Here is a 112,972-nt window from a genome sequence, read left to right on the forward strand (position 1 = left end):
CCTCGATGGCCTGCAAGTCGCCGCCCGCCTGAGCGAGCGCGAATCGCCACCGGCGGTGGTGCTGTGCGCGGCACAGGAAGAATTTTCGGCACAGACGCTGGAAGACAGCGGTGTCAGTTTTCTGGTCAAGCCGGTGGCTGGCGACGCGTTGCTCAAGGCGTTGAAAAAGGCCGAGCGTCCCAGCCGCGCCCAGCTCGCAGCCCTGACCCAGCCTGCCGCTCAGAGTGGCAATGGCCCCCGCAGCCATATCAGCGCACGGACCCGCAAGGGTATCGAGCTGATACCCCTCGCTCAGGTGGTTTATTTTATCGCCGACCATAAATACGTGACCTTGCGTCACGAAGCGGGCGAAGTGTTGCTTGATGAGCCGCTCAAGGCCCTCGAAGACGAATTCGGCGACCGCTTTGTGCGCATCCATCGTAATGCGCTGGTGGCGCGCGAGCGAATCGAGCGCTTGCAACGCACGCCCCTTGGCCATTTCCAGCTATTTCTGAAGGGCCTCAACGGCGATGCCCTGATCGTCAGTCGGCGCCATGTTGCTGGCGTGCGCAAGATGATGCAGCAGCTCTAGCCCAGGCGTGGTGGCGAGCTCTGCAGTCCCTATCCCGGTGCGACGCGGCCAGGGAGGCCCCGCACTTGCTGATTCAAATCAAAGCGCATTTGCCTGAGCTGTTATTATCTGCCGTATCTATTCAGTACGGATTGATCCATGTCTTCTCGCGAAATCCGCATCGCCACCCGTAAAAGCGCCCTGGCCTTATGGCAGGCCGAGTACGTCAAAGCACGTCTTGAACAGGCTCACCCTGGCCTCAGGGTGACCCTGGTGCCCATGGTCAGTCGCGGCGACAAGCTGCTGGACTCGCCGCTGTCGAAAATTGGCGGCAAGGGTCTGTTCGTCAAGGAACTGGAAACCGCGCTGCTGGAAAATGAAGCAGACATCGCTGTGCATTCGATGAAAGACGTGCCCATGGACTTCCCTGAAGGGTTGGGCCTTTTTTGCATCTGCGAGCGGGAAGACCCACGCGACGCCTTTGTTTCCAACACTTACGCATCCCTGGATGAATTGCCCCTGGGCAGTATCGTGGGCACCTCGAGCCTGCGGCGCCAGGCCCAATTGCTGACCCGTCGACCCGACCTGCAGGTCCGCTTCCTGCGTGGCAACGTCAACACGCGCCTGGCCAAGCTGGATGCGGGCGAGTATGACGCGATCATCCTCGCCGCCGCCGGCCTGATCCGCCTGGGCTTCGAAGACCGCATCACCCGCGCAATCAGCGTCGAAGACAGCTTGCCGGCCGGCGGGCAGGGCGCAGTCGGCATTGAATGCCGTACCGTCGACAGCGAAATTCACGCACTGCTCAAGCCGCTTGATCATGCAGACACCGAGGTTCGCGTCACGGCCGAGCGCGCCCTGAACAAACACCTCAACGGTGGCTGCCAGGTACCGATCGCCTGCTATGCCGTGCTCGAAGGTGAAAACCTGTGGTTGCGTGGCCTGGTAGGCGACCCGGAGGGCGGAACGTTGCTGACCGCCGAGGTGCGCGGTCCACAACGCGACGCCACGGCCCTGGGCATTCAGGTCGCCGAGGAACTGTTGGACAAGGGCGCTGGCGCCATCCTGCAAAAAGTCTACGGCGAGGCCGGCCCGCAGTGACCCCGTGGCGATTGCTGCTGACACGGCCTGCCGAAGAATCGGCAGGCCTGGCGGCGACATTGGCCGATGCGGGCGTATTCAGCAGCGAACTGCCGTTGCTGGAAATCAAAGCCTTACCGGTCACGCCGCAACAACAGGCTGTCCTTGGGGCGCTGCAGCGCTATTGCGCAGTGATCGTGGTGAGCAAGCCGGCGGCGCGTCTTGCCTTGCAACAATTGACCGCGCCCTGGCCGCGACTGCCGTGGTTCAGTGTGGGTGCCGCCACGGCACAGATACTGGCCGATCATGGTTTGGACGTGCACTATCCGCCAACGGGTGACGACAGCGAGGCCTTGCTTCAATTGCCGGCATTGCGCGAGGCTATCGCATGCCCCGGTGCCAGGGTGTTGATCCTGCGCGGCGAGGGCGGCCGGGAATTGCTCGCGCAGCGCTTGCGCGAGCGAGGTGTCAGTGTCGACTACCTGGAGTTGTACCGCCGTTTTCTTCCGGCCTACGACGCGGGCGCACTGACGCAACGCATCCAGTTGGAACGCTTGAACGGCCTGGTGGTCAGCAGTGGGCAAGGTTTTCTACACTTGCAGGCCCTGGCCGGCTCCGAATGGCCTGAGGTGGCGAAGCTGCCGTTGTTCGTGCCCAGTCCGCGCGTCTACGAGATGGCGCGGGCCGCTGGCGCAGAAAAAGTTGTGGATTGTCGCGGCGCGAGTGCCGCGGCTTTGTTAGTGGCGTTAGGGAGCAATCCCGTTCCCACTCTCTGATACGCAAAGGACGGATACGTGAGCGAAACAGCCTTGCCTAAAGATGAAGCTCAGCCCGCGCTCGATGCGCCGCTCGGGACACCGGTCACCGCACCACGCCGTGGCAATGGCCTGGCAGTCGTCGCGTTGCTGCTTGGCGCTGCGGGTGTTGCCGCCGGCGGCTGGGGGATCTGGCAGGTCCGTGCCCTGCAAGCCAACAGCCAGCAGCAACTGGGTCAGGTGCAGACCCTCGATGACCAATCCCAGAGTCTCAAGCAGGGCCAGCAACAATTGGCGGCCCGCCTGGCGCAGCTGCCCGGCGCGGATGAGCTGGAAGAGCGTCGACGCCTGGTCGCCCAGTTGCAGGGTGATCAGCAGCGCCTGAACCAGCGTTTGGAAACCGTACTGGGCGCCAGCCGCAAGGATTGGCGCCTGGCTGAGGCCGAGCATCTGATTCGTCTGGCCAGCTTGCGTCTGTCGGCTTTGCAGGACATCAACAGCGCCCAGTCGCTGGTCCAGGGCGCCGACGAAATTCTTCGTGAGCAGAGCGACCCAGGCGCGTTCGCCGCGCGTGAGCAGTTGGCCAAGAGCCTCGCGGCGCTGCGCAGCACCGAACAGCCGGACCGCACGGGGTTGTACCTGCAGTTGGCGGCTTTGCGCGACCAGGTGGTGCAATTGGCGGCTGTCGCTCCGGAGTATCAACTCACGCAACCCGATTCCCAGGGCCGTCCCACCAGCGATACGGGTAACCAGTTGAGCCAATGGTGGGAACAGATATCCCGTTATTTCCGTATCGACTTCAACCCGGATGACAACATTCGTCCGCTGCTGGCGGGCCAGGGGTTGAATCAGGTGCGTCTGGCCTTGAGCCTGGCGCTGGAGCAAGCACAGTGGGCAGCGCTCAACGGCGAGTCGGCGGTGTATAGCCGTTCGCTGGGTCAAGCGCGCAGCGTGTTGCAGGATAACTTCAACCAGGACAATCCGCAGAGCAAGGCGATGCTGGCGCGTATCGCCGAGCTTGAGCCCAAGGCCGTTTCGGTGGTGACACCTGACTTGGCCGCGAGCCTGGCGGCCGTGCAGGCGTACCTTGAGCGCCGACATTTGTCTGCCGACGAAGCCAAGGCTTCGGCTGCCAAGCCTGCGACCCAGGAGTAGAACCGATGAAGCGTTTCTATGTGATCCTGGTGCTGGCAATTGCGATTGCCCTGGCGCTGGCCGTGGGCATTTCCAAGCACACCGGCTACGTGCTGATTACCTATCCCCATTTGCTGCATTACGAGTCGAGCTTGTGGGCCACATTGGTGGCGGTGTTCGCCATAGGCCTGGCGATCTACCTGATCCGAGTGCTGTTGGGGCTGGTCAGCGTTTCCGGCGGTGTGGTCAACCCGTGGTCGCGGCGCAATCGCAGCCGCCGTGTGCAGATTGCAATCGAGCAAGGCCAGATGGACCTTGCCGAAGGCCGTTGGGCCAGTGCCGAACGCCACCTGCACCGTGCTGCCGAAGCGGAGCGCCAGCCACTGCTGTATTACCTGGGTGCCGCACGTGCGGCCAACGAGCTGGGACGCTACGAAGCATCGGATGCGTTGCTGGAGCGCGCCCTGGCTCGCCAGCCCCAGGCGGAGCTGGCCGTTGCCTTGAGCCATGCGCAACTTCAGATGGATCGTGGCGATACAGAAGGTGCCCTGACCACCCTGCAGGCGATGCACGAGCGTCACCCTCACAACGCCCAGGTCTTGCGGCAGTTGCAGCGATTGCACCAGCAGCGTGGCGATTGGTCGTCGGTGATTCGCCTGTTGCCTGAACTGCGTAAGGACAAAGTGTTGCCGGCCGCCGAGCTGGCTGAATTGGAGCGCCGGGCCTGGGGAGAAAACCTCAGCCTGGCCGCCCAACGTGAGGAGCAGGGCGAAGCCGGCTTGCAGTCCCTTGACCGCGCATGGGAGCAATTGACTTCAGCCCAGCGCCAGGAGCCTCAGCTGGTGTTGGCTTATGCTGACCAACTGCGTCGACTGGGCGCCGATGCCAGGGCCGAGGAAGCGCTGCGCAGTGCGATCAAGCGCCGTTATGACAGCCATCTTATTCGGCTCTATGGCCTGCTGCGCGGCAGCGACCCGGCCCGTCAGTTGAAGTTTGCCGAAGGCTGGCTGAAGGATCATCCTGGCGATGCCAGCCTGTTGCTGACGCTGGGCCGTCTCTGCCTGCAGAACAGCCTGTGGGGAAAGGCACGGGATTATCTGGAAAGCAGCCTGCAGGTGCAGCGCAATCCCGAAGCCTGCGCCGAATTGGCCCGTTTGCTGGCCCAATTGGGTGATACCGAGCGCAGCAACCGGCTGTTCCAGGAAGGCTTGGGGTTACTCGACAATCGTCTGCTGGCGTCACCGTTGCCAGCACCGGCGCAAGCTTGAAGTAGGAAAGTGTTCACGGGTTGGCTCAGACCTATCTGTCAGCCAACCCTTTAACCCTTTGTAATTACTCGGCTTAAGTGGGCCTGTAATCAATTCTTACGTGTTGTAGGGCGATTTCCCCCACGTGTTGACGGAATCTCCTTGTCTCTTCGCGGAATTGTCCGCTCCAGGGCGTATTGAAAGGGGTCGGGCCTTTCCTCTACCGTAGCGACCTATCTCTTGCGGTGCGGATAAACAATGTCTTTGGCCCCTTTACGCTCCTTGTTTCTCCTGGCGTTCATGGCCGGTGCGCTGACGTTGGGCGTGTCTTTCTATCTGGAATATGGTGCGCTGTTACAGCCCTGCTTTTTGTGCCAGGTACAACGGCTGTTTCTCGCCGTCTTTGTACTGGTCAACCTGATCGCCGCCCTGCATAACCCTGGCCGCACCGGCGTGTGCCTGTATGGGCTGGCAAGCATGGCCAGTGCGTTATTCGGCGCCGTCACCGCCGGGCGCCAAGTGCTGCTGCAGAACACTCCGTCAGATCAGATGCCCAACTGCTGGCCAACCCTGGATTACATGATTGAACACCTGTCGTTCTGGCAGGCTGTCCAGGCAGTCTTCAAGGGCACTGTCGACTGCGTCGAAATCAATTGGACGCTATTTGACCTCAGCCTTCCGGAGTGGAGCCTGCTGTTTTTCCTGGCGATGCTGATTCTGTGGAGCACACTGCTTTCCCGGTTGTTGCCTGGCCGGCGTCACGTATCGCAAAGCGAGGAAAATTCGGTTCATATGGTAGGACGGGATTAAACACTTGTATGAACTTTCTCTCCTGCGTACCTTGAAGCCATAGTGATGCGGGCATAATCTGGCCCGCACGCGTTACCGAAACCGCTTGTCAGACGCGACCTCGTTCGATTGCCGCTTCAACCCTGAAGCATTGCGCGGGCACGGGGTAGCAGCGTCCCCTATAGGGAAGAGAGATCATCATGTTGGAACGTTGCAAGAATGCTCGCGAACGCTGGGGTGGCGTGCACACGCTGATCGACAAATGGTTGGATGCGCGTCGCAAATTGGTTCTGGCTTTTGATGAGTTGGGGGCCGAGCCTGGAGCGCTGGCCGAGAAGCGTGAGCCGTTGCAGGATTTCTGCGTTGTATTGGTCGATTACGTTTCTGCCGGTCACCTGAGTATTTACTCTCAACTTACCAAGGAGGCGGAAGCCTTCGAGGACACGCGTGGTCTTGAGTTCGCCGAGACGATTTACCCGCGCATTGATGTGATTACCGAAAAGCTGCTGGCTTTTAACGATCTGTGCGATGAAGGCAAGTGTGTCGCGGAAAAATTCAAAGAGCTGGGTGGTCTGTTGCATGAGCGTTTCGAGCTTGAAGATTGCCTGATCGAAGTACTGCACAACGCCCACAAAGAAGAGCCTGCTACTCAGGTCTGATCGGGGCAATGAGATAAAAACGGTGCGCTCGACGCACCGTTTTTTTATGCGTCAGTGGCGGGTCCCGAGTAACTCGATTTCGAAGACAAGGGGTGTGTAGGGCGCAATCAATTCGCCTGCGCCGTCCGCGCCGTAGGCTTGGGCCGACGGTATTACCAGGCGCCATTTCGCTCCTGTCGGCATCTGCTGCAAGGCACTGCTCCAGCCACTGATCACGCTGTCCAGGCGAAACCATTGTGGTTGTGCGCTCTGGTCGAACACGCTTCCATCGGGTAGCCGACCCACATATTTCACCTGCACCTCATCAGTTGCCAACGGCTTGGTGCCGGTGCCCGGCGTCAACTCCGTGAGCAGGATGCCGTCTGCCAGTTCACGCACTCCCTTTGCAGCTTTTTCCCTGGACAAAAATTGCTGTTCGGCGGCGAGTGCTTTTTCGCTCTGCGGCGCTGGGTTGTCGGTGGCGTTCTGTGCTTCATGCTGTGCAAGAATCTGTTCGATGCGTGCGTTGTCCAGTGCCAATGGTTTGCCCTGGTAGGCTTGTTTGAGTCCATCGACCAAGGCCTGGATCTGCAAGTCGGGGACCTCCTGGCGCAAACGTTCACCGAGGCTGGCACCCAGGCTGTAGGCGAGGTCATGCGGGTCTTGGTCAGCGGTCTTTGGCGGCGCTTGCTCGTTCGCATTGGCGCTGAAAATCGCCAGGCCAAGCACTAAGAAAAGGTAACGCGACATGGGTGTTCTCCCGCCTGAAATGCGACGGATTATGCCAGCGTAAGTGGCTGAGCAGTGGCGCACTTTTCTGTTATATCGATAAGAATTTTCGTACGTTGCAACGCAACGCAAACGATACTGTCAACATGCCCTAGCGGCGGTAAGAGCAGAGGGCTAGTATGAGCCGCACCCACGTCAGCCAGGAGGTAAACCATGTCGGCCAAACAGAAGCCTGTAAACACCCCGTTGCACTTACTCCAACAATTGTCGGGCAGCCTGCTCGAACATCTGGAAAGCGCTTGTTCCCAGGCCTTGGCCGATGCAGAAAAACTGCTCGCCAAACTGGAAAAACAACGCGGTAAAGCGCAAGAAAAGCTGCACAAATCCCGCACCAAACTGCAAGACGCCGCCACTGCCGGCAAGGCCAAGGCACAAGCCAAGGCCAAAGACGCTGTTAAAGAACTTGAGGACCTGCTGGACGCCCTCAAGGACCGCCAAGCCGAAACCCGCAGCTACATTTCCCAACTCAAAAAAGACGCCCAGGAAAGCCTGAAACTGGCCCAGGGAATTGGTCGTGTGAAGGAAGCTGTCGGCAAGGCGCTGGGTGCTCGTACTCCGGCAAAAGCTGTCGCAGCCAGCGCGGCCAAGAAGCCAGCGAGCAAGGCTGCTGCAGCGAAGGCGCCGGCTAAAACTGCCGCCAAACCAGCCGCTAAAACCGCCGCTGCAAAACCAGCCGCCAAGCCCGCCGCTAAAACCGCTGCAGCAAAACCAGCCGCCAAGCCAGCCGCTAAAACCGTTGCTGCGAAACCCGCCGCCAAGCCCGCCGCTAAAACTGCTGCAGCAAAACCAGCCGCCAAGCCAGCCGCTAAAACCGCTGCAGCAAAACCAGCCGCCAAGCCAGCCGCTAAAACCGCTACAGCAAAACCAGCCGCCAAGCCAGCCGCTAAAACCGCTGCAGCAAAACCCGCCGCCAAGCCAGCCGCTAAAACCGCTGCTGCGAAACCAGCCGCCAAGCCAGCCGCTAAAACGACTGCAGCAAAACCCGCCGCCAAGCCAGCCGCTAAAACGACTGCTGCAAAACCAGCCGCCAAGCCAGCTGCTAAAACGGCCGCTGCAAAACCAGCCGCCAAGCCAGTTGCAAAACCTGCTGCCGCAAAACCAGCCGTCAAGCCAGCTGCAAAACCTGCTGCCGCCAAACCCGCTGCGGCAAAGCCAGCATCTGCAAAGCCAGCAACTCCCGCAGCACCTGCCGCCACTCCGGCAGCGTCCTCCGCTCCAACCGCATCGGGCAGCAGCACTGCTGCACCGGCAGCGCCAAGCGTCACCCCAACCAGCGCTTCCTAAGCGCGGGTGACCACGACGCGCAGCTGCTGCAGCGCGTTGTGGTCAAGGTTGGCGGCTTCGGTCGCCAGGCCTTCAAGCCATTCATATCCACCTGTCACCTCGTTGGTCGGCCATGTCTGCGCCAGCGCTTCAAGGCGCATCAGCAAGGTTCGCTCGGCCTCCATCTCCAGGGCCTTGACCTGCTCTCGTAGTTCAGCCAATTGCGCATCCTGCTGTGCCATCGCCCGCCATTGCACACGCACCTCTCGCACGGGTTCGACAACGCGCATCCGCCACGGCCGCGCAAGCTGTTGCAGTGCCGCAACGCGCTCGGGCAGCCGCGCCACACCCCGTTGCTCCAGCCACGCACCACACAGCAGCAGGCACACATCCGCTCCCTGCTCCTGCAACCGTAGGCAAGCAGCCTCCACACCGGGGCGGGCATAAGTCGAGAGGGCAAAGCTCCACAGGTCAGCGCACATATTCACACCCAAGCCAGCGGTCAACGAAGCTGGTAGACTCCGCCGCCATTATGATCCGACTTCAAAGCCTAACATTACAGCGTGGCCCGCAACGTCTTCTTGAAGATGCCGAGCTGACCCTGCACGCCGGTCACAAAGCCGGCCTGATCGGTGCCAATGGCGCCGGAAAATCCACGTTGTTTGCCCTGTTGCTGGGTGAGCTGACTCCGGATTCCGGGGACTGCCTGCTGCCCGCCGACTGGCGCATCGCCCATATGCGCCAGGAGATCGACACCCTGGACCGCATTGCGATCGACTACGTGCTCGATGGCGACCTGCGCCTGCGCCAGGTACAACACGACCTCGCTGCGGCGGAAACAGCCCAGGACGGCGCCGCCCAGGCCCGCCTGCATTCGGAGCTGGACAGCGCCGACGGCTACACCGCCGACGCCCGCGCCCGCAAGATGCTTGCCGGCCTGGGGTTTACCAACGAACAGATGGATCGCCCGGTCGCCGACTTCTCCGGCGGCTGGCGCATGCGCCTGAACCTGGCCCAGGCGCTGATGTGCCCCTCGGACCTGTTGCTGCTCGACGAGCCGACCAACCACTTGGACCTCGATGCGATCCTGTGGCTGGAAGACTTCCTCAAGAACTACCAGGGCACCTTGTTGCTGATTTCCCACGACCGGGATTTCCTTGACGCCGTGGTCGACAATATCGCCCATGTCGAACAGAAGAAAATCACGCTCTACCGTGGCGGCTATACCGCCTTCGAGCGCGCCCGTGCCGAGCGGCTGGCCCAGCAGCAACAAGCTTTCGAGAAGCAGCAGGCGCAGCGCGCGCACATGGAAAGCTACATCGCCCGGTTCAAGGCCCAGGCCACCAAGGCCCGCCAGGCCCAGAGCCGGATCAAGGCCCTGGAGCGCATGGAAGAGCTGTCGGCGGCCCACGTCGATTCGCCGTTCGACTTCGTGTTCCGTGAGTCGGCGAAAATCTCCAGCCCCCTGCTCGATCTGTCGGATGCGCGCCTGGGTTATGGCGACAAGACCGTCCTGGAGAAGGTCAAGCTGCAGCTCATACCCGGCGCGCGGATCGGTTTGCTGGGGCCAAACGGTGCGGGCAAGTCGACGCTGATCAAGAATCTGTCGGGCGAGCTTGAGCCTTTGGCCGGTCACCTGACCCGTGGCGAGAACACGGTGGTGGGTTACTTCGCCCAGCATCAATTGGACTCGCTTGATGCCAAGGCCAGCCCGTTGTTGCACCTGCAGCGCCTGGCGCCAACCGAACGCGAGCAAACCCTGCGCGACTTCCTCGGAGGCTTCGACTTCCGTGGTGCGCGCATCGACGAGCCGGTGCTGAACTTCTCCGGTGGTGAAAAAGCCCGACTGGCCCTGGCCCTGATTGCATGGGACCGCCCGAACCTGTTGCTGCTCGACGAACCGACCAACCACCTGGACCTGGAAATGCGCCTGGCGCTGACCATGGCCCTGCAGGAGTTCAGTGGTGCAGTATTGGTGGTGTCTCACGACCGCCATCTGCTCAAGAGCACCACCGACAACTTCCTTCTGGTGGCCGATGGCAAGGTTGAAGAGTTTGATGGCGACCTGGACGACTATGCCCGCTGGCTGACTGACTATCGTCTGCGCAATGCGCCGGTCAGCAACACCCCGGTCAACCCGGACAAGACCGACAAGAAAGCCCAGCGCCAGGCCGCCGCCGCACTGCGTCAGCAGTTGGCCCCGCACAAGCGCGATGCCGACAAGCTGGAGGCCGAGCTGGGCAAGGTGCTTGAGCGCCTGGCCAGTATCGAAACCAGCCTGGGCGACAGCGCCGTGTATGAGGCCGCGCGCAAGGATGAACTGCGTGACTTGCTCGCCGAACAGGCCAGGCTCAAGGTGCGCGAAGGGCAATTGGAGGAGTCCTGGATGGAAGCCCTCGAACTGCTTGAAACCCTGCAAGCGCAGCTCGAGGCGCTGTCCTGATGGACGCGTTGCAACTGCCCTTGCCGGCGCAATGGATCGAACCTGTGTGGATCGGCGTGCAAATCCTGCTGATCCTGCTGGCCGGCTACCTTGCCCAGCGTTTTGTCGCCAAAGGCCTGACCCGCCTGGGTGAGCGCTATCCGTTCCCGCCGCAGTTGCTGATGCCGCTGCGCGGTGGCCTGCGCTGGCTGATCATGGGCAGCGCGCTGATCTTCGTGTTGGGCCGCCTGGGCGTATCTGCCACGGTGCTGTGGACGGCGCTGTCAGGCTTTGTGGCCGTGGCGGCGGTGGCGTTCTTCGCCATGTGGTCCGTGCTGTCCAATTTGTTGTGCGCCATTTTGATCTTCACCGTGGGGCCGTTCCGCCTCGGCGACATCGTCGAATTGGTGGACACCGTCGACAAACCCGGCGTGAAGGGGCGCGTGGTGGCGATCAATCTGCTCTATACCACGCTGGTCGAGGTGCAGGAGGCCGGCACCGACAGCGCGATGGTGCAAGTGCCCAACAGCTTGTTCTTCCAGCGCTCGGTGCGGCGTTGGCCTGGTACGCATGTGTTCCCTGGCGACCGCTAGAATCACACCTTGTAAAAATTTATAGCCAGCCGTTGGTCGTCGGCGTTAGCTTATGGCACAACCGCAAACTCCCTTTCGAGGTGTGCTATGGCACTCGACACGTGGCTGGCTTTTTTCCTGGCCAGTTGGATCATCTCCCTTTCCCCCGGCGCAGGCGCCATCGCCTCGATGTCCAGCGGCCTGCAATACGGTTTTGTACGCGGTTACTGGAACGCCATCGGTCTGCAGCTGGGCCTGGCGATGCAAATTGCCGTGGTGGCGGGCGGCCTGGGTGCGATTCTGGCGGCGTCGTCGACCGCGTTCTATGCGATCAAATGGTTTGGGGTGGCGTACCTGATTTACTTGGCCATCAAGCAATGGCGCGCGTTGCCGATGGACATGACCGATGACGCGGCGATACGCCCGATCGGCAAGCCGATGGCGATGATGTTCCGCGGTTTCCTGGTCAACGCCAGCAACCCCAAGGCGTTGGTGTTCATGCTCGCGGTGTTGCCGCAGTTCGTGAATCCACAGGCGCCGTTGGCGATTCAGTACCTGATCATTGGCGCGACCATGATCAGCGTCGACATGATCGTGATGGCCGGTTACACGGGTCTGGCCTCGAAGGTCCTGCGCCTGCTGCGCTCGCCCAAACAGCAGAAGCGTGTAAACCGCACGTTCGCCGGGCTATTCGTCGGCGCCGCCGGTTTCCTCGCCAGCCTGCATCGCGCCACGGCCTGACTGAAGAAACCGGATCAAAATGTGGGAGGGGGCTTGCCCCCGATGGCGGCGGGTCAGTTGATGAGTATATCGGCTGACCCACCGCTATCGGAGGCAAGCCCCCTCCCACATTGGTTTGTAGCGTGACGAAATAACACCTTGAGTCAAATCGGTTAAAGCTCAACAATAGTGTTACTTCGTATTTCCACCTGAGATTCATTCATGACTGCCCCTTTTCGCTTTCTCGCATGGCTGTTGTTGCCGGCGCTGATGTCGTGCAGCTTCAATCTGTTGGCCGCGACCACCGAAGGCGCACCACAGGCTCTGCATTTGCTCGATTACATCGGCGCCGACTACCCGCCGACGGTAGAGGCGGGCAAGGTGGTGGACGACTCGGAATACCGCGAGCAGGTGGAGTTTCTTGGCGTGCTGCAGGGCCTAGTGGCAGATCTGCCGGAAAAACCCGAACGCGCCGAGTTGATAACAGGCGTCGATGAGTTGCTGGCGGCGGTCACTGCCCATGCAGATGGCGCAACTGTCGCCCATCAGGCCCGTCAGTTGGGCGCCAAGCTGGCGGTGGCGTATGAAGTCAGCCAGGCGCCGGCGATCACCCCCGATCCCACGCGCGGTGCACCGCTGTATGCCCAGCATTGCTCGGTGTGCCACGGTACTGCCGGCGCCGGTGATGGCCCGGCCGGCATGGGCATGACCCCGCCGCCGGCCAACCTGCGCGATGCCACGCGCCTGGATCGCCTGAGCCTGTATGCGATCTACAACACTCTCGGCCTGGGTGTCGAAGGCACCGACATGCCGTCCTTTTCCGACCAGTTGGATGACCGTCAGCGTTGGGACCTCGCCACGTACATCGCAGGTTTCACGGCGGACCCGGCTGCGGCCAAGAGCGAGCAGCCCTTCAACCTCGCCGACCTGGCGCGCCAGACGCCCAACGAAGTGCTGGCGGCAGACGGCCCAGCGGCGGCGGCGACCTTCCGCGCCCAGCGCGCGCAACCGCCGCAGGTCAAGCGTGGCCCGGCGCAGTTGCTTGATTACACGTCCGCCACCTTGGACAAAAGCCTGGCTGCATTCCGTAACGGTGATCACGAGCAAGCCTATGACCTGTCGGTAGCCGCTTATCTGGAAGGCTTCGAGCTGGTGGAAAGCTCACTGGATAACGTCGACGCCAATGTGCGCAAGGACACCGAGAAGGCGCTGATGGCCTATCGGCAGTCATTGCAGGACGGCCTGCCGATCGAGCAGGTGCAACAGCGCCTGGACGTGGCCAAGGGCAAGCTCGGCGAGTCGGCCGGCTTGCTCGGCGGCGACGGCCTGAGTTGGTCGTTGAGCTACATCTCGGGCTTGCTGATCCTGCTGCGCGAAGGCCTGGAGGCGATCCTGGTGCTGGCCGCGATCCTGGCCTTCCTGCGTAACACCGGCCAGCAATCGGCGGTGCGCAGCGTCAACGTCGGCTGGGGCCTGGCGCTGTTGGCCGGCTTGGCCACCTGGGCGCTGGCGGCGTATGTGATTGATGTCAGCGGCGCCCAGCGTGAATTGCTGGAGGGCTGCACGGCGCTGTTTGCCAGCGTGATGGTGCTGTGGCTGGGCGTGTGGATGCACGACCGGCGCCATGCCGCAGCCTGGCAGGACTACATCAAGAGCAGCCTGGTGGGCGGCGGTGGGCGCTTCGGTTTTGCGCTGCTGGCATTCTTCTCGGTGTACCGCGAACTGTTCGAAGTGATCCTGTTCTACGAAACCCTGTGGCTGCAAGCCGGCCCGGCCGGGCACGACGCGGTGCTGGCGGGTGGCGCCACCGCCCTGGTACTGCTGGTGGGCCTGGCCTGGGTGATTCTGCGCGGTTCGGCGAAGCTGCCGCTGGCGTTGTTCTTTGGCATCAACGCCGCGCTGTTGTGCGCGCTGTCGGTGGTGTTTGCCGGGCATGGCGTCAAGGCGCTGCAAGAGGCCGGCATCTTCGGTACTCGACCGGTGGCGTTTTTTGACTTTGACTGGCTGGGCATTCACGCCGATGCGTATTCGTTGAGTGCGCAGGCCGTGGCGATCCTGGCGATCGTGGTGCTGTATGGCCGCAGCCGCCTGGCTGAAAAGCAAAGGGCGGCGGCGTAGGTATGCGGGTCTGGATCGACGCGGACGCTTGCCCACGGGCGGCCAAGGATCAGGTGGTGAAATTCGCCCTCAAGCGCCACTTCGACGTGGTGCTGGTGGCCGGTCAGAGCCAGATCAAACCGAGCTTTGCCTGTGTGAAGCTGATCGTGGTGCCCAGCGGCCCCGACGCGGCGGATGACTATCTGGTGGAGCACGCCATGCCCGGCGAACTGGTGATCTGCAGCGATGTGCCCTTGGCCGACCGCCTGGTCAAGAAGGGCGTCACCGCCCTCGACCCGCGCGGCAAAGAGTTCAGCCCGGCGAACATGAGCGAGCGGCTGGCGGTACGCAACCTGTTCACCGACTTGCGCGAGCAAGGGCAGATGGGCGGCGGGCCACCGCCCCATGGCGAGAAAGACAAGCAGGCGTTTGCCAATACGCTGGACCGCCTGCTTACCCGTTTGATGAAGCCTCTGTAGAAGCGAGCAAGCTCGCGAGGAACGTCAACGATAACGCGGATGCTCTGGATGACGCGGCGCTCTCAGGTTCTTCGCGAGCAAGCTCGCTCCTACAGAAAGAGGGTGTCAGTCGTTCTCGTGGGTCAGCTCCAACACCCGGTCCACCAGCTTGTTGATGCCCGACGCCACCTCACTGATGTTCTTGCCCAGCATATATGCCGGCGTACTGACCAATTTGCGCGCGGTGTCCTCGACGATATCTTCCACCGTGCATTCCTGATGAGTGGCGCCCATTTTATCCAGGGCGGCTGCGGTGTCGGCATCGTTGCCGATGGTGCAGGTCACGCCGGGGCCGTAGATTTTCGCGGCCAGGGCAGGGGAAATGCAGATCAACCCCACAGGCTTGCCGGCTTCGGCAAAGGCTTCGGCCAATTCCAGGACCTGTGGGTTGACGCTGCAGCTGGCGCCTTGCACGGCGAAATTCGACAGGTTCTTCGCCGCGCCAAACCCACCCGGCACGATCAGCGCATCGAAGTCAGCAGCGTTAGCCTCACGGATATCCTTGACCGCGCCTCGGGCGATGCGCGCTGACTCCACCAATACATTACGCGATTCGGGCATTTCTTCGCCGGTGAGGTGGTTGATCACATGCAACTGCGCAATATCCGGCGCAAAACATTCAACGTGAGCGCCGCGCTGGTCCAGGCGCAGCAGGGTGATCACGCTTTCCTGGATCTCTGCACCGTCGTACACGCCACAGCCGGAAAGGATCACTGCAATCTTTTTGCTCATGGGCATTTCTCCTGATTCATGGCGTTAAATGTCTACTAATTTGTAACCTGTTGCCAATGGGAACTCACGCCACTGCACCTAATCTTGCTGTAACAAAAAAAGACCGGACTAGCCCATGGACTTCGTGCCTTATGCGGTACCGTTTTTCATTGCGTTGATTGTGGTTGAGCTGCTGGCCGACCGCTGGCGCGGTGCGCGCAACTATCGAGTGGCCGACGCTATCAACAGCCTCAGCACCGGGGTGCTGTCTACCACCACCGGGCTATTGACCAAGGGCGTGGGTTTGCTCACCTATGCGTTCGCCCTCAAGCACCTGGCTCTGATCGAGTTATCGGCCCAAAGCGTATGGACCTGGGTAGTGGCCTTCGTGTTCTACGACTTCTGCTATTACTGGCTGCATCGCATGGGCCATGAGCGCAATATCCTGTGGGCTGCGCACTCCGTGCATCACCAGAGCGAGGACTACAACCTCACCACCGCGCTGCGCCAGACCAGCACCGGCTTCCTGCTGAGCTGGATCTTCTACCTGCCCCTGGCCGTGCTCGGTGTGCCGCTGGTGGTGTTCATCAGCGTGGCTTCGCTCAACCTGCTGTATCAATTCTGGGTGCATACACGTCACGTTCCCAAGCTCGGCTGGTTCGAATGGTTCTTCGTCACCCCGTCCAATCACCGTGCCCACCACGCACAGAACGCTCTCTACATGGATCGCAACTACGGCGGGGTGTTCATTTTTTGGGATCGGCTGTTCGGCACTTTCCAGGAGGAAGATGACAACGAGCCCGTGATCTTCGGTGTGACTACGCCCCTGGCCAGTTGGAACCCGCTGTGGGCGAACCTGCAGTTTTATGCGCAGTTGTGGAGCGATGCCCGGCGTACTGAAAGCCGCTGGGACAAACTGCGCATCTGGTTCATGCGCACCGGCTGGCGCCCCGCCGACGTGAAAGCCAGGTATCCGGTGGCCAGGCCGGACTTGGCCCGGTTCCGCAAATTCGACGTGCCGCTGGACAGGCGCCAACAGGTCTACGTTGCGCTGCAATTCGCAGTTTACGTGGGGTTTGGCAGCTACCTGATGAATGTCGGCGAACGTCTGCCCACCGCGGCGCTGGTCCTGGGCTGGGGAGCGATGGCGTTGGGGCTGTTCACGTTGGGGGTCGCGCTGGAGAATCGACCGTCGGCGCTGAAGGCCGAGTGGGTGCGCCTGGGGCTGAATGTGCCGTTGGTCGGGCTGGCGCCGTGGGTCGGACTGTGGCCCGCCGGCAACCTGGGCTGGCTGGGCCTGGCGAGCTACAGTGTGCTCAGCGTGATCGGCCTCTACTGCTGCAGAGGCCGGCTTACGCGTCTGGCGTCTTAGGTGTTTCGCTCGGGGCGGTTTCGGCTGCTTGCCGGGCCTTGGCCTCGGCGCATGCCTCGCGGGCGATACGGGCATTCTTGAAGCGGCGTTGCAGCCATAGGCCAACACCCAGCACCAGCAACGCGCCCAGCACCCATAGCTCGTATTTCTTGACGCTGCCGAGCATGCCTTCGAGCACTGCGCCGAAATGATAGGCTGCGGCCCCCAGCGCCGCCGCCCATATCGCTGCGCCAATACCGTTAAGGATCAGATAGCGCAGGGGCGGGTAGCCGGAGAGGCCAATCGCCACTGGCATCACCGTGCGTAAACCGTAGACAAAACGAAAGCTCAGTACCCAGATATCCGGATGCTTGCGGATATGCTCCAGCGCCTTGTCGCCCATCAATTGCCAGCGCGGTTTGCGCGCCAGCAACTTGCGGCCGTGCTTGCGCCCCATGTAGTACCAAAGCTGGTCGCCGGCATAGCTGCCGAAGAAGGCAACGACCACCACCAGGTTGATATCCATGTAGCCACGAAACGCCAGGAAGCCTGCGAGTACAAGGATGGTCTCGCCTTCGAAGAACGTGCCGAGGAAGAGGGCAAAGTAGCCGAAGTCATGCAGAAATTGTTGAAGCATGGTCTAGGGTGCTGGCGAAATGAACGCGCAGCCTACGCCTTCACGAAGATTCATGAAAGTATCGAGATGTGTCACGAAGTGAACAATTCCGATGTCAGTGCCGAATGCGACTACAGGTCGCATCGATAAGCACAACTGTCATTCGTTCGTCATAATGGCCGCTTATAACTGCACCGCTCGCCCGTAAACGCGGGCTCAGGAGTCTGTCGTGAGCTTTACCCCCGCCAATCGGCTATTCCCCGCCACTCGTTTGCGCCGCAACCGCCGTGATGATTTTTCACGCCGTCTGGTACGTGAAAATGTACTGACGACGAATGATCTGATCCTGCCGGTATTCGTGCTGGACGGTGAAAATCGCCGGGAAGCGGTGGCTTCGATGCCGGGGGTGGAGCGCTTGAGTATTGATCTGCTGCTTGAAGAAGCCGCGCATTGGGTGGAACTGGGCATTCCGGCGCTGGCGCTGTTCCCGGTGACGCCCGCTGAGCTCAAGTCACTTGACGCTGCCGAAGCCTGGAACCCGCAGGGGATCGCCCAGCGCGCCACCCGCGCCCTGCGCGAGCGTTTCCCGCAGCTTGGGGTGATCACCGACGTTGCCCTCGATCCGTTCACCACCCATGGGCAGGATGGCATCCTTGATCCGTCAGGCTACGTCGAGAACGACATTACCGTCGATGCGCTGGTCAAGCAGGCCTTGTCCCACGCGGCGGCAGGTGCCCAGGTGGTGGCGCCGTCGGACATGATGGACGGTCGGATCCAGGCGATTCGCGAAGCGCTTGAGTTGGCCGGTCATGTCAACGTGCGGATCATGGCCTACTCGGCCAAGTACGCCAGCGCCTATTACGGCCCCTTCCGCGATGCGGTGGGTTCGGCCCTGAACCTGGGCAAGGCCGACAAGGCTTCGTACCAGATGGACCCGGCCAACAGCCACGAAGCCCTGCACGAAGTGGCGGCCGATCTGGCCGAAGGCGCCGACATGGTCATGGTCAAGCCCGGCATGCCTTACCTGGACATCCTTTACCGGGTCAAAGAGGAATTCAAAGTGCCGACCTTTGTCTATCAGGTCAGCGGTGAATACGCCATGCACATGGCCGCAATCCAGAATGGTTGGTTGAGTGAAGGGGTGATCCTCGAATCCCTGACAGCCTTTAAACGTGCCGGCGCTGATGGCATTCTGACCTACTTCGCCGCCCGCGCTGCCCAATTGCTTAGAGAGCAACAATAGCCCTCACAGGAACACTCATGAATACCGAAGGACTTACAGTAGTTGCCGTAAAAGACGCTCATCCGGTGGTTGAACAAGTCGCCGAGACCCCGCCGGAGCTGGAGCCAGCCCCGCCTGCGGTGGTTGCCGAAGCGCCGGCGCCGGCGCCGGTTGCCGTGGTCACCAACCTGGATGACAGCAGCCTGTACATCCACCGCGAGCTGTCACAACTGCAATTCAACATCCGCGTGCTGGAACAGGCGCTGGATGAGTCCTATCCGTTGCTGGAACGGCTGAAATTCCTGCTGATCTTCTCGAGCAACCTGGACGAATTCTTCGAAATCCGCGTCGCCGGCCTCAAGAAGCAGATTACCTTCGCCCGTGAACAAGCCGGGGCCGATGGCCTGCAACCGCACCAGGCCCTGGCGCGCATCAGTGAACTGGTGCACGGCCATGTGGACCGCCAATACGCGATTCTCAACGACATCCTGCTGCCGGAACTGGAAAAACATCAGGTTCGCTTCATCCGTCGCCGCCACTGGACCACCAAGATCAAGACCTGGGTGCGCCGTTACTTCCGTGACGAGATCTCGCCGATCATCACCCCGATCGGCCTCGACCCGACGCACCCGTTCCCGTTGCTGGTGAACAAGAGCCTCAACTTCATCGTCGAGCTGGAAGGCATCGACGCCTTCGGCCGCGACTCGGGCCTTGCGATCATCCCGGCGCCACGTCTGTTGCCACGGATCATCAAGGTACCCGAAGAGGTTGGGGGCGCTGGGGATAACTATGTATTCCTGTCGTCGATGATCCATGCGCACGCCGATGACCTGTTTCAGGGCATGAAGGTCAAGGGCTGCTACCAGTTCCGCCTGACCCGTAACGCCGACCTGGCGCTGGACTCCGAAGACGTCGAAGACCTGGCGCGTGCCCTGCGCGGCGAGCTGTTTTCGCGGCGCTACGGCGATGCGGTGCGCCTGGAAGTGGCCGATACCTGCCCCAAACACCTGTCGGACTACCTGCTCAAGCAATTCAACCTGGCCGAATCCGAGCTGTACCAGGTCAATGGCCCGGTCAACCTGACGCGCCTGTTCAGCATCACCGGCCTGGACAGCCACCCGGAGCTGCAATACAAGCCGTTTACGCCGCAGATCCCGAAACTGCTGCAGAACAGCGAGAACATCTTCAGCGTGGTGAGCAAGCAGGACATCCTGCTGCTGCACCCCTTCGAGTCGTTCACCCCGGTGGTCGACCTGCTGCGCCAGGCCGCCAAGGACCCCCACGTCCTGGCCGTGCGCCAGACGCTGTATCGCTCGGGTGCCAACTCGGAAATCGTCGATGCACTGGTCGACGCTGCGCGTAACGGCAAGGAAGTCACCGCGGTGATCGAGCTGCGAGCGCGCTTTGATGAGGAGTCCAACCTGCAATTGGCCAGCCGTCTGCAAGCAGCCGGTGCGGTGGTGATCTACGGCGTTGTCGGCTTCAAGACCCACGCCAAGATGATGCTGATCCTGCGCCGCGAAGCCGGTGAAATCGTGCGTTATGCTCACTTGGGCACCGGCAACTACCACGCCGGCAACGCCAAGCTCTACACCGACTACAGCCTGCTGACCTCCGACGACGCCCTGTGCGAAGACGTCGGCAAGCTGTTCAGCCAGCTCATCGGCATGGGCAAGACCTTGCGCATGAAGAAGCTGCTGCACGCGCCGTTCACCCTGAAGAAGGGCATGCTCGACATGATTGCTCGCGAGACGCAGTTTGCCCTCGACGGCAAGCCGGCGCACATCATCGCCAAATTCAACTCGCTGACCGATCCGAAGATCATCCGCGCGCTGTACAAGGCCAGCCAGTCGGGCGTGCGCATCGACCTGGTGGTACGTGGCATGTGCTGCCTGCGCCCGGGCATTGTCGGCGTCTCGCATAACATCCATGTGCGCTCGATCATCGGTCGCTTCCTGGAACACACGCGGGTGTTCTACTTCCTGAACGGTGGTGAGGAACAGATGTTCCTCTCCAGTGCCGACTGGATGGAACGCAACCTCGACAAGCGTGTGGAGACCTGCTTCCCGGTGGAGGGCAAGAAGCTGATCATGCGGGTCAAGAAGGAGCTGGAAAGCTACCTGACCGACAACACCCACAGCTGGAGCCTGCAGTCGGATGGGCGGTATGTACGCAACACACCGACCGGCAACCAGAACCCGCGCAGTGCGCAGGCGACGCTGCTGGAGAAGCTGGGCAGCCCGATCCTGACGGTGAGCTGAGACCCAGCACGGTCTGAAAAATGTGGGAGGGGGCTTGCCCCCTCCCACATTTGTGTTGCGGTGCTGTTTAGATCGGGTTAGCGCAGGTTCAGGCTGAACCCCACCCGCGTCAGCCACTCCGCTTCCTGGGCGAAGTCCGCCTGGGTCAATTGGTTTTCATCCAGCCAGCCTTTGGGGAACATCACTTCCAGGCTGTCGCCGTCGGCGCGCAGTTTTACCTGGGGCATTTCCTGGGTGCCACGGATGTGGTGGAACAGGATTGCGAAGCGCAGCAGCGCGCACAGGCGAATCAGCTTGATGCCGTCCTTGCCGAACTCGGCAAACTTGTCCTTGGGAATATTGCGACGGTGACCGCGCACCAGCAGCGCGAGCATCTGCTGATCTTCCCGTGAGAACCCGGCCAGGTCCGAATGCTCGATCAGGTAGGCGCCATGCTTGTGATAGTGGTAGTGGGCAATGTCCAAACCCACTTCGTGCACTTTCGCGGCCCAGCCCAGCAGTTCGCGCCATACACCGTTTTGCAGGTCCCAGTCGTCGGCCACCTGGTCGAAGGCATGCAGGGCTTTGCGCTCTACGCGAGCCGCTTGCTCCAGGTCTACGTGGTAACGCTCCATCAACGAACTGAGGGTGCGCTCACGCACATCTTCATGGTGATGGCGGCCGAGCAGGTCATAGAGCACACCTTCGCGCAGGGCGCCGTCACAGTGATCCATGCGTTGCAGTTCGAGGGCGTCGAAGATCGCTTCAAGAATCGCCAGGCCGGCTGGGAAGATCGCGCGGCGGTCAGGCTTGATGCCGTCGAAGTCGATCTTCTCGGCATCCCCCAGCTTGAACAGCTTGCGCTTGAGCCACGCCAGGCCTTCGGCATTCACCTCGCCAGTGCCATGGCCGCCGGCCTTGAGCGCCAGGCCGATGGCACGGATGGTGCCCGAGGAACCGATGGCTTCATCCCAGCTCAGGCGGTGCAGGGCGTGTTCGATACTCATGATCTCCAGCCGCGCTGCCGTGTAGGCCTGGGCATAGCGCGCCGGGGTGATCTTGCCGTCCTTGAAATAACGCTGCGTGTAGCTGACGCAGCCCATCTGCAGGCTTTCGCGCAGCAGGGGTTCGAAACGCTGGCCGATGATGAATTCGGTGCTGCCGCCGCCAATGTCCGCGACCAGGCGTTTGCCCGGGGTGTCGGCCAGCGTGTGGGAAACCCCGAGGTAAATCAGGCGCGCTTCTTCGCGGCCGGAAATAACCTCTACCGGATGCCCGAGGATTTCCTCGGCGCGATGGATGAATTCGTTGCGGTTACGGGCTTCGCGCAAGGCGTTGGTGCCCACTATTCGTACAGCGCCAGGGGGCATGCCGTTGATCAGTTGCGCAAAGCGCTTGAGGCAGTCGAGCCCACGCTGCATGGATTCTTCATTGAGCTGACGTTCGTCGTTGATCCCGGCAGCCAGTTGCACTTTTTCGCCGAGCCGCTCAAGGATGCGGATTTCACCGTTCTGGGCCTTGGCCACGACCATGTGAAAGCTGTTGGAGCCCAGGTCGATGGCAGCGATCAGGGACAGATTCTTGGCTTGGGATTGCGGCATGGTAAGAGGGTCTCGGTCGATAACCCAGCCATCGTGCCACGATCGACCTTTGGTGCCAACGCGTACTGCTTCGGTAATTCTCCTACGGGCGTCTGTGAGGGATTCTTGCAGGTTAAGTAAGATTGCTTTCCAAGTTCACAAGGCATGGGCTTCCAACCTTTGTAGGAATAATTAACTTCTTGCTGTAATCGTACTGTGTGTGACTTTACTTACACGTTAAAAGTTATTGGCTTGTCGGGTTTGAGTTTAGGCCTACTCGAAGATTAGGGCTGGCCCACTTTTTATTTTTACTGCTCCCACAGTTATTGGCGGGTTCTCTGATTCATGAACTCGATCCCAAAACGGCAGACTGTCACTCGGCAACTTCGCCGTGGTGGTATTTATGTATGGACGGAATGTTCGGCCATTGTAAATGCACCGACTCATTACAGATGACAGGTTAATTATGAAAAAAATGCTTGGTGTGACAGTGGGTACGCTTTGCCTGATCGCGAGTATCGGGGCTCATGCAACGAGTGTCGCTCAACTGATTGTACGAGGGACTATCAAGCCGGTGGCTTGCAACGTCAGCCTCGGCGCTGGCGGCGTCGTGGATTACGGGAACATTCCCGCCTCAAGCTTGTCCGGCGTGCAGCCCACTCCTCTTGCAGCGAAAACGGTCAGCATGAACCTCAACTGCGGCCAAAAAGGCGCACAATTTCGTGTGATGCTGACTGACCTGCAAGCTGCCAGCAAGGTGCCAAACATTCTCGGTGCCGGTTTCACCGAGGCGCAGAACTACGGCCTGGGCATGGAAGGTGGCAAGCGTACCGGTGGGTACTCCGTTACCCTCAAGGACCTGAGATCGTCCGGCGGGACCCTGAGCCCGATCACGCGCAGCGCAGATACGGGGGCCTGGCAGAACAGTGATGGCAAAGTCGCCCAATCGCCTGCCCAGTATTCTTGGCGTAGCGGCTCCGCTGCGGTACCTGCATCCATCACCACCCTTACGGGCACGCTTGAAGTGAAAGCCGTTATCAACCGCACGCAGGATTTGGACATTAACCGCGATATCACGCTGGATGGTCGCACCAATATTTCAGTGGATTACATCTAAGTACGTCATTAACGGCCGACATTGACTCAGGGTGCTTATCTCCCTTTGTTAAGTGTCGGCTGTTTTAACGTGCGCCTTAGTTAATGTTTGACTTTATGGCTGTGGGGAAAATCCGGTGAGGGCTCTTTCAATGATCGTGATGTCGTTGCTGCGCTATATAAGCTTGTGCCTCTTTTTGTGTGGTATGGCGGTAGCGGACGGAATGCAGCCCGAGACAACCGTTGTCATTCTGAATGAAGAAGAGGGTGAGGCGACGCTGAACATTAAAAATACGGACCCCGGCCCTGCCTTGCTTCATTCGGTCATACAAAACGTACCTGAAGACCTTGAACCCTTGTTGATCGTAACGCCCCCGATTACTCGTGTCGAAGCGGGCGACACCCAGCTTGTCCGCTTCATCAGTACCACGAAGAAGCCGCTCAAGACCCAGCGCCTGAAGCGAGTTTCCTTTGAAGGTATCCCCGAAGCCCGTGCACCCGGCGGTGCGACCATTGGTATCACCTTGCGCCAGAGCCTTCCATTGATCCTGCACCCCAAGGGCTTGCCCAGGCATGACGCACCCTGGCAACTGCTGACATGGACGCGTGAAGGGGGTCAGTTGAGGGTCCACAACAACAGCGCTTACGTCGTGCGCCTTGGGATGGAAGTCCAACTGCATCCGCAGGCAGGCGTGGCAACGTTGCCGCGAACCTACATCCTGCCGGGCGAAGTACTGACGCTCGCGTCGGCAGGCTCAGTGGCGGGGGTGGCGGCCGTGGGCATTCAACCGGCCACGGTCTATGGGTTTACGGTGGACAGCTACCGCGCACCCGTTACGGCAGGAGCGGATTGACTGGCCTATGAAAAAAATCAGGCAATCAGGTCGTTCCGCCAAACGCGTGTCGGGCAGCGGTTCCTCCCAGGCGCGCGCGAGGGTCCTGCTGGGGCTCGCGACGCTGTGGAGTCTGCCAGGTACCAGCGCAGCGGTTGGGCTGGGGGAGGGTTTTGACCTGGCCGCGTTGAACTCCCTTGGAATTGATCCGAAGGTGTCTGAATACTTTCGCAGCGCAGCGCGCTTTCGCGAGGGTGTTCATGTGGTCGGGCTGCGAGTCAATGGCACGCCGCTGGGGCTGGTTGACGCCCGTTTCGATTACCAGGGGCAGCTGTGCTTCACCCCCGCGTTGTTGGCAAAGGCCGGTCTGGTTACCCCGCCCAGGCTTTTGCGCGAGGGCATCACCCCTGACCAGGCCTGCCACGATTTTGTTGGGGAATACCCGACGACCACGGTGCGGCTGCGCCCCAGCAGCGACGAGGTCAGCCTGGTGGTGCCGACCCAGTCCCTGCGTGAGCCCGAGTGGGAGGTCGGGAATTTTTCCGAGGGTGGTGCGGCAGCCATCTTCAACTACGACGTATTGGGTTTCGATACCCAATCGCGCGGTGGGCCAACAAGTCGCTTCGTATCGGCCTATACCGAGGCGGGATTCAACCTGGGCAATTGGATTGTTCGCAGTCGTCAGTTTTATGTTTCCGACAACGGCAAGACGCACACCGAACAGGTCAATGCCTATGCCCAGCGTGATATCGCGGCGTTGCAGTCGACCTTCCAGGTGGGGCAGCTTTCCAGCAACAACCCGATCTTTGGCGGTGTGCAACTGACGGGCTTGCAGTTCTTTCCAGACGGCCAGCAACGCACCGGTGCTGGCGACAACAACGTCGTGGTTGAAGGGCTGGCTCAAAGCCAGTCACGGGTCGAAGTTCGTCAGTCGGGCGCATTGATCCACTCCACCCTGGTGCCGGAAGGTCCGTTCAGGCTGACCGGTTTACCGTTGCTGAACAGCACCAGCGACTTGGATGTGAGCGTGATTGACCTGCGAGGGGCAAGGCGCAGTTTCGTGGTGCCCGCCGCGTCCTTTCGGGGTGGAACTCCGATCACGCCGGGCTATTACTTTTCCCTCGGTAAGGTGCGGGACACCTCCATCGACGGGCAGGAGTCCCCTGTGGTCGCCATGGGCAGCGGTACCTGGGGGCTGGGCCAGCGCTCGTCGCTGGGTTTCGGTCTGCTGAGTACCGAGGAGTATCAGTCGGCGGGGGGCTCCCTGAGCAGTGTGTTTTTCCAGCAGATGAACGTGGGCGTGCGCCATAACCTGTCCCGTGATGCCCAAGACAAGGTGGCCGGCGCGCGTAGCACGCTGTCTTTGGGTACACCGTTATTCGCCAACCTTGATATCAACCTGAGCGCCTCGGCACAGAGCCGCGGTTACCGCGAGGTACTGGACGCCGGCCAGGCGTCGCGGGGGTACGACCTCGATGCACGTTTCAAGCGCCAGTACACGGCAGGTTTAAGCTGGGCGGACCCGGCCCTGGGTGGTTTCTCCCTCGGTTTTACCCGTAACTCGCAATTTGACGGGCGATCCAGCGACCACCTCTCTGCCTCGTGGAACAACACGTTCTACGGCGTGGGTGTAGCACTGATCGCCGACGCTCAGGTCGGAGCGACCGAGCCTCGGCGCCTGGACCCGGTGAGGGGAGGCCGCCGCGACGAACGGCTGGACGAGGGCACGTCTATCAGGCTGCAAGTCACGATGCCCCTCGGGGCTGATCGGAGTGTGAGTTCTTACGTCAGTCGTCGAGGTGATCGGCTGGATGCCGGCACCGCCCTCAACGAGCGAGTCAACGATTATGTGAGTTACGAGGTCGGTGTTGATCGGGATGTGAAAGAACGAGAACAAAGCGTGCACGGCCGTTTGGACGTCTTACCGCTGTATACCCGCTTGAGCGTGGGCGCCAGCCGTGATCCGTCGAACACCAACTATACCGGCCAGTTGCAAGGCGGCATTGTGGCCCACGAGCACGGGGTGACCTTCTCGCCATATGCCGTGCAGGATACCTTTGGCATTGTCTCGGTGGGCGATATCGGCGTGGCCAAGGTCTCGACGCCCCAAGGGCCGGTATGGACCGATTTCACCGGCCAGGCGGTGATCCCCGGACTGCAGGCCTACAGCGAAAACCATCTGCAAGTAGTGACCCAGTCGCTGCCCAAGCGGGTCGACTTGAAGAACGGGACCAAGGTACTCGCCGCCGGTCGGGGTTCAGTCAACAGGCTCGACTTTGATGTGGTGAAAGTCCGGCGCCTGTTGCTTGAGGCCCGGGACGAACAGGGCCGGCCCTTGCCTCAAGGGGCCGCAGTGTTCGGCCAGGACAACAGCTTTGTCACCAACGTGGTGGCTGACGGCATGATTTTCCTCAGCAATATCGATGGCCCACAAACCCTGAAAGTTTCACTGCCGGATTCGCAATCCTGCCTGCTGCACGTCAACCTGGAGCAAGAGCCTGATGATGACCAACTCTACGACACTGCACCGGTGGTATGCCATGTTCGCTGAACGGATAAACGGCCCGCGTGCCGCAGGTTTGTGCCTGCTGTTGGTCGCCCTGTCGGTAAACCAGGCGCGTGCGCAAGACTGCCAGATGATCTTGAGCGAGCCGCGGGTTGACTACGGCGAAATGCGCCCCTCGCAAGCGTCGTCGGGCAGCGCGACAGCGAGGCTGGATACGCAGCGTACGCTGCACCTGAGCGTGCTTTGCGCCAACCCGACGGCAATGGCGCTGCGCTTTAATGGCGTTCCCGCCGATGCCCAGGGTTTTCAGTTTGGCCGGCAAGGGCGTTTCGTCCTGAACCTGATGCAGGCTCAGGTCGACGGCATACCGGTGACGTGGCAGACCGATGCAACGGCCGGCGGGCGGCTCTTGCCCGGCCGCACAGTGGTTGCCAGCGCTGCCGGTGTGCCAATGACGGGCCGTCGACTGACGGCCCAGGTAGAGATTGAGGTTCATCTGCCCGCCGATGCCCTCTCAATGCGCCGGGAGAGGCGATTGGAGGGCCGTGGTCAATTCGAACTGGTCAGTGCGGCTGTTCCGTAGAACCAATGAAGTTGGCCAGTTCGGCGGTTTGCGGGTGGGCGAAGAGTTGCTTGGGTTCGCCCACTTCATGCACCTTGCCCTGGTGCATGAACACCAGCTTGTCACCGACTTCGCGGGCAAAGCGCATTTCGTGGGTCACCATGATCAGCGTCATGCCGTCCCTGGCCAATTGGCGCACCACGCTGAGCACTTCATTGACCAGTTCCGGGTCCAGGGCCGAGGTGATTTCGTCGCATAACAGCACCTTGGGCGACATGGCCAGCGCGCGGGCAATCGCCACACGTTGCTGCTGGCCGCCAGACAGGCGGTCGGGGAAGGCATCGAACTTCTCCCCCAGGCCAACGCGTTCCAGCATCTGTTTGGCCAACTGCGCTGCCTTGGCTTTGGGTACTTTTTGCACCACTTGCGGCGCGAGCATGACGTTCTCGCCTACCGTCAGATGCGGGAACAAGTTGAACTGCTGGAACACCATACCGACCTTCTGCCGCAGGCTGCGCAGGTCGGCGCGGGCGGCGTCGAGGTATTCGCCATCGACTTCGATCACACCGTCGTTGATCGACTCCAGGCCATTGAGGGTACGCAGCAAGGTGGATTTACCCGAGCCACTGCGGCCGATGATCGCCACCACCTGGCCTTCTTCAACGGTCAGGTCAATGCCCTTGAGCACGTGGTGATCGCCGTAATATTTGTGCAGGGCAGAAATTCTAAGCAGAGGCATGCAGTCTCCTTTCCAGGTAGCGCGCACTGAGGGACAAGGGGTAGCAGAGCAGGAAGTAACCGAGGGCCACGAGGCCGTAGACCATGAAGGGTTCGAAGGTGGCGTTGGCGAGCATGCCGCCGGTCTTGGTCAGCTCGGTAAAACCGATGATGGAGGTCACGGCGGTGCCTTTGACCACCTGCACCGAAAACCCTACGGTCGGCGCCACGGCAATACGCAGGGCCTGGGGCAGGATCACGTAGCGCAGTTGTTCAAGGGGGTTGAGCGCCAGGCTGGCCGACGCCTCCCACTGCCCATGGGCAATGGACTCAACGCAGCCGCGCCAGATCTCGGCGAGGTAGGCGCTGGTAAACAGGGTCAGGGCGATGGCTGCCGCCAGCCACGGCGAGATATCCACACCGAGCAGGGCAACGCCGAAGAACACCAGAAACAGCTGCATCAGCAGCGGCGTGCCCTGGAACAGCTCGATATAGGTGCGCGCAACATTGCGTGCGAATGCCTTTTTGCTGATGCGCAGGATCAGCACCAGCAACCCGATCAGGCCCCCGCCGATGAACGCCACCAGCGACAGCAACAGCGTCCATTGCAGGCCGGTGAGCAGGTTGCGCACGATGTCCCAGAAGGAAAAATCGCTCATCGGCTGTTCCTCATCACATAACGGCGGCCGATCCAGTTGAGCAGTTGGCGAATCATCAACGCCATGCACAGGTACACCAGGGTGGTCAGGGCATAGGTTTCAAAGGCGCGGAAATTGCGCGACTGAATGAAGTTGGCGGCAAAGCTCAGCTCTTCGGTGGCGATCTGCGAACACACCGCCGAGCCGAGCATCACGATGATGATCTGGCTGCTCAAGGCCGGCCACACCTTGCCCAGTGCCGGCAGCAGCACCACATGGCGGAACGCTTCGAAACGCGTCATCGCCAGCGCGGCGGCGGCTTCCAGTTGTCCTTTCGGGACAGCCTGGATGCCGGCGCGGATGATCTCGGTGGAATAGGCGCCCAGGTTGATCACCATCGCCAGCACGGCGGCTTGCCACTCCGTGATCTTCAGCCCCAGGGAGGGCAGGCCGAAAAATATGAAGAACAACTGCACCAGGAACGGCGTGTTGCGGATCAACTCGACATACACCCCGAAAAACCAGGCGAACGGCTGGACCTTCCACGCCCGCACTACGGCGCCGAGCGTGCCCAGGGCTACGCCGAGGACGGCGCCGATGGCCGTCAGCTCAAGGGTGAACAGCGCGCCGCGCAACAGCAGGTCGGTGTTGGCCAGCACCGGTACAAAGTCAAATTGATACGCCATGGATCAACTCCGGCTTAGAGGTCGGCAGGCAAGGGTTCTTTGAGCCATTGCAGCGCGTTTTTTTCCAGGCTGCCGTCGGCCTTGGCCGCGACCAGGATCTGGTTGACCTTCTCCAGCAACGCCGGCTCGTTCTTGTTCACGCCCACGTACACCGGCGAGTCCTTGAGCTTCACTTTCAGCGCCGGTACGCGCTTGGGGTTGCGCTCACTGATCGCCACCATCACCACGTTGCCGCTGGCGATCAGGTCGACCTGGCCGGCGAGATAGGCGGCGATGGTCGAGTTGTTGTCTTCAAAGCGCTTGATGGTCGCCTCTTTGGGCGCGACAGCCGTCAGCTCGATGTCCTCGATGGCGCCACGGGTCACGCTGATGGTCTTGCCCTTGAGGTCGTCGGTGCTGCTGACCGCGGCGTCAGGCGGGCCGAATACGGCGAGGTAGAACGGAGCGTAGGCCCTGGAGAAGTCGATGACTTTTTCGCGCTCGGGGTTCTTGCCCAGGCTGGAGATCACCAGGTCCACCTTGCCGGTGGTGAGGAATGGGATGCGGTTGGTGCTGTTGACCGGGGTCAACTCCAGCTTGACCTTGAGTTGGTCGGCCAACAGCTTGGCGGTGTCGATGTCCAGGCCGCGGGGTTTCATGTCGGGGCCCACCGAACCGAATGGCGGGAAGTCCTGCGGCACAGCCACCTTGAGGGTGCCACGGGCGACGATATCGTCCAGACCGTTGGCCTGGGCGGGTGCCTGGCTCAGCATCAGGCTGGCAAACAGGGCAGTGAGCAGGGCGCTGTAGCGCTTGGTCATGGCAACTCTCCGAGAAGGGCGAAGGAATTTTCTGAGTTTGCCCAGTGCACAGCCCATGCCAGCCCCCTGGAAGAGGCTGCAAGGCACGCTGCCGTTGAGGTGTGATGGTCTTACTGGTCTGAACAGTGGTTGCGCTTTTCGCACCCTTTTCGAGCGCCGTAAAAAGCGCGCGAGCCCCTTTGGGGCGTGGCTTGCCGACAGACGTGAATAGCTTTACAACTAGCCACTCAGTTGACTGCAACCTTGAGTTTTTCATGAATTCCATCGCCCAAGCCGTACCGGAGGCGGCCCTGCAGGCCATCCGCAAACTGATCAAGGAGCAGGGCTTCGGGCCGGGCGATGCATTACCTTCTCAACGCGATTTAGCGGTGCGTCTGGGCGTGAGCCGGGCGTCGTTGCGGGAGGCGTTATCGTCCTTGAGCGCCCTGGGGGTGGTCAGTGTGCAGCCGGGCAAGGGCGTGTTCGTGCAGGCGCCGGCGCCGCCGTCCGAACTCGCCTGGCCGTTTGCGGCGCAGGCCACGTCGCTGGATATCTTCCAACTGCGTTACGCCCTTGAAGGGTTCGCAGCCGGTTTGGCGGCGGTCACATTGACCACCGACGAACTCGACAGCCTCCAGGACAATGTCGAAGCAATGCGCAGGGTGCTCAAAGCCGGTGACTTTGAAACCGCCGCCCGGCTGGACTTCGAGTTCCACCGGCGCATCCTGCTGGCCAGCGGCAACCAGGCGATGGTGAGTATTCTGAGCGCCAGCGCCGAGGTCTTCCTGGAAAGCCAGAAACTACCGTTCATCCGGCCGGAACGCGCCATGGAAACCTGGCAGGAACATCGCAAGATTCTGCGCGCCCTGGCCCGGCGCACCAGCGCGGCAGCGCAGAAAACCATGCAGGAACATGTACGTAATGCGGCGTTGCGCACGGGCATTGCCTTCGTCACACCTGGCTTGCCGTGAGCAGGCGATACTCAAAGTCATGCTCGACCATAGCAACACTCAATCAGAGGCGGCTTCCTGAACGGGGGAAGGGCGGCTATGATGGGCAACGTTTTTTTTGCTTACAATCCGGAGACATCCATGAGCAACGATCTTATCAAGCACGTCACCGACGCGACCTTTGAGGAACAAGTACTCAAGGCTCAAGGCCCGGTGCTGGTTGACTACTGGGCTGAATGGTGCGGCCCTTGCAAAATGATCGCTCCGGTCCTGGACGACATTGCAACCACTTACGAAGGCAAGCTGACCATTGCCAAGCTGAACATCGATGAAAACCAGGAAACCCCGGCCAAGCACGGCGTGCGTGGTATTCCAACGCTGATGCTGTTCAAGAACGGCAACGTCGAAGCCACTAAAGTGGGCGCGCTGTCGAAGTCCCAGCTGCAAGCTTTCCTCGACGCCAACATCTAAGCGTCGCCAGAAAAAGCCCCGAAAATCTCGGGGCTTTTTCGTAGAACAGGGCTAGACGCTCCGAAATTCAGGTGTTACATTCGGCCCCGCACTGGTTTCTCCACTGCCCCCTGCAAGCCGTCGCCGACGCATTCCTTTTCGATTAGTACGCGATCCTGTCGCCTTCTCTGCGGCGCGGCCTCATTAAGCCAAAAGCTTAATTTCCCCCCTCCATAAATGATTACGTCATTCCTATATGAATCTGACTGAACTCAAGCAAAAGCCGATTACCGACCTGCTCCAACTGGCCGAAGAAATGGGCATAGAAAATATGGCCCGTTCGCGCAAGCAGGACGTGATTTTCTCCCTGCTCAAGAAGCACGCGAAAAGCGGCGAGGAAATCTCCGGTGATGGCGTGCTGGAGATTCTCCAGGACGGCTTCGGCTTCCTCCGCTCTGCAGACGCTTCCTATCTCGCCGGCCCTGACGATATCTACGTCTCGCCGAGCCAGATCCGTCGCTTCAACTTGCGCACCGGCGACACCATCGTTGGCAAGATCCGACCACCAAAGGAAGGCGAGCGTTATTTCGCCCTGCTCAAGGTCGACACGATCAACTTCGATCGTCCCGAGAACGCGAAAAACAAGATTCTCTTCGAGAACCTGACCCCGCTGTTCCCGACCGTGCGCATGAAGATGGAGGCCGGCAACGGTTCCACCGAAGACTTGACCGGTCGTGTGATCGACCTGTGCGCGCCGATCGGCAAGGGCCAGCGTGGCCTGATCGTCGCACCGCCGAAAGCCGGCAAGACGATCATGCTGCAAAACATTGCAGCGAACATTGCGCGCAACAATCCTGAAGTTCACCTGATCGTGCTGTTGATCGATGAGCGTCCGGAAGAAGTGACCGAAATGCAGCGCACCGTGCGTGGCGAAGTGGTTGCCTCGACGTTCGATGAACCGCCAACCCGCCACGTGCAGGTTGCCGAAATGGTGATCGAGAAGGCCAAGCGCCTGGTCGAGCACAAGAAAGACGTGGTGATCCTGCTCGACTCCATCACCCGTCTGGCCCGTGCCTACAACACCGTGATCCCGAGCTCCGGCAAGGTACTGACCGGTGGTGTCGATGCCCACGCCCTGGAGAAGCCAAAGCGTTTCTTCGGCGCCGCGCGGAACATCGAAGAAGGCGGCTCGCTGACCATTATCGCCACCGCGCTGGTTGAAACCGGCTCGAAGATGGACGAAGTGATCTACGAAGAGTTCAAGGGTACCGGCAACATGGAACTGCCCCTGGACCGTCGTATCGCTGAAAAGCGTGTGTTCCCGGCCATCAACATCAACCGTTCCGGTACGCGCCGCGAAGAGTTGCTGACCGCCGACGACGAACTGCAGCGCATGTGGATCCTGCGCAAGCTGCTGCACCCGATGGACGAAGTGGCCGCTATCGAGTTCCTGATCGACAAGCTGAAAACCACCAAGACCAACGACGAGTTCTTCCTGTCGATGAAACGCAAGTAATACGGCGTTTCAGGTCCGAAAAATGGCGTCCCGACGGGGCGCCATTTTTTTTGCGTCGAGATTCATCGGTTTTTATGGCATAAGTGTCCGTTAAGTAACAAAAATTGTACCCGCGACTACGCTCACTCCTTTCGTCACAGACTGACCACAATTCTTATGACCACTCTTGCTTACCGCAGGGACATTGACGGCCTGCGTGCCATCGCTGTCCTCGCAGTCGTGTTGTTTCACTTCGGCGTTCCTGGCCTCACCGGCGGTTTCGTTGGCGTCGATGTATTCTTCGTCATTTCCGGCTTTCTGATCACCTCCATTATCTGGCGTGAGCGTCAGGCCGGGCGCTTCAGTTTCGTCGACTTCTGGGCCCGGCGCGCACGGCGCATCCTGCCGGCGCTGTTCGTCATGATTGCGGCCACACTCGTTGTGGGTTGGTTTCTGCTGGCGCCCAAGGACTACGAAGAGTTGGGGCGGTCCGCGCACTATCAGGTGACCTTTACCTCCAACCTGTTGTTCTCGCGCCAGCATGGCTACTTTGATGCGTCTTCTGACATCAAGCCCCTGCTGCACACCTGGTCACTGGCGGTAGAAGAGCAGTTCTACATTTTCTTCCCGCTGCTGCTCACGTTGCTCTCAAGTCGCCTGAAACACTGGCGCCTGGCGCTGTTCGCAGTGTTGCTGGGCTCGTTTGGCATGAGCGTCTGGGCGGTTGAGCATGAGCCGCAAAAAGCCTTCTTCCTGCTGCACCTGCGCGCCTGGGAATTACTGGCCGGGGCGATGCTGGCGGTGTTGCCCAAATATCAATGGCGCGCTTCGCCCGCCCTGGCCCAAGGGGTCAGCCTGGCCTCCATGGCACTGATCCTGATCGCCGTATTCGGTTACGACGCGAAAACCCCGTTCCCCGGCCCGGCCGCGCTCTTGCCGGTGCTGGGTGTGGTCGGGTTGATCTGGGCCAACGGGCAGCAATACACCTGGGTCGGGCGCCTGCTGAGTACGCGGGTGATGGTCGGTATCGGGCTGATATCCTATTCCTGGTACCTGTGGCACTGGCCGGTGTTCGTGTACGCCAACTATGCCGCGGTGGATGGCTTGAGCGCCCTGGAACTGGCCGGCTTGATGCTGCTCTCGTTGGTGCTGGGCTATCTGTCCTGGCGCTTTGTGGAAACCCCGTTCCGGGAAAAACGCTTGCTGGCCTCGCGTAAGGCGATTCTTGCCTCAGCCGTGGCCGGTATTCTGGGGCTTGGTTTCACTGGCTTGGCGATCCGCGAATTCGACGGTGTGCCGTCGCGCTTGTCTGAGCAGGCGTTGATTTTCGCGAAGGCGAAGAAGTGGAGCCCGGAGCTGATGGCGTGCATGGCTGACAAGGACACGCCCGATGAGCGGTTGTTCTGCCATTTCGGTCCGAAAAGTCAGTCGGTCTCGGCGCTGGTGTGGGGCGACAGTCACGCCACCGCGCTGATTCCGGCGCTCAAAGAGGGCGCTGATCGCCATGATATCAGCGTGATTGAAGCCAGCTTTGCCGGCTGTATCCCCTTGGATGGCCTTGAGAATATTGCCCGCTGTGCGCATTTCAACCATCGCGTCGAGAAGGCGATGGCCGAGAAGAAAATCAGCGATGTGGTGTTGGCGGCGCGCTGGAGCCTGTATGTGTACGGGCAAATGTCGGGTGACAAAGAACATGCGCTCAAAGACCCCAGCACCGGCGAGTACGTGCAGGCTGTGGCTGAGCAGCGCTTTGCCCAGGGGATGCGCGAGCGCATCCAGGCGCTGCGCGCCGCGGGGCACAAGGTCTGGCTGGTCAAGGAGGTGCCGCTGCAGGAAATCATCGTGCCTTACCGTCTCAGTCGCCTGGCAATGATGCACCGACCGTTTAACGGCGAAGGTCTCGACGTAGCCAAGCATACAAAGCGCCAGGCGTTCATCAGCCAGTTGTTCGACGAGCTGGCGGCCGCCGACAGCGGCGTAGCGGTGCTGGACCCGGCGCCCTTGCTGTGCGGCACCGATGGCTTGTGCCGGGTCGAACTCAACGGGCGCGCGCTGTACACCGACGATAACCACCTGTCTGAAGTGGGCGCGCGGCATATCGAGGCCTTTCTGGAGCCGCTGTTCAGTTCGTTGCAGTCGCGGGGGCTGACGGCCAATTAAGCTGCCAGCCGCCTCGAGAGCAGGTAGGATGTACGCCTATTTTACGAGTGGCATGGTTAATGAAATTCAAGGATCTTCGGGATTTCGTGCAGCAACTTGAGCAGCGCGGAGAGTTGAAACGTATCCAGATGCCGATTTCACCGGTACTGGAAATGACTGAGATTTGCGACCGTACCTTGCGTAACAAGGGCCCGGCGCTGTTGTTCGAGAACCCGACCGGCTACGACATCCCGGTGCTCGGCAACCTGTTCGGCACCCCCGAGCGCGTCGCCTTCGGCATGGGGGCGGAGTCGGTCAGCGAGCTGCGCGAGATCGGCAAGCTGCTGGCCTTCCTCAAGGAGCCCGAGCCGCCCAAAGGCTTGAAGGACGCCTGGTCGAAGCTGCCGATCTTCCGCAAGATCATTGCCATGGCGCCCAAGGTGGTCAAGGACGCGGTATGCCAGGAAGTGGTCATCGAAGGCGATGACGTCGACCTGGCCATGCTCCCCGTGCAGACCTGCTGGCCCGGCGACGTCGGCCCGCTGATCACTTGGGGCCTGACCGTCACCAAAGGTCCGAACAAGGACCGCCAGAACCTCGGCATCTACCGTCAGCAAGTGATCGGCCGCAACAAGGTGATCATGCGTTGGCTGAGCCACCGTGGCGGCGCCCTGGATTTTCGCGAATGGTGCGAAAAGCACCCGGGTCAGCCATTCCCGGTGTCCGTGGCACTGGGCGCCGACCCGGCCACCATCCTGGGCGCTGTGACGCCGGTGCCGGACAGCCTGTCCGAATACGCCTTCGCCGGCCTGCTGCGCGGTAACCGCACCGAACTGGTGAAGTGCCGCGGTAACGACCTGCAAGTGCCGGCCACCGCCGAAATCATCCTGGAAGGTGTGATTCATCCGGGCGAAATGGCCGATGAAGGGCCTTACGGCGACCACACCGGTTATTACAACGAAGTCGACAGTTTTCCGGTGTTCACCGTTGAGCGCATCACCCATCGGATCAAGCCGATCTATCACAGTACCTACACCGGGCGCCCACCGGATGAGCCGGCCATTCTCGGCGTGGCGCTGAACGAAGTGTTCGTGCCGATCCTGCAAAAGCAATTCCCGGAAATCACCGACTTCTACCTGCCGCCGGAAGGTTGCTCGTACCGCATGGCCATCGTCACCATGAAGAAGTCGTACCCAGGCCATGCCAAGCGGGTAATGCTGGGTGTGTGGTCGTTTTTACGACAGTTCATGTACACCAAGTTCGTTATCGTCACCGACGACGATATCAATGCCCGCGACTGGAACGACGTGATCTGGGCCATTACCACGCGCATGGACCCCAAGCGCGACACGGTAATGATCGACAACACGCCGATCGATTACCTCGACTTCGCTTCGCCGGTGTCGGGCCTGGGTTCGAAAATGGGCCTGGATGCCACCCACAAATGGCCGGGTGAAACCACCCGCGAGTGGGGCCGGGTAATCGTCAAGGATGACGCCGTGACGGCTCGCGTCGATGCCATCTGGAAAGACTTGGGAATAGATTGATGCGTGTAACCCTGCAACCTTCCGGTGCGGTACTGGAGCTGAACCCTGGCGAACGCATCCTCGACGGCGCGCGCCGCCTGGGCTACGAATGCCCGCAGGCGTGTCGCAACGGCGTATGCCACGTGTGTGCGGCGCTGTTGGTGGAGGGCCGTGTGCAGCAGAGCGGCGAAGTGCGCGATCATGGTGAGTTCTACACCTGCATCGCCGAGCCGCTGGAGGATTGCATTGTGTTGTGGGATGGCGTGCTGGCGCCGGGGGAGTTGCCGTTGCGCAAATTGTCGTGCCAGTTGAGCGAATGCGTGGACGTCGGCGGCGATGTGTGGCGCGTGCGCCTGCGCGCGCCGGCTGGCAAGGCGGTGCGTTACCACGCCGGGCAATACCTGATGATCGAGCGCGAGAACGGTGAGAAGTCGGCGTTTTCCCTGGCGTCGGCACCTCACTGCGGCCGCGAGCTGGAACTGCACGTGCTGGCCCGTGAGGACAGCGCACGCAACCTGTTGGACCAGCTACGGCGCAACCGCATGGCGCGTATTGAACTGCCTTTCGGTGACACCCACCTGGCCCAGTTGCCGGACGGGCCGCTGGTGCTGATCGCCGCCGGCACCGGCATGGCCCAGATGCACAGCCTGATCGAGCATTGCCGGGCGTCCGGCTTCAAGCACCCTGTGCACCTGTATTGGGGCGTGCGTCGCCCGGAGGATTTCTACGCGATCGAGCACTGGGATCAGTGGCAGCAACTGCCCAACCTGTTCCTGCACAAAGTCGTCAGTGACCTGTGCGGTTGGGAAGGACGCTGCGGATTGCTGCACGAGGCCGTGTGCGAAGACATTGCCGACCTCAAGGCCGTGCACGTGTACGCCAGCGGATCACCGGCGATGATCTACGGCACGCTGGATGCGTTGGTCGACGCCGGTATGGATGCGCACCAGATGCGCGCTGACGTATTTGCCTACGCCCCGCGTCCCTGAAGTGATCGAAAGGTGGGAGGGGGCTTGCCCTAATGCCGCCCTCTGTAGGAGCGAGCTTGCTCGCGAAAACTCACAGGCACCGCGTTCATTCAGAAAGCACGCGTTATCGTTGACGTTTTTCGCGAGCAAGCTCGCTCCTACAGACAGGGCTTGCACCCTCCCACATTGATTTGCGCCCGTTCAGAATCTTAGTCCAGTCGTCACCATCGCTGCATTGAACCCCAGCAACACCAGTTCTGCCGCCATCGGCCCGTGATGCGTGCCCACGGACGGAATGATGACGGGCGCCACGCCATAACGGTTCAGGGGGATCTTGTCACGGTACTTGCCGCGATAACCCTGGATCGCCCCGCCCGTGACCTTCAGGTACACCGGGTATTCGGCCATGTCATAGCGCTTGCCGGCGTACGCGTAGTAGGCGCGTTGCCTGAACGAGTTGCGAAAGGTCGCCGCGCCATAGACCAGGCCCGACGCTTCGTTGCGCTCCAGTCCCAGCAGGTTTTGCTGGTTGTTGTGCTCGGGGTCGGGCGCGAAATGCCGGGTGTAGACGCTGGTCTGCGCGTACCAGAAGCCTTTGTCGTCGTTTGCCGCTGGGGTTTCAGCTGCCAGTGCAGTGGTGGCCTGGGCCAGGAACAGCAGGCCAGGCAAGCGGATTTTGTGCATGGGCGGCCTTGATAGTTGATTGGATGAGCGGCTAAGTGAGTCGTGATGTGTGCGGCATTTTGGCGGATTGCCCGCTGCTCAGGCTGAACCTGGGCTGAAAGCGCTCGGATTGCCGTCGCGGTGGCCGATGAGCGGGGAAGGGTGCTTATACCTTCGCTTATTCTTTTAAGGTATTTATTTTCTTCGATAAATATCTTTAGGCTATATGCCAACGGACTACCGACTTCATCCACAGCCACCAATCACTGACCGCTACCGCCCGCCAGCCGGATCGATCGTACGAACTCAGAGCGTTGAAGTTCTATTTATTGATTCATAGGGAGCGGTATGGGGAGCTACAGGAAACACGCGTTATACACGGCGATTTTGTCGGCCAATTTGCTGACCGTCGTGGGATTCAATCCAGTTCTGGCGGGTGAAACGTCCGTCGTCGATGCGCCCAAACTCGATACGGTCATCGTGACCGGCACCCGCGCCCAGGAGCGCACCGCCAGTGCGTCGCTGTCGCCAATCGATGTGATCTCCGGCGAAACCCTGCGCAGTACCGGCTCTGACGAGCTGGGCGCGGTGCTGGCGCGACTGATCCCATCGATCAACTTTCCACGGCCAAGCCTGGTGGATGGCGCTGAGCTGGTGCGCCCGGCGCAGTTGCGCGGCTTGTCGCCGGACCAGGTGTTGGTGCTGGTCAATGGCAAGCGCCGGCATACCAGTGCTTTCGTCAACCTCGGCGGTGCGGTCGGTCGCGGTTCGGCACCGGCGGACCTGAATGCAATCCCGCTGTCGGCGGTGGACCACATCGAAGTGCTGCGCGATGGTGCTTCGGCACGTTACGGCTCTGACGCGATCGCCGGCGTGATCAACGTGATCCTCAAGCACGACGACCAGGGCGGTTCGATCTCGACCCGGTTCGGCGGGTACAAAAAGGGTGACGGCATCCAGCGTAATGTCAGCGGCAATACGGGCCTGGCATTGGGCGAAAACGGTTTTATCAATCTGTCAGCCGAAGGTGCCGACAACGATTACACCAACCGCGCCGGCAAGGATTACCGCCCAGGCAGCATCGGTTCCACCACCTACGGCCAGCGAGTGTTCCGTCAAGGCGAGCCTGCCACCAATGAAGGCAAATTCCAGTTCAACTCGGAATATTCCTTCAACGATGCCGCCGAGTTCTACAGCTTCGGTGGCTACAGCAAGCGCCGTGGCGAGACGGCAGCGTTCTACCGCGCGAGCAACGCTTCCAACAATATCCCGGCACTCAACCCCAACGGCTACCTGCCACTGATCAAAGGCAACCTGGAAGACACCTCACTGGTGGCGGGTCTGCGCGGGCTGCTCGCCTACGATTGGCATTACGACCTGTCGGCCAACTACGGCAAGAACCAGTACGAGCTCGGCACCGAAACCATCAACACCTCTCTGGGCCTGGCTACGCCGCGCAAATTCAACAACGGCACCCTGAGCAACGAGCAGAAGCAAGTCAGCCTGGACCTGTCCCGTGAGTTTGACCTGAGCTTGCTGCCGTACCCGGTTTCCGTGGCGCTGGGTGGGGAATACCTGCACCAGGGCTATGAAATCGAAGCTGGGGAGCCCGCGTCCTACTACCAGACCGGCAGCTCGGGCCTCGGCGGGTTCCGCGATGCGGATGCCGGCACCAGTACCCGGCATAGCTGGGCGCAATACCTGGACCTGGAAACCAACTTCACCGAACAACTCAGCGCCTCGGCCGCGGTGCGCCATGAGGACTACAGCGATTTTGGCTCCAACGTCAGCGGTTCGTTGTCGGCGCGTTACGACTTCACTCCGCAAGTGGCGTTGCGCGGCAGCATTTCCAATGGCTTTCGAGCGCCGTCCCTGGCCCAGCAGAACTTCGCCTACACCTCTTCGCAGTTGATCGGCAGCACCCTTCAGGAGGCCGGCACGTTCCCGGCCAACAGCCAAGTGGCGCGCCTGCTCGGTGCCGAAGACCTCAAGGCTGAAAAGTCGCGTAACTACAGCCTTGGCCTGGTACTGGAGCCTGCCGACGACCTGACGGTGACGCTGGATGTGTATCGCATCGACATACGTGACCGTATCAGCCTGTCGTCCAACCTCACGCTCAATCCGGCGACGGTGGCCTACCTGCAAGCCAACGGCGTCGGCAATATCAATTACACCACGGCGCGCTATTTCACCAACGCCACCGACACCAGCACCGACGGTGTCGACCTGGTGGCCAACTATCGCTATCAGTTCGATAACGGCATCCGCTGGAACAGCACTGTGGGTTACAACTACAACCACACCAAAGTCACCGACGTGAAGGCCAACCCGGCCATCCTCGACAGCCTGGGGGCCAACCTGGTGCGGGTGGACCGTCGCGAGCGCATCGGCTTGCTCGGCGACACCACGCCCCAGCACAAGCTGAGCCTGGGCAACGACTTCACCTTCGGCAATTGGGCGCTGCACAGCAACCTGGTGCGCTATGGTGAGTTCACCAGCTACCAGGCGGACAAGGTCAACGACCAGACCTTCAAGGCAGCCTGGGTGCTGGATTTGTCGGCGGACTACAAGTTGAAGAACTGGACCTTCACCCTGGGCGGCGACAACGTCACCGATAAATACCCCGAGAAGGTCAATGCCTACGCCAGCAGCGGCGGCAACCTGGCCTACAGCACTTTTTCGCCGTACGGTTACAGCGGCGCGTTTTATTACGGTAAAGTCGCTTACAACTGGTAGCACACAGGAGGCGCAACGCTTTTCGCCATGACCGCCATTGAAACCGATCTTTTGCAGTTGGCTTACCCTCCGCGGCTCGATCTTGGGCCGCAACTCACTCACGAACAATTAATGAGCTCGATGCAGGCCACCATGGCCCGGCACAAGGGTGGGCCGGTCTGGCTGTTTGCCTATGGTTCGCTGATCTGGCGTCCTGAATGTTCGTCGAGCGAACGGGTGCGCGCGCGGGTTCACGGTTATCACCGTGGCCTGTACCTGTGGTCTCACGAGCATCGGGGGACGCCGGAGTTGCCGGGCCTGGTCTTCGGACTGGATCGGGGCGGTTCGTGCAGCGGGTTTGCCTACCGCTTGCCGGAAGATCAGTTGGAGGCTTCGCTGTATGCACTGTGGCAGCGCGAAATGCCTTACCCCTCCTACAAGCCGCACTGGCTCAGTTGCCGCCTGGAAGATGGCAGTCAGGTACAGGCGTTGGGATTTGTGCTGGAGCGGCATTTGCCCAGCTACGCCGGCAACTTGCCCGATATCGTACTCAATCACGTGCTGCAAAGCGCTTGCGGGCGTTACGGCACCACTCGCGATTATGTCGAGCAGACCGTGAACGCCCTGCGTAGCCACGCCATGCCAGATAAAAACCTGGAGGCGCGGCTCAAGCGTTGTGCAAAGGATTGCTCGGGTAGCTAGCGCGCCGAGCTGACGCTGTTGGTGTGCCACAGCGTCGGGATCAGGAAGGCGATCGCCAGCACGCACGCGCCAATCAGCAGCACGAAACCACCGTCCCAACCGAAGTGGTCCACGGTGTAGCCCATTGCCGCGCTCGCCGCCACCGAACCACCCAGGTAACCGAACAAACCGGTGAAGCCCGCAGCGGTGCCGGCGGCTTTCTTCGGTGCCAGTTCCAGCGCCTGCAGGCCGATCAGCATCACCGGGCCGTAGATCAAAAAGCCGATGGAGACCAGCGCGATCATGTCGACCATCGGGTTACCCGGCGGGTTGAGCCAGTAAACCAGGGTCGCCACGGTCACCAGCGCCATGAACACGATGCCGGTCAGGCCGCGATTGCCACGGAAGATCTTGTCCGACATCCAGCCGCACAGCAGCGTGCCCGGGATACCTGCCCACTCGTAAAAGAAATACGCCCACGACGACTTGTCGACCGTGAAATGCTTGGCTTCTTTCAGGTAGGTCGGTGCCCAGTCCAGTACGCCGTAGCGCAGCAGGTAGACGAACACGTTGGCGAACGCGATGTACCACAGCATTTTGTTGCGCAGCACGTATTTGACGAAAATTTCCTTGGCGCTGAATTCGTCTTCGTGGCTGGCGTCGTAGCCTTCCGGGTAGTCGTTCTTGTACTGCTCGATCGGCGGCAGGCCAACCGATTGCGGGGTATCGCGCATGGTGATGAAGGCAAACGCCGCCACAGCCAGCGCCACCGTGGCCGGCACGTAGAACGCCGCATGCCAGTCATTGAACCAGGCCATGCCCAGCAGGAACAGCGGACCGATCAGGCCGCCGCCGACGTTGTGCGCCACGTTCCACACCGAGACTACGCCGCCGCGTTCTTTCTGCGACCACCAGTGCACCATGGTCCGCCCACTTGGCGGCCAGCCCATGCCTTGGGCCCAACCGTTGATGAACAGCAAAATGAACATCATGGTCACGCTGGACGTCGCCCAGGGCGCGAAACCGAAAATGAACATCACCCCCGCTGACACCAGCAGGCCGAAGGGCAGGAAGTAACGCGGATTGGAGCGGTCGGACACCAGGCCCATGAGGAACTTGGACAGGCCGTAGGCAATCGCGATGGCCGACATCGCCAGGCCCAGCTCACCGCGGGTGTAGCCGTCCTCGATCAGGTAGGGCATGGCCAGGGAGAAGTTTTTTCGTAGCAGGTAATAGCCGGCGTAACCGAAGAAAATACCGGCGAAGATCTGCCAGCGCAGACGTCGGTAGGTACTGTCTATCTTTTCTTCAGGCAGGGGCGCCTGGTGTGCGGCAGGTCGAAAGAAAGCAAACATTCAAGAGCTCCAAATTTCTTGTTTTGACTGCGGATGCGAATGTTACAGTTTCGTTACCGAAAATAGCATCGCCTCTTATCTGCAAACACAGGAAATGGGAGCAATGGCATGTTCTTTTATGAACATGTCGCTAATAGGTAAGCGTGGGTCGTTGAGGATCAAGTGTGGGAGGGGGCTTGCCCCCCGATGGCGGTGTATCAGGTTAGTCATTCCTGGCTGACCCACTGCTATCGGGGGCAAGCCCCTCCCACACTGACCGCGTTCCACTTCCGTCAACGGGTTTGGACGACAACCTTACCCACAGCCTTGCGCTGCCCCAGATCATTGATCGCCTGGGCCGCCTGTTCCAGCGGGTACACCTGCGACACCAACGGCTTCAACTTGCCCTCGCCATACCAGGTGAACAGTTGCTGAAAATTGGCCGCATTGTCCTGCGGCTGACGCTGGGCGAACGAGCCCCAGAATACGCCCACCACCGCCGCGCCCTTGAGCAGCGCCAGGTTCACCGGCAATTCGGGGATGCGCCCGCTGGCAAAACCCACCACCAACAACCGGCCGTTCCAGGCGATCGAGCGGATCGCCTGGTCAAACAGATCGCCGCCCACCGGGTCGTAGATCACATCGGCGCCGTTACCATCGGTGAGGCGCTTGACCTCATCCTTGAGGCTGGCTTCGCTGTAATTGATCAACTCATCGGCGCCGGCCGCCTTGGCCACCGCGAGTTTGTCGGCGCTGCTGGCGGCGGCGATCACCCTCGCGCCCATGGCCTTGCCGATTTCCACGGCGGCCAGGCCCACACCACCGGAAGCGCCGAGCACCAGCAGGGTTTCGCCGGGTTGCAGGTTGGCTCGCTGTTTGAGCGCGTGCATCGAGGTGCCGTAGGTCATGCTGAAAGCTGCGGCGGTGTTGAAGTCCATGCTGGGCGGGATCGGCAGCACGTTATAGCCCGGCACCGCCACCTGCTCGGCAAAACTGCCCCAGCCGGTCAGGGCCATCACGCGATCACCGACCTTCAGGTGGCTGACCTTTTCGCCGACCTCACTCACCACACCTGCCGCTTCGCCACCCGGCGAAAACGGGAAGGGCGGCTTGAACTGGTATTTGCCCTCGATGATCAGGGTGTCCGGGAAATTCACCCCGGCGGCGTGCACGTCCAGCAGGATTTCGTTCTTCTTGATCGCGGGGCTGGCGATTTCTTCCAGCACCAGGGTTTCGGCGGGGCCGAAGGCTTTGCACAGCACAGCTTTCATCGGACTATTCCTCTTGGCGTCGTGGCCGATAAGTGTAGGAGGGTACGCCCGTGGGTCAACGAGCATGCCCGCGCCTGATAAGCCCCCATAAGCTTGTACTCAGCCTTGCTAGCGTTATGCTACCCGGCAACCGAATTCGAGGAATGAACTGTGAAAGCGTGGATCCTGTTGATGCTGGCCCTGACCTTGCCGATGGCCGCCCAGGCCGAAGAAGCCAAAGAGGGCGAGGCGCCGAAGGTCAGCTATATCAGCCTTTCCCCGCCGTTTGTGGGCAACTACGGCCTGGATGGCACGGCAAAACTCAAGGTATTCAAGGCCGACATCGCCCTGCGCGTGACCGGCACCGAAGCCGCCGCGGCGGTTAAAGCCAACGATGCGTTGATTCGCAACCAACTGGTGGCGCTGTTTACCCAGCAGACTAATGAGGCAATGAGCACTGTTGAGGGCAAGGAGAAACTGCGCCAGGAAGCGTTGAAACAGACGCAGCAAGTAATGAGCGATGAAACGGGTAAGCCGATGGTCGAGGATTTGTTGTTCAATAACTTGATTATTCAATAAGGGCAGATAAACGAAGCCTGCGACTGGTTTCTCAGTCGCAGGCAAGTGTGTGTTTTAATTGAAAGGCAATGCTGCGGTTCTTTTTTTTACTTGAGTGCTGCCAGTCGGCATCGCCTGGAATAAGAACTCCAGTTCGCAGAACATGTTGCTGAGCCGGGGCGTTATCAAGCTTGAGTCCCATCTTGTCCACTGGTTCAACGCTGTTGGGTTTATAGATAATGTTGCGTGGTCAGGCGCTCGGACGGTAAATACCGTACGCTCCGGCAGTGACGAGCTTCGGAGATAGTATTGTAGGGTTCTTATTAAAACCGTCTGAGGCGTACTAAGAGAATATTCGAACTGTATGGCGCCGAGGTATCCCCATTCAGGAACCTCTGCTGAATACGCCAATTTAATCGGTGTGCTGGTTGGTGGGGGGGCAGTATCAAGGGTTGTTACGAGGATGCCGTCAATGAGTAGTTCTGTCACGGTGACTCTCCAATAGTTTTATGAGCATGTAAAGCTGCCCAGGTCGCTTTGCGTAGTCAATGTTGAAAGCGCCAGTAAACTTTGAAATTGAAGCGTTTGCTACTGTCAGAAATGACAGGTTTTTATATGTTTCTCTAATGTTCAAATGTTTTTTATAGCGACAGATTTTAACTGTCTGCGTTAAAGCCAGGACTCCCGCTGCAGGCAAGCTTGATGATCGTAGTCATCTGGTCAGTCGTCACGGCCATCACCGAAAGCCGACTGCCTTTGTGCACCAAAGGCATCTCTGCCAACGCGGCCTGCTGTTTCAGGTAGCCAAGGCCCAGTACTTTGGGAAAGGTCTGCACATGCGCAACGTCAATTGCGCTCCAAGGGTTTTTCTCCGCACTGGCCTTGGCGTCGAAATAGTGGCTGTCCGGCTCCAGTGCGGTCGGGTCGGGATAGGCGGCCTGGATGATTTTGCCGATGCCGGCGATGCCCGGCTCCGGGCAACTGGAGTGGTAGAAGAGAAACTCATCGCCGGCCGCCATGGTGCGCAGGAAGTTACGCGCCTGGTAATTGCGCACCCCGTCCCAGCGGGCTTTGCCGAGCTTTTCCAGGTCTATGATGGACAGCTCGTCAGGTTCGGATTTCATCAGCCAATAGGCCATTTTGGGCTCCTGAAACAGGTATTGGGCAAGTTGTCGGGCAATTGCATGACAAACCGACAGTCGGTTGGCGCCAAGGTTTGCGTGTTGGTTCACGTTACCGCAGAATGCCGGGCTTCAAGCTTGGCGCAGCTGCAACGGACTACTTTGGAACGTTGTTGTCATCGTGTACGAGATGCCTGAAGGGGGGCAATCGATGCAACGTAAACCGGATTTACTATGGATATTGGTTATTTTGTTTGGTCTGGGTGTCGTGACCACCGGTTATGCCCAGAGCCTGTGGTCGAACAAGACCGATGCACCGGTTGAACTCTCGCCTGTGCAGCAGCAATTCAAGCGTTAACACGACTTTAAAGCGTCGCTGGCTCCAGCGACGTTTCTGCGACATACCAGTGCTTATCGGTGACAGTGCCCGCCAGCGGCACGTCCCAACTCGCCTGCGCCAAGCGGTCGACCTGCTGACATTCATGGGCCAACCCCAACAGCGTCGGCTTGCGCCATGTGTTGCGCCTGGCGAGGTAAGCCAGGCTGCGGTCATAGAATCCGCCGCCCATGCCCAAGCGCCCACCCTCATTATCGAACCCCACCAGCGGCAGCAGCACCAGGTCGAGCGCCCACACCTTGCGTTGGCGTTGGGCATCGGCCCGAGGTTCGAGAATGCGAAAGCGGTTGGGCCGCAACTTATCCCCAGGCCGCACGCGCTGAAACACCATTTTGGTACGCGGCCACGCACTCAGTACCGGCAGGTAGGTCGCCTTGCCCCGGCGCTGGGCAGCGCGCAGCAGCAGGCGCGGATCGATTTCACCGTCCGTCGGTAGATACAGGGAAATATGTTTGGCCCGGCGAAACAGCGGGTGCTGTGCCAGTTGCCGATACAGGCCAAGGGCGGCCTCGCGCTGCTCGCGGGGCGTGAGGGCGCGGCGGGCGTTGCGCAACATGCGTCGAAGGTGCGGACGGGAAAGCGGCGCAGGTTCGGTCATGGCTTTTTGGCTCATAAAACAATGCCAGTCCGGGGACTGGCATTGAGTTTGGGAATTCAGGCTCCCCGGCAGAGCCGCTGTCGACTAAGCCCTTGAACCCGAAAGTTCAAGGTGGAAGAAGCAGTAGGCTTTAAGGCTTTCCGTCTAGCGGACATGCACACCAGCCCAACGTGCAACTTCCAGGGTAGTGCGAATCGGCTCCGGGACATCGCCGACTGGCAAACACGCCAGGGAGTGAGGCGAGTATACCTTAAACAGACTCGGCAATCAGCCCTTGGGTGCGTCCGAATCGGTGGAAAGCACCAGGTCGACGCGTTCGAGCAGGTCACGCACTTGCTCGCGGGTCGAGCCGCTGGCCTGCACGTCAGGCCGCTCCTGCTTGTGCAGCAGGTCGTGGGTAATGTTCAGTGCAGCCATCACGGCGATGCGGTCGGCGCCGATCACTTTGCCGCTGCTGCGGATTTCACGCATCTTGCCGTCCAGGTAGCGGGCAGCGCTCACCAGGTTGCTGCGCTCTTCCTGGGGGCAGATGATCGAATACTCTTTGTCGAGGATCTGCACGGTAACGCTATTGCTTGAACTCATGAGTCTTGCTCCAGGGCCTTCAGGCGCGAAATCATCGATTCGACCTTACGCCGGGCGATTTCGTTTTTTTCAATGAGGTGAGCGCGTTCCTCGCGCCAGGTCTTTTCCTGAGCTAATAGGAGTCCGTTTTGACTCTTAAGTTGCTCGACCCGATCAATTAGCAGTTCGAGTCTGGCCATCAGCGCTTGCAGGTCGGTGTCTTCCATTGGGTTCCACTGGATTTTGTCTGATGAATGGCAACTTCAGGATAAACGATCTGACGCCCTCGATAGTCTTGGTGCGTCTGCCGGTGCTAGGATACAGCGCTCCATTCTAGACATTGCGCCGTCTGGCGCCTAGCTCACCATGCCCATTCAGAACTCCCCGTACGACGCTTTTTCAAAACTGCTGAGCACCAGCGGTCATCCTTGCTCGCCTGCCGAACTGCACGGCGTGCTGTTGGGCCGCAGCTGCACCGGCGTGGGCTTTGATGCCGACAACTGGCTGGCCGATGTGGCCGAGCTGCTGGAAACCGAACCGACCGAGAACGTGCGTAACGCGCTGATCGGCCTGCAAGAGATGGTCAAGGGCGAACTGACCGGTGATGACGTCACCGTGGTCCTGCTGCTGCCGACCGACGACGCACCGCTCGCCGAGCGTGCCGCTGCCCTGGGTCAATGGTGCCAGGGTTTCCTCCACGGTTTCGGCGTGAACGCCGGCGGCCTGGAACTGAGCACCGACGCCAAGGAAGTGTTGCAGGACCTGGCGGCCATCTCCCAGGTGCAGGACGCCCTGGAAGAATCCGAAGACGGCGAGGGTGACTACATGGAGGTCATGGAATACCTGCGCGTCGCACCGTTGCTGCTGTTCACCGAGACCAGGAAGTCCGCTGAGCCGGCAGCCCCCAAGCCGTCCCTGCATTAAAAGGAAGCCCATCTGCCCATGATCCATATCCCCAAAGCGGAATACACCCGTCGCCGCAAGGCGCTCATGGCGCAGATGGAACCCAACAGCATCGCGATCCTGCCGGCCGCCGCCGTGGCGATCCGTAACCGTGATGTGGAGCATGTCTACCGCCAGGACAGCGACTTCCAATACCTGAGCGGCTTCCCTGAACCGCAGGCGGTGATCGTGCTGATGCCTGGTCGCCAGCATGGCGAGTACGTGCTGTTCTGTCGCGAGCGCAACGCCGAACGCGAATTGTGGGACGGCCTGCGCGCGGGTACTGAAGGCGCGATCCGCGATTTTGGCGCCGACGACGCGTTTCCCATCACCGATATCGATGACATCCTGCCCGGCCTGATTGAAGGCCGCGACCGGGTGTACTCGGCCATGGGCAGCAATGCCGAATTCGACCGGCATGTGATGGAGTGGATCAACGTGATCCGCTCCAAAGCGCACCTGGGCGCCCAGCCGCCAAACGAATTCGTTGCCCTGGATCACTTGCTGCACGACATGCGCCTGTATAAATCGGCGGCGGAAGTGAAGGTGATGCGCGAGGCGGCGCGGATTTCCTGCGCCGCCCATGTGCGCGCGATGCAAGCCAGCCGTGCCGGCCTGCATGAGTTCAGCCTGGAGGCCGAGCTGGATTACGAGTTTCGCAAGGGCGGCGCGAAAATGCCGGCTTATGGCTCCATTGTGGCCGCCGGGCGTAACAGCTGCATCCTGCATTACCAGCAGAATGACGCGCTGCTCAAGGACGGTGACCTGGTATTGATCGACGCCGGTTGCGAGATCGACTGCTACGCCAGTGACATCACCCGCACCTGGCCGGTCAACGGCAGGTTTTCGCCCGAGCAAAAGGCGATCTACGAGATTGTGCTGGCCTCCCAGGAAGCCGCCTTCGCGCAGATCGCGCCGAACAAGCATTGGAACCAGGCGCATGAGGCGACCGTGCAGGTCATCACGGCCGGGCTGGTCAAGCTGGGGTTGTTGCAAGGCGACGTTGACGAACTGATCGCCAGCGAAGCCTACCGCGCCTTTTACATGCACCGCGCCGGCCATTGGCTGGGCATGGATGTGCATGATGTGGGCGAGTACAAAGTGGGCGGTGAATGGCGTGTGCTGGAAGTCGGCATGGCCTTGACCGTGGAACCGGGGATCTATATTTCACCGGACAACCAGAACGTAGCGAAGAAGTGGCGTGGCATTGGCGTACGCATTGAGGACGACGTGATAGTGACCAAGCAAGGCTGTGAAATTCTGACCGGTGCGGTGCCCAAGACGGTGGCAGAGATCGAAGCGCTGATGGCGGCTGCCCGATGAGCCGGGTCAACCTGGCGATCATCGGCGGTGGCCTGGTGGGCGCCAGCCTGGCGCTGGCGTTGCAGGCCGGGGCCAAGGCGCGAGGGTGGAAAATCGCACTGATCGAACCCTTTGCGCCGGGTGACAGTTATCAGCCGAGCTACGATGCGCGTTCTTCGGCGCTGTCCTTTGGTGCCCGGCAGATCTATCAGCGTCTGGGCCTGTGGCAGGACATCTCCCGTCGCGCCGAGCCGATCAAGCAAATCCATGTGTCCGACCGTGGACGTTTCTCCACCGCGCGTCTGTCAGCCATGGAGGAGGGCGTGCCGGCCCTGGGTTACGTGGTGGAAAACGCCTGGCTGGGCCAATGCCTGTGGCAAGGCCTGGATAAGGACGTGGTCAGTTGGCGCTGCCCGGCGGAAGTCACGCGCATGGAGCCGCTGCCTGATGGCTACCGCCTGACCCTCAACGACGAAACGGTGCTGGAGTGCGACCTCGCGGTACTGGCCGACGGCGGCCGCTCGGGCCTGCGCGAACAACTGGGCATCGGCGTGAAGACGCGCCCGTATAACCAGAGCGCGCTGATCGCCAACATCACCCCGAGCGAAGCCCACAACGGCGAAGCGTTCGAGCGCTTTACCGATGAAGGGCCGATGGCCTTGCTGCCGCTGCCCGACAACCGCTGCGCGCTGGTCTGGACCCGCATGGGCATGGACGCCCAGCGTCTGGCCAATCTGGACGAGCGCAGTTTCCTGAGTGAATTGCAGGGCGTGTTCGGCTATCGCCTGGGCACCCTGAAGCAGGTAGGCGCACGGCATCTGTACCCGCTGACCCTGGTGGAAGCGCAAGAACAGATCCGCTCGCACCTGGTAGTCCTCGGCAATGCAGCGCACAGCCTGCACCCGATCGCCGGGCAGGGCTTCAACCTGTCGTTGCGCGATGCCAACGCCCTCGCCGAAGCCTTGCTGGCCGGGCCTGCCGTGCCGGGCGACCTGGCGACACTGCAGCGCTACCGCGAGCGCCAGCGCCTGGACCAGCAACTGACCGTGGGTTTCTCCGACCAGGTCACGCGCCTGTTCGGCAGCGGGCAACCGTTGGTTGCGTTGGGGCGCAACATGGGCCTGCTCGGCCTGGATCTGCTGCCGCCGGCCAAGCGCTGGTTCGCCCGTCAGGCCATGGGCCTGGGCACGCGCTCCGATGCGTAAGTGGCTGATCCAGCGCCTGGGCAAGGCCCGGCTGCTGCGCTGGGTGATGACGCTGTATCCGCCGTACCTGGGCGCCGGGATCAGCGTGCAGCAGATGAGCGCCGACTTTCGTCACGTCAAGGTGCGCATGGGCCTGGGCTGGTATAACCGCAACTATGTGGGCACTCAGTTCGGCGGCAGCCTGTATTCGATGGTCGACCCGTTCTACATGCTGATGCTGATGGAGAACCTGGGCCGCGATTACATTGTGTGGGACAAGGCCGCCAGCATCGACTTCATCTCGCCGGGCAAAGGCCCGGTGTATGCCGAGTTTTCTATCGACGACGCCTTGCTCGATGAGGTGCGTCGACAGACCGCCGATGGCGAGAAATATTTGCCTCACCTCAAGGTCCAGATTCATGACGGCTCCGGCACCCTGGTGGCGCGGGTCGACAAAACCCTTTACGTGCGGCGCAAGCCGCCAGCGAGACAGGCTTGACTATGGACATGCGCGCAGATGTGCTGATTGTCGGGGCCGGAATGGTCGGAAGCGCCCTGGCGCTGGCGTTGCAGGGCAGTGGCCTGCAGGTATTGCTGCTTGACGGCAGCCCGCTGAGCGTCAAGCCGTTCGAACCGGCGGCGGCGTTTGAACCGCGGGTCAGTGCACTGTCCGCCGCCAGCCAGCGCATTCTCGAGCGGCTTGGCGTGTGGGACGGCATCGTCGAGCGCCGCGCCAGCCCCTATGGCGAGATGCAAGTGTGGGACGGCAGCGGCACCGGGCAGATCCACTTTTCGGCGGCCAGCGTGCATGCCGAGGTGCTGGGGCATATTGTCGAGAACCGCGTGATCCAGGATGCCTTGCTGGACCGCCTGCATGATTGTGACCTGGGGCTGCTGGCCAATGCGCGCCTGGAGCAGATGCGCCGTTCCGGCGATGAGTGGCTGCTGACCCTGGCCGATGGGCGCAAGCTGCGCGCGCCGCTGGTGGTCGCCGCCGACGGCGCCAACTCCGCAGTGCGCCGCCTGACCGGCACCCCCACCCGTGAGTGGGACTACCTGCACAACGCCATCGTGACCAGCGTGCGCGGCAGCCAGCCGCACCAGCGCACGGCGTGGCAACGCTTCACCGACACGGGCCCGCTGGCATTCTTGCCGCTGGTGCGTGATGGGCAGGAGGATTGGTGCTCGATTGTCTGGTCGACCACGCCGGCGGAGTCCGAGCGCCTGATGGCCCTGGACGATGAGCGCTTCTGCCGTGAGCTGGAGCGGGCCTTTGAGGGGCGTCTCGGCAATGTGATCAGCGCCGACCCGCGCGTCTGCGTACCGTTGCGTCAGCGTCACGCCAAGCGCTATGTGGCCGAGGGCCTGGCGTTGATTGGCGACGCGGCCCATGTCATCCATCCATTGGCCGGGCAGGGCGTGAACCTGGGCTTTCTCGATGCTGCGGTGCTGGCCGAAGTGCTGCTGGCGGGCAGCGAACGTGGCGAACGTCTGGCGGATGTAAAGGTGTTGAGCCGCTACGAGCGTCGGCGCATGCCGCATAACCTGGCGCTGATGGCCGCTATGGAGGGCTTCGAGCGTCTGTTTCAGGCGGATCAACTGCCATTGCGCTGGTTGCGCAATGCCGGCTTGAAACTGGTCGACCAGATGCCCGAAGCCAAGGCAGTGTTTGTACGCCAGGCCTTGGGCCTGACCGGCGACCTCCCGGACCTCGCCAAACTGTAAATTGAAATGCGGCCCCCTGTGGGAGGGGGCTTGCCCCCGATGGCGGCCTCTGGGCCGACCAGGATGTTGGATCAGATCGAGTACATATCCGTTTCTGCGGTAACGGCTACTTAGGGTTCCGCCCTGACGGCGGCTCACTTTTGTAAAGCGCAAAAGTAAGCAAAACGCTCTTGCCCCACCACTCGGCACCTCGCTAATGCTCGGTGTGCCCTCACTCCGGCTTGAATCCGTGGGCCGCCGCAATGGGCCATCCCTGGCCCAGTGCGGCTAACCCGGCGTCCTGCCGGGTTACCCACGGATTCAAGCCTGCGTTCGGCCAGCGTGGTTTAACGGGGCGCCTAAGATCAAGATCAAGAGCTACTCGCTGCGCATCGTGGTTAGCGTTGGGTGCTACAGCGTTGTGTAGAGATCTATGCCCCGTATGCCCCGAGGCCATCAGTCCTCACGCCTCTCTCCGACCGTGCAACATCTGGTAACGCCTCCACCGAGCGTTACCAAATGTGAGTCCTTATCATTTGCGCTCTTTTTGCAAATGAGAGACCGCACCCATGTTGGCATCCAAGCGCCTCCTGACTGCCCTGGCACTCACCCTGATCGGCAGCGCCACTGCGCAGGCCGCCGACGAAGTGGTGGTCTACTCCTCGCGCATCGACGAACTGATCAAACCGGTGTTCGATGCCTATACCCGCAAGACCGGCGTACAGGTGAAGTTCATCACCGACAAGGAAGCCCCGCTGATGCAGCGCATCAAGGCCGAGGGCGAAAATGCCACCGCCGACCTGCTGCTCACCGTCGACGCCGGCAACCTCTGGCAGGCCGAGCAGATGGGCATTCTGCAGCCGTTCACCTCCGAGGTGATCGACAAGAACATCCCGCTGCAATACCGCTCCTCGGCCCATGCCTGGACCGGTTTGAGCCTGCGCGCGCGCACCATCGCCTATTCCACCGACCGGGTAAAACCGGGTGACCTGACCACCTACGAGGCCCTGGCCGACAAGCAGTGGGAAGGCCGCTTGTGCCTGCGCACGGCGAAAAAGGTTTATAACCAGTCCCTGACCGCCACGCTGATCGAGACCCACGGCGCGGCCGAAACCGAAGAAATCGTCAAAGGCTGGGTGAATAACCTGTCCACCGATGTGTTCTCCGACGATATCGCAGTGCTGGAAGCGATCAACGCCGGGCAATGCGACGTTGGTATCGTCAACACGTACTACTACGGTCGCCTGCACAAGCAGAAGCCGGACCTGGCGGTGAAGCTGTTCTGGCCGAACCAGGGCGACCGTGGCGTGCATGTGAACCTGTCGGGTATTGGCTTGACCAAACATGCGCCACACCCGGCAGCGGCCAAGGCCCTGGTGGAATGGATGACCACGCCCGAGGCGCAGCAGATCTTCGCCGACGTGAACCAGGAGTTCCCAGCCAACCCTGCGGTACCGCCGTCCGCCGAAGTGGCGACCTGGGGCAAGTTCGTGGCCGATACCTTGCCGGTGGAAGTGGCGGGCAAGCGTCAGGCCGAGGCGATCCGCTTGATGGATCGCGCCGGTTGGAACTGAGTTTCTAAATCGCTGCCAATCAAAAGGTGGGAGGGGGCAAGCCCTAATTGTAGGAGCGAGCTTGCTCGCGAAAAACGTCAACGATAACGCGTGCTTTCTGAATGAACGCGGTGCCTGTGAGTTTTTCGCGAACAAGCTCGCTCCTGCAGACGGCATCAGGGCTTGCCCCCTCCCACACTGTTTTGTGTCTGCCTTCAGATAGTCCATTCCCAGGGAATTTGCTTTTGGCCCACCCCGCCCAACGCCGCTGGTACCTGCCGGTCTTCGCCGTCGCTGCCCTGGTGCTGCTGCCGCTGAGCGTGCTGTTGCTGTCCTGGCAAAGCATCGATCAACAAATCTGGTCCCACCTGTGGGACACCCAGATGCCTCGTCTGCTCGCCAACACCTTGACCCTGGTGCTCGGCGTCGGTCTTGGCGTGACGTTGCTGGGGGTGAGCCTGGCCTGGCTCACCAGCCTCTGCGAGTTCCCGGGGCGGCGCTGGCTGGATTGGGCGTTGATGCTGCCCTTTGCGATTCCGGCCTATGTGCTGGCCTTCGTGTTTGTAGGGCTGCTGGACTTTGCAGGCCCGGTGCAGACCCTGCTGCGCGAAGGGTTCGGCGCGGGGCTGCGCCTGCCGCGTGTGCGCTCCACCAGCGGCGTGATCATCGTATTGGTGCTGGTGTTCTACCCCTATGTCTATCTGCTGGCGCGTTCTGCATTCCTGGCCCAGGGCAAGGGCTTGATGGAAGCGGCACGGGTGCTGGGCCAGTCGCCGTGGCAAGCGTTCTGGCGCGTGGCGCTGCCCATGGCGCGGCCGGCGATTGGAGCCGGTGTCGCCTTGGCCCTGATGGAAACCCTGGCGGACTTTGGTGCGGTCTCGGTGTTCAATTTCGACACGTTCACCACCGCCATCTATAAAACCTGGTACGGCTTTTTCAGCCTGTCCAGCGCCGCGCAACTGGCCAGCCTGTTGTTGCTGGTGGTGATGCTGGTGCTGTATGGCGAGCGGCGCGCGCGTGGAGCGAGCCGGCCCGGCAACGAGCGCCCGCGCGGCAAGGCGCTGTATCACCTGCGCGGGCTCAAGGCGGCAGCGGCCAGCGGTTGGTGTGGCTTGGTGTTCGCCTGCGCGTTTGTTATCCCGATGCTGCAACTGGTGGCCTGGTTCTGGCAGCGCGGCCGCTTCGATCTGGATGAGCGCTACACCGGCCTGATCGTGCACACGCTGTACCTGGGCGCGATCGCGGCGCTGATGACGGTCAGCGTGGCGCTGATATTGGCGTTCGCCAACCGCCTGGCGCCGACGCGGGCGATCCGTTCCGGCATCAGCCTGGCGAATGTCGGTTATGCCTTGCCCGGGTCGGTGTTGGCGGTGTCGATCATGTTGGCCTTCAGCTATCTGGACCGCGAACTGGTGGTGCCGCTGTCGGGCTGGCTGGGCGGCGCGGGCAAGCCGTTGCTGCTGGGCAGCCTGTCGGCGCTGGTGCTGGCGTATCTGGTGCGATTCCTGGCGGTCGCCTACGGGCCTCTTGAAAACAGCCTGGCGCGTATACGCCCGTCGTTGCCCGAGGCCGCACGAAGCCTGGGCGTGAGTGGGCCACAACTGTTTTGCAAGGTGTATCTGCCGCTGTTGCTGCCCGGCACCCTGAGCGCGGCGCTGCTGGTGTTTGTCGATGTGCTCAAGGAAATGCCCGCCACCTTGCTGATGCGCCCGTTTGGCTGGGACACCCTGGCGGTGCGCATCTTTGAAATGACCAGTGAAGGGGAATGGGCGCGGGCCTCGCTGCCGGCGTTGACCCTGGTACTGGTTGGGTTGCTGCCGGTCATCGGGTTGATCCGACGCTCCGCACGACAAATCGGCTAGGTGCCAGTCCTACAGCTTGCGGCTACAATGCGCCGCATTCGGTGTGCTCCGTTTTTCGGATCGACCTGCTGTATGTGGCTGTGGGCCTTGTAGCTCAAGGTGTTCGGCGCAAGTGGCAGCTCTGCGCACCTTCGCCAAGCCCGGAAGGAGAAACCCATGGGACAGCGTACGCCTCTGTATGACCTGCATCTCGCCCTCGGCGCGAAAATGGTCGATTTTGGCGGTTGGGATATGCCTTTGCATTACGGCTCGCAAGTCGAGGAGCACCATCAGGTGCGGCGCGACTGCGGGGTGTTCGATGTATCTCATATGACCGTGATCGATGTCACCGGCCCTCAGGCCAAGGAATGGCTCCAGTACCTGCTGGCCAATGATGTCGATCGATTGCACGGCTGCGGCCGCGCGTTGTACAGCGCCATGCTCAACGAGCAGGGCGGGGTGGTGGACGACATGATCGTCTACCGTACCGAAACCGGTTACCGACTGGTGGTCAACGCTGCCACCCGTGACCAGGATATGGCCTGGATGCAGGCGCAACTGGGCGGCTATCAGGTGCAACTGCAGGAGCGCTCCGAGCTGGCCATGCTCGCCATTCAAGGTCCCCACGCGCGGCAGAAGATCGCCGAACTGGTGACCCAGTCCCGTGGCACCCTGATCCATCAGCTCAAACCTTTCGAAGGCCAGGCCGACGGCGACTGGTTTATCGCTCGCACCGGTTACACCGGCGAAGACGGCCTGGAAATTGTCCTGCCTGCCGACCAGGCGCCGGGTTTTTTCAACGACCTGGTGGGCGCCGGTATTTCCCCCATCGGCCTCGGTGCGCGCGATACCCTGCGCCTGGAGGCCGGCATGAACCTGTATGGCCAGGATATCCACCAGCAGGTGTCGCCCCTGGCTGCCAACATGGCCTGGAGCATCGCCTGGGAACCGGCAGGGCGCAATTTCATCGGCCGCGCCGCGCTGGAAGCGGAAAAAGCAGCCGGTGTGCAGTTCAAATTGGTCGGGCTGGTCCTGGAAGAACGTGGAGTTCTACGTGCTCACCAGGTGGTTCGTATCGCCAATGTTGGCGAAGGGGAGATCACCAGTGGTAGTTTCTCACCTACGCTTAGCAAATCCATTGCCCTGGCGCGTGTACCGACGGCGACTGCCGACCGGGCCGAAGTGGAAATTCGCGGCAAGTGGTACCCGGTTCGAGTGGTCAAGCCGACCTTCGTCCGCCATGGCAAAACCTTGATCTAACTATTTTCCGGCAGGCCACTGGCCGCTGACATTTCTTCTTGAGGACACAGACTATGAGCAATATCCCTGCCGACCTGCGTTTTGCCGAAAGTCATGAGTGGGCCCGTCTGGAAGCCGACGGCACCGTGACCGTCGGAATCTCCGACCATGCACAGGAAGCGTTGGGTGATGTGGTGTTTGTTGAGTTGGCTGAGATTGGCGCCACATTTGAAGCCGAGGGCCAGGCGGGTGTGGTTGAGTCGGTGAAGGCTGCCTCGGACATCTACGCCCCGGTTGCAGGCGAAGTGATTGCGGTCAACGACGAGTTGAGTGGGAGTCCTGAGCTGTTGAACTCCGACCCTTATGGCGCCTGGATCTTCAAGCTCAAGCCAAGCAACCCGGCTGATCTGGAGAAACTGCTGGACGCTGCCGGCTACAAAGCCGCTATCGGCGAGTAAACACAGAACCCGATGTGGGAGGGGGCTTGCCCCCGATGGCGGAGTGTCAGTCTGCTCATCAGTGGCTGACCCACCGTAATCGGGGGCAAGCGCCCTCCCACACTGGATAATCAGCCTGCTTTCAATACGGCTTTGACCGCCGCCACAGCCCGCTCCACATCCGCCTCTGTCATCGCCGTGAACATCGGCAACGACACGATCAATCGCCCAACACGCTCCGCCACGGGGAACATCCCTTCCTTGAAACCCTGTGCCCGGTACAGGCTCAGCAGGTGGATGGGCGGGTAGTGATAGCCAATGCCGACGCCGCGGGCCTGCATCTGCTCCATAAAAGTGGCGCGGGCGGGCAACCCATCCTGACGCTCCGGCAATACCAGTTGGAACAAGTGCCAGTTGCTGTTTTCGAAGTCCGCCGGTGGCAGTTGTGCGCCGTACTGTTCTTCGAAATCACCGCCGAAGCATTCGAAGTAGTGCCGTGCCAGGTTCTGACGATGGGCGGTGATCTTCTCGATGTGGGCAAATTGTCCCAGGCCGATGGCGGCGGCGATATCGGTCATGTTGAACTTGCCGCCCAGCACGTCCACATCCAGACCGTCGAAACCGTTGCGGGTGACGCCCTGCAGGCGGTACTTCTCGGCCAGACGGGCTTCTTCGGCGTTGTTCAGCACCAGGCAGCCACCTTCGGATGAGGTGATGTTCTTGTTCGCCTGAAAGCTGAACGACACGAAGTCGCCGGTAGCGCCGATGCGTTCTGCGTCCCAGCTGGACCCCAGGGCCTGGGCAGCATCCTCGACGATGCGCAGGTTGTACTTGTTGGCCAGCGCGTAAAGCATCGGCATGTCCAAGGGCAAACCGGCCAGGTAGACCGGGATGATCGCCTTGGTGCGCGGGGTGATCGCCGCTTCAACCTGAGCCAGATCGATGTTGCGGGTCACCGGGTCGATATCGGCAAAGACCGGGGTGGCGCCCACTTCGAGGATGACATTGGCTGTGGCGACCCAAGAGATTGGTGTGGTGATGACCTCATCCCCAGGCCCGATACCAGCGATGCGCAGGGCAATTTCCATGGTGCATGTGCCTGAGTTGAAGGTGCGCACCGGGCGGCCGCCAAAGAACTCCGACAACTGCGCTTCGAACGCCAGCACCTTCGGCCCGCTGGTGATCCAGCCGGAACGAAGGACATCGCCGACCGCCGAGATCGTGGCTTCGTCAATGGTAGGTTTGGAGAACGGCAGGAAAGGCTGTTGGCTCATGACGAAGAAGGCATCCGATAGGCGATGGGTGATGGACGTGCAAGTCCTGCATGGTTGCACGGTGCGACTGAATATAGCCTGTCGCCCGTGAACGATTCGTCATGTTGCGAGCAAAACAATGCCGCCTGGACGGCGGCATTTTTTCAGGGAATCAAAAGCCGAAGCGGGCTTCAAGAAACAAATTCTGCTCCTTGAGTTTGCCTTTGAGCTGTTCATCACGGGCATTCACCCTGTTGGCAAACGTGTTGTAGCCAGTTTCAACATCGCCCATTGCGGTATAGCGATAACCAGTGCCCAGGGTGAGTCGCTCATTGAGCCTGGCTTGCAACCCGATGCCCACGCTGTAGGCAAAGTTGTGCTGGCGATTGCTGGCAAAACGCCGTGTATCGTTGGTTTGGTAGCCAGCAGCGTCAACCCGCGCGACACCCATGCCGGCCATCCCGTAGAACGACAGCCAGTCATTGATAGGTATGTCCTTGTAACCATTGAGCATCAGACGCTGGCTCTGGGTGTGCAGGCTATTGACGTTGGCATTGAAGGGCGCCCAGTAGGACTTGAATGTCGAGGTATTGGGCATGGTGTATTCGCCCTCCAGGCGCCACCCGTCGGCAAAGGCATAACCCACTGCAAAGGAGCCAACCACCGATTTGCTGCTGTCCGGTGCGGCCACACGTTCTGTCACGCGGGGGCTGGTCAGCAGAGCGCTGGAGAGGTTCTGGCGTGTACTGTTGAGCTTCGTCGAACCATACCAGCTTTCTGCCTGGGCACAGGGGGCTGCGGCTGCCGACAGGAGGCAGGCGAATACAAGTTTTTGCATGGAGACTGATTCACTTTATTGAAAAAGGAATCGGTAGCTTGTTACCTGCTACCCACGGCCTCGACAGGACTGATCCGATGGTTGCCCAGAAAACTCGACTCTTGACGTAATCAATCGCAGTTTTTTTGTAGGGGAATGCAAAAATGCCGCTTGAGAAAGCGGCATTTTTTAGGTTGCAGTGGTTACTCGGTAACAGCGTTCTTCGCGAGGATGGCGTTGGCCAGCTCCATGTCCGTGGCCTGCAGGCCAGGGTTATCGGCGCGCACTTTCTGCATGGCCGCTTCCAGGTACGGGCCGCGGATGCCGCCGTCGCTGGCGACGAAGCTGCCGGCGTCGTCCTGGGCGGCGACGACCATTTTGTGGTCCTTGAAGGTCAGGTAGGTCGAGCCGGTGGTGGCGCCTGACGAGATGACATTACGCCAGAAGCTATCGGCCATGGCTGAGCCGACAGGGAGAGAGAGCACAGCAAGGGTTGCGACAGCATATTTAAGACGCATGATGGGTGACTCCGGTGGGTTATCTGTACGTTTTGATTGTAGTTAACCTGATCCAGTTCCATCACTGACTAAACAGTTTCAACCTTTAAAACTACCCCATCCTGCCCAACCACGCGGACTTGAGCGCCTACAGGTGCATCGGCACCGGTGACCATCCATACGCCATCGCCGACCTTGACCTTGCCCCTGCCGTCCACTATCGCCTGATGCACCACGAACGTGCGCCCGACCAGCTCTGAACCGCGCTCGTTCAAGCCGGGTTGATCGCTGGCCTTGGCGCTGCTGCGTTGGCGTCTCCACCAGTACACGGCCGTCAATATCGACAGCAGGGCGAACAGCAGCAGTTGCCACTCCAGTCCGAGGGGCGGGACGATGAACTTGATCACACCCACGGCCGCTGCGGCGATACCCATCCACAACAGGTAGCCTCCGGCACCGAACACCTCAAGAATCAACAAGACGGTGCCCAGCGCCAACCAATCCCAGAACGAAAGATGCTGCAGGAAATCCCACATGGTGGCGACCTCAGCCTTTCTTGTTGTCGAAAGTGGCTTTGACGATCTCGCCGATACCGCCCACGGCGCCAATGACCTGGCTGGCTTCCAGCGGCATCAGGATCACTTTGCTGTTGTTGGCCGATGCCAGCTTGCCCAGGGCATCGATGTATTTCTGCGCGACGAAGTAATTCACCGCCTGCACGTTGCCGGAGGCGATCGCTTCGGATACCACCTGGGTCGCGCGGGCCTCAGCCTCGGCCTGACGTTCACGCGCTTCGGATTCGAGGAAGGCGGCCTGGCGGCTACCCTCTGCCTCGAGGATCTGCGCCTGTTTCTTGCCCTCGGCGGTGAGGATCGCCGAGGCGCGCAGACCTTCGGCTTCGAGGATTTGTGCGCGCTTGATCCGCTCGGCTTTCATTTGTCCGGACATGGCCGCCATCAGGTCAGCGGGCGGGCTGATGTCCTTGATTTCGATACGGGTGATCTTGATGCCCCACGGCGCCGTAGCTTCGTCGACGGTGCGCAGCAGTTTTTCGTTGATGCCGTCGCGCTGGCTGAGCATGGCATCCAGCTCCATGGAGCCGAGCACCGTACGGATATTGGTTTGCAGCAAGTTGCGGATGGCATGTTCGAGGTTGTTCACCTCATACGCGGCCTGGGCAGTGTTGACCACCTGGAAGAAGCACACGGCGTCAATCTGCACGGTGGCGTTGTCGGCGGTAATCACTTCCTGGGGCGGGATATCCAGCACGCTTTCCATCACGTTGATCTTGCGGCCGATGCGGTCCATGACCGGGATGATGATGTTCAGGCCGGGCTTGAGGGTGTTGGTATAGCGGCCGAAACGTTCGACGGTCCACTGGTAGCCCTGGGGCACCACCTTGAAACCCATGAACAGGATGGCAATGGCCAATCCCACGAAAAGAAGCAGTACGGTTCCGATCTGCATTGCGATTCCCTATCTGATGATGTCAGTGACACGACGTTCGGTCGATTGTAACGGTGTCGTCACGGATAAGAACGGTTTCATTGGCCAGCGAACAAAGGATTTGTTTCTGAATCCCCAGGGGTAACCCTGAGGACTTCCGTCAGCGTCGTCAGTCCGGCCTTCACCTTTTGCATGCCGGCCATTCGCAGGCTGTGCATGCCTTGCCCGAGAGACGCATGGCGCAAGGCTTGAACGTCAGCGCCGGGGGTGATCAGCGCTTTGAGGGTTTCGTCCAGAATCATGATTTCGTAAAGCCCGGCCCTGCCTCGATAGCCACTGTCGCGGCACTCACCACACCCGACCGCCTCGTAGACTTCGGCGACGGCGCGTTTGCAATGGGGGCACAGCACGCGCACCAGGCGCTGTGCCATGACGCCTATCAGCGTCGCCTTGATCAAATAATGAGCGATACCCAGTTCCTGCAAACGGCTGATGGCGCTCGGCGCATCGTTGGTGTGCAGCGTTGACAGCACAAGGTGCCCGGTCAGCGCGGCCTGGATCGCCATTTCGGCGGTCTCCTGGTCGCGAATCTCGCCGATCATGATGATGTCCGGGTCTTGGCGCAGCAACGCGCGGATACCGCTGGCGAAGGACAGGTCGATGTTGTGCTGCACCTGCATCTGGTTGAATGCCGGCTCGACCATTTCGATGGGGTCCTCCACCGTGCACAGGTTGACCTCCCGGGTCGCCAGTTGCCTGAGGGTGCTGTAGAGCGTGCTGGTCTTGCCCGAGCCGGTGGGGCCGGTGACCAGAATGATGCCGCTGGTCTGTCGGGTCATGGCCTGCCAGCGCTGCTGATCGTCGACGGACAGCCCCAGTTGATCGAAATCCTTGAGCAGCACCTGGGGATCAAAAATGCGCATGACCAACTTTTCGCCGAAGGCGGTGGGCAAGGTCGACAGGCGCAGTTCCACTTCAATGCCTGCCGTTTTCGTTTTGATGCGCCCATCCTGGGGCTTGCGCTTCTCAGCCACATTCATACGCCCAAGGCTTTTCAGCCGGCTGACCACAGCGGTACTGACCTGGGGCGGAAATTGGTAGACGTCATGCAACAGCCCGTCAATGCGAAAGCGCACACGCCCCTGTTCAAGGCAGGGCTCGATATGGATATCGCTGGCCCGTTGATCAAAAGCGTACTGCAACAGCCAGTCGACGATATTGACGATATGCGCGTCATCGGCATGCGGCTCGCTATCGCTGGCGCCCAGGCTGAACCGTTCGACAGTACCGGGGGGCGCCATTTGCTGGTCGGCACCGCTGACAGATTTGGCCAAACGGTAAAATTCATTGATGCAGCGCTGGAGGGTTTGAGGGTTGGCCACCACGCGTCTTATCGAGCGTTTGAGTACCTGGGAAAGCCCGGCCTCCCAGCCGCTGACATGGGGCTGAGCGCTGGCAACGGTGACGCTGTGCGCATCCACGGCCACTGCAAGGATGGCGTGGCGCTGGGCGAAGGCGTGGGACATCAACGGCACCACCGTCGCCACGTCGATCTTCAGCGGGTCGATGCGTAGATAAGGCTGATCGACGTGCCGGGCCAGCCACCGGGTCAATGTTTCCAGGCACGGTCCTTGCGCGGCGATCATTTCCAGGGGATGCCGGGCGCTGGCGGGCACGGACGACACCTGCCGCGCCGTCTCTGGCGTAATCAGTTGCTGCTCGATCAATGCAGGCAGCAACTGTTGCAGTTCAAGAGGGCGATCTTGCAGGACGGCGGGCATGAGGGGTTCCAGATTGGCGTCGGGTGTAATCCCAGGCTAGCCAGCTTCTGAATATTCTCCCTGGGCGTGTATTGCAGGCTTTTACCGAGAGGTTGCCGCCACGGCTTGAGGCCGCGCGCTACCTGCCGGCCACGACTCAACGGAACACACGCTGATCAGGTTTCGAAACTTTTCACCGATCACCTGGGCGCGATGCCAGCTCAGGCCGTCCACCACGATGTCGATATGCAGCAGGTCGTCTTGCCTGTTCACGATCACCTGTCTGGGCGTGAGAAATTGCAGCGCGAAGTAATTCAGTACCCGGCACAGCACGTCCGGCTCCGCCTCTGCGGCAATCCGATAATGCGCCTCGCACTGAAGGCTATCGACAGCCCACGCATCGGCGCGGGTAACAGAGTGGACGGTTTCAACGGCGTGCATGCTGACTCTCCAGATTTGGCTGGAGGAATTTTTACATTCGCCATGGGAGATTTCTTATCTAAGATGAGCCAGATTCGCATAAATTCGAATCGTGCAATTCAAGATAAGCGCACCCGAAGGTATTTTTATGCACAGTGAATTGGACGTCTATGACCGCCGCATCCTGGCCCTGCTGCAAGAGGACGCCTCGCTCTCCAGCGCGCAGATCGCCGAACAGGTCGGCCTGTCCCAGTCGCCCTGCTGGCGGCGCATCCAGCGGTTGAAGGAAGAGGGCGTGATTCGTGGCCAGGTGACGCTGCTGGACCGCAAGAAAATCGGCCTCAACACGCAGATTTTCGCCGAGGTCAAACTCAACGCCCACGGTCGATCCAACTTCACCGAGTTCACCGAGGCGATTCGTGGCTTTCCGGAAGTGCTGGAGTGTTATGTACTGATGGGCGCGGTGGATTTCTTATTGCGCATTGTTGCGTCGGACATCGAGGCGTACGAGCGGTTTTTCTTTGACAAGTTGTCGATGGTGCCGGGGATTCAGGAGGTCAATTCGATTGTGGCTTTGTCCGAGATCAAGTCCACTACCAGTCTGCCAGTATTGCGCTGACAGGGAAGGCCTCATCGGGGGCAAGCCCCCTCCCACAGGTCAAAATGTGGGAGGGGGCTTGCCCCCGATAGCAATGTTACAGGCGCAGAAGCGTCTTCCACGCCCGATTCTGATACACCGCAATCGCCTGATGCATCCGCGCATCCAGCGACTCATCGGTAATCGGCTGGTTAGCCAGGTGCGCCAGCTTGTTCAGCTCGCCGTACAAGCGGTCCAGTTCCGGGATGTCCACCACGTGACGGGCATGGTGCAGCCAGGCCTGGATGCGTTCGATGCGCGGCAATTGCTCGGCCAGGTCTTCCGGCTGCTGCTGGTAACGCGACAGTTGCAGGGCAACGGCGTCATCGGCCAACAGGCGCGGTAGCCAGTTGGTGATCTGCGCGGCGCCCTGACGGTTGCCACGTACGTTGCGCGCTTCGGTCCAGGTGCGGGCCAGCAGCCAGCGCGAGGTGTTCAGGGAGAACAGGCCCCAGCGCACATCCTGCAACTCTTCAACGAACTGCTCCGGCGCGGCTTTGCGAATGTCTTCATCGTCGTCACCGGCCTGGACCAGCGGGCGCCAGTCTTCCAGCAACGCATCCAGGGCGCTGCGCAGCTCGCTGGTGGATTGGCGCGGCGCGGCCTGGCCGAGGCTGCCGATCAGGGCGCGCAATTCGCCGAGGTTCTCGACCCAATCCTGCAGCAGACGCCAGTGGCCATTGAAGCGATATTGCTCGGCCAGACGCTGGCTGCTGCCCAGCAGGTGCCACATGATTGCGGCGAAGGCATCGTCCAACGGCATTTCGGCGTGAATCTGCGGTGCCGGCAGGCTCAGGGAGTAGCTGCTGGCGTCGTACAGGCGATAACCACGTTCGGCCTTGCTGATGTCACACGGCATCAGCGCCAGGGTCGCCGCCAGTTCGGCGGCCAGCTCCAGCAGGGCTGCCGGCTCGCCTTCGCGCAGTTCCAGTTCCAGCTCGCAGATTTCTTCCTTCTGCTTGCCGACGACCACATGGCCCAGGTCCAGGGCGGCTTCGATCACCACCTTGGCCTTGCCGCGACCCCAGGCGATTTCGGCGCGTTCACGCACGAAGTCGGTGGTAAAGATCGGCTTGAGGGTCTTTTTGTCCAGCTCGGCCAGTTGCTCGGGCCAGCACTCGCCGTCGAGCTTCTTCACGTCGAGCTTGGCTTTGGGCAGGTCCCAGTTGTATTCGTTGCGTTCCGACAAGCCGGCAACACTCTGGCCGCGGGTCTTGAGGGTCTGGATGATGTCGTCACCGTCCTTGCGCAGGCGCAGGGCCACCTTGGCCTGGGCCAGGTCGCGCTCGGGGGTGTCGAAGTACTGATTCATCAACTCACGGCGTTCCCAGCCACTTTTGTTGCGTTTTTTCAGTAGCGGGTGCTCACGCAGCGCGGCGAGTGTCTCGCGGCTGACGCGGAGCTTGATTTCGGTTTCTTTCTGCATGGCCGGAAAATCCAGGATCGGGAGCGCAGCCGGGGAAAAGTGTGGCTGCCAAGGTCGTGCAGTGTACAGGACTGAGCCCGGCAACGTGCCGCAACGGTTTATTGTGTCGTGCAGATGGCTCTATAGTGGGGCTCATCCGGGAAGTTGGAGACCGCGCATGCCGTTACCGTCCATGAAAGAGCAGTTCGCCGCGTTGATTGCCGCGCCGTCGGTCAGTTGCACTCAAGCGTCGCTGGACCAGACCAACCGCCCGGTGATCGATCTGCTCGCCACCTGGCTGGGCGACCTGGGCTTCGCCATCGACATCCAGCACGTCAGCCCCGGCAAATTCAACCTGCTGGCCAGCTTTGGCAGCGGCCCCGGCGGCCTGGTGCTGGCCGGTCACAGCGACACGGTGCCCTACGACGCGGCATTGTGGAAAACCGATCCGCTCAAGCTGACGGAAGTCGACGGGCGCTGGGTAGGATTGGGCAGTTGCGACATGAAGGGCTTCTTCGCCCTGGCCATCGAAGCCGTATTGCCGCTGCTGGATCAACCGTTCAAGCAACCGCTGCTGATTCTCGCCACGTGCGATGAAGAAAGCTCCATGTCCGGCGCCCGTGCCCTGGCCGACGCGGGGCGGCCGTTGGGTCGAGCGGCGGTGATCGGCGAGCCGACGGGCCTCAAGCCGATCCGCTTGCACAAAGGTGTGATGATGGAGCGCATCGACATTCTTGGCCAAAGCGGCCATTCATCGGACCCGAGTCTGGGCCACAGCGCCCTGGAAGCCATACACGACGCCATCGGCGAATTGCGTGGCCTGCGCCTGGCCTGGCAACGTGAATACCGCAACCCGCAGTTCAGCGTGCCGCAGCCGACCATGAACTTCGGCTGCATTCACGGCGGCGACAACCCCAATCGCATCTGCGGGCAGTGCTCGCTGGAATTCGACCTGCGGCCGCTGCCGGGCATGGACCCGCAAGTCCTGCGCGCCGCCATCCGGCAGAAGCTGCAACCCTTGGCCGAGCGCCATCAGGTCAAGATCGACTACGCGCCGCTGTTTCCCGAAGTGCCACCGTTCGAGCAGCCGGAAGACGCCGAACTGGTACGGGTGGCAGAGCGTTTGACCGGCCATCGTGCCGAAGCAGTGGCGTTCGGCACCGAAGCGCCTTATCTTCAGCGCCTTGGTTGCGAAACCCTGGTGCTCGGCCCTGGCGATATCGCCTGTGCGCACCAGCCGGGCGAATACCTCGAAATGTCACGCTTGACGCCTACAGTGCGTCTATTGCGGGAACTGATTGAACATTACTGCCTGAAACCTGCATAAATTAACCCCCGCCTGTTCGTACATAGAAAGGAGAGTGAGCGTGTCGCCAAGCCTGTTCCGACGATAACCATCAGCCCGCTGTGCGCTTTCACGATTGATCCCTTTTCGGCTGCTTTTTATTACAGGCCCAGGTGTTATGCCCGACTACGTTAATTGGCTTCGTCACGCTTCGCCCTACATCAACGCTCACCGCGACTGCACCTTTGTGGTCATGCTGCCCGGCGATGGTGTGGAACATCCCAACTTCGGCAATATCGTCCACGACCTGGTGCTGCTGCACAGCCTGGGGGTGCGGCTAGTGCTGGTGCACGGTTCGCGCCCGCAGATCGAAGTGCGCCTTGAAGCGCGTGGCCTGACCCCTACTTACCACGAAGGCATGCGCATCACCGATGCGGCGACGCTGGAGTGTGTGATCGACGCGGTCGGCCATCTGCGTATCGCCATTGAAGCGCGCCTGTCCATGGACATGGCCTCATCGCCCATGCAGGGCTCGCGCCTGCGCGTGACCAGCGGCAACTTCGTGACCGCGCGCCCTATCGGCGTATTGGACGGCGTGGACTATCACCACACCGGCGAAGTGCGCCGGGTCGACCGCAAGGGTATCAACCGCCTGCTGGACGAGCGCTCCATCGTGCTGTTGTCGCCGCTGGGGTATTCGCCCACTGGTGAGATCTTCAACCTGGCCTGCGAAGACGTCGCCACGCGCGCCGCCATCGACCTGGGTGCCGACAAGCTGCTGCTGTTCGGCGCCGACCTGGGCCTGATCGATGAAAATGGTCGCCTGGTGCGCGAACTGCGTCCGCAACAAGTGCCGGCCCACCTGCAGCGCCTGGGCAGCAACTACCAGGCCGAGCTGCTCGATGCCGCCGCTGAAGCTTGCCGGGGTGGAGTAGGGCGCAGCCATATCGTCAGCTACGCCGAGGACGGCGCCTTGCTCACCGAGCTGTTTACCCGTGACGGCGGCGGTACGCTGGTGGCCCAGGAGCAATTCGAACTGGTGCGCGAAGCGGCGATCGAGGACGTCGGCGGCTTGCTCGACCTGATCAGCCCGCTGGAAGAGCAGGGCATCCTGGTGCGTCGTTCGCGGGAAGTGCTGGAGCGGGAGATCGAGCAGTTCAGCGTGGTCGAGCGCGAAGGGATGATCATCGCTTGCGCGGCGCTGTATCAGATCGCGGATTCGGATGCGGGTGAATTGGCGTGCCTGGCAGTGAATCCGGAATACCGCCATGGCGCGCGCGGCGACGTGCTGCTTGAGCGCATCCAGACCCGTGCCCGTGCCCAGGGCCTGAAGACCTTGTTCGTCCTCACCACCCGCACCGCCCACTGGTTCCGTGAGCGCGGCTTCGTGCCGAGCAGCGTGGACCGCCTGCCGTCGGCGCGGGCGTCGCTGTACAACTATCAGCGCAACTCGAAAATTTTCGAGAAGGCTTTGTAAGCCCGGCCTGGCAACCAATACATATCTACCTGTGGGAGGGGGCTTGCCCCCGATAGCAGTGGGTCAGTCAATCTCTATGTGACTGACACACCGCCATCGGGAGCAAGCCCCCTCCCACATTGGGCCGCGTTTATCCCCCTATGCGTGATGCCGCTGCCGTTACGCACTACCAGGCCTTCAGAAGCGTTGATTTTTGCCGATAGCGTGTTCGTGGAGCCGTCAGCCGTTGACATCAAAAGAAAGTAATACCGATACAAAAACTGTAACAAATTGACGGGAGGATGTGCCCTTGGCCATGATGGCGTCGCCTTTTTGATCGTGAGTGACGTATGCAATCGAACGTCAACGCTAATCGATCTAAAAAAGCACAGGTAAATACCCTTTAGGAATTAGCTTATGGGCAGGTTGGTCTATCCTGACCAGTCCGTTTCGCGAACGCGCTTATTCCTGAATCGTATGAAAAAGAATGAAACAATTCTTTTTGGGTGTATGAAAAACTCATTACCCTGCAGGGACCAAATCAACTGCGATTAGACGAAGGTAGTAGACACACAAGGTTACGATTGACTTGGTGGTCACTATCTGGCGCTAATCGCGCATCTGTGGATCGAGGGCGTCAGACCCGAGACCAAAGAAATACAAAAATTAGAAATGAGAGGAGCGGTACATGAAGAAGTCCACCTTGGCTGTGGCTGTAGCGTTGGGCGCAATCGCCCAGCAAGCAGGCGCTGCCGGTTTCATCGAAGACAGCAAGGCCACACTGGGTCTGCGCAACTTCTATATCAACACCGATAACCGCGAAGGCACGGCCAACCCGAGCAAGAACGAAGAATGGGGCCAAGGCTTCGATCTGCGTTTCATCTCCGGTTATACCCAAGGCACCGTTGGCTTCGGTCTTGACGCTATCGGCCTGTTGGGTGTTCGCCTGGATTCCGGCGGCGGTACCAACGGCGCGACTGCCACGTCCTACGGCGGCACCATCTTCCCGAGCAAGTCCAATGGCGAAGCCGTTGATAACTACTCGAGCCTGGGCCTGACTGCCAAGGCCAAGATTTCCCAGACTGAATTGAAGCTGGGTACCTTGCAGCCCAAGCTGCCGGTCATCGTGACCAACGATGGTCGTATGCTGCCGCAGACCTTCCAGGGTGGCCAGATCAGCTCCAGCGACATCAAGGACCTGACCCTGGTCGCCGGCCAGATCGAAAAGGCCAAGGGCCGTAACTCCAGCAACAACGAAAGCCTGTCCATCTCCGGTGCCAACAGCCGTGGTGTGAACTGGCGTTCGAGCAACAAGTTCTACTATGCCGGCGGCGACTACAAGATCACCAAGGATCTGACCGCCCAGTACTACTACGGCAACCTGGAAGATTTCTACAAGCAGCACTTCCTGGGCCTGACCCACAACTGGGCCATCGGTCCGGGCGTGTTGAAGTCTGACCTGCGTTACTTCAACAGCTCCGACGACGGTAACAACGGCAACCAGTCCGCCTACTTCTCTACAGGCAACTACGGTGGCGTCAACTCCGGTCGTGGCAAAGTCGACAACAACCTGTACAGCGGCCTGTTCCTGTACTCGGTTGCCGGTCACACCTTCGGTGGTGGTTACCAGGTCAGCAACGGCAGCAGCGACTTCCCTTGGCTGAACCAGGGTGACGGCTCGTCGGCCTACATCACGACCGACATGCAGATCCAGAAGTTCGCCCGTGCCGGCGAGCGCACCTGGCAAGCTCGCTACTCCTACGACTTCGCCAAAGTCGGCGTACCTGGCCTGACCGCGGGTGTGGTTTACCTCAAAGGCGACCATATCGACACCGTCGCCAGCAACCGTGCCGAGTTCACCGGCCAGTCCGAGTGGGAACGTGACATCACTGTTGCCTACGTCGTACCGGAAGGTCCGCTGAAAAACGTCGGCGTGGCTTGGAAAAACGCTATGTGGCGCAGCGATATCGCCAACGCGCGTAACCAGGACGAAAACCGCTTGATCGTCAGCTACTCGATCCCGCTGTTGTAAGACTGTAAAACCCTGCCCGGCGCAATGCCGGGCAAGGTGTCTTGCTTTTCAAGTCGGGCTCAACCCCCGCAAGCCCTTCCTGAACCCTCTTTGTGCAGCGTCTCAAGGCCTTCTCGAACCTTGAAGAAGATGGTGCTCTTCAGTGCTGATCACGTCCAATGAACAGATCTTTAATATTCCTTTATCGTCTAGATAAATTGATATTTATTCTTTTTAAAATTTCCCCTATGCATGCACAGTGGGCTCCATAAGCACTCATCAGGAGCCCCACCATGAGCCTAAGACTGGGCGATATCGCCCCCGACTTCGAACAGGATTCCAGCGCCGGCAAGATTCGTTTCCACGAATGGCTGGGCGATAGCTGGGGTGTGCTGTTTTCCCATCCGGCGGACTTCACCCCGGTGTGCACCACCGAACTGGGCTTCACCGCCAAGCTCAAGGATGAGTTCGCCCAGCGTGGCGTCAAGGCCATCGCGCTGTCGGTTGACCCGGTGGACTCGCACCACAAGTGGATCGAAGACATCAACGAAACCCAGAACACGGTCGTCAACTTCCCGATCCTGGCCGATGCCGATCGCAAGGTTTCCGATCTCTACGACCTGATCCACCCCAACGCCAGCGACACCCTCACCGTGCGCTCCCTGTTCGTGATCGACCCGAACAAGAAGATCCGCCTGACCATCACCTACCCGGCCAGCACCGGCCGTAACTTCCACGAAATCCTGCGGGTGATCGACTCGCTGCAGTTGACCGACACCCATAAAGTCGCCACACCGGCCAACTGGCAGGACGGTGATGAAGTGGTGATCGTGCCGTCGCTCAAGGACGAGGAAGAGATCAAGAAACGCTTTCCGAAGGGCTATCGCGCGGTGAAGCCGTACCTGCGCCTGACGCCACAACCCAACCGTTAACACAGCTCAACCCTGGAGACAGGACCCGTGTGGGAGGGGGCTTGCCCCCGATTACGGTGCCTCAGTTACCAAATATTTAGCTGACCCACCGCTATCGGGGGCAAGCCCCCTCCCACACGTTGAGCGCATTTCAAGCAGGGGTTTTCAGGCCATTTCGATGGCCTTTTTTTTTGCGCGGCGATCTGTTTTCTGTATATATTTTTATGGAATAAACAAATGAATAAATAAGATTTAAAGATATATAAATCTGCTGCTAAGGTCTGTTCCATCTTGGCGTCATCGCTACACAGCGAGCCGCCGACACTTGCTTGAGGAATTCCCTACATGCTGGTCGTAACACTTGGAGGCAGTCCCAGTCAGCGTTCCCGCTCCGGGGTCTTGCTGGAGAAAACCCGTCAATGGCTGCAGGACCAGGGCGTGGAGGTGGTGAGTTACCAGATCCGCGACTTCCCGGCTGAAGACCTGCTGCATGCGCGGTTCGACAGCCCCAAGGTCATCGACCTGTTGCAGCAGGTGGCGAATGCCGATGGCCTGGTGATCGCCACGCCGGTGTACAAGGCGTCGTTCTCCGGTGCACTGAAGACGGTGCTCGACTTGCTGCCCGAGCGTGCCCTGGCCCACAAGGTGGTGTTGCCGATGGCCACCGGCGGCAGCATCGCGCACATGCTGGCGGTGGATTACGCCCTCAAGCCGGTGTTGTCGGCGCTGAAGGCGCAGGAATTGCTCCACGGGATTTTCGCCGAAGACAGCCAGATCGCCTACGGCGAAGGCAGTGCCCAGGCGCAGTTGGTGCCGGTGCTTGAACAGCGTCTGCAGGAAGCCCTGGAGCAGTTTTACAGCGCCATGGCCCGCCGCCCGAAACCGCTGGACCCGCATGTACTGAATGAACGCTTGTTGAGTGCTCGCTGGAGCATTTGAGCCTTACCCCGACATCTGGAAACACTCACCTTACTCAGCCGCCAACGGCCAAGCAGGTGCAGCCAACACCCCACTCGCATATTTGGAGAGAGCGCCATGCGCACTGTCATTTTGCGTCGCGGTCTGGTCGCACTGTTTGCTGCGGCTGTGTCCTTCGGCGCCATCGTTCAAGCCCACGCCGCAGACACCCTGCGGATCGGTTATCAGAAGTACGGCACGCTGGTGCTGCTCAAGGCCAAGGGCTCGCTGGAAAAGCGCCTGGCCGAGCAGGGCGTGCAGGTGCAATGGACCGAATTCCCCGGTGGCCCGCAACTGCTTGAGGGCCTGAATGTCGGCTCGATCGACTTTGGCGTCACCGGCGAAACCCCACCGGTGTTCGCCCAGGCCGCCGGTGCGGATCTGCTTTACGTGGCCTATGAGCCGCCGGCGCCGACCAGTGAAGCGATCCTGGTGCCGAAAGATTCGGCAATCAAATCGGTGGCTGAGCTCAAGGGCAAAACCGTCGTGCTGAACAAAGGCTCCAACGTGCACTATCTGCTGGTGCGTGCCCTGGAAGACGCCGGCCTCAAATACACCGACGTGAAAACCGTGTTCCTGCCGCCCGCCGATGCCCGTGCCGCCTTCGAGCGCGGCAGCGTGGACGCCTGGGTGATCTGGGACCCGTACCAGGCCGCCGCCGAGAAACAGCTGCAAGCGCGCACCCTGCGCGACGGTACCGGCATTGCCGACAACCACCAGTTCTACCTGGCCACCAAGCCTTACGCCGAACAGCACCCCGAGGTAATCAGGGCGCTGGTGGAAGAAGTGCGCGCGGTGGGCGAATGGTCCAAGGCCAACCCGCAGCAAGTGACTGACCAGGTCGCGCCGCTGCTCGGCCTGCCGGCTGATATCACCCTGACCTCGGTGAAACGCCAGGGCTACGGCGCGCTGTTCCTGACGCCCGAAGTGGTCGCGGCCCAGCAGAAAATCGCCGACACCTTCTACCAGCTCAAATTGATCCCCAAGCCCTTGAGCATCAAGGACGTGATCTGGACCCCACCCGCCGCTGTTGCCAAAGCGCCGTAATCCGATTTCTTCAGGAGACAACTCCATGAGCCTCAATATTTTCTGGTTCCTGCCTACCCACGGCGACGGTCATTACCTTGGCACCGCCGAAGGCGCTCGCGCCGTCGATCACGGTTACCTGCAACAAGTGGCACAGGCTGCCGACCGCCTGGGCTTCGGCGGGGTGTTGATCCCGACCGGGCGCTCTTGCGAAGACTCCTGGCTGGTGGCCGCCTCGCTGATCCCCGTGACCCAGCGGTTGAAATTTCTTGTCGCGCTGCGCCCCGGGATCATCTCCCCGACGGTGGCTGCGCGTCAGGCCGCGACCCTGGACCGCCTGTCCGGTGGCCGCGCACTGTTCAACCTGGTCACCGGCGGTGACCCGGAAGAGCTGGCCGGCGACGGCTTGTTCCTCAGTCACGAAGAGCGCTACCAGGCGTCGGTGGAATTCACCCGCATCTGGCGCCGCGTGCTCGAAGGCGAGACCGTGGATTACGACGGCGAGCACATCAGCGTCAAAGGTGCCAAATTGCTCTACCCGCCGGTCCAGCAGCCACGCCCGCCGTTGTACTTCGGCGGGTCGTCCGAGGCGGCCCAGGACCTGGCGGCCGAACAAGTGGAAATGGTGCTGACCTGGGGCGAACCACCGGCAGCGGTGGCGGAAAAGATCGCGCAGGTGCGGGCCAAGGCCGACAAGCTCGGACGTACCCTGCGCTTCGGCATTCGCTTGCACGTGATCGTGCGTGAAACCAATGAAGAGGCCTGGAAAGCCGCCGATAAACTGATCTCCCACCTGGACGACGACACCATCGCCCGCGCCCAGGCGTCCCTGGCGCGTTTCGACTCGGTGGGCCAGCAGCGCATGGCGGCCTTGCATGGCGGCAGCCGCGACAACCTGGAAGTCAGCCCCAACCTGTGGGCCGGGGTCGGGCTGGTGCGCGGCGGCGCGGGCACGGCGCTGGTGGGCGATGGCCCAACGGTTGCGGCGCGGGTCAAGGAATACGCAGACCTGGGCATCGACACCTTTATCTTTTCCGGTTATCCGCACCTGGAAGAATCGTATCGGGTCGCTGAGTTGCTGTTTCCGCATCTGGATATCGAACGTCCCGAACTGCCGAAAAGCGCCGGCTACGTCAGCCCGTTTGGCGAGATGGTGGCCAACGATATCCTTCCCAAAGCTGCATCACAGAGCTGAGGCGGCGCCATGAACGTTGAGAAATTCAGCCATCGCGTGGCGCCCTGGGTGCTGCCGATTCTATTGCTGGCGGTGTGGCAGTTGTCGGTGACGGCAGGGTGGTTGTCCACGCGTATTCTGCCGGCGCCCAGTGCGGTCATCGAGGCCGGCGTCAACCTGATCCGCAGCGGCGAAATCTGGACGCACTTGGCTATCAGCGGCTGGCGCGCGGGCCTGGGCTTCGTGATCGGTGGCAGCATCGGCCTGGCCCTGGGCTTTATCACCGGGCTGTCGAAGTGGGGCGAACGTTTGCTCGACAGCTCGGTGCAGATGATCCGCAACGTGCCGCACCTGGCGCTGATTCCATTGGTGATCCTGTGGTTCGGGATTGACGAGACCGCGAAGATTTTCCTGGTGGCCCTGGGCACGTTGTTTCCGATCTACCTGAACACTTACCACGGCATCCGCAACGTCGATCCGGCGTTGGTTGAAATGTCGCGCAGCTACGGTTTGTCCGGCTTCAGCCTGTTCTGGCAAGTGATCCTGCCGGGCGCGTTGCCGTCGATCCTGGTGGGCGTGCGCTTTGCCCTGGGCTTCATGTGGTTGACGTTGATCGTGGCGGAAACCATCTCGGCCAGTTCCGGCATCGGTTACCTGGCGATGAATGCCCGCGAATTCCTGCAAACCGACGTGGTGGTGCTGGCGATCGTGATGTACGCGATCCTCGGCAAGCTGGCCGACCTGGCGGCGCGTGGCCTGGAACGGGTATGGCTGCGTTGGCACCCGGCGTATCAAGTGAAAGGAGGTGCGGCATGACGGCTCAACAACCCCCGCGCCTGCTCAAGGGTATTCCCCTGGCGGTGCGCAAGTTGCGCAAGTCCTTTGGCACTCGCCAAGTGCTCAAGGAAATCGATCTGCATATCCCTGCCGGCCAGTTCGTGGCTGTGGTCGGCCGCAGCGGCTGTGGCAAAAGTACCTTGCTGCGCCTGCTGGCGGGCCTGGACAAAGCCAGTGGCGGCGAACTGCTGGCGGGTTCCGCGCCGCTGCACGAGGCGATCGAAGACACGCGGCTGATGTTCCAGGAAGCGCGCCTGCTGCCGTGGAAAAAGATCATCGACAACGTCGGCCTGGGCCTCCAGGGCAACTGGCGTCCCAGGGCGTTGGAGGCGCTGGAAGCCGTGGGCCTGGCCGAGCGCGCCAATGAATGGCCGGCGGCCTTGTCCGGTGGCCAGAAGCAACGTGTTGCCTTGGCGCGCGCCTTGATTCACCAGCCGCGCCTGCTGCTGCTCGACGAACCACTGGGCGCACTGGATGCCCTGACCCGTATCGAGATGCAGCAACTGATCGAGAACCTCTGGCAAAAGCACGGCTTTACCGTGCTGCTGGTCACCCATGACGTCAGCGAAGCCGTGGCGATTGCCGACCGGGTGATCCTGATCGAAGACGGCGAAATCGGCCTCGACTTGAGCGTCGATCTGCCTCGACCGCGCGCCCGTGGCTCACATCGCCTGGCTGCGCTGGAGGCCGAAGTGCTCAACCGCGTGCTGTCGCTGCCCGGCTCACCGCCGGAACCCGAACCTGTTTCACCGCTGCCGACGCAATTGCGTTGGGCGCAATAGAAGCAGCGGCAAGTTTTTAGCTTCAAGCTGCAAGAAGGAGCCTGGTGCTTTTACTTGCAGTTTGTAGCTTGCAACTTGCAGCTAATTTCCACTCGAGGAGAAATCATATGACTATTAAAGCCATCAACGTGCGTAACCAGTTCAAAGGCACCATCAAGGAAATCGTGGTCGGCGACGTGCTATCGGAGATCGATGTGCAGACGGCCTCGGGCATTGTCACGTCTGTGATCACCACGCGCTCGGTGAAAGAGCTGGAGCTGGTGATTGGCAGTGAAGTGATTGCCTTTGTGAAATCGACTGAGGTGTCGATTGCCAAGCTGTAATGTACATCGCTCTTGAGGTCGTCATCGGGGGCAAGTCGAATCGTCGCACCGCCCCTCCCACATTTAGATCTGTGAATGCATTCGACGTGTGGGAGGGGCGGTGCGACGATTCGACTTGCCCCCGATGAGGCCGGCCCAGCCAACACAAGACTCAGCGCTTGGGCAGATAAGCCGGCAGATAAAGCCCCACATACGCATCAAACACCCGCATACCTTCCTGCGCCATGCGCGGCGTAATCTGCCCGTGCTGATGCACCGAGCGCGCATACACGCGGTCGCTCAATTCAAGCGCCAGGGCGAACACATCCACATCGCTCGGTAGTGTCGGCACTTCAAAGTGGCGGTTGAATACCGCCAACATCAGATCGCCCAGTTCCAGGTCATGCTGACGATCCGCCTGGGTCACTTCAGTCAACCCATGCTGGGCCAGGATCAACTGGCGCGCGGCGGCGTCGTGGCTGTAGATGGCAAGCATGCGCTGCTCGACGATGCAGGACAGGTCGCGCCAGGTCTTGAGCGAGTCGTGTTCGATGGGCGCCTGGATGGCCGCGCGAAAGGCCGCGTGCACATCGGCCGTCAACGCCTCCAGCAGGGCCGGCACGCTGGCGAAAAAGTGGTACACCGACGATGGCGGGATCTGCGCCCGTTCGGCCACGCTGTAGATCGACAAGCCGGCCACGCCTTCGGCTGCCAGCAAGGCGCGGGCGGCGTCCAGGATCGCGTCGATCCGGGCCTGACTGCGGGCGCGGGGTTTGCGAAGGGCGGCGGGGCGGGTTGTCATGGAAGTCTCCTACAAGGCAGCGGGCATTGTAGGAGCAGGAATCTTCGTTGTCTGCCAGACCGCCATCGGGGGCAAGTCGAATCGTCGCACCGCCCCTCCCACACTTGAAGGTATTCACAGATCTAACTGTGGGAGGGGGCTTGCCCCCGATGAGGCCGACTCGGACTCCCTGGATAACCCCAAAAAAAACGCCACAGACCCTGGGGCCTGTGGCGTTTCTTCAATACTGCAACCGCTTACACGGTATGCAGATACCAGTTGTACTCAAGGTCGGAGATGGAGTGTTCGAACTCCTCCAGCTCGCTTTCCTTACAGGCGACGAAGATATCGATGTATTTAGGATCGATGTACTTGGCCATCACCTCGCTGTCGTCCAACTCGCGCAGGGCATCGCGCAGGTTGTTCGGCAGGCTCTGTTCGTTCTGCTCGTAGCTGTTGCCTTCCACGGGAGCGCCGGGTTCGATCTTGTTGGTCAGACCGTGGTGCACACCGGCCAATACCGAAGCCATCAGCAGGTAAGGGTTGGCGTCGGCGCCGGCCACACGGTGTTCGATGCGCACCGCATCGGACGAGCCGGTCGGTACGCGAATCGCCACGGTGCGGTTGTCCAGGCCCCAGCACGGCGAGTTCGGCACGTAGAACTGTGCGCCGAAACGGCGGTAGGAGTTGACGTTGGGGCACAGGAACGCCATCTGGGCGGGCAGGGTCTCGAGCACACCGCCGATCGCGTGACGCAATGCGGCGTTCTGCTCGGGATCCTCGCTGGCAAAAATGTTCTTGCCGTCCTTGTCCAGAATGGAGATGTGCACGTGCAAACCGTTGCCTGCCTGGCCTGGGTAAGGCTTGGCCATGAAGGTGGTGTCCATCTCATGGTCGTAGGCGATGTTCTTGATCAGGCGCTTGAGCAGGACCGCGTAGTCGCAGGCCTTGATCGGGTCGGCGACGTGGTGCAGGTTGACTTCAAACTGCGCCGGGGCACTTTCCTTGACGATGGCGTCGGCCGGGATGCCTTGCTCCTTGGCACCTTCCAGGATGTCCTGGAGGCAGTCGACGTATTCGTCGAGGTCGTCGATCAGGTAGACCTGTGTCGAATGCGGGCGTTTGCCGGAGATCGGCGAGCGCGGCGGTTGAGGGCGGCCGTTCACGTTCTCCTGGTCGATCAGGTAGAACTCAAGCTCGAAGGCGGCGCAGATGGTCAGGCCCATGTCGTCGAACTTGCTCACGACTTGGCGCAGGACTTCGCGTGGATCGGCGAAGAAGGGTTCACCTTCCAGTTCGTGCATGGTCATCAGCAGTTGCGCAGTAGGGCGCTTTTGCCAGGGTTCATTGCACAGGGTGTCGGGGATTGGATAACAGATTCGGTCAGCATCGCCGATGTCCAGGCCCAGGCCGGTGCTTTCCACCGTCGAGCCATTGATATCCAGGGCAAATAAAGAGGCAGGCAGGTTAATGCCTTTCTCGTAAACCTTGTGGAGGCTGGTGCGTTCGATGCGCTTACCGCGCACCACACCATTCATATCCGCAATTAGAAGGTCTACGTACAGAACCTCAGGATGATCCTTAAGGAACGCGTTCGCTTCGTTAAGCTGAACGGCACGCGGGGGTACCGACATGATGCAACACCTTTGTTGTTAAAAATATCAATCATTGATCTTTTCTGGTTTCAGTCAACCCGAACGGCATGCCGAAGTCAAGCGAGGCCTTTTTTGCCCTAAAAAAGCGCCACGGCGCCTTTTTTGGGGCTTTTCGGGGCGGTTTTTTGGGTTTCGGGGGCTTGGGATCGGCAGGCTTGAGCGGGCCGTGTTGTATTTTTTACGGGGGTGTTGTGTAAAAAAATGAACAAGGCTAAGCTCGATTCAAACCCATAACAGCAATAATACCGGGGTGCTTCATGTTTCACCTGCCGCCAATCGGCGTCTGCGCCTGCATCAGCCAGGCGTTGTCCGCAGTCCGTTCGTCCCGCGTGAATGCTCACGCAGCGGCCAATATTCTTGACGGCCCGTCCGATCTCTTCTTTGCCCACTCCTGCACCGCTGACCGGCCCTCATTCGCCGTGCCGATCATAATTGTGCACAAGTTTGGCGTGAGGAATGCAACCCTTGGGCAAATGGCAGGTAAGCTCCTACCCTGAGTGAACAAACGACGCGGATGCTGCGTCAACCAACGCCTGGCCTTTAACGGATGCCAGGAAACCCAGCCCAGAGGCATTTATGAGTAACAACCTCGACCAGCTCACCGATTGGTTGAAAGACCACAAGATCACAGAAGTCGAATGCATGATTGGCGACCTCACCGGCATCACCCGGGGCAAGATCTCGCCGACCAACAAGTTCATCGCCGAAAAAGGCATGCGCCTGCCCGAAAGCGTTCTGTTGCAGACCGTGACCGGCGACTATGTCGAAGATGACATCTATTACGAATTGCTCGACCCGGCCGACATCGACATGATCTGCCGCCCCGACCAGAACGCGGTATTCCTGGTGCCCTGGGCCATCGAGCCGACCGCCCAGGTGATCCACGACACCTACGACAAGCAAGGCAACCCGATCGAGCTGTCGCCGCGCAACGTTCTCAAGAAAGTCCTCAAGCTCTACGCCGACCGCGGCTGGCAGCCCATCGTGGCACCGGAGATGGAGTTCTACCTGACCAAGCGCTGCGAAGACCCGGACTTCCCGCTGCAACCGCCGATTGGCCGTTCCGGTCGCCCGGAGACGGGGCGCCAGTCCTTCTCTATAGAAGCCGCCAACGAATTCGACCCGCTGTTCGAAGACGTCTACGACTGGTGTGAATTGCAGGAGCTGGACCTCGACACGTTGATCCACGAAGACGGCACCGCACAGATGGAAATCAACTTCCGTCACGGCGACGCGCTGTCCCTGGCCGACCAGATCCTGGTGTTCAAGCGCACCATGCGTGAAGCGGCGCTCAAGCACAACGTGGCCGCCACCTTCATGGCCAAGCCCATGACCGGTGAGCCCGGCAGCGCGATGCACCTGCACCAGAGCATCATCGACATCGCCACCGGCAAGAACGTCTTCTCCAACGAAGACGGGAGCATGAGCCAGCTGTTCCTCAACCATATTGGCGGCCTGCAGAAATTCATCCCCGAATTGCTGCCTTTATTCGCCCCCAACGTGAATTCATTCCGCCGCTTCCTGCCCGACACCTCGGCGCCGGTAAACGTGGAATGGGGTGAAGAAAACCGCACCGTGGGCCTGCGCGTGCCGGATGCCGGGCCGCAGAACCGCCGTGTGGAAAACCGCTTGCCGGGCGCCGACGCCAACCCGTACCTGGCCATTGCCGCCAGTTTGCTGTGTGGCTACATCGGCATGGTCGAAGGCCATAACCCGAGCGCACCTGTGGTGGGCCGTGGTTACGAGCGGCGCAACCTGCGCCTGCCGTTGACCATCGAGGACGCGCTGGAACGCATGGAAAACAGCAAGACCATCGAGAAATACCTGGGGCAGAAATTCATCACAGGCTACGTCGCAGTCAAGCGGGCCGAGCATGAAAACTTCAAGCGCGTGATCAGTTCGTGGGAGCGGGAATTCCTGCTCTTTGCCGTCTGATGCGCCGGGCGCGTCGTGCACACGGCGCGCCCTTCACCGAAAAGTCTAGGAGATCGGTATGTCCAGCAACAACCCGCAAACCCGTGAATGGCAAGCTTTGAGCAATGATCACCACCTCGCGCCGTTCAGCGACTTCAAGCAATTGAAAGAGAAAGGCCCAAGGATCATCACCAAAGCCCACGGCGTTTACCTGTGGGACAGCGAAGGCAACAAGATCCTCGACGGTATGGCCGGCCTGTGGTGCGTGGCGATCGGCTACGGTCGCGATGAACTGGCTGACGCCGCCGCCAAACAGATGAAAGAACTGCCGTACTACAACCTGTTCTTCCAGACCGCTCACCCGCCGGTGCTCGAACTGGCCAAAGTCATTTCCGAAGTCGCACCGGCCGGCATGAACCACGTGTTCTTCACCGGTTCCGGCTCCGAAGGCAACGACACCATGTTGCGCATGGTCCGCCACTACTGGGCGATCAAAGGCCAACCGAACAAGAAAACCATCATCAGCCGCAAGAATGGCTACCACGGCTCCACTGTGGCCGGCGCCAGCCTGGGCGGCATGACCTATATGCATGAACAGGGCGACCTGCCGATCCCGGGCATCACCCACATCGCCCAGCCGTACTGGTTTGGCGAAGGCGGCGACATGAGCCCTGAGGAATTCGGGATCTGGGCCGCCAACCAGTTGGAAGAGAAGATTCTGGAACTGGGCGTGGACAACGTCGGCGCCTTTATTGCCGAGCCGATCCAGGGCGCCGGTGGCGTGATCGTGCCGCCTGACAGCTACTGGCCGCGCATCAAGGACATCCTCGCCAAGTACGACATTCTGTTTGTCGCCGACGAAGTGATCTGCGGCTTTGGCCGTACCGGCCAGTGGTTCGGCAGCGATTTCTACGACCTCAAGCCACACATGATGACCATCGCCAAGGGCCTGACTTCCGGCTACGTGCCGATGGGTGGCCTGATCGTGCGCGACGACGTGGTGGACGTGCTCAACCAAGGCGGCGATTTCAACCACGGTTTCACCTACTCCGGGCACCCGGTGGCGGCGGCGGTGGCCCTGGAAAACATCCGCATCCTGCGCGATGAAAAAATCGTCAGCCGCGTACATGAGGAAACGGCACCGTATTTGCAGAAACGTCTGCGGGAGCTGGCGGACCATCCACTGGTGGGTGAAGTGCGCGGCGTGGGCATGCTCGGTGCAATCGAGCTGGTGCAGGACAAGGCCACGCGCAAGCGTCATGAAGGGAAGGGCGCCGGCATGATTTGCCGAACCTTCTGCTTCGAGAACGGCCTGATCATGCGCGCCGTGGGCGATACCATGATCATTTCGCCGCCGTTGGTGATCAGCAAGGCTGAAATCGACGAGCTGGTGACCAAGGCCCGCCAGTGCCTGGACCTGACATTGGCAGCATTGCAGGACTGAGTAGATAAATGTGGGGGCCGGTTGAAAGCTGGCCCCCGAACTTGCCAGACTGTCGTCCTGTTTTGTTGCCCTTTGGCTGGGCCCGAAACATTTACAACGTGCGGCCCAAAAAAGAAAAAATCGGAGCATCACCCAATGAAGGCATTAGGTTTGAAAAACGCTGGCAAGACCCTCCTCGCCTTGTCCCTGATGGGCGCAATGGCGGGCGCGGCCCAGGCAGACAATAAAGTGCTGCACGTCTACAACTGGTCCGACTACATCGCACCGGACACCATCGCCAACTTCGAAAAAGAGTCGGGCATCAAGGTGGTGTACGACGTGTTCGACAGCAACGAGACCCTGGAAGCCAAGTTGCTGGCAGGCAAATCCGGCTATGACATCGTCGTACCGTCGAACAACTTCCTCGCCAAGCAGATCAAGGCCGGTGTGTACCAGGAGCTGGACACGTCCAAGCTGCCTGAGTACAGCAACCTGAACAAATCCCTGCTCAAGGCCGTGTCGGTCAGCGACCCGGACAACAAGCACGCGTTCCCGTACATGTGGGGCTCGATCGGTATCGGCTACAACCCGGAGAAGGTCAAGGCCGCGCTGGGCGTGGACAAGATCGAGTCGTGGGATGTGCTGATGAAGCCGGAAAACATCGCCAAGCTGAAAAGCTGCGGCGTGAGCTTCCTTGATTCGCCGACCGAAATGCTGCCGATCGCGCTGCATTACCTGGGCCTGCCGACCGACACCCAGAAGAAAGCCGACCTCAAGCAAGCCGAAGACCTGTTCCTGAAAATCCGTCCTTCGATTGGCTACTTCCACTCGTCCAAGTACATCTCGGACCTGGCCAACGGCAACATCTGCGTGGCCGTGGGTTACTCGGGTGACATCCAGCAGGCCAAGTCCCGTGCGGCTGAAGCCGGTGGCAAGGTCAAGGTGGCCTACGACATTCCGAAAGAAGGTGCCGGCAGCTTCTTCGACATGGTCGCCATCCCGAAAGATGCTGAAAACGTCGAGGCCGCCTACGCCTTCATGAATTACCTGCTCAAGCCAGAAGTGATGGCTTCGATCACCAACAGCGTGCGTTTCCCGAACGGTAACGAGAAAGCCACCGCACTGGTCGACAAAGACATCACCAGCGACCCGGGCATCTACCCGTCGGCAGACGTGCAGGCCAAGCTCTACGCCATCGCCGACCTGCCGGCTGCAACCCAGCGTGAAATGACCCGCAGCTGGACCAAGATCAAATCCGGTAAATAAGCCTTAAAACCTGTGGGAGGGGGCAAGCCCCCTCCCACAAATAAATGACAGAAAGTTTTTGCCGGATCGGTTTATCGAGGGTAAGTTGCGCGCCGGTTTGTTGCCGGGCAACAACTTTGGGCCCAACTATTTAAGAGGACCTCCACTTGCCAATTTCTTTATTTCGCAAAGCCTTGCTGGTGGGTGCAGGTATCACGCTGGCTGTCAGCGTGCAGGCCGCACCGACGGTGCATGTTTATAACTGGTCGGACTACATCGGCCCCGACACCCTGGCCAATTTCGAAAAGGCCACCGGCATCAAGCCCGTGTATGACGTGTTCGATTCCAACGAAACCCTGGAAGGCAAGCTGCTCGCCGGGCGCACCGGCTACGATGTGGTGGTGCCGTCCAACCACTTCCTGGGCAAGCAGATCAAGGCCGGGGCGTTCCAGAAGCTCGACAAGTCATTGCTGACCCACTACGCCAACCTCGACCCGGCGTTGCTCAAGCGCCTTGAGAAAAACGATCCGGGCAATGCGTACGCCGTGCCGTACCTGTGGGGCACCAACGGCATCGGTTACAACGTCGACAAAGTGAAGGAGGTGCTGGGCGTCGACAAGATCGACTCCTGGGCCATGCTGTTCGAACCGGAAAACATGAAGAAGCTCGCCACCTGCGGTGTTTCATTCATGGATTCGGCGGATGAAATGCTGCCCGCAGTCCTCAACTACATGGGCCTGGACCCGAACAGCACCAACCCGGCCGACTACAAGAAGGCCGAAGAAAAACTGCTGAAAGTACGCCCCTACGTGACCTACTTCCATTCCTCCAAATACATCTCGGACCTGGCCAACGGCAATATCTGCGTGGCTGCCGGTTTTTCCGGCGATGTGTTCCAGGCCAAGGCCCGCGCGGCCGAGGCGGGCAAAGGCGTGAACATCGCCTACGCGATTCCCAAGGAAGGCGGCAACCTGTGGTTCGACGTGCTGGCGATTCCCAAGGACGCCGCCAACGTCAAGGAAGCCCACGCTTTCATCAACTATTTGCTGCAACCTGAGGTGATCGCCCAGGTCAGTGATTACGTGGGTTACGCCAACCCCAACCCCGGGGCGGACACGCTGATGGAGCAATCGATACGCACCGACGCAGCGGTTTATCCACCGCAGGCGGTTCTCGACCGGACATTCGTCAACGTCGAGCTGCCCCCGAAGGTGCAACGTTTAATGACCCGTAGCTGGACCAAGGTCAAGACGGGCAAGTAAGGCTCAAACTATCCAAGTTCGCTCACCTGGGGCGAACTGCAAATTTGTTGGGAGTTTCGTAAATGGCAGTTGCCTCCGGCGCCTACAAGAAAGCCCTCGAGGGCGACCAGACACCGAAAAAGGTGCTGGTCAAAATCGACCGGGTCACGAAGAAGTTCGACGAGACGATTGCCGTGGACGATGTGTCCCTGGAAATCAAGAAAGGCGAGATCTTCGCCTTGCTCGGCGGTTCGGGTTCGGGCAAGTCCACCCTGCTGCGCATGCTGGCAGGCTTCGAACGCCCGACAGAAGGCCGCATCTACCTCGACGGTGTGGACATCACCGACATGCCGCCCTACGAGCGGCCGATCAACATGATGTTCCAGTCCTACGCCTTGTTCCCGCACATGACCGTGGCGCAGAACATCGCCTTCGGCCTGCAACAGGACAAGATCCCCAAGGCCGAGGTTGACGCCCGCGTGGCCGAGATGCTCAAGCTGGTGCAGATGAGCCAGTACGCCAAGCGCAAGCCCCACCAGCTGTCCGGTGGCCAGCGCCAGCGTGTGGCGTTGGCCCGCTCCCTGGCCAAGCGTCCGAAACTGCTGCTGCTCGATGAGCCGATGGGGGCGCTGGACAAGAAGCTGCGTTCGCAGATGCAGCTGGAGCTGGTGGAAATCATCGAACGCGTCGGCGTGACCTGCGTGATGGTGACCCACGACCAGGAAGAGGCCATGACCATGGCCGAGCGCATCGCGATCATGCACCTGGGCTGGATCGCCCAGATCGGCAGCCCGATCGACATCTACGAAACGCCTACCAGCCGCCTGGTGTGCGAGTTCATCGGCAACGTCAACATTTTCGACACCCAAGTGGTGGACGACGCCGAAGGCCACGCCGTGCTCAAGTGCCCGGACCTGGACCGCGACATTTACGTGGGCTACGGCATCGCCACCTCGGTGGAAGACAAGTCGGTGACCTACGCGATTCGCCCGGAAAAACTGCTGGTTACCACCGACATGCCGACCTGCGAGCACAACTGGTCCAGCGGCAAGGTGCACGACATCGCCTACCTGGGCGGCCACTCGGTGTTCTACGTGGAACTGCCGAGCGGCAAGCTGGTGCAGTCCTTCGTCGCCAACGCCGAACGCCGTGGCCAGCGCCCCACCTGGGGTGACCAGGTGTACGTGTGGTGGGAAGACGACAGCGGCGTGGTACTGCGCTCATGAACATGAAGAAATTCAAGCGGCGCTTGGATCGCATAATCCCCAATGGCAAGCAGGTGGTCATCGGGATTCCCTTCCTCTGGCTGTTCCTGTTTTTCGCACTGCCGTTTTTCATCGTGTTGAAAATCAGCTTCGCCGAAGCCGATGTGGCGATCCCGCCCTACACCGAGATCTACACCTACGTTGAGCAGAAGCTGCAAGTGGTGCTGAACCTGGCCAACTACAGCTTGCTGGCGGGCGACGAGCTCTACATCGCCGCGTACCTGGGCTCGCTGAAGATGGCGTTTTTCAGCACGCTGCTGTGCCTGCTGATCGGCTACCCGATGGCCTACGCCATCGCCACCGCGCGCAAGGAAATGCAAACCGTGCTGGTGTTGCTGATCATGATGCCGACCTGGACCGCGATCCTGATCCGCGTCTATGCGTGGATGGGCATCCTCAGCAACAACGGCTTGCTCAACGGCTTCCTGATGTCCATGGGGCTGATCAATGAACCGCTGCAGATCCTCAACACCAACATTGCGGTGTATATCGGCGTGGTCTATTCGTACCTGCCGTTCATGATCCTGCCGCTGTATGCCAACCTGGTCAAACACGACCAGAGCCTGCTGGAAGCGGCGTCGGACCTGGGCTCAAGCACCTTCAACAGTTTCTGGAAAATCACCGTGCCGCTGTCCAAGAACGGCATCATCGCCGGCTGCATGCTGGTGTTTATCCCGGTGGTGGGCGAGTTCGTGATCCCTGAACTGCTCGGCGGCCCGGAAACCCTGATGATCGGTAAAGTGCTGTGGCAGGAATTCTTCAACAACCGTGACTGGCCGGTGGCGTCCGCCCTGGCGGTGGTGATGCTGGCGATCCTGATCGTGCCGATCATCCTGTTCAATCGCAGCCAGGCCAAAGAGCTGGAGGGCAAGATATGAAACGCTTTCGTTTCTCCAGCTTCATGCTGGTCGTGGGGTTGTTGTTCATCTACCTGCCGATGCTGATCCTGGTGATCTACTCGTTCAACGAGTCCAAGCTGGTGACGGTGTGGGGCGGCTGGTCGATCAAGTGGTATGTGGGCCTGCTGGATAACACCCAGTTGATGGGCTCGGTGGCGCGTTCCCTGGAAATCGCCTGCTACACGGCAGTGGCGGCAGTCGCGCTGGGTACGCTGGCGGCGTTCGTGCTGACGCGCATCAGCCAGTTCAAGGGCCGCACGCTGTTCGGCGGCCTGGTCACGGCGCCGTTGGTGATGCCGGAAGTGATTACCGGCCTGTCGCTGTTGCTGCTGTTCGTGGCCATGGCGCAGATGATCGGTTGGCCTCAGGAGCGTGGCATTGTCACCATCTGGATCGCCCACACGACGTTTTGCGCGGCGTATGTGGCGGTGGTGGTGTCGGCGCGCCTGCGTGAGCTGGACCTGTCGATCGAAGAGGCCGCGATGGACCTGGGTGCACGGCCGTGGAAGGTGTTCTTCCTGATCACCATCCCGATGATCGCGCCATCGCTGGCGGCGGGCGGCATGATGTCGTTTGCGCTGTCCCTGGACGACCTGGTACTGGCCAGCTTCGTGTCGGGCCCGGGTTCGACCACCTTGCCGATGGAAGTGTTTTCGGCGGTGCGCCTTGGGGTCAAGCCTGAGATCAACGCGGTGGCCAGCCTGATCCTGTTGGCGGTGTCGCTGGTGACCTTCCTGGTGTGGTTCTTCAGCCGCCGTGCCGAAGAACACCGCAAGAAGGCCATCCAGCAAGCCATCGAAGAAGCCGCAGCGGATGGCTGGCAGCAGCCGGACAAGCGCCGCGCCCCGGCACCGATCTAAAGCTGATGGGGGACAATGTGGGAGGGGGCTTGCCCCCGATGGCGGAGTGTCAGGCAAAGATTAGCTGACTGATCCACCGCTATCGGGGGCAAGCCCCCTCCCACATTTGATTGCATTTCAGGCTGGTTAAGCTGACCACGGCGACTTGCGAATCACCTCGACAAAGTTCATCGGCTTGAACCCCGGCTCCTGATCCACCAGCACATCGGTCTTCACGTTGCCAAACGTGGTCTGCGGGCGATGGCGCAAGCCGTCGGCGAACGCGCAGATGATGCATTCCTTGAACCCCTCACCGCGTGGATGCGCATGCACCACCGCTTCGCGCTGCACGGTGCTGAATGCGGCGTAGTCCATGCCCAGCACGTCCATCTCCACCCCGGCAGTCACCAGCGCCACGGTGGGGCGCAAATGCTGTGGCACGCCCGGCGTGGTGTGCAGGGCGATGGACAACCACACCTGTTCGATATCGTCGTCGCTCAGCCCATACGGCTTGAGAAACGCGGCCGCCGCGTTGGCGCCGTCCACTTCGAAACGCTCATTGTCGCTGCGATGGCCCTCCACCAGGCCGAGGTCGTGGAACATCGCGCCGACGTACAGCAGCTCCGGGTTGTAGGCCAATTGCTTGCGCTCACCGCTCAAGGCGCCGAACAGGAACACCCGGCGCGAGTGGTGGTAGAGCAGGTCTGACTCAATGTCGCGGATGTACTCGGTGGTGGCCCTGGCCAGGGCGCTGTCGGGGATGCTGATACCGGCGATGGTGGTGCTCATGGTGGTGCTCCTCTGGAAAGTATCCAGTCTGGTTGCGCGAGCGCTATGGCGCTATCGCAACGAAGGAGCATTCTCGGCCAATGTGCTGCCACATCGTGCCAAGGCAACATCGGCTAGGGTTAGGCCTGCGACAATTCAAATGTGGGAGGGGGCTTGCCCCCGATGAGGGAGTGTCAGTCAGCACATGTGTGACTGACCCACCGCAATCGGGGGCAAGCCCCCTCCCACAGGGTATCCGTGTTTATGCAGTTGGAAAAAGGTGTGTCGCTCATGAGCAAAACCGTCGCCATCCTGATCTTCCCCGGTGTCCAGTCACTGGATGTGACCGGGCCGATGGATGTGTTCTGCGAGGCCAACCGCTTCCTGGCGCCTGAAGAGCACTACCGCCTGGAAGTCATTGGCCTCGGCCACGGCACTATGGCGTGTTCGAACGGTTTGTCCTTGCAGGCGCACAAGCACTACAGCGAAGCCCTGCAGCCCTACGACCTGTTGCTGGTAGCTGGCGGCCCGCAACTGCCTTTCGAGGATTTCGGCCCCCGGTTTGATGACTGGCTGCGCGGTGCCGCTGCCAGGGCACGACGCTTCGGCTCGATCTGCAACGGCGCTTTCATGCTGGCCCGCGCCGGCCTGCTGGACGGTAAAACCGTCACCACCCATTGGGGCGACGCCGCCGACCTGGCCCGGTTGTGCCCCTCGGCCCAGGTCGAGGCTGATCGTTTGTATGTGCAGGACGGCAACCTCTACACCTCGGCCGGGGTCACGGCGGGGATCGATCTGTCGCTGTACCTGCTCGCCCAGGACCATGGCCCGGAAGTCGCATTGAGCGTGGCCAAGCGCCTGGTCGTGTTCACCCAGCGTTCGGGCGGCCAGTCGCAGTTCAGCCCGTTCCTCACGCCCCATGCCGAAGCCACCTCGGCGGTGGCGCTGGTGCAGTTGTACGTGCTGGCGAACCTGACCGGGGATTTGAGCATTGCTGACCTGGCCAGGGCGGCCAATATGAGCGCGCGCAATTTCTCCCGGGTGTTCGCCCGTGAAGCGCGGATCACGCCGGCGGAATTTGTCGAGAGGGCGCGCGTGGACGCGGCGCGGGTGATGCTCGAAAGCACCCACGCGCCGCTGAAGACCGTGGCCTATCAATGCGGGTTTCGCGATGCCCAGCACATGCGTAGCGTGTTCAACCGCCGGCTGGGCGTGACGCCGCAACAGTTCAGGCTCAACTTTGCCGTCAATGTGGGAGGGGGCTTGCCCCCCGATGAGGGAGTGTCAGTCAGCACAGGTGTGACTGACCCACCGCCATCGGGGGCAAGCCCCCTCCCACATTTTGACCCAGTGACCCAGTGACCCAGTGACCCAGTGACCCAGTGATACTCGGCTATCTGGCAGGCAACAGTTTCAAGGTGCCACGGGTATTCGCCGTGATCTCCTCCTCACTGAAATGCGCCTGCTCGTACCCGCCTTCGATATAGGTTGGTGCCTGGTCGCTGTAGTGCGCATCAAACGGTACGCCGCTTTGCCCCACCGGGTTGATGGTCAGGGCATGGGCCGGGTCGGCGAAGTCGATCAGGCGGCGGGTCGACGGGCCATAGGTCACCGGCCAGGGGGCCGGGCCGATCATGGCGGTCTGGTTGTTCGGCACTTCGTGGCTGCCCGGTGCGGCGAAGGGACCAACGTTGAAGAGTTTGTCCAATGGCCTTTGCATGCCCAGTGGATGGCCATGGGTCAGGGTGTGCGCTTTGCCCCACTGCCACTGGGACGGGTCATCGCCGAAGGTGGCTTTCAGATGCGCGAGGCTGTTGTCCCAGGCCAGCTTGACGGTCTCGGCCCGCGTGCCATTCCACCAGGGCGAATCCGGCATGGCGGCCAGCCGTGGCAGGGCCGCGTCGATCACGCGGGTGCCGAGCAGCGTCTTGAACAGGGCGTCGCCCAGTTTCGGGTGGAAGGTCGCATCGGCAAGGTTGAACAGCAACTGGTTGAACAGGGTGGCGCTGGTGGAGTCCAGCGGGTAATCGCCTTTCCAGCTCGCCAGTTGTTCCACCAGCTTCACCTGCGCCGGGTCTGTGACTACCTCGCGCAACACCGGCAACAGCGGCGCCAGCAGTCGTGGGCCAAAGGCGGTGGTGGTGCCCAGTTGCAGGGCCTGGCTATTGTTCACATCCCATTTCACACGGTTGTCGCTCAACTGCGCATTCAACTGCTGGCCACGGTCGGCCAGGTTGTAATAGCCGGGGATTTCCATGCCGGTGGGTGATGCCGGCTGGGCATTGGCGGAGACCACATAGCCGCGCGCCGGGTTCTCTTCCTGGGGGTTGGCGCTGAACGGGTAGAAGCCCAATTTATCGGCCTGGGCGGTACTGCCGTCGAGGATGAACCCCGGGTTGACGCCGGCCGGGCGTATCGGCAACTGCGCCGCCGCCCACCAGCCGATATCGCCCCTGGCATTGGCCCACACGATGTTCAGGCCCGGCGCCGATACCTTGGCCGCCGCAGCGCGTGCCTTGGCCAGGGTATCGGCGCGGTTGAGCTGGTAGAAGCCTTCGAGGATCGGGTTCTCTGTGTCGAGGAACGCCCACCACATCGCAATCGGCGTGGCGCCGGCGTGTTCACCGAGTACGTCATTGACGATCGGGCCGTGGGGCGAACGGCGCAGGACGAGCGTGACCGGGGCCTGGCCCTTGACCTGGATTTGCTGTTCGCTGCTGCTCATGTCGACCCACTGGCCGTGGTACCAGACCTGATTGGGGTTGACCGGGTTGACCTTCTCGGCGATCAGGTCGAGGTCATCGTTCTGGAACATGGTCAGGCTCCAGCCGAAATCCAGGTTGTGTCCCAGGAATGCCACCGGCACCAGCGCGTTGTGATAGCCATACAACTCAAAGCCGGGCGCCGACAGCTGCGCCTCGTACCACACCGACGGCACCGAAAAGCGAATATGCGGATCGCCGGCCAATAACGGTTTGCCGCTTTTGGTACGGTTGCCGCTGATGGCCCAGGCGTTACTGCCTTCGAACTGCGGCAAGCCGTTGTCGGCCAGGGCCTGCTCGCTCAGGCGGGCGAGGGCGCCGAGGGTTTTCCAATCGCCGGCCGCCAGGTTGAGTGCGCCTTTGGGTTGCCAGTCCAGGTCGAACACCTTGAGGTAATCGCTGCCCAACTGGTCGCGCACGTAAGTCAGCACCGGCTCGGTACGAAAGGCTGCGGCGAAGCTGTAGGCCATATACCCGGCGACACTGATGGAGTCCTCGGCAGTGAAGGGCCGCTTGGGAATGCCCAGCACGTCGAACTCCATCGGGCTGGCGTGGCTGGCCTGGTATTGATTGATCCCGTCCAGATAGGCTTGCAGGGCCTTCCAGGCGGCCGAGTCAGGGTTCATGTGCTCGACGTAGCTCAGGGCGCGCTCGCGAATCCGCAGGCTGCGAAACAGCTTGTCGGTCTCCAGCAGCTTGGGCCCCAGCACTTCGGCCAGCTCGCCACGGGCCAGGCGGCGCATGATTTCCATCTGGAACAACCGGTCCTGGGCATGCACATAGCCCAGCGCGCGGTACAGGTCGGCCTCGTTCTCGGCGCGGATATGCGGCACGCCACGGTCGTCGTAGCGCACGGTGACCGAGCCTTGCAGGTGCGCCAGCGTGACCGTGCCCTGGCGGCTGGGTTGCTTGCTGTAGACGTACCCGCCGGCGCCGAGGGCAACCAGCACAACCAGCACCACGAGAGCCTGCAAGACACGCTTCATCGACTTTCCTTACCCAGAATGGACAGACTACGGTTGCTCAGGCCACGAACAATAGCAGCCCACCGCCAGGGTGTGCGTGGCGTTGATTTCGCGCCCGGCTTGCAGGGCCTTGAGGATCGGCTCGATAAAGCTGTTGCCGGCATTGCAGGTCAGTCCTTCGCTGTACGGCCCGAAATACGCCAGCTTGCCCGTACGGTCCCAAATGCCTACGGCCGGGCTGGCCGGTAGCTGATCGGCGCCGGGCAGGGCGTCGAGGGTTTTCATCCGGCGCAGGTTGTCCGGCAGGGCGCCGTGGCTGCCGGCTTTCTGCAGGGCGTAGAACTCGACACCTTGCGGCGCGTAGTGCTCGATCAGCTCACCCAGGTGTTGCTGGTTACCGACATTGCACGGGCAGGCCGGGTCCCAGAAGTGCACCAGGCGAATCGGCCCAGGGCCGCTGAGTGCGGCGGGCAATTGCAGCGCATCGCCGGAAAACACCGCCGTGTGCTCGCTGAAGGCGCGCAGATAACGGCCCTGGAACCAGTCATACGCGGCCCACAGCACGCCGGCGCAGATAATCAGCACCAGGCTGGTGAACAAGGCAGTGCGGTAGGGTTGTCGCATTCAGAGGTATCCTCGCGGGTCGCGTAGCTTGCCATGCTTGTCCTGACAGATGAATATCGCAGCTCGATATTCATCTTCACCGTCAGTCTGGAAGCCTTTATGCCCGTCACCTTTGACCCTGATCATCTGCGCGAAAGCTTGCAGCCCCTGATGGATGCGCAGCCGCTGTCAGCCGAGGCGCGGGTGTACCAGCGGTTCTACGGGTTGGACCTGCCGGCCCGCGAGGCCGTGAGCCGCCTGGGGCGTCTGGAGGTGGATGGGTTCGAGGTGGTTGCGCAGGTGTGGTGGCCTTCGGCGCCGGTGGCGACGATGTTCATGTTCCACGGCTTCTACGACCACATGGGGCTCTATCGCCATGCGGTGGACTGGGCGCTGGAACAGGGCTTTGTGGTGATCGCCTGCGACCTGCCAGGTCATGGCTTGTCCAGCGGCATACGGGCCAGCATCGATGATTTTGCGGTGTACCAGCACGTGGTGCAGGCTTTGTTCGCCGAGGCCGGTGCGTTGCAACTGCCGCAGCCCTGGCACCTGTTCGGGCAGAGCACCGGTGGCGCAATTGTGGTTGACCACCTGCTCAACCATGGCGATCAAAGCCCGGCCCAGGGCAAGACGTTTCTACTTTCGCCCCTGGTACGCCCGCGGGCCTGGGGTTGGTCGCAGCTCAGCTATTACCTGCTGCGCCCGTTCGTCAAAGGCATCGCGCGACGCTTCAGCGACAATTCCAACGACCCGGCATTCAGACCTTTTCTCGAAGCCGACCCGTTGCAGCCGCGCCAACTGCCCACCGCCTGGGTGGGGGCGCTGGCGTGCTGGATCAAACGCATCGAAGCCGCACCACGCAGCGCTCGGCGGCCAGTGATCGTGCAGGGTGAGGAGGATATGACGGTGGATTGGCAGCACAATCTGCGCGTACTGCAGGGCAAGTTCGATCGGCCTGAGGTGTTGATGCTCAAGCGCGGCAGGCATCATTTGATCAATGAGATTCCAGAAATTCGCGAAGAATACTTCCGATACTTGACGAACCATCTGACCTGACACAATCCAAATGTGGGAGGGGGCTTGCCCCTCCCACATGTTTATTACTGCGCCAGGCTGGAAGTGCTTTGGCCGACAGCCAGTCCCGCGCGAATGGCCGCCAGCGCCGCCTGGTAATACGCCTTGCCCTCCGGCGATTCGGCAAACGTGGCGAACTCTTCCAGCTCCGGGTCAGACAACTCCCGATAGACGTACAGCAGCGTGTTATTCAGGTCCTTGTCGATCTGCTGCATCAAGCGCTCACGCTGCCCATTCAGCATGCCCTGGGCCTGACCGCCGCCCAGCAGGCCGGGGATCATCTGGCTCAAGCTGTCCGCCGCCACGCCGGCAATCGCCAGGCTGACTTCGGCGCCCGCTTCACGCGCGGGCAGGGCCTGGGCCAGGTGGCCGATGATCAGGCTGCGGGTGGTGTCGGCCTGGATTTTCGGCAGGCCCTGAGCGTTTTTCGCCAATTGGTCGCGACGCGTGGCGAGTAACTCGGCGGCGACAATCTTGCGGCCCAGAGGCGATTGGAAAAACGCAAGGGCCGGTTTCGGGTCCGACAGGTGCTTGCGCAATTGCGCTTCGGCACGCTGGTCCATGGCCTGGGCCGCGAAGCGTTTGCTGCTGTTGTCCACCAGCGCCTGGTACACCGCTGGCGGCAGGCTGTTGCGGTAGCGCTGCTGTGCGGCAGTGAGGGCGTCGTTGAAATGCGCACGTTGTTCGGCCCAGCCGGCGACTTTGTACAACTGGTCATGGCCGTCTGCCCAGGCGGGTAAAACGCAGAACATCAGCAAGGAAAAAAACAAACGACGCATAAGGACTCCTGTCAGTCGGCCACTATTGTCCGTGTCAGGCGTAGGATTTGTCGAGAAGTCCTATCAGTCACCTGACTAAAGTGTATTCGCACGCTCGACGGCGCTGTCGGATTCACAGGCGTATGGATACTATGCGCGCCATGCAAACACCCCTCGATCACCCACTGCTGCAACGCATTGTCGACGACCTGGCCGAAAAAGGCTGGTCGCAGCAGAATGCCTTCCTGCCCCAGGCTCTGACCCTGGAGCTGGCGGCTGAGTGCCGTAAACGTGCAGCCGAAGGTGAACTGGCCCCGGCGGCCGTGGGGCGCGGGCCGGCGCAGGAAATTCGCGAGGGGATTCGCGGCGATCATATCCAATGGCTGGAAGAGGGCGACGCGGCGGTCTGCGACACCTACATGGCCGTGATGGACAGCCTGCGTCTGGCGATGAACCGTGGCCTGTTCCTCGGCCTGGAAGACTTCGAAAGCCACTTCGCGATGTACCCGCCCGGGGCGTTCTACCTCAAGCACCTGGACCGTTTTCGCGACGATGACCGGCGCATGGTCTCGGCGGTGATCTATTTGAACGACGCCTGGTTGCCCGAACACGGCGGCCAGTTGCGCATGTACCTCAAGGACGGCATCGAACATGACGTGGTGCCCGCCGGCGGCAGCCTGGTGGTGTTCCTGTCGGGCGAGGTGCCCCACGAGGTGCTGCCTGCCACACGCGAACGCCTGTCCCTGACGGGCTGGTTTCGTCGGCGGGGCAACGAGCCGTTTTAAGCCGGCGTCCGATTCCGGCCGATCCTGAAATCTTACCTGGAACAAAATGTGGGAGGGGGCTTGCCCGCGATAGCAGTGGGTCAGTCAGCTGATTTGTGCCTGGCACTCCGCCATCGGGGGCAAGCCCCCTCCCACATGGGTTATCGCGTATTCCCGTCGAGCCACTTCTCTTCCAGCGCCTTTAACCGACCATCGTCCTTCACCCGTTTCAACGCCCCGTCCAGGCTGCTCTTGAACGCAGGGTTGCCCTTCTGAAACGGAATCGCCAGTTCAGGTTTGTCGTTATACGCGGCGCTGAAATCGAAACGATCCTTCAGCTCGGCAGTCATAGCGATATGGTTGATTGCCACGTCGTATTTGCCGGTCGCCACGCCGTTCAGCAGGTCGGCATCATCGGTGGTGATAAACGAGGAGCGGACGTCCATTTCCTTGGCCAGTTGCTCGCCCAGCTCCACTTCAAAGCCGGTGAGTTTGTCGCCTTCCTTGAAATTGAAGGGCGGGGTGTTGGCTTCGAGGGCGATGCGCAGTTCACCGCGATCGTTGACGTCGTCGATCAGCTCGGCGTGAGCGCAAGGGCTGAGAAGGGGAAGCAACAGTAACAGGCCAGGCGAGAAGCGCATGGTCACTCCTAAGGAATTCGGATGTACGAGGCGCTGTTCAGCATCGTTTTGCTATGGTGTTGAGTGCCTTGGACAGCAATTTGTCGCGAAGTTGTCATAACCCTACAGATTTCACAGAAAAACTGGAGAAGCGAATGAAAGCCCTTTTGTCCCGTGCAACCCTGGCCAGCCTGTTGCTGGGTGCTTCGATGTTGGCGACCGCCGCTGACGGTATCCCGCGTAGCGCTCCACCTGAAGGTGCCAAGGTGTTTATCGTTTCGCCAAAAGATGGCGCCACCGTCGATAAAACCTTTACCGTGAAATTCGGCATGGAAGGCCTGAAACTGGCCCCTGCCACCGACCAGACGCCAGGCACCGGCCATCACCACCTTCTGATCGACCAGAAAGAACTGCCGGATGCAAAACTGCCGATCCCGGCCACCGACACCGTGATCCATTACGGCAAGGCCCAGACCGAGACCGAGCTGACCCTGACCCCCGGCAAGCACACCTTGCAACTGGTGGCCGGCGACAAGCTGCACATGCAGTTCAACCCGACGGTTGCTTCCAAAGTCATCACGGTTAATGTGGAATAAAAAAACGGGAGCCCCTGGCGGGGCTCCCGTTTTTTTTGGAAAGTTTCTAGCTACAAGCTACAAGCTACAAGCTACAAGCTACAAGCTACAGCTCAGAGCTTTTACTTGCCGCTAATAGCTTGCAGCTTGCAGCTCAAAAAAGCACCCTACTACGAATCGTGCCGTTGATGTGCTGCAGCTTCTCTTGCGCCAGGTCCGAGTACTCGGCGTCGACGTCGATCACCACATAGCCGACTTTCTCGTTGGTCTGCAGGAACTGACCGGAGATGTTGATGCCGTTTTCCGCGAAGACCTTGTTGATCTCCATCATCACGCCAGGAATGTTCTGGTGGATGTGCAGCAGACGGTGCTTGCCAGGGTGAGCCGGCAGGGCCACTTCCGGGAAGTTCACGGACGATACCGAGGTACCGTTGTCGCTGTACTTGACCAGCTTTTCCGAAACTTCCAGGCCGATGTTGGCCTGGGCTTCAGCGGTGGAACCGCCGATATGCGGGGTCAGGATCACGTTGTCCAGGCCGCGCAGCGGGCTTTCGAAAATGTCGTCGTTGGAGCGTGGCTCCACCGGGAACACATCGATGGCGGCGCCGATCAGGTGCTTGTCCTTGATTGCGTCGGCCAGGGCGTCCAGCTCGACCACAGTCCCGCGTGCAGCGTTGATCAGGATGCCGCCTTTCTTGATCGCACGGATTTCCTTCTCGCCGATCATCCACTGGGTCTCAGTGGTTTCCGGAACGTGCAGGGTGACGATGTCGGACATGCCCAGCAGCTCGGTCAGGCTCGACACTTGCGTGGCGTTGCCCAGCGGCAGCTTGGTCAGGGTGTCGTAGAAGAACACCTGCATGCCCAAGCCTTCGGCAAGGACTGAAAGCTGCGTGCCGATCGAGCCGTAACCGACGATACCCAGCTTCTTGCCGCGAATTTCGAAGGAATTGGCCGCGCTCTTGATCCAGCCGCCACGGTGGCAGGAAGCGTTCTTCTCGGGGATACCGCGCAGCAGCAGGATGGCCTCGGCCAGCACCAGCTCCGCAACGGAACGGGTGTTGGAGTAGGGTGCGTTGAACACCGCGATACCGCGCTCGCGCGCCGCGTTGAGGTCGACCTGGTTGGTGCCGATGCAGAAACAGCCGACGGCCACGAGTTTCTTGGCGTGGTCGAAGATCTCTTCGGTCAGCTGAGTGCGGGAGCGAATGCCGATAAAGTGCGCGTCGGCGATCTTTTCCTTGAGCTGGGCTTCCGGCAGAGAACTGGTGATGTACTCAATGCTGGTGTACCCGGCGGCTTTCAGAACGTCGACAGCCGATGGGTGGACGCCTTCCAGAAGAAGGAACTTGATCTTGCTCTTATCGAGAGAAGTCTTGCTCATCTGCGTAAACCTGTATCCCGGAGAAAAATGGCAGGGAATCGAGCAGCGCAAGCTGACCCGGACGGCAGGAAAGCCGTCACCGCAGAACGCCCTTGGGCTCTGTCCTGCGGGGGCGGTATGCTAGCATACGCGCCCCGCTAAACACCTATTCCTGCGACGTGAAGCGTTCTCAGGATGACCATGAATTGTTCGAGAGTTCTGTCGATGACCCATCCTGCCCTGATTGATGAGCTGAAGACCCTGGTTGAGCCCGGCAAAGTGCTGACCGACGCCGACTCCCTGGAGGCTTACGGCAAGGATTGGACCAAGCACTTCGCGCCCGCGCCGTGCGCCATCGTCTTCCCCAAGACCACCGAGCAGGTGCAGGCCATTGTCCGTTGGGCCAATAGCCACAAGGTGGCGCTGGTGCCGTCCGGCGGGCGCACCGGCCTGTCGGCGGCGGCTGTTGCGGCCAATGGCGAAGTGGTGGTGTCGTTCGACTACATGAACCAGATCCTCGACGTGAACCTCACCGACCGTACCGCCGTGTGCCAGCCGGGCGTGGTCACCAAGCAATTGCAGAACGTCGCTGAAGAAAACGGCCTGTATTACCCGGTGGATTTTGCCTCGTCCGGTTCCAGCCAGATTGGCGGCAATATCGGCACCAATGCCGGCGGGATCAAGGTAATTCGCTACGGCATGACCCGCAACTGGGTGGCCGGGATGAAAGTGGTCACCGGCAAGGGCGATGTGCTGGAACTGAACCGCGACCTGATCAAGAACGCCACCGGCTACGACATGCGCCAGCTGTTCATCGGCGCCGAAGGCACCCTGGGCTTTGTGGTGGAAGCCACCATGCGCCTGGACCGTGCGCCGAAAAACCTCACGGCCATGGTGCTGGGCACCACCGACTTCGACTCGATCATGCCGGTGCTGCACGCCTTCCAGGGCAAGCTCGACCTGACTGCGTTCGAATTCTTCTCCGACAAGGCCCTGGCCAAGGTCCTCGGCCGTGGCGATGTGCCGGCGCCGTTCGAAACCGAATGCCCGTTCTACGCACTGCTGGAATTCGAAGCCACCACCGAAGAAGTCGCCAACCACGCCCTGGAAACCTTTGAGCACTGCGTCGAGCAGGGCTGGGTGCTGGACGGCGTGATGAGCCAGAGCGAAACCCAACTGCACAACCTGTGGAAACTGCGCGAGTACATCTCCGAGACGATTTCCCACTGGACCCCGTACAAAAACGATATTTCGGTCACCGTGTCCAAGGTGCCGGCGTTCCTCAGCGAAATTGACGCAATCGTCGGCGAACATTACCCGGATTTCGAAATCGTCTGGTTCGGTCACATTGGCGACGGTAACCTGCACCTGAACATCCTCAAGCCGGAAAACCTAAGCAAGGACGAGTTCTTCGCCAAGTGCGCCACCGTCAACAAGTGGGTGTTCGAGACCGTCGCCAAGTACAACGGCTCGATCTCCGCCGAACACGGCGTGGGCATGACCAAACGCGATTACCTGACCTACAGCCGCTCGCCGGTTGAAATCGAATACATGAAGGCCGTGAAAGCGGTGTTCGACCCGAACGGGATCATGAACCCGGGCAAGATCTTCGCTGTTTAACCGCCCCTGAAGGAGTCGTTTCATGAGCTACCAGCACAAGTATATCGACGGCACCAACATCCACTTCCCTGTGGGTAAAGTGGTGTGTATCGGGCGTAACTATGCCGAACACGCCAAGGAACTGGACAACCCGGTACCCACCGAGCCGTTGCTGTTCATCAAGCCGGGCAGTTGCGTGGTGCCGCTGGAAGGCGGTTTCGCCATTCCCACCGAGCGCGGTTCGGTGCATTACGAAGCGGAGATCGCCGTGCTGATCGGCAAGCCGTTGTCGAACAAGCCAAGCCGCGAAGAAGTGCTGGACGCCATCTCCGGCTTCGCCCCGGCCCTGGACCTGACCCTGCGCGACAAACAGGCTGAGCTCAAGGCCAAGGGCCTGCCATGGGAGATCGCCAAGTCGTTCGACGGCGCTGCGGTGATCGCGCCTTTCGTGGTCGGGAGCACGTTCGCCGACGTCACCGATATCGGCATTCGCCTGACCATCAATGGCGAAGTGCGTCAGAACGGCAACAGTGCGCAGATGCTCAACCCGATCGTACCGATGATCCAGCACATGGCCGGCTGCTTCTCGCTGCAGGCCGGTGATGTGATCCTGACCGGCACACCGGCGGGCGTCGGGCCGTTGAATGTGGGTGACAAGCTGGTGCTGGAATTGTCGGGCGTCAACCGCTTCGAAAGCGTGGTGCGCTGACTATCCGCACACATGCTGTAAAAAATGTGGGAGGGGGCTTGCCCCCGATTGCAGTGTGTCAGCCAGCTAACCTGTGCCTGACACTCCGCTATCGGGGGCAAGCCCCCTCCCACATTGGTTTTGTGTGTGTTCACTACTATCGCTTTTGCATTTTTTTCACACGCCACCCGGATAATCCCGAACTTCTCGCGCAGGCCTCTGGATCCTGTGCTATCCCCTACAGCCGACTTTCCGGAAAAAGCGCCCCATGGCCGTGCCTCTGCCCACCTCCAAACCTACGCTTCGCTCGCGCCTGACCATGCGCTGGTATTCCTGGGTGTTTCTGGCCGGTGCGATCCTGTATGGCATCGCCTGGGCCATGCACTGGGACGATCGTGGCGTGCTGTGGGTGCTGGAGGTTTTTGAAAGCCCGGCCGAACGCCGGGAAAGTGTGTGGCTGCCGGACTATCACGTGGTCATAGACGCCAAGCTGCTGCCGGGTATGGAGAAGGATGAGGCTTCGGACCTGTCCTACAACCCCCAGACCAAAACCCTGTTTTCCGTGATGGGCAAGAACCCGTTCCTGGTGGAGTTGAGCCTGCAAGGCGATGTGCTGCGCAAGATGCCGCTCAATGGCTGGAACAACCCGGAAGGCGTGACGGTGATGGAGAATGGCCTGATGGCCGTGGTCGATGAGCGCCAGCACAGCCTGACCCTCATCAAGGTCGACGCGGGCACCACGGCGTTGAACAAGGCCGATTTCCCCAATTATGACCTTGGCCCGTCCGCGGACCAGAACAAAGCCTTTGAAGCCATTACCTGGGACAAGCGCAACCAGCAGCTCGTGTTGGGCGAAGAGCGCCCACCGGCGCTGTTCACCTGGAAAAGCAACGGCAGCCAGACCCTGGTTGGCGACAAGCAAAAACTGGCCAGCACCGAGCTTGATATGCGCAACCTCTCGGCGCTGGCCGTGGACCCGCGTACCGGGCATCTGCTGGTACTGTCGGCCGACTCCCACCTGTTGCTGGAGCTGGACGAGAAGGGTGAGCAAGTCAGCTTCATGACCTTGCTGGGTGGCTTCAATGGTCTGAAGGACACCATCCCGCGTGCCGAAGGCGTGACCATGGACGAGAGCGGTACGCTGTATATCGTCAGCGAGCCGAATCTGTTTTATCGTTTTGAGAAACAGAAATAACGCACGTTTACGTCAGGGAATTCTCCATGAGCGGCATTTACCGCGCAGTCCGGTGCGTTTAAGTTTAAATTCAGGCGACCTTGATATCTATTCGCCAGTTTTTTCACCGAGCCCGCCCCGATGCGTCGACTTGCCCGCCCCAAACCCGCTTTAGTCATCTTGATTCTGATTGCCCTGGTTGCCGCCGGGGTCGTTGCGCAGCAGTTCCGTCTGTTCGAACGTGCCTGGTTCAACTGGCAAGTGTGGCATCAGCCAGCCGGTGAACGCAGCATAGGCCTGGCCGATTACCGCGTGTCCCTGGAGGGCCAGGTGATCGAAGGACTCGACGACGATGTGTCGGCTCTCACCTACGACCCGGTGCGCAAAAGCCTGTTTACCGTCACCAATAAAAACGCCGAGCTGGTCGAGCTGTCCCTGCAGGGCAAGATCCTGCGGCGTATTCCCCTGGTGGGGTTTGGCGATGCCGAGGCGGTGGAGTTCATCAGTGATAACATCTATGTGATCAGCGACGAGCGTCAGCAGCGGCTGATCAAAGTGCATGTGGATGACGACACCCAGTTTCTCGATGCCGCCGATGCGGAGCAAATGACCCTGGGCGTGCACATTGGCAGCAACAAGGGATTTGAGGGCCTGGCCTATGACTCGGTGGGCAAGCGCCTGTTCGTCGCCAAGGAGCGCGACCCGATGGTGATTTATGAGGTCCACGGTTTTCCCCACGTCAAGGCGGAAAAAACCTACTCGGTGCACGTGATCAACAACCCCAAGCGCGATGCCGGGTTGTTTGTGCGCGACCTGTCCAGCCTGCAATACGACGAGCGCAGCGGCCATTTGCTGGCGCTGTCGGATGAGTCGTTTCTGGTGCTGGAGCTGGACATCGACGGTCGCCCGCTGAGCAGTCTGTCGCTGCTCAACGGGCGCCATGGCCTGAAAAAACGTGTGCCTCAGGCCGAAGGGGTCGCCATGGACGACGAGGGCACGCTGTATCTGGTCAGTGAGCCGAATCTGTTTTACGTGTTCAAAAAGCCCTGATCAGAACATCCACTGTACGCCCAGGGAGTAGCCGGTCTGGCTGCCCTCGGCATGGCCAAGCCGACCGTTCACTTCGGCGTACACCCCCAGTTGTGGGGTAATCGCCAATTGGCTGCCGATCTGCGCGCGACCGAAGCTTTTGTCGACTGAGCCCAGTTTGGCCGTGCGCGCCTGGCCATCGGCGCGGGCGGTCAGTTGCAGCTCGTCGAGACGCCCGTCGGCCAGTTCCTTGACCCACGCGAGATTGCCGTAAGGCATCAGGCTCATGCTGTAAGGCAGGGCGACGGCTCCGCGCACGCGCCAACCCAGGCTGGCTTCCAGGGAGTCGAATGTCTGTTCTTCGTACTCAAGGGACGTGCGCAGGTTCTGCTTCTCGTGGAACTGATCGATGCGGTAATGGCTGTAATCGAGCCCGGCAAAAGGGCCGCTTTTGATTGCGCCGAAATCGAAGTCATAGCCGCCCAGCACCCGTGCGCCCAGGGACAGAGCGTCGGTGTTGCCGGTCAGTTGCTGGTTGAGCAGGATCGGCCCGCCATTGGCCTGAATCAGCAGGTTGCGCTTGGAATCAAAGCGCGTATGGCCGACGCTCAGGTCACCGGCCAGCCAGCTCGGCCCGCCGTCGTTGAGCAGGGCGTAGACCGATGCTTGCCAGGTGTCGCTGTCCAGTTTGCCGCGATGCTCCAGTTTGTCGCGCCCGTTGAGGTAGCTCAGGCTGGCGCCGATGTTCAGGCTTGAACTGAGTTGATAGTCGCCCAACGCGTGCACACCCAGGCGGCGGGCCTCAGGGTTGAGCGGGGTGTCGAAGCCATTGTCCGGGTTGTATTCCCCGTCCACGCCGACCTCGCCATCAAAGCTGCCGACCTCGCGACTGGCGGCCTGCAGGGTCAGCCAGCGGCGATCATGCAGGCGCACCAGCGCCTGATGCTGGCGCTGCAGGTTGTCCTGCATATTGCGGGCGACGGCGCCGCCCGAGGCGGTCGAGGCCATCAAATCGGCGTTGGTCAGCTCCAGCACCAGGCGGCTGAGCAGGCGCGAATAGTCGCGCAGGCGCTGGTCGATGCGCGCCTGGCCGAAGGCGTCGGTGAGCACGGCTTTGTTGTCTTCGCTCGGGTCGTGCCAGGTCGAGCCGCCGGGGATTTTCGGGTTGTCGGTCTGGGTGTAGCCGTCCAGGTCGCCCAGCTCCCAGTTGGTGGCCTCGATATACAGGATCGGGATATTCAGCGGTTCGAACGGTTCGCCATCGCTGCAGCAGCCGGTGCCCTTGGGGTATTGCGGGTCCAGGCCGGGGTTGGTGAACAAGGGGATATTCAATTCCCTGGCGATCTGGAAGGTGTGTTCGCGCAACGCCGCCAGGCCCGGGTTGGCCGTACTGTTCTGACCGGCGTGGGCGTACATCATGTCGCCGGTGATCAGGCTGTCGAGGTTGATCATCGCGAGCATATTGGCGCGCTGGCTTGCGCTCAGGGCATCGACGAAGGCCCTGGAGCCGCGCAGGCCTTCTTCTTCCGCGCCGAAGCCGACCACCTGCAAACCATTTTCCAGTTGCAGCCCGCCCAGGTTCTTCGCCACCTCGGTCAGCACGCTGGCGCCGGAGCCGTTGTCATCCAGGCCTTGCAGGGTGGGGCGGCCGAAGTAGGTGTCGAAGTGCGCGCCAATCACTACGTACTGCGCCTTGGTGCCGGCGGCGTAGGCCACGACATTTTGCGAGGCGCGACTGCCGTTGTTCCAGGTGAAGTTTTGCCGACTGAGGTTGTAGGCCGTGCCCATCTGGCTCTGCATCCAATCGGCGGCGCCGGCGAAATTGGCGGTGCCGCGATAACGGCCGGGGTAGTCGTTGATCAGCTTTTCCAGGGTGGTGTTGGCGTGCTGGCCGTAGTCATAGGCCTGCAAGTGTGTCGACAGCAGGGCGCCGGCAACGCTGACAGCGAGGGCTAGGGGCTTTATCACAGGGTCTTCCTTGAGATGATGGGAGGTTCAAGCCCAGACGCTTTGCACAATGCGCGCCTCATTCCGTGGGCGGCTGCGAATTGGCGCATTGGTAAACGCGTGGGTCGCCTGGTTGTAATTTGTAACGGATTGGATACCAGGCGGGCCGTGACAGAGCGCACGGTTTTGGAGAGGAGTGCTGCGAAAAGTAGCGTTTGTGTTACATAAATCCAGAGTGGAGCACATATCAAATGTGGGAGGGGGCTTGCTCCCGATTGCAGTGTGTCAGTCAGCCTATCGGGTACTGATATACCGCTATCGGGGGCAAGCCCCCTCCCACATTAGAACTGCCACATTGGAGTTGTGGTGTTTTAGGCTTTGAGGGTTTTTACGCCTTCCGGGGTGCCCAACAGCAGCACGTCCGCCGGGCGTGCGGCGAACAGGCCGTTGGTGACCACGCCGACAATGGCGTTGATCCGGGTTTCCAGTTCAACCGGGTGGGTGATCTGCATGTTGAACACATCGAGGATGATGTTGCCGTTATCGGTCAACACGCCTTCGCGGTACACCGGGTCGCCGCCCAGTTTCACCAGCTCGCGGGCCACGTGGCTGCGGGCCATCGGGATGACTTCCACCGGCAGCGGGAAAGCACCGAGTACCGGCACCAGCTTGCTGGCGTCGGCGATGCAAATGAAGGTCTTGGCCACCGCCGCGACGATCTTCTCGCGGGTCAGGGCTGCGCCGCCGCCCTTGATCAGGTTCAGGTGTTCATCGCTTTCGTCCGCGCCGTCGATGTAGAACTCTAGGTCGCTTACGGTGTTGAGCTCGTACACCGGAATGCCATGGCCTTTGAGGCGTGCGGCGGTCGCTTCGGAGCTGGCCACTGCGCCATCGAACGCGCCTTTGTGCTGGGCCAGCGCATCGATAAAGCAGTTGGCAGTGGAGCCGGTGCCGACACCGACGACGCTCTTGTCGTCGAGTTTGGGAAGGATTAAATCGACGGCGGCCTGGGCCACTGCCTGTTTGAGTTGATCCTGGGTCATGCGGGCTCCGGAGCGGGCGGGGAGTTATCGAGGGCGGCGAGTATACCCCAACAAACCTTGGGATTCGTGTGGTCTCCCGGCCAAAACCCGGGTTAGACTCCGTGGTCCTGCCCAACCCCCGAAGTAGATGCCTGCCGATGCTTGAACACTACGTCAAAAAGATCCTCACCTCGCGCGTTTACGACGTTGCCGTAGAAACACCCTTGCAGACTGCCCGCCAGCTTTCCGAGCGGCTGGGCAATCAGATCTGGCTCAAGCGTGAAGACTTGCAGCCGGTGTTCTCGTTCAAGATTCGCGGCGCCTACAACAAACTGACCCAGCTCAGTGCCGAGGAGCGTGCGCGTGGCGTGGTCACCGCCTCGGCGGGTAACCATGCCCAGGGCCTGGCCCTGGCGGCCAAGGTGCTGGGGGTCAAGGCGACTATCGTGATGCCCAAGACCACGCCGGAAATCAAGGTCGAAGGCGTGCGCTCCCGTGGCGGCAAAGTGGTATTGCACGGTGACTCCTTCCCGGAAGCGCTGGCCTACTCGCTCAAGCTGGTCGATGAAAAAGGCTACGTCTACATTCACCCCTACGATGATCCGCACACCATTGCCGGGCAGGGCACCGTGGCGATGGAAATCCTGCGCCAGCACCCCGGGCCGCTGGATGCGATCTTCGTGCCGGTGGGCGGCGGCGGGCTGATCGCCGGTATTGCGGCGTACGTGAAATACCTGCGCCCGGAGATCAGGATCATCGGCGTCGAGCCGGACGACTCCAACTGCCTGCAAGCGGCGATGGCAGCCGGTGAGCGCGTGGTGTTGCCGACCGTCGGCATTTTCGCCGATGGCGTGGCGGTGGCGCAGATCGGCCAGCACACCTTCGACATCTGCAAAGACTATGTGGATGAAGTGATTACCGTCAGCACCGATGAAATCTGTGCAGCGATCAAGGACATCTACGACGACACCCGCTCCATCACCGAACCGGCAGGTGCATTGGGCGTGGCCGGGATCAAGAAGTACGTCGAGACCCGGGGCGTCAGCGGCCAGACCTTCGTCGCCATCGATTCGGGCGCCAACGTCAACTTCGACCGCCTGCGCCATGTGGCCGAACGTGCCGAGCTGGGTGAAGGCCGCGAAGCCATCATCGCCGTGACCATTCCCGAGAAGCCGGGCAGCTTCAAGGCGTTCTGCGAGGCGGTGGGCAAGCGCCAGATTACCGAGTTCAACTACCGCTATCACACCGGCAGCGAGGCGCACATCTTCGTCGGCGTGCAGACCCACCCGGAAAACGATCCGCGCAGGGCGTTGATCGCAAGCCTCACCGACCAGGGTTTCCCGGTGCTGGACCTGACCGAAAACGAATTGGCCAAGTTACACATTCGCCATATGGTGGGCGGGCATGCAGCCAAGGTCAGCGACGAGCTGGTGTTTCGCTTTGAGTTCCCGGAACGGCCGGGGGCGTTGTTCAACTTTCTTAACAAACTGGGCGGGCGCTGGAACATCTCGATGTTCCACTATCGCAACCACGGCGCGGCCGATGGCCGTGTGGTCGCCGGGCTGCAAGTGCCGGCGGCCGAGCGCCACCTGGTGCCGGCGGCCCTGGCGCAAATCGGCTACCCGTACTGGGATGAAAGCGAAAACCCGGCCTACCAGTTGTTCCTCGGTTGAGCGACTAAGCTGACTGAGCGGCCTTCAAGGAATCGAGACTATGGAAACGCTGACCACCCTCAAGGTTATCCACATCGCCGCCACGGTGTTGCTGCTGCTCAGCGGCATCGGCCTGGCGGTACTGGCCTGGCGCAAGCGCAGCGCCGGCCCGACGGTGACGGTACAACGCCCGTGGGCGTTCGTGTGGCTGCTGATGGGCATTTGCCTGGTCAGCATGCCGTTCACCGGTTGGTGGCTGGTGCACCTGACCGGCTGGCCGCTGGGGCAAACCTGGATTCTGGGCTCCAGCATTCTCTACACCGTGGCGGCGCTGGCGTGGTTCTGGCTGGTGGCGCGGCTCAATCGGCTGCGTAAGGGCGAGGGTGGTAGCCTGAATTTCACCCTGGTGCTGGCGGTGGTCAGCCTGCTGGGGTTTGTGGCGATTGCAGGGTTGATGGGGGCCAAGCCGGTTTAAGGCTTGAGCCCGCGTCGCCTGCATCGGGGGCAAGCCCCCTCCCACCTTTGAAATGCGTTCCAAGTGTGGGAGAGGGCTTGCCCCCGATAGCTTTATCAGCTGCGCAGCGTGATGACCGGCCAACCACGCCGTTCAGCCTCAGCGCGAAGATTGGGATCCGGGTCCACCGCCACCGGGTGCGTCACCTGCTCCAGCAGCGGCAGGTCATTCATCGAATCGCTATAGAAGTAGCTGTCCTCCAGGCTATACCCGGTCTCCTCCAGCCAACGATTCAAACGCGTCACCTTGCCCTCGCGAAAGCACGGCACATCGGTGCTGCGTCCGGTGTAGCGGCCATTTTCCATCTCGCATTCGGTGGCGATCAGGGTGTCAACGCCCAGGCGTGCGGCAATCGGCGCGGTGACGAAACGGTTGGTGGCGGTGATGATCACCAGCTTGTCGCCGGCGGCGCGGTGTTTGGCCAGCAGTTCCATGGCCTTGGGCAACATGATCGGCTCGATGCAGTCGCGCATATAGTCGCTGTGCCATTCGTCCAACTGAGCCATCTCGGTGCGGCCGAGGATTTCCAGGCAGAAGTTCAGGTAAGCAGCGTTGTCCAGCTTGCCGGCCAGGTAGTCCTGGTAGAACGCGTCGTTGCGGGCCTTGTAGGCCACCGGGTCGAGGATCTTGCGTTCACACAGATAATCGCCCCAGGCGTGGTCGCTGTCACCGCCGATCAGGGTGTTGTCCAAGTCGAATAAAGCCAGGCGCATTGCAGTTACTCGCTGAAAAGTCTGTAAAAAGGCGTCCAGAATACGGTCTTTTCACAAGAGTGCACATAAGGTAAGAAGCCTCGTTGCCGCTGGAGGAAGCTTTGTGGAACAATGCGGTGATATGCGTTTGCGAGGTTGTTGCCGTGATCGACCCCGATGGTTTCCGTCCTAATGTCGGGATTATTCTCACGAATGATGCCGGACAGGTGCTATGGGCTCGCCGAATCAACCAAGATGCCTGGCAGTTTCCTCAAGGTGGGATCAACCCCGACGAAACCCCTGAAGACGCCTTGTACCGTGAGTTGAACGAAGAAGTCGGCCTTGAGCGCGAAGATGTGCAAATTCTGGCCTGTACCCGTGGCTGGTTGCGCTATCGTTTGCCGCAACGCCTGGTGCGTACCCACAGCCAACCGCTGTGTATCGGCCAGAAGCAGAAATGGTTTCTCCTGCGCCTGATCTCCAATGAGCAGCGGGTGCGGATGGATTTGACCGGTAAACCGGAGTTCGATGGCTGGCGCTGGGTCAGTTATTGGTACCCGCTGGGCCAGGTGGTGACATTCAAGCGCGAGGTTTATCGTCGCGCTCTCAAAGAGCTTGCCCCGCGCCTTTTATCGCGCGACTGACGACGGAGTTCGACCCCGAGCCATGCTCAATACGCTGCGCAAGATCGTCCAGGAAGTTAACTCCGCCAAGGATCTCAAGGCGGCGTTGGGGATTATTGTGTTGCGCGTCAAGGAAGCCATGGGCAGCCAGGTCTGCTCGGTTTACCTGCTGGACCCCGAGACCAACCGTTTTGTGCTGATGGCCACGGAGGGCTTGAACAAGCGCTCCATCGGCAAAGTCAGCATGGCGCCCAATGAAGGTCTGGTGGGCCTGGTAGGGACGCGTGAAGAACCCCTGAACCTTGAAAATGCGGCCGATCACCCGCGTTATCGCTACTTTGCCGAAACCGGCGAAGAACGCTACGCCTCGTTCCTCGGCGCACCGATCATTCACCACCGCCGTGTCGTCGGCGTGCTGGTCATCCAACAGAAAGAACGCCGTCAGTTCGACGAAGGTGAAGAAGCCTTCCTGGTGACCATGAGCGCGCAGCTCGCCGGGGTTATCGCCCACGCCGAAGCCACCGGCTCGATTCGCGGCCTGGGGCGCCAGGGCAAGGGCATCCAGGAAGCCAAGTTCGTCGGCGTGCCGGGTTCGCCGGGTGCCGCCGTGGGTACCGCCGTGGTCATGCTGCCACCGGCCGACCTCGACGTGGTGCCGGACAAGACCGTCGATGACATCGACGCTGAAATCAAACTGTTCAAGACCGCCCTGGAAGGCGTGCGCGCCGACATGCGCAACCTGTCGACCAAGCTGGCGACCCAGTTGCGCCCCGAAGAGCGTGCGCTGTTCGATGTCTACCAGATGATGCTGGACGACGCGTCCCTGGGTAATGAAGTCAAGACCGTGATCAAGACCGGCCAGTGGGCCCAGGGCGCACTGCGCCAGGTGGTCACCGATCACGTCAACCGTTTCGAAATGATGGACGACGCCTACCTGCGCGAACGGGCCTCGGATGTGCGTGACCTGGGTCGCCGTCTGCTCGCCTACCTGCAGGAAGACCGCACCACCAACCTGGTCTACCCCGACAACACCATCCTGATCAGCGAAGAACTGACCGCCACCATGCTCGGCGAAGTGCCTGAGGGCAAACTGGTGGGCCTGGTCTCGGTATTGGGTTCGGGTAACTCCCACGTGGCTATCCTGGCCCGTGCCATGGGCATCCCGACGGTGATGGGCCTGGTGGACCTGCCGTATTCCAAAGTGGATGGTATCGACATGATCGTCGATGGCCATCGCGGCGAAGTCTTTACCAACCCCAGCGAATTGCTGCGCAAGCAATACGCCGAAGTGGTCGAGGAAGAGAAACAACTGGCGCTGGGCCTGGACTCATTGCGCGAACTGCCGTGCGTGACCATCGACGGCCACCGCGTGCCGCTGCTGGTCAATACCGGCCTGCTGGCCGATGTGGCTCGTGCGCAACAGCGCGGCGCGGAAGGGGTCGGGCTGTACCGCACCGAAGTGCCGTTCATGATCAACCAGCGTTTCCCGAGTGAGAAGGAGCAGCTGGCGATTTATCGCGAGCAACTGCAAGCCTTCCACCCGTTGCCGGTGACCATGCGCAGCCTGGATATCGGCGGCGACAAGTCACTGTCGTATTTCCCGATCAAGGAAGACAACCCCTTCCTCGGCTGGCGCGGTATTCGCGTCACCCTCGACCATCCTGAAATTTTCCTGGTGCAGACCCGCGCCATGCTCAAGGCCAGCGAAGGCCTGAACAACCTGCGTATCCTGCTGCCGATGATCTCCGGCACCCACGAGCTGGAAGAAGCCCTGCACCTGATCCACCGCGCCTGGGGTGAAGTGCGCGACGAAGGCGCCGACGTGCCGATGCCGCCGATTGGCGTGATGATCGAAATTCCGGCGGCGGTGTATCAGGCCAAGGAACTGGCGCGGCAGGTGGACTTCCTGTCCGTCGGCTCCAACGACCTGACCCAGTACCTGCTGGCCGTGGACCGCAACAACCCACGGGTCGCCGATCTTTACGACTACCTGCACCCGGCCGTGCTGCAAGCGCTGCAACACGTCGTGCGCGACGCCCATGCCGAAGGCAAGCCGGTGAGTATCTGCGGGGAAATGGCCGGCGACCCGGCGGCGGCGGTGCTGTTGATGGCGATGGGCTTTGACAGCCTGTCGATGAACGCCACCAACTTGCCGAAAGTGAAGTGGATGCTGCGCCAGGTTGAATTGAGCATGGCCAAGGATTTGCTGGCCGAGCTGATGACCATCGACAACCCGCAGGTTATCCACAGCTCGCTGCAATTGGCGCTGAAGAATCTGGGGCTGACGCGGATGATCAATCCGGCTTCTGCGAAAACCCTCTAAAGCCTGGCGCAAAGCAAAATGTGGGAAGGGGCTTGCCCCCGATAGCAGTGTGTCAGTCAGAGTATCTGGTACTGGTACACTGCAATCGGGGGCAAGTCCCCTCCCACATTTGATTTTCAGTGTGTTCAGACATTGAGTTCGACCTCGCCCAAGCGGCCACCCTGCGGCCCGAAACTGCGCTCCACCATCCGCCGCGTGCCGTCGGCATTCACAATCAGCGCCGTGCTCGCCCGTGTTCCGTAGCTGGGGCTGGCGATAAACACACTCGACAACAGGCTTTCCGTCGCCAGGCCGACGCCGGTATCCGGCAGCTCGGCGAACGGTGCGGTCTGCGGGTCGCTCAAAATCTCCAGTAACGCCTGCGGCTGCGGATTGTCGAGGATGTCTGCGAGTGCCGCCCTGGCCTTGAGCAACTTCGGCCAGGGCGTATCCAGCCCGGCATTGGACAAGCCGTACACGCCGGCCTTCAACCGCGTCGGCTCGGCCTCGTTGGCGTTGTAATGCCACAACTCATCCGGCGTGCCCACAAGCAGGTTGAACCCGGCGTATTCGATCGAACGTCCGTTAACATCCGCCAGATAATCGTCAATCGGCAGCGAACCGCTGAGAAAGCGGGCCGCCAGCTCGCCGCGGGACTTGCGCGACGGTGGCTGGTGCGGGTCGCGGATATTGGTCAGCGCGGCAAAGCGCCCATCGGCGTTAACCCCCAGCCAGGTGCCGCCCGCTTCCTGGTCGCGGCCGGCGTAGACCCGGGGCTCATCCGGCCATTGCGCCAGCGGCAGGCTGGGCCGGGCGTAGAACTCATCGCGGTTGGCCGCAACGATCAGCGGCTGGGCGTGGCCCGGCCGCCAGGCAAAGACAATCAGGCACATCGGGCGATCCCTTGTGTGTTTTTTCTCACTCTACCCACACAACGGCCAGCGTTCCATCGCAACGAAGTTGGGCCGCGCACCTTCCATCCGTTAACATGCCGGGCCGTTGGGTGTGTATGTGAACTTCTTAATTTGATCTCGCAGCTGTAACGCAGGCTTAATCGCGCATCGGCATGGTCCGATGCGTCATGACTAAATGTTTAACGAGGAGTCGCAATGCTGCCTTACCCGCAGATCGATCCGGTGGCCCTGGCCATCGGTCCGCTGAAAATCCACTGGTACGGGTTGATGTACCTGATCGGCATCGGCGGTGCCTGGCTGCTGGCTTCCCGGCGCCTGAACCGTTTCGACCCGACCTGGACCAAGGAGAAACTCTCCGACATGGTGTTCTGGATGTCGATGGGGGTAATCGTCGGCGGGCGCCTGGGGTATGTGCTGTTTTACGATTTGTCGGCGTATATCGCCAACCCGACGCTGATCTTCGAAGTGTGGAAGGGCGGCATGGCGTTCCATGGCGGCTTTGTCGGCGTGATGATCGCCGCCTGGTGGTTCGGCCGGCGCAATGGCAAGTCGTTCTTCCAGTTGATGGACTTCGTCGCACCGTTCGTCCCTATCGGCCTGGGCGC

Annotated in this window: 105 protein-coding genes, 1 other RNA gene and 1 pseudogene (2 of these 107 running past the window's edge); 70 read left to right on the top strand and 37 right to left on the bottom strand. The window is 60.8% G+C overall.

Translation table 11 applies throughout. The features are described from left to right. The 7 genes from PspCFBP13528_RS01595 to rsd form a co-directional block, all read left to right on the top strand. Positions 1-571: the 3' portion of a LytTR family DNA-binding domain-containing protein gene (locus tag PspCFBP13528_RS01595; protein ID WP_065950402.1), read on the top strand. 176 nt of this gene lie to the left of the window's left edge; only the last 571 of its 747 coding nucleotides appear in the window; the start codon falls outside the window, past its left edge; it ends in the stop codon at positions 569-571. 138 nt (positions 572-709) lie between these two features. Further along, complete coding sequence (gene hemC / locus PspCFBP13528_RS01600; protein WP_065950403.1) at positions 710-1,651, top strand: hydroxymethylbilane synthase; 942 nt, start codon at positions 710-712, stop codon at positions 1,649-1,651. Then, positions 1,648-2,406: a uroporphyrinogen-III synthase gene (locus PspCFBP13528_RS01605; RefSeq protein ID WP_137199529.1), complete on the top strand. Its 759-nt coding sequence runs from the start codon at positions 1,648-1,650 to the stop codon at positions 2,404-2,406. Before hemC ends, PspCFBP13528_RS01605 begins: the two co-directional genes overlap by 4 nt. An 18-nt stretch (positions 2,407-2,424) precedes the next feature. After that, a complete protein-coding gene (locus tag PspCFBP13528_RS01610) occupies positions 2,425-3,540 on the top strand; it encodes a uroporphyrinogen-III C-methyltransferase (protein ID WP_137199530.1) in 1,116 nt (371 codons plus the stop codon). Between the two features lie 5 nt (positions 3,541-3,545). Beyond that, positions 3,546-4,787 carry a heme biosynthesis protein HemY gene (locus PspCFBP13528_RS01615; RefSeq protein ID WP_065950406.1) on the top strand — a complete coding sequence of 414 codons (1,242 nt, stop codon included), beginning with the start codon at positions 3,546-3,548 and terminating at the stop codon, positions 4,785-4,787. Between the two features lie 237 nt (positions 4,788-5,024). Continuing rightward, positions 5,025-5,576 carry a disulfide bond formation protein B gene (locus tag PspCFBP13528_RS01620; protein ID WP_065950407.1) on the top strand — a complete coding sequence of 184 codons (552 nt, stop codon included), beginning with the start codon at positions 5,025-5,027 and terminating at the stop codon, positions 5,574-5,576. A 179-nt stretch (positions 5,577-5,755) separates the two neighbouring features. After that, positions 5,756-6,214 carry a sigma D regulator gene (gene rsd, locus PspCFBP13528_RS01625; protein ID WP_137199531.1) on the top strand — a complete coding sequence of 153 codons (459 nt, stop codon included), beginning with the start codon at positions 5,756-5,758 and terminating at the stop codon, positions 6,212-6,214. A 51-nt stretch (positions 6,215-6,265) separates the two neighbouring features. Here rsd and PspCFBP13528_RS01630 read toward each other — a convergent pair whose 3' ends face one another. Then, on the bottom strand, positions 6,266-6,943 hold the full coding sequence (locus tag PspCFBP13528_RS01630; RefSeq protein ID WP_101220675.1) for an FKBP-type peptidyl-prolyl cis-trans isomerase: 678 nt from the start codon (positions 6,941-6,943) through the stop codon (positions 6,266-6,268). A gap of 192 nt (positions 6,944-7,135) precedes the next feature. Here PspCFBP13528_RS01630 and PspCFBP13528_RS01635 point away from each other — a divergent pair, with 192 nt between their 5' ends. Beyond that, positions 7,136-8,266 (top strand): AlgP family protein, encoded by a 1,131-nt coding sequence (locus PspCFBP13528_RS01635; RefSeq protein ID WP_137199532.1) that lies wholly within the window; start codon positions 7,136-7,138, stop codon positions 8,264-8,266. Here PspCFBP13528_RS01635 and PspCFBP13528_RS01640 read toward each other — a convergent pair. Next, positions 8,263-8,727, bottom strand: coding sequence for a TIGR02444 family protein (locus PspCFBP13528_RS01640; protein WP_178084411.1), 465 nt, complete (start codon positions 8,725-8,727; stop codon positions 8,263-8,265). The genes PspCFBP13528_RS01635 and PspCFBP13528_RS01640 overlap by 4 nt on opposite strands. 50 nt (positions 8,728-8,777) lie before the next feature. Between PspCFBP13528_RS01640 and PspCFBP13528_RS01645 the strand changes: the two genes are divergently transcribed. From PspCFBP13528_RS01645 to PspCFBP13528_RS01665, 5 genes are all read left to right on the top strand, one after another. Next, a complete protein-coding gene (locus PspCFBP13528_RS01645) occupies positions 8,778-10,688 on the top strand; it encodes an ATP-binding cassette domain-containing protein (protein WP_065950465.1) in 1,911 nt (636 codons plus the stop codon). Further along, entirely contained in the window at positions 10,688-11,260 is a 573-nt protein-coding gene (locus tag PspCFBP13528_RS01650) for a mechanosensitive ion channel family protein (protein WP_065950464.1), read from the top strand. Before PspCFBP13528_RS01645 ends, PspCFBP13528_RS01650 begins: the two co-directional genes overlap by 1 nt. A gap of 87 nt (positions 11,261-11,347) precedes the next feature. Continuing rightward, positions 11,348-11,980, top strand: a complete 633-nt coding sequence (locus PspCFBP13528_RS01655; protein WP_065950463.1) for a LysE family transporter — start codon at positions 11,348-11,350, stop codon at positions 11,978-11,980. A 201-nt stretch (positions 11,981-12,181) separates the two neighbouring features. Beyond that, the gene (locus PspCFBP13528_RS01660) at positions 12,182-14,077 is read left to right on the top strand and encodes a cytochrome c/FTR1 family iron permease (protein WP_137199534.1); all 1,896 of its coding nucleotides are present in this window, start codon (positions 12,182-12,184) and stop codon (positions 14,075-14,077) included. 2 nt (positions 14,078-14,079) lie between these two features. Next, positions 14,080-14,535, top strand: a complete 456-nt coding sequence (locus PspCFBP13528_RS01665) for a YaiI/YqxD family protein (protein ID WP_065950461.1) — start codon at positions 14,080-14,082, stop codon at positions 14,533-14,535. Positions 14,536-14,640: 105 nt separating this feature from the next. Here PspCFBP13528_RS01665 and elbB read toward each other — a convergent pair whose 3' ends face one another. After that, positions 14,641-15,306: an isoprenoid biosynthesis glyoxalase ElbB gene (elbB, locus tag PspCFBP13528_RS01670; protein ID WP_065950460.1), complete on the bottom strand. Its 666-nt coding sequence runs from the start codon at positions 15,304-15,306 to the stop codon at positions 14,641-14,643. A 115-nt stretch (positions 15,307-15,421) separates the two neighbouring features. Between elbB and PspCFBP13528_RS01675 the strand changes: the two genes are divergently transcribed. Then, positions 15,422-16,657: a sterol desaturase family protein gene (locus PspCFBP13528_RS01675; RefSeq protein ID WP_137199535.1), complete on the top strand. Its 1,236-nt coding sequence runs from the start codon at positions 15,422-15,424 to the stop codon at positions 16,655-16,657. Here the strand turns inward: PspCFBP13528_RS01675 and PspCFBP13528_RS01680 are convergent. Continuing rightward, positions 16,638-17,273 carry a DedA family protein gene (locus tag PspCFBP13528_RS01680; RefSeq protein ID WP_065950458.1) on the bottom strand — a complete coding sequence of 212 codons (636 nt, stop codon included), beginning with the start codon at positions 17,271-17,273 and terminating at the stop codon, positions 16,638-16,640. The genes PspCFBP13528_RS01675 and PspCFBP13528_RS01680 overlap by 20 nt on opposite strands. A 208-nt stretch (positions 17,274-17,481) precedes the next feature. On the opposite strand from PspCFBP13528_RS01680, the gene hemB reads away from it, so the two are divergent. Further along, the gene (hemB, locus tag PspCFBP13528_RS01685; RefSeq protein WP_065950457.1) at positions 17,482-18,495 is read left to right on the top strand and encodes a porphobilinogen synthase; all 1,014 of its coding nucleotides are present in this window, start codon (positions 17,482-17,484) and stop codon (positions 18,493-18,495) included. A gap of 17 nt (positions 18,496-18,512) precedes the next feature. Continuing rightward, positions 18,513-20,735 (top strand): polyphosphate kinase 1, encoded by a 2,223-nt coding sequence (gene ppk1, locus PspCFBP13528_RS01690; protein ID WP_065950456.1) that lies wholly within the window; start codon positions 18,513-18,515, stop codon positions 20,733-20,735. Between the two features lie 77 nt (positions 20,736-20,812). Here the strand turns inward: ppk1 and ppx are convergent, their stop codons facing one another. After that, positions 20,813-22,315 (bottom strand): exopolyphosphatase, encoded by a 1,503-nt coding sequence (ppx, locus tag PspCFBP13528_RS01695; RefSeq protein ID WP_065950455.1) that lies wholly within the window; start codon positions 22,313-22,315, stop codon positions 20,813-20,815. A gap of 445 nt (positions 22,316-22,760) precedes the next feature. Here ppx and PspCFBP13528_RS01700 point away from each other — a divergent pair, with 445 nt between their 5' ends. The 4 genes from PspCFBP13528_RS01700 to PspCFBP13528_RS01715 all read left to right on the top strand — a co-directional run bounded on the left by PspCFBP13528_RS01700 (position 22,761) and on the right by PspCFBP13528_RS01715 (position 27,311). Further along, the gene (locus tag PspCFBP13528_RS01700) at positions 22,761-23,411 is read left to right on the top strand and encodes a DUF1120 domain-containing protein (protein WP_101220689.1); all 651 of its coding nucleotides are present in this window, start codon (positions 22,761-22,763) and stop codon (positions 23,409-23,411) included. Positions 23,412-23,550: 139 nt separating this feature from the next. Next, positions 23,551-24,243: a fimbria/pilus chaperone family protein gene (locus PspCFBP13528_RS01705; RefSeq protein ID WP_232790581.1), complete on the top strand. Its 693-nt coding sequence runs from the start codon at positions 23,551-23,553 to the stop codon at positions 24,241-24,243. A 7-nt stretch (positions 24,244-24,250) separates the two neighbouring features. Beyond that, positions 24,251-26,773, top strand: coding sequence for a fimbria/pilus outer membrane usher protein (locus PspCFBP13528_RS01710; protein ID WP_232790579.1), 2,523 nt, complete (start codon positions 24,251-24,253; stop codon positions 26,771-26,773). Continuing rightward, complete coding sequence (locus PspCFBP13528_RS01715; RefSeq protein ID WP_065950454.1) at positions 26,763-27,311, top strand: hypothetical protein; 549 nt, start codon at positions 26,763-26,765, stop codon at positions 27,309-27,311. Before PspCFBP13528_RS01710 ends, PspCFBP13528_RS01715 begins: the two co-directional genes overlap by 11 nt. On the opposite strand, the gene PspCFBP13528_RS01720 is transcribed toward PspCFBP13528_RS01715, so the two are convergent. From PspCFBP13528_RS01720 to PspCFBP13528_RS01735, 4 genes are read right to left on the bottom strand one after another with little or no spacing between them, the layout of a single operon-like run. Continuing rightward, the gene (locus tag PspCFBP13528_RS01720) at positions 27,292-28,029 is read right to left on the bottom strand and encodes an amino acid ABC transporter ATP-binding protein (RefSeq protein WP_137199536.1); all 738 of its coding nucleotides are present in this window, start codon (positions 28,027-28,029) and stop codon (positions 27,292-27,294) included. The two genes, PspCFBP13528_RS01715 and PspCFBP13528_RS01720, sit on opposite strands and share 20 nt — an antisense overlap. Then, positions 28,016-28,666, bottom strand: coding sequence for an amino acid ABC transporter permease (locus PspCFBP13528_RS01725; protein ID WP_065950452.1), 651 nt, complete (start codon positions 28,664-28,666; stop codon positions 28,016-28,018). Before PspCFBP13528_RS01725 ends, PspCFBP13528_RS01720 begins: the two co-directional genes overlap by 14 nt. Then, positions 28,663-29,331, bottom strand: a complete 669-nt coding sequence (locus PspCFBP13528_RS01730) for an amino acid ABC transporter permease (protein ID WP_137199537.1) — start codon at positions 29,329-29,331, stop codon at positions 28,663-28,665. Before PspCFBP13528_RS01730 ends, PspCFBP13528_RS01725 begins: the two co-directional genes overlap by 4 nt. A 14-nt stretch (positions 29,332-29,345) precedes the next feature. Beyond that, positions 29,346-30,131 carry a transporter substrate-binding domain-containing protein gene (locus tag PspCFBP13528_RS01735; protein WP_065887009.1) on the bottom strand — a complete coding sequence of 262 codons (786 nt, stop codon included), beginning with the start codon at positions 30,129-30,131 and terminating at the stop codon, positions 29,346-29,348. A 254-nt stretch (positions 30,132-30,385) separates the two neighbouring features. Here PspCFBP13528_RS01735 and PspCFBP13528_RS01740 point away from each other — a divergent pair, with 254 nt between their 5' ends. The 6 genes from PspCFBP13528_RS01740 (at position 30,386) to PspCFBP13528_RS01765 (ending at position 37,659) form a co-directional block, all read left to right on the top strand. Further along, entirely contained in the window at positions 30,386-31,081 is a 696-nt protein-coding gene (locus PspCFBP13528_RS01740; protein WP_137199538.1) for a FadR/GntR family transcriptional regulator, read from the top strand. Between the two features lie 120 nt (positions 31,082-31,201). Next, positions 31,202-31,531 carry a thioredoxin TrxA gene (gene trxA / locus PspCFBP13528_RS01745; protein WP_065950449.1) on the top strand — a complete coding sequence of 110 codons (330 nt, stop codon included), beginning with the start codon at positions 31,202-31,204 and terminating at the stop codon, positions 31,529-31,531. Between the two features lie 235 nt (positions 31,532-31,766). Continuing rightward, on the top strand, positions 31,767-33,026 hold the full coding sequence (rho, locus tag PspCFBP13528_RS01750) for a transcription termination factor Rho (RefSeq protein ID WP_003176825.1): 1,260 nt from the start codon (positions 31,767-31,769) through the stop codon (positions 33,024-33,026). A 156-nt stretch (positions 33,027-33,182) separates the two neighbouring features. After that, a complete protein-coding gene (locus tag PspCFBP13528_RS01755) occupies positions 33,183-35,165 on the top strand; it encodes an acyltransferase family protein (RefSeq protein ID WP_065950448.1) in 1,983 nt (660 codons plus the stop codon). Positions 35,166-35,224: 59 nt separating this feature from the next. Next, a complete protein-coding gene (gene ubiD / locus PspCFBP13528_RS01760; protein WP_065950447.1) occupies positions 35,225-36,691 on the top strand; it encodes a 4-hydroxy-3-polyprenylbenzoate decarboxylase in 1,467 nt (488 codons plus the stop codon). After that, the gene (locus tag PspCFBP13528_RS01765; protein ID WP_101220664.1) at positions 36,691-37,659 is read left to right on the top strand and encodes a CDP-6-deoxy-delta-3,4-glucoseen reductase; all 969 of its coding nucleotides are present in this window, start codon (positions 36,691-36,693) and stop codon (positions 37,657-37,659) included. The genes ubiD and PspCFBP13528_RS01765 overlap by 1 nt, the downstream gene beginning before the upstream one ends. Before the next feature lie 180 nt (positions 37,660-37,839). Here PspCFBP13528_RS01765 and PspCFBP13528_RS01770 read toward each other — a convergent pair whose 3' ends face one another. Then, positions 37,840-38,322 (bottom strand): sn-glycerol-3-phosphate transporter, encoded by a 483-nt coding sequence (locus tag PspCFBP13528_RS01770; protein ID WP_101220663.1) that lies wholly within the window; start codon positions 38,320-38,322, stop codon positions 37,840-37,842. A 327-nt stretch (positions 38,323-38,649) separates the two neighbouring features. Between PspCFBP13528_RS01770 and PspCFBP13528_RS01775 the strand changes: the two genes are divergently transcribed. Both PspCFBP13528_RS01775 and PspCFBP13528_RS01780 read left to right on the top strand, forming a co-directional pair. Beyond that, positions 38,650-41,037, top strand: a complete 2,388-nt coding sequence (locus tag PspCFBP13528_RS01775) for a TonB-dependent receptor (RefSeq protein WP_137199539.1) — start codon at positions 38,650-38,652, stop codon at positions 41,035-41,037. Between the two features lie 27 nt (positions 41,038-41,064). Continuing rightward, the gene (locus PspCFBP13528_RS01780) at positions 41,065-41,718 is read left to right on the top strand and encodes a gamma-glutamylcyclotransferase (RefSeq protein ID WP_057723381.1); all 654 of its coding nucleotides are present in this window, start codon (positions 41,065-41,067) and stop codon (positions 41,716-41,718) included. Here the strand turns inward: PspCFBP13528_RS01780 and glpT are convergent. Both glpT and PspCFBP13528_RS01790 read right to left on the bottom strand, forming a co-directional pair. After that, positions 41,715-43,052, bottom strand: coding sequence for a glycerol-3-phosphate transporter (glpT, locus tag PspCFBP13528_RS01785; RefSeq protein WP_065950443.1), 1,338 nt, complete (start codon positions 43,050-43,052; stop codon positions 41,715-41,717). The two genes, PspCFBP13528_RS01780 and glpT, sit on opposite strands and share 4 nt — an antisense overlap. Before the next feature lie 272 nt (positions 43,053-43,324). Beyond that, a complete protein-coding gene (locus PspCFBP13528_RS01790) occupies positions 43,325-44,302 on the bottom strand; it encodes an NADPH:quinone oxidoreductase family protein (protein ID WP_065950442.1) in 978 nt (325 codons plus the stop codon). A 150-nt stretch (positions 44,303-44,452) separates the two neighbouring features. Here PspCFBP13528_RS01790 and PspCFBP13528_RS01795 point away from each other — a divergent pair, with 150 nt between their 5' ends. Continuing rightward, positions 44,453-44,860: a flagellar basal body-associated protein FliL gene (locus PspCFBP13528_RS01795; RefSeq protein ID WP_137199540.1), complete on the top strand. Its 408-nt coding sequence runs from the start codon at positions 44,453-44,455 to the stop codon at positions 44,858-44,860. A gap of 635 nt (positions 44,861-45,495) precedes the next feature. On the opposite strand, the gene PspCFBP13528_RS01800 is transcribed toward PspCFBP13528_RS01795, so the two are convergent. Further along, positions 45,496-45,978: an EVE domain-containing protein gene (locus PspCFBP13528_RS01800; RefSeq protein ID WP_137199541.1), complete on the bottom strand. Its 483-nt coding sequence runs from the start codon at positions 45,976-45,978 to the stop codon at positions 45,496-45,498. Between the two features lie 193 nt (positions 45,979-46,171). Here PspCFBP13528_RS01800 and PspCFBP13528_RS27570 point away from each other — a divergent pair, with 193 nt between their 5' ends. Then, entirely contained in the window at positions 46,172-46,318 is a 147-nt protein-coding gene (locus PspCFBP13528_RS27570; RefSeq protein WP_015886446.1) for a hypothetical protein, read from the top strand. 7 nt (positions 46,319-46,325) lie between these two features. Here the strand turns inward: PspCFBP13528_RS27570 and PspCFBP13528_RS01805 are convergent, their stop codons facing one another. The 4 genes from PspCFBP13528_RS01805 to PspCFBP13528_RS01820 all read right to left on the bottom strand — a co-directional run bounded on the left by PspCFBP13528_RS01805 (position 46,326) and on the right by PspCFBP13528_RS01820 (position 47,746). Then, positions 46,326-46,955, bottom strand: coding sequence for a 5-formyltetrahydrofolate cyclo-ligase (locus PspCFBP13528_RS01805; protein WP_137199643.1), 630 nt, complete (start codon positions 46,953-46,955; stop codon positions 46,326-46,328). A 58-nt stretch (positions 46,956-47,013) separates the two neighbouring features. Then, a non-coding RNA gene (gene ssrS / locus PspCFBP13528_RS01810) (6S RNA) lies at positions 47,014-47,192 on the bottom strand. A gap of 30 nt (positions 47,193-47,222) precedes the next feature. Then, positions 47,223-47,540, bottom strand: a complete 318-nt coding sequence (locus PspCFBP13528_RS01815; protein WP_005792389.1) for a cell division protein ZapA — start codon at positions 47,538-47,540, stop codon at positions 47,223-47,225. Continuing rightward, complete coding sequence (locus tag PspCFBP13528_RS01820; RefSeq protein ID WP_003177365.1) at positions 47,537-47,746, bottom strand: TIGR02449 family protein; 210 nt, start codon at positions 47,744-47,746, stop codon at positions 47,537-47,539. The genes PspCFBP13528_RS01815 and PspCFBP13528_RS01820 overlap by 4 nt, the downstream gene beginning before the upstream one ends. 139 nt (positions 47,747-47,885) lie before the next feature. On the opposite strand from PspCFBP13528_RS01820, the gene PspCFBP13528_RS01825 reads away from it, so the two are divergent. The 9 genes from PspCFBP13528_RS01825 (at position 47,886) to gcvH (ending at position 57,742) form a co-directional block, all read left to right on the top strand. Next, positions 47,886-48,443, top strand: a complete 558-nt coding sequence (locus tag PspCFBP13528_RS01825; protein ID WP_057723388.1) for a YecA family protein — start codon at positions 47,886-47,888, stop codon at positions 48,441-48,443. Positions 48,444-48,461: 18 nt separating this feature from the next. Then, positions 48,462-49,784, top strand: a complete 1,323-nt coding sequence (gene pepP, locus PspCFBP13528_RS01830; RefSeq protein WP_065950439.1) for a Xaa-Pro aminopeptidase — start codon at positions 48,462-48,464, stop codon at positions 49,782-49,784. After that, a complete protein-coding gene (gene ubiH / locus PspCFBP13528_RS01835) occupies positions 49,781-50,968 on the top strand; it encodes a 2-octaprenyl-6-methoxyphenyl hydroxylase (RefSeq protein WP_137199542.1) in 1,188 nt (395 codons plus the stop codon). The genes pepP and ubiH overlap by 4 nt, the downstream gene beginning before the upstream one ends. Then, positions 50,961-51,446, top strand: a complete 486-nt coding sequence (locus PspCFBP13528_RS01840) for a DUF4442 domain-containing protein (protein ID WP_065950437.1) — start codon at positions 50,961-50,963, stop codon at positions 51,444-51,446. The genes ubiH and PspCFBP13528_RS01840 overlap by 8 nt, the downstream gene beginning before the upstream one ends. 8 nt (positions 51,447-51,454) lie before the next feature. Beyond that, positions 51,455-52,672 (top strand): 2-octaprenyl-3-methyl-6-methoxy-1,4-benzoquinol hydroxylase, encoded by a 1,218-nt coding sequence (locus PspCFBP13528_RS01845; protein ID WP_175413265.1) that lies wholly within the window; start codon positions 51,455-51,457, stop codon positions 52,670-52,672. Positions 52,673-53,220: 548 nt separating this feature from the next. Further along, on the top strand, positions 53,221-54,225 hold the full coding sequence (locus tag PspCFBP13528_RS01855; protein ID WP_101220155.1) for an extracellular solute-binding protein: 1,005 nt from the start codon (positions 53,221-53,223) through the stop codon (positions 54,223-54,225). Between the two features lie 224 nt (positions 54,226-54,449). Next, positions 54,450-56,066 carry an iron ABC transporter permease gene (locus tag PspCFBP13528_RS01860; RefSeq protein ID WP_065950434.1) on the top strand — a complete coding sequence of 539 codons (1,617 nt, stop codon included), beginning with the start codon at positions 54,450-54,452 and terminating at the stop codon, positions 56,064-56,066. 156 nt (positions 56,067-56,222) lie between these two features. Beyond that, entirely contained in the window at positions 56,223-57,305 is a 1,083-nt protein-coding gene (gene gcvT, locus PspCFBP13528_RS01865) for a glycine cleavage system aminomethyltransferase GcvT (RefSeq protein WP_065950433.1), read from the top strand. 53 nt (positions 57,306-57,358) lie between these two features. Continuing rightward, positions 57,359-57,742 carry a glycine cleavage system protein GcvH gene (gcvH, locus tag PspCFBP13528_RS01870; protein WP_065950432.1) on the top strand — a complete coding sequence of 128 codons (384 nt, stop codon included), beginning with the start codon at positions 57,359-57,361 and terminating at the stop codon, positions 57,740-57,742. Positions 57,743-57,852: 110 nt separating this feature from the next. Here gcvH and PspCFBP13528_RS01875 read toward each other — a convergent pair whose 3' ends face one another. The 7 genes from PspCFBP13528_RS01875 to PspCFBP13528_RS01905 form a co-directional block, all read right to left on the bottom strand. After that, positions 57,853-58,995, bottom strand: coding sequence for a DegT/DnrJ/EryC1/StrS aminotransferase family protein (locus PspCFBP13528_RS01875; RefSeq protein WP_137199543.1), 1,143 nt, complete (start codon positions 58,993-58,995; stop codon positions 57,853-57,855). Positions 58,996-59,146: 151 nt separating this feature from the next. Then, positions 59,147-59,812 (bottom strand): outer membrane beta-barrel protein, encoded by a 666-nt coding sequence (locus PspCFBP13528_RS01880; RefSeq protein ID WP_065950430.1) that lies wholly within the window; start codon positions 59,810-59,812, stop codon positions 59,147-59,149. Positions 59,813-59,994: 182 nt separating this feature from the next. Further along, on the bottom strand, positions 59,995-60,309 hold the full coding sequence (locus PspCFBP13528_RS01885; protein WP_057723397.1) for a DUF2388 domain-containing protein: 315 nt from the start codon (positions 60,307-60,309) through the stop codon (positions 59,995-59,997). 68 nt (positions 60,310-60,377) lie between these two features. Continuing rightward, positions 60,378-60,824, bottom strand: coding sequence for an NfeD family protein (locus PspCFBP13528_RS01890; RefSeq protein ID WP_065950429.1), 447 nt, complete (start codon positions 60,822-60,824; stop codon positions 60,378-60,380). A 10-nt stretch (positions 60,825-60,834) separates the two neighbouring features. After that, on the bottom strand, positions 60,835-61,755 hold the full coding sequence (locus tag PspCFBP13528_RS01895; protein ID WP_003176797.1) for an SPFH domain-containing protein: 921 nt from the start codon (positions 61,753-61,755) through the stop codon (positions 60,835-60,837). 77 nt (positions 61,756-61,832) lie between these two features. Next, on the bottom strand, positions 61,833-63,515 hold the full coding sequence (locus PspCFBP13528_RS01900) for a GspE/PulE family protein (protein WP_101220157.1): 1,683 nt from the start codon (positions 63,513-63,515) through the stop codon (positions 61,833-61,835). A gap of 81 nt (positions 63,516-63,596) precedes the next feature. Beyond that, on the bottom strand, positions 63,597-63,935 hold the full coding sequence (locus PspCFBP13528_RS01905; protein WP_065950427.1) for a hypothetical protein: 339 nt from the start codon (positions 63,933-63,935) through the stop codon (positions 63,597-63,599). 127 nt (positions 63,936-64,062) lie between these two features. Between PspCFBP13528_RS01905 and PspCFBP13528_RS01910 the strand changes: the two genes are divergently transcribed. Next, the gene (locus PspCFBP13528_RS01910) at positions 64,063-64,533 is read left to right on the top strand and encodes an Lrp/AsnC family transcriptional regulator (protein WP_043046970.1); all 471 of its coding nucleotides are present in this window, start codon (positions 64,063-64,065) and stop codon (positions 64,531-64,533) included. 76 nt (positions 64,534-64,609) lie between these two features. On the opposite strand, the gene PspCFBP13528_RS01915 is transcribed toward PspCFBP13528_RS01910, so the two are convergent. Continuing rightward, entirely contained in the window at positions 64,610-65,977 is a 1,368-nt protein-coding gene (locus PspCFBP13528_RS01915) for a CYTH domain-containing protein (RefSeq protein ID WP_065950426.1), read from the bottom strand. Positions 65,978-66,134: 157 nt separating this feature from the next. On the opposite strand from PspCFBP13528_RS01915, the gene argE reads away from it, so the two are divergent. The 10 genes from argE to PspCFBP13528_RS01965 all read left to right on the top strand — a co-directional run bounded on the left by argE (position 66,135) and on the right by PspCFBP13528_RS01965 (position 76,718). After that, positions 66,135-67,283 carry an acetylornithine deacetylase gene (gene argE, locus PspCFBP13528_RS01920; protein WP_137199544.1) on the top strand — a complete coding sequence of 383 codons (1,149 nt, stop codon included), beginning with the start codon at positions 66,135-66,137 and terminating at the stop codon, positions 67,281-67,283. 136 nt (positions 67,284-67,419) lie between these two features. Next, a complete protein-coding gene (argA, locus tag PspCFBP13528_RS01925) occupies positions 67,420-68,718 on the top strand; it encodes an amino-acid N-acetyltransferase (protein ID WP_049711030.1) in 1,299 nt (432 codons plus the stop codon). A 667-nt stretch (positions 68,719-69,385) separates the two neighbouring features. Next, the gene (locus PspCFBP13528_RS01930; RefSeq protein ID WP_065950424.1) at positions 69,386-70,729 is read left to right on the top strand and encodes an OprD family porin; all 1,344 of its coding nucleotides are present in this window, start codon (positions 69,386-69,388) and stop codon (positions 70,727-70,729) included. Between the two features lie 272 nt (positions 70,730-71,001). Beyond that, complete coding sequence (locus PspCFBP13528_RS01935; protein WP_065950423.1) at positions 71,002-71,640, top strand: peroxiredoxin; 639 nt, start codon at positions 71,002-71,004, stop codon at positions 71,638-71,640. Between the two features lie 324 nt (positions 71,641-71,964). Next, entirely contained in the window at positions 71,965-72,558 is a 594-nt protein-coding gene (ssuE, locus tag PspCFBP13528_RS01940; RefSeq protein WP_057723407.1) for an NADPH-dependent FMN reductase, read from the top strand. 96 nt (positions 72,559-72,654) lie between these two features. Next, on the top strand, positions 72,655-73,623 hold the full coding sequence (locus tag PspCFBP13528_RS01945) for a sulfonate ABC transporter substrate-binding protein (RefSeq protein ID WP_065950421.1): 969 nt from the start codon (positions 72,655-72,657) through the stop codon (positions 73,621-73,623). Between the two features lie 25 nt (positions 73,624-73,648). Then, the gene (ssuD, locus tag PspCFBP13528_RS01950) at positions 73,649-74,797 is read left to right on the top strand and encodes an FMNH2-dependent alkanesulfonate monooxygenase (RefSeq protein ID WP_057723409.1); all 1,149 of its coding nucleotides are present in this window, start codon (positions 73,649-73,651) and stop codon (positions 74,795-74,797) included. Between the two features lie 9 nt (positions 74,798-74,806). Further along, positions 74,807-75,592: an aliphatic sulfonate ABC transporter permease SsuC gene (gene ssuC, locus PspCFBP13528_RS01955; protein ID WP_137199545.1), complete on the top strand. Its 786-nt coding sequence runs from the start codon at positions 74,807-74,809 to the stop codon at positions 75,590-75,592. After that, a complete protein-coding gene (ssuB, locus tag PspCFBP13528_RS01960; RefSeq protein ID WP_065950418.1) occupies positions 75,589-76,395 on the top strand; it encodes an aliphatic sulfonates ABC transporter ATP-binding protein in 807 nt (268 codons plus the stop codon). The genes ssuC and ssuB overlap by 4 nt, the downstream gene beginning before the upstream one ends. A gap of 107 nt (positions 76,396-76,502) precedes the next feature. Then, positions 76,503-76,718, top strand: a complete 216-nt coding sequence (locus PspCFBP13528_RS01965; protein ID WP_003176783.1) for a TOBE domain-containing protein — start codon at positions 76,503-76,505, stop codon at positions 76,716-76,718. Positions 76,719-76,869: 151 nt separating this feature from the next. Here the strand turns inward: PspCFBP13528_RS01965 and PspCFBP13528_RS01970 are convergent, their stop codons facing one another. Then, positions 76,870-77,499 carry a TetR/AcrR family transcriptional regulator gene (locus PspCFBP13528_RS01970; protein WP_137199546.1) on the bottom strand — a complete coding sequence of 210 codons (630 nt, stop codon included), beginning with the start codon at positions 77,497-77,499 and terminating at the stop codon, positions 76,870-76,872. A 236-nt stretch (positions 77,500-77,735) separates the two neighbouring features. After that, positions 77,736-79,112, bottom strand: a complete 1,377-nt coding sequence (locus PspCFBP13528_RS01975) for a glutamine synthetase family protein (protein ID WP_003176781.1) — start codon at positions 79,110-79,112, stop codon at positions 77,736-77,738. Between the two features lie 597 nt (positions 79,113-79,709). Here PspCFBP13528_RS01975 and PspCFBP13528_RS01985 point away from each other — a divergent pair. The 7 genes from PspCFBP13528_RS01985 (at position 79,710) to PspCFBP13528_RS02015 (ending at position 87,980) form a co-directional block, all read left to right on the top strand. After that, entirely contained in the window at positions 79,710-81,068 is a 1,359-nt protein-coding gene (locus tag PspCFBP13528_RS01985; RefSeq protein WP_057723413.1) for a glutamine synthetase family protein, read from the top strand. Positions 81,069-81,126: 58 nt separating this feature from the next. Next, on the top strand, positions 81,127-82,491 hold the full coding sequence (locus PspCFBP13528_RS01990) for an aspartate aminotransferase family protein (RefSeq protein ID WP_065950416.1): 1,365 nt from the start codon (positions 81,127-81,129) through the stop codon (positions 82,489-82,491). Positions 82,492-82,641: 150 nt separating this feature from the next. Then, the gene (locus tag PspCFBP13528_RS01995; RefSeq protein ID WP_065950468.1) at positions 82,642-83,736 is read left to right on the top strand and encodes a polyamine ABC transporter substrate-binding protein; all 1,095 of its coding nucleotides are present in this window, start codon (positions 82,642-82,644) and stop codon (positions 83,734-83,736) included. A 146-nt stretch (positions 83,737-83,882) separates the two neighbouring features. Then, the gene (locus PspCFBP13528_RS02000) at positions 83,883-84,977 is read left to right on the top strand and encodes a polyamine ABC transporter substrate-binding protein (RefSeq protein ID WP_065950415.1); all 1,095 of its coding nucleotides are present in this window, start codon (positions 83,883-83,885) and stop codon (positions 84,975-84,977) included. A 62-nt stretch (positions 84,978-85,039) separates the two neighbouring features. Beyond that, positions 85,040-86,182 carry a polyamine ABC transporter ATP-binding protein gene (gene potA, locus PspCFBP13528_RS02005; protein ID WP_065950414.1) on the top strand — a complete coding sequence of 381 codons (1,143 nt, stop codon included), beginning with the start codon at positions 85,040-85,042 and terminating at the stop codon, positions 86,180-86,182. A 35-nt stretch (positions 86,183-86,217) separates the two neighbouring features. Then, entirely contained in the window at positions 86,218-87,099 is an 882-nt protein-coding gene (locus tag PspCFBP13528_RS02010; RefSeq protein ID WP_232790553.1) for an ABC transporter permease subunit, read from the top strand. Continuing rightward, positions 87,096-87,980 carry an ABC transporter permease subunit gene (locus PspCFBP13528_RS02015; RefSeq protein WP_101220159.1) on the top strand — a complete coding sequence of 295 codons (885 nt, stop codon included), beginning with the start codon at positions 87,096-87,098 and terminating at the stop codon, positions 87,978-87,980. Before PspCFBP13528_RS02010 ends, PspCFBP13528_RS02015 begins: the two co-directional genes overlap by 4 nt. A 126-nt stretch (positions 87,981-88,106) precedes the next feature. Here the strand turns inward: PspCFBP13528_RS02015 and PspCFBP13528_RS02020 are convergent, their stop codons facing one another. After that, on the bottom strand, positions 88,107-88,748 hold the full coding sequence (locus tag PspCFBP13528_RS02020) for an HD domain-containing protein (protein WP_101220160.1): 642 nt from the start codon (positions 88,746-88,748) through the stop codon (positions 88,107-88,109). 270 nt (positions 88,749-89,018) lie between these two features. On the opposite strand from PspCFBP13528_RS02020, the pseudogene PspCFBP13528_RS02025 reads away from it, so the two are divergent. Next, a pseudogene (locus PspCFBP13528_RS02025) lies at positions 89,019-89,981 on the top strand (GlxA family transcriptional regulator); the annotation flags it as partial. A 139-nt stretch (positions 89,982-90,120) separates the two neighbouring features. On the opposite strand, the gene PspCFBP13528_RS02030 reads toward PspCFBP13528_RS02025, so the two are convergent. After that, on the bottom strand, positions 90,121-92,475 hold the full coding sequence (locus tag PspCFBP13528_RS02030) for a penicillin acylase family protein (protein WP_137199547.1): 2,355 nt from the start codon (positions 92,473-92,475) through the stop codon (positions 90,121-90,123). 27 nt (positions 92,476-92,502) lie between these two features. Then, positions 92,503-93,078: a DUF6436 domain-containing protein gene (locus PspCFBP13528_RS02035; RefSeq protein WP_065950411.1), complete on the bottom strand. Its 576-nt coding sequence runs from the start codon at positions 93,076-93,078 to the stop codon at positions 92,503-92,505. A 99-nt stretch (positions 93,079-93,177) separates the two neighbouring features. Between PspCFBP13528_RS02035 and PspCFBP13528_RS02040 the strand changes: the two genes are divergently transcribed. Next, positions 93,178-94,113: an alpha/beta hydrolase gene (locus PspCFBP13528_RS02040; protein WP_137199644.1), complete on the top strand. Its 936-nt coding sequence runs from the start codon at positions 93,178-93,180 to the stop codon at positions 94,111-94,113. A 44-nt stretch (positions 94,114-94,157) separates the two neighbouring features. On the opposite strand, the gene PspCFBP13528_RS02045 is transcribed toward PspCFBP13528_RS02040, so the two are convergent. Then, positions 94,158-94,910: a DUF2059 domain-containing protein gene (locus tag PspCFBP13528_RS02045; protein WP_065949634.1), complete on the bottom strand. Its 753-nt coding sequence runs from the start codon at positions 94,908-94,910 to the stop codon at positions 94,158-94,160. Positions 94,911-95,041: 131 nt separating this feature from the next. Between PspCFBP13528_RS02045 and PspCFBP13528_RS02050 the strand changes: the two genes are divergently transcribed. Beyond that, positions 95,042-95,674 carry a 2OG-Fe(II) oxygenase gene (locus tag PspCFBP13528_RS02050; protein WP_065949633.1) on the top strand — a complete coding sequence of 211 codons (633 nt, stop codon included), beginning with the start codon at positions 95,042-95,044 and terminating at the stop codon, positions 95,672-95,674. A gap of 140 nt (positions 95,675-95,814) precedes the next feature. Here PspCFBP13528_RS02050 and PspCFBP13528_RS02055 read toward each other — a convergent pair whose 3' ends face one another. Further along, a complete protein-coding gene (locus tag PspCFBP13528_RS02055) occupies positions 95,815-96,294 on the bottom strand; it encodes a transporter substrate-binding domain-containing protein (RefSeq protein ID WP_137199548.1) in 480 nt (159 codons plus the stop codon). A gap of 134 nt (positions 96,295-96,428) precedes the next feature. On the opposite strand from PspCFBP13528_RS02055, the gene PspCFBP13528_RS02060 reads away from it, so the two are divergent. Continuing rightward, positions 96,429-96,869 carry a DUF4399 domain-containing protein gene (locus PspCFBP13528_RS02060; RefSeq protein WP_065949631.1) on the top strand — a complete coding sequence of 147 codons (441 nt, stop codon included), beginning with the start codon at positions 96,429-96,431 and terminating at the stop codon, positions 96,867-96,869. A gap of 133 nt (positions 96,870-97,002) precedes the next feature. On the opposite strand, the gene serA is transcribed toward PspCFBP13528_RS02060, so the two are convergent. Continuing rightward, complete coding sequence (gene serA, locus PspCFBP13528_RS02065) at positions 97,003-98,232, bottom strand: phosphoglycerate dehydrogenase (RefSeq protein ID WP_049711054.1); 1,230 nt, start codon at positions 98,230-98,232, stop codon at positions 97,003-97,005. A 204-nt stretch (positions 98,233-98,436) separates the two neighbouring features. Here serA and PspCFBP13528_RS02075 point away from each other — a divergent pair, with 204 nt between their 5' ends. The 4 genes from PspCFBP13528_RS02075 to PspCFBP13528_RS02090 all read left to right on the top strand — a co-directional run bounded on the left by PspCFBP13528_RS02075 (position 98,437) and on the right by PspCFBP13528_RS02090 (position 102,722). Continuing rightward, complete coding sequence (locus tag PspCFBP13528_RS02075; protein ID WP_065949630.1) at positions 98,437-99,831, top strand: FAD-binding oxidoreductase; 1,395 nt, start codon at positions 98,437-98,439, stop codon at positions 99,829-99,831. A gap of 22 nt (positions 99,832-99,853) precedes the next feature. Next, positions 99,854-100,519, top strand: coding sequence for a fumarylacetoacetate hydrolase family protein (locus PspCFBP13528_RS02080; RefSeq protein ID WP_057723429.1), 666 nt, complete (start codon positions 99,854-99,856; stop codon positions 100,517-100,519). Between the two features lie 247 nt (positions 100,520-100,766). Next, positions 100,767-101,693 (top strand): SdiA-regulated domain-containing protein, encoded by a 927-nt coding sequence (locus tag PspCFBP13528_RS02085; RefSeq protein ID WP_137199549.1) that lies wholly within the window; start codon positions 100,767-100,769, stop codon positions 101,691-101,693. Positions 101,694-101,813: 120 nt separating this feature from the next. Next, the gene (locus PspCFBP13528_RS02090; protein WP_065949628.1) at positions 101,814-102,722 is read left to right on the top strand and encodes an SdiA-regulated domain-containing protein; all 909 of its coding nucleotides are present in this window, start codon (positions 101,814-101,816) and stop codon (positions 102,720-102,722) included. Here PspCFBP13528_RS02090 and PspCFBP13528_RS02095 read toward each other — a convergent pair whose 3' ends face one another. Together PspCFBP13528_RS02095 and rpiA are read right to left on the bottom strand one after the other, a co-directional pair. Continuing rightward, positions 102,723-104,669, bottom strand: a complete 1,947-nt coding sequence (locus PspCFBP13528_RS02095) for an autotransporter domain-containing protein (RefSeq protein ID WP_137199550.1) — start codon at positions 104,667-104,669, stop codon at positions 102,723-102,725. A 350-nt stretch (positions 104,670-105,019) separates the two neighbouring features. Further along, positions 105,020-105,691 (bottom strand): ribose-5-phosphate isomerase RpiA, encoded by a 672-nt coding sequence (gene rpiA, locus PspCFBP13528_RS02100; protein WP_065949626.1) that lies wholly within the window; start codon positions 105,689-105,691, stop codon positions 105,020-105,022. Positions 105,692-105,828: 137 nt separating this feature from the next. Between rpiA and ilvA the strand changes: the two genes are divergently transcribed. Together ilvA and PspCFBP13528_RS02110 are read left to right on the top strand one after the other, a co-directional pair. Further along, positions 105,829-107,343: a threonine ammonia-lyase, biosynthetic gene (gene ilvA, locus PspCFBP13528_RS02105; protein ID WP_065949625.1), complete on the top strand. Its 1,515-nt coding sequence runs from the start codon at positions 105,829-105,831 to the stop codon at positions 107,341-107,343. Positions 107,344-107,383: 40 nt separating this feature from the next. Beyond that, positions 107,384-107,797, top strand: coding sequence for a DUF2269 family protein (locus tag PspCFBP13528_RS02110; protein WP_065949624.1), 414 nt, complete (start codon positions 107,384-107,386; stop codon positions 107,795-107,797). Between the two features lie 95 nt (positions 107,798-107,892). Here the strand turns inward: PspCFBP13528_RS02110 and PspCFBP13528_RS02115 are convergent, their stop codons facing one another. Further along, positions 107,893-108,549, bottom strand: coding sequence for an HAD family hydrolase (locus tag PspCFBP13528_RS02115; protein ID WP_137199551.1), 657 nt, complete (start codon positions 108,547-108,549; stop codon positions 107,893-107,895). Positions 108,550-108,692: 143 nt separating this feature from the next. Here PspCFBP13528_RS02115 and PspCFBP13528_RS02120 point away from each other — a divergent pair, with 143 nt between their 5' ends. Then, the gene (locus PspCFBP13528_RS02120) at positions 108,693-109,172 is read left to right on the top strand and encodes an RNA pyrophosphohydrolase (RefSeq protein ID WP_053128161.1); all 480 of its coding nucleotides are present in this window, start codon (positions 108,693-108,695) and stop codon (positions 109,170-109,172) included. Positions 109,173-109,194: 22 nt separating this feature from the next. Continuing rightward, positions 109,195-111,474 (top strand): phosphoenolpyruvate--protein phosphotransferase, encoded by a 2,280-nt coding sequence (ptsP, locus tag PspCFBP13528_RS02125; protein ID WP_065887067.1) that lies wholly within the window; start codon positions 109,195-109,197, stop codon positions 111,472-111,474. A gap of 125 nt (positions 111,475-111,599) precedes the next feature. Here ptsP and PspCFBP13528_RS02130 read toward each other — a convergent pair whose 3' ends face one another. Further along, entirely contained in the window at positions 111,600-112,346 is a 747-nt protein-coding gene (locus PspCFBP13528_RS02130; protein WP_137199552.1) for an NRDE family protein, read from the bottom strand. Positions 112,347-112,562: 216 nt separating this feature from the next. Between PspCFBP13528_RS02130 and lgt the strand changes: the two genes are divergently transcribed. Next, positions 112,563-112,972, top strand: partial view of a prolipoprotein diacylglyceryl transferase gene (lgt, locus tag PspCFBP13528_RS02135; RefSeq protein ID WP_057723439.1) — the 5' portion only. Its footprint extends 403 nt past the window's final position; the window shows 410 of its 813 coding nt (coding positions 1-410); its start codon is at positions 112,563-112,565; its stop codon lies beyond the right edge, outside the window.

The organism is Pseudomonas sp. CFBP13528 (assembly GCF_005233615.1).
Taxonomy (GTDB): Bacteria; Pseudomonadota; Gammaproteobacteria; order Pseudomonadales; family Pseudomonadaceae; genus Aquipseudomonas; species Aquipseudomonas fluorescens_AM.

Coding starts and splice junctions, on each gene's coding strand:
- ilvA (WP_065949625.1), top strand. CDS start 105,829: ATGCTTGAACACTACGTCAAAAAGATCCTCACCTCGCGCGTTTACGAC.
- PspCFBP13528_RS01645 (WP_065950465.1), top strand. CDS start 8,778: ATGATCCGACTTCAAAGCCTAACATTACAGCGTGGCCCGCAACGTCTT.
- PspCFBP13528_RS02130 (WP_137199552.1), bottom strand. CDS start 112,346: ATGTGCCTGATTGTCTTTGCCTGGCGGCCGGGCCACGCCCAGCCGCTG.
- PspCFBP13528_RS01660 (WP_137199534.1), top strand. CDS start 12,182: ATGACTGCCCCTTTTCGCTTTCTCGCATGGCTGTTGTTGCCGGCGCTG.
- serA (WP_049711054.1), bottom strand. CDS start 98,232: ATGAGCAAGACTTCTCTCGATAAGAGCAAGATCAAGTTCCTTCTTCTG.
- PspCFBP13528_RS01680 (WP_065950458.1), bottom strand. CDS start 17,273: ATGCTTCAACAATTTCTGCATGACTTCGGCTACTTTGCCCTCTTCCTC.
- PspCFBP13528_RS01635 (WP_137199532.1), top strand. CDS start 7,136: ATGTCGGCCAAACAGAAGCCTGTAAACACCCCGTTGCACTTACTCCAA.
- ppx (WP_065950455.1), bottom strand. CDS start 22,315: ATGCCGCAATCCCAAGCCAAGAATCTGTCCCTGATCGCTGCCATCGAC.
- PspCFBP13528_RS01805 (WP_137199643.1), bottom strand. CDS start 46,955: ATGACCGAACCTGCGCCGCTTTCCCGTCCGCACCTTCGACGCATGTTG.
- PspCFBP13528_RS01895 (WP_003176797.1), bottom strand. CDS start 61,755: ATGCAGATCGGAACCGTACTGCTTCTTTTCGTGGGATTGGCCATTGCC.
- PspCFBP13528_RS01640 (WP_178084411.1), bottom strand. CDS start 8,727: ATGTGCGCTGACCTGTGGAGCTTTGCCCTCTCGACTTATGCCCGCCCC.
- PspCFBP13528_RS01665 (WP_065950461.1), top strand. CDS start 14,080: ATGCGGGTCTGGATCGACGCGGACGCTTGCCCACGGGCGGCCAAGGAT.
- PspCFBP13528_RS01840 (WP_065950437.1), top strand. CDS start 50,961: ATGCGTAAGTGGCTGATCCAGCGCCTGGGCAAGGCCCGGCTGCTGCGC.
- PspCFBP13528_RS01800 (WP_137199541.1), bottom strand. CDS start 45,978: ATGGCCTATTGGCTGATGAAATCCGAACCTGACGAGCTGTCCATCATA.
- PspCFBP13528_RS02110 (WP_065949624.1), top strand. CDS start 107,384: ATGGAAACGCTGACCACCCTCAAGGTTATCCACATCGCCGCCACGGTG.
- PspCFBP13528_RS02075 (WP_065949630.1), top strand. CDS start 98,437: ATGACCCATCCTGCCCTGATTGATGAGCTGAAGACCCTGGTTGAGCCC.
- PspCFBP13528_RS01815 (WP_005792389.1), bottom strand. CDS start 47,540: ATGAGTTCAAGCAATAGCGTTACCGTGCAGATCCTCGACAAAGAGTAT.
- PspCFBP13528_RS01755 (WP_065950448.1), top strand. CDS start 33,183: ATGACCACTCTTGCTTACCGCAGGGACATTGACGGCCTGCGTGCCATC.
- PspCFBP13528_RS01885 (WP_057723397.1), bottom strand. CDS start 60,309: ATGCGTCTTAAATATGCTGTCGCAACCCTTGCTGTGCTCTCTCTCCCT.
- PspCFBP13528_RS01855 (WP_101220155.1), top strand. CDS start 53,221: ATGTTGGCATCCAAGCGCCTCCTGACTGCCCTGGCACTCACCCTGATC.
- PspCFBP13528_RS01650 (WP_065950464.1), top strand. CDS start 10,688: ATGGACGCGTTGCAACTGCCCTTGCCGGCGCAATGGATCGAACCTGTG.
- PspCFBP13528_RS01965 (WP_003176783.1), top strand. CDS start 76,503: ATGACTATTAAAGCCATCAACGTGCGTAACCAGTTCAAAGGCACCATC.
- PspCFBP13528_RS02030 (WP_137199547.1), bottom strand. CDS start 92,475: ATGAAGCGTGTCTTGCAGGCTCTCGTGGTGCTGGTTGTGCTGGTTGCC.
- PspCFBP13528_RS02045 (WP_065949634.1), bottom strand. CDS start 94,910: ATGCGTCGTTTGTTTTTTTCCTTGCTGATGTTCTGCGTTTTACCCGCC.
- ppk1 (WP_065950456.1), top strand. CDS start 18,513: ATGAATACCGAAGGACTTACAGTAGTTGCCGTAAAAGACGCTCATCCG.
- PspCFBP13528_RS01740 (WP_137199538.1), top strand. CDS start 30,386: ATGAATTCCATCGCCCAAGCCGTACCGGAGGCGGCCCTGCAGGCCATC.
- gcvT (WP_065950433.1), top strand. CDS start 56,223: ATGGGACAGCGTACGCCTCTGTATGACCTGCATCTCGCCCTCGGCGCG.
- PspCFBP13528_RS02015 (WP_101220159.1), top strand. CDS start 87,096: ATGAAACGCTTTCGTTTCTCCAGCTTCATGCTGGTCGTGGGGTTGTTG.
- PspCFBP13528_RS01735 (WP_065887009.1), bottom strand. CDS start 30,131: ATGACCAAGCGCTACAGCGCCCTGCTCACTGCCCTGTTTGCCAGCCTG.
- PspCFBP13528_RS01655 (WP_065950463.1), top strand. CDS start 11,348: ATGGCACTCGACACGTGGCTGGCTTTTTTCCTGGCCAGTTGGATCATC.
- PspCFBP13528_RS01675 (WP_137199535.1), top strand. CDS start 15,422: ATGGACTTCGTGCCTTATGCGGTACCGTTTTTCATTGCGTTGATTGTG.
- PspCFBP13528_RS01615 (WP_065950406.1), top strand. CDS start 3,546: ATGAAGCGTTTCTATGTGATCCTGGTGCTGGCAATTGCGATTGCCCTG.
- PspCFBP13528_RS01710 (WP_232790579.1), top strand. CDS start 24,251: ATGAAAAAAATCAGGCAATCAGGTCGTTCCGCCAAACGCGTGTCGGGC.
- PspCFBP13528_RS27570 (WP_015886446.1), top strand. CDS start 46,172: ATGCAACGTAAACCGGATTTACTATGGATATTGGTTATTTTGTTTGGT.
- PspCFBP13528_RS01725 (WP_065950452.1), bottom strand. CDS start 28,666: ATGAGCGATTTTTCCTTCTGGGACATCGTGCGCAACCTGCTCACCGGC.
- PspCFBP13528_RS01765 (WP_101220664.1), top strand. CDS start 36,691: ATGCGTGTAACCCTGCAACCTTCCGGTGCGGTACTGGAGCTGAACCCT.
- PspCFBP13528_RS02090 (WP_065949628.1), top strand. CDS start 101,814: ATGCGTCGACTTGCCCGCCCCAAACCCGCTTTAGTCATCTTGATTCTG.
- gcvH (WP_065950432.1), top strand. CDS start 57,359: ATGAGCAATATCCCTGCCGACCTGCGTTTTGCCGAAAGTCATGAGTGG.
- PspCFBP13528_RS02020 (WP_101220160.1), bottom strand. CDS start 88,748: ATGAGCACCACCATCGCCGGTATCAGCATCCCCGACAGCGCCCTGGCC.
- PspCFBP13528_RS01985 (WP_057723413.1), top strand. CDS start 79,710: ATGAGTAACAACCTCGACCAGCTCACCGATTGGTTGAAAGACCACAAG.
- elbB (WP_065950460.1), bottom strand. CDS start 15,306: ATGAGCAAAAAGATTGCAGTGATCCTTTCCGGCTGTGGCGTGTACGAC.
- PspCFBP13528_RS01970 (WP_137199546.1), bottom strand. CDS start 77,499: ATGACAACCCGCCCCGCCGCCCTTCGCAAACCCCGCGCCCGCAGTCAG.
- PspCFBP13528_RS01935 (WP_065950423.1), top strand. CDS start 71,002: ATGAGCCTAAGACTGGGCGATATCGCCCCCGACTTCGAACAGGATTCC.
- PspCFBP13528_RS01905 (WP_065950427.1), bottom strand. CDS start 63,935: ATGCACGCCGTTGAAACCGTCCACTCTGTTACCCGCGCCGATGCGTGG.
- PspCFBP13528_RS01915 (WP_065950426.1), bottom strand. CDS start 65,977: ATGCAGAAAGAAACCGAAATCAAGCTCCGCGTCAGCCGCGAGACACTC.
- PspCFBP13528_RS01720 (WP_137199536.1), bottom strand. CDS start 28,029: ATGCCTCTGCTTAGAATTTCTGCCCTGCACAAATATTACGGCGATCAC.
- ssuD (WP_057723409.1), top strand. CDS start 73,649: ATGAGCCTCAATATTTTCTGGTTCCTGCCTACCCACGGCGACGGTCAT.
- potA (WP_065950414.1), top strand. CDS start 85,040: ATGGCAGTTGCCTCCGGCGCCTACAAGAAAGCCCTCGAGGGCGACCAG.
- PspCFBP13528_RS01945 (WP_065950421.1), top strand. CDS start 72,655: ATGCGCACTGTCATTTTGCGTCGCGGTCTGGTCGCACTGTTTGCTGCG.
- PspCFBP13528_RS01705 (WP_232790581.1), top strand. CDS start 23,551: ATGTCGTTGCTGCGCTATATAAGCTTGTGCCTCTTTTTGTGTGGTATG.
- rho (WP_003176825.1), top strand. CDS start 31,767: ATGAATCTGACTGAACTCAAGCAAAAGCCGATTACCGACCTGCTCCAA.
- PspCFBP13528_RS01820 (WP_003177365.1), bottom strand. CDS start 47,746: ATGGAAGACACCGACCTGCAAGCGCTGATGGCCAGACTCGAACTGCTA.
- PspCFBP13528_RS01630 (WP_101220675.1), bottom strand. CDS start 6,943: ATGTCGCGTTACCTTTTCTTAGTGCTTGGCCTGGCGATTTTCAGCGCC.
- ssuC (WP_137199545.1), top strand. CDS start 74,807: ATGAACGTTGAGAAATTCAGCCATCGCGTGGCGCCCTGGGTGCTGCCG.
- PspCFBP13528_RS01910 (WP_043046970.1), top strand. CDS start 64,063: ATGCACAGTGAATTGGACGTCTATGACCGCCGCATCCTGGCCCTGCTG.
- PspCFBP13528_RS01700 (WP_101220689.1), top strand. CDS start 22,761: ATGAAAAAAATGCTTGGTGTGACAGTGGGTACGCTTTGCCTGATCGCG.
- PspCFBP13528_RS02060 (WP_065949631.1), top strand. CDS start 96,429: ATGAAAGCCCTTTTGTCCCGTGCAACCCTGGCCAGCCTGTTGCTGGGT.
- PspCFBP13528_RS02055 (WP_137199548.1), bottom strand. CDS start 96,294: ATGCGCTTCTCGCCTGGCCTGTTACTGTTGCTTCCCCTTCTCAGCCCT.
- PspCFBP13528_RS01930 (WP_065950424.1), top strand. CDS start 69,386: ATGAAGAAGTCCACCTTGGCTGTGGCTGTAGCGTTGGGCGCAATCGCC.
- PspCFBP13528_RS01620 (WP_065950407.1), top strand. CDS start 5,025: ATGTCTTTGGCCCCTTTACGCTCCTTGTTTCTCCTGGCGTTCATGGCC.
- ssuB (WP_065950418.1), top strand. CDS start 75,589: ATGACGGCTCAACAACCCCCGCGCCTGCTCAAGGGTATTCCCCTGGCG.
- PspCFBP13528_RS01825 (WP_057723388.1), top strand. CDS start 47,886: ATGCCCATTCAGAACTCCCCGTACGACGCTTTTTCAAAACTGCTGAGC.
- PspCFBP13528_RS01880 (WP_065950430.1), bottom strand. CDS start 59,812: ATGCAAAAACTTGTATTCGCCTGCCTCCTGTCGGCAGCCGCAGCCCCC.
- PspCFBP13528_RS02080 (WP_057723429.1), top strand. CDS start 99,854: ATGAGCTACCAGCACAAGTATATCGACGGCACCAACATCCACTTCCCT.
- pepP (WP_065950439.1), top strand. CDS start 48,462: ATGATCCATATCCCCAAAGCGGAATACACCCGTCGCCGCAAGGCGCTC.
- PspCFBP13528_RS02085 (WP_137199549.1), top strand. CDS start 100,767: ATGGCCGTGCCTCTGCCCACCTCCAAACCTACGCTTCGCTCGCGCCTG.
- PspCFBP13528_RS01715 (WP_065950454.1), top strand. CDS start 26,763: ATGTTCGCTGAACGGATAAACGGCCCGCGTGCCGCAGGTTTGTGCCTG.
- trxA (WP_065950449.1), top strand. CDS start 31,202: ATGAGCAACGATCTTATCAAGCACGTCACCGACGCGACCTTTGAGGAA.
- PspCFBP13528_RS02115 (WP_137199551.1), bottom strand. CDS start 108,549: ATGCGCCTGGCTTTATTCGACTTGGACAACACCCTGATCGGCGGTGAC.
- PspCFBP13528_RS02040 (WP_137199644.1), top strand. CDS start 93,178: ATGCCCGTCACCTTTGACCCTGATCATCTGCGCGAAAGCTTGCAGCCC.
- ubiH (WP_137199542.1), top strand. CDS start 49,781: ATGAGCCGGGTCAACCTGGCGATCATCGGCGGTGGCCTGGTGGGCGCC.
- PspCFBP13528_RS01890 (WP_065950429.1), bottom strand. CDS start 60,824: ATGTGGGATTTCCTGCAGCATCTTTCGTTCTGGGATTGGTTGGCGCTG.
- argA (WP_049711030.1), top strand. CDS start 67,420: ATGCCCGACTACGTTAATTGGCTTCGTCACGCTTCGCCCTACATCAAC.
- PspCFBP13528_RS02050 (WP_065949633.1), top strand. CDS start 95,042: ATGCGCGCCATGCAAACACCCCTCGATCACCCACTGCTGCAACGCATT.
- PspCFBP13528_RS01730 (WP_137199537.1), bottom strand. CDS start 29,331: ATGGCGTATCAATTTGACTTTGTACCGGTGCTGGCCAACACCGACCTG.
- rsd (WP_137199531.1), top strand. CDS start 5,756: ATGTTGGAACGTTGCAAGAATGCTCGCGAACGCTGGGGTGGCGTGCAC.
- PspCFBP13528_RS01900 (WP_101220157.1), bottom strand. CDS start 63,515: ATGCCCGCCGTCCTGCAAGATCGCCCTCTTGAACTGCAACAGTTGCTG.
- PspCFBP13528_RS01845 (WP_175413265.1), top strand. CDS start 51,455: ATGCGCGCAGATGTGCTGATTGTCGGGGCCGGAATGGTCGGAAGCGCC.
- argE (WP_137199544.1), top strand. CDS start 66,135: ATGCCGTTACCGTCCATGAAAGAGCAGTTCGCCGCGTTGATTGCCGCG.
- PspCFBP13528_RS01790 (WP_065950442.1), bottom strand. CDS start 44,302: ATGAAAGCTGTGCTGTGCAAAGCCTTCGGCCCCGCCGAAACCCTGGTG.
- ubiD (WP_065950447.1), top strand. CDS start 35,225: ATGAAATTCAAGGATCTTCGGGATTTCGTGCAGCAACTTGAGCAGCGC.
- glpT (WP_065950443.1), bottom strand. CDS start 43,052: ATGTTTGCTTTCTTTCGACCTGCCGCACACCAGGCGCCCCTGCCTGAA.
- PspCFBP13528_RS01775 (WP_137199539.1), top strand. CDS start 38,650: ATGGGGAGCTACAGGAAACACGCGTTATACACGGCGATTTTGTCGGCC.
- ssuE (WP_057723407.1), top strand. CDS start 71,965: ATGCTGGTCGTAACACTTGGAGGCAGTCCCAGTCAGCGTTCCCGCTCC.
- PspCFBP13528_RS01990 (WP_065950416.1), top strand. CDS start 81,127: ATGTCCAGCAACAACCCGCAAACCCGTGAATGGCAAGCTTTGAGCAAT.
- hemC (WP_065950403.1), top strand. CDS start 710: ATGTCTTCTCGCGAAATCCGCATCGCCACCCGTAAAAGCGCCCTGGCC.
- PspCFBP13528_RS01770 (WP_101220663.1), bottom strand. CDS start 38,322: ATGCACAAAATCCGCTTGCCTGGCCTGCTGTTCCTGGCCCAGGCCACC.
- PspCFBP13528_RS01780 (WP_057723381.1), top strand. CDS start 41,065: ATGACCGCCATTGAAACCGATCTTTTGCAGTTGGCTTACCCTCCGCGG.
- PspCFBP13528_RS02035 (WP_065950411.1), bottom strand. CDS start 93,078: ATGCGACAACCCTACCGCACTGCCTTGTTCACCAGCCTGGTGCTGATT.
- PspCFBP13528_RS01875 (WP_137199543.1), bottom strand. CDS start 58,995: ATGAGCCAACAGCCTTTCCTGCCGTTCTCCAAACCTACCATTGACGAA.
- rpiA (WP_065949626.1), bottom strand. CDS start 105,691: ATGACCCAGGATCAACTCAAACAGGCAGTGGCCCAGGCCGCCGTCGAT.
- ptsP (WP_065887067.1), top strand. CDS start 109,195: ATGCTCAATACGCTGCGCAAGATCGTCCAGGAAGTTAACTCCGCCAAG.
- PspCFBP13528_RS01975 (WP_003176781.1), bottom strand. CDS start 79,112: ATGTCGGTACCCCCGCGTGCCGTTCAGCTTAACGAAGCGAACGCGTTC.